We start from the raw sequence: 81,112 nt of genomic DNA, 5'->3' as shown, positions 1-81,112 counted from the left end.
TCCTTTTTTATTTTTCTTAATCGACAAAAGTTCTTAGCATCTGAGTGTTCTCTACAAAACTCAAGGCGACAACTTTTTTGCAAGAGTCAAGTAAAAAACAAAATAAATCCCATCCTGATTCCAAAACGACAGAACCAGGATGGGATTCAAGGCCACATTAGGCGTTTAAATCATAATTTTTGCCAGTAACAAGATAAATAACGTTTTCTGCAATATTGGTCGTATGGTCTCCTATTCGCTCAATATATCGGCATACAAATGCCAACTGGGTTATCTGATTTGTTGCTGTAGGCTTTTGAGGGATGTAGCCCATCAATTCTTTGATCAGACGTCCATACATTTCATCGACTTCATCATCCCTTTGTGCACACTTTTTAGCCAAGTGTGCATCTTCCGCATAAAAGGAGGTAAGGGAATCCGATAGCATTTCAAGGCTGATTTCCAGCATTTTCGGGATTTCAATAATCTCTTTAATATACTTTTCCCCTCCGATGTGGAGAGTTGACTTAGCAATATTTACTGCCATATCGGCAATTCGTTCAATTTCAGATGAGACTCGCAGGGCAGCAATGATTTTTCGCAAATCCGTTGCTACTGGCGATTCTTTTGCGATTAGCAAAATTGCCTGTTCATTAATTTCTTCATCCATATGATCGATTTTATTATCTCCGGCAATGACAGCTTGTGCCTTGTCACTATCCTGCTCTACAAGCGATTCCATCGAGAGGATCACAGCCTTCTTTGCCTCATCCCCCATGTGAAGGACTTTTTCTTTCAATTCTTTCAAATTATTATCAAAAAATGTTCTTGTTACCATCTTTCCACCCCTTCTTATTATCCGAATCGACCCGAAATATAGTCTTCTGTTCTTTGATCATACGGTTGAGAAAATACTTTTGTCGTGTCATCAAGTTCTATTAGTTCTCCCATTAAAAAGAATGCTGTCTTGTCAGATACTCTTGAAGCCTGTTGCATATTATGAGTGACGATAACTATAGTATATTTTTCTTTCAGCTCAAATATGAGTTCTTCGATTTTAGATGTAGAAATAGGATCAAGCGCAGAAGTTGGTTCATCCATAAGAAGAACTTCAGGCTTAGTTGTCAGGGCTCTTGCAATGCACAAGCGCTGTTGCTGGCCTCCTGATAATCCCATTGCAGGAGCATTTAGCCTGTCCTTGACCTCATCCCAAAGAGCAACGTCTATTAATGATTTCTCGATTATTTCATCAAGTTCCTGCTTTTTTTTCAAGCCATGTATCCTTGGTCCATACGCAATATTATCATATATCGACTGTGGAAAAGGGTTTCCTTTCTGAAACACCATCCCTACATTCTTTCTTAGTTCAACTAGGTCCACCTTATCGCTTAAAATATTTTTTCCTCGGTAATTGATTTCACCTGACATTTTCACACCCGGTATCATATTTATCATCAGGTTGAGCGTTTTAATAAATGTTGATTTTCCACAGCCCGATGGTCCGATAATTGCGGTTACTTCGTTATAATGAATCGGAAAATTGATACTTTTTAATGCTAAATTATCACCATACCAAAGGTTTAAATCCTTCACATCAAAAACTCGTTCTGTTGTTGTTAAAGTAGACACATTGCTCCCCCTTATCCAAACCGTCCGGAAATATACTCTTCTGTTTTCTTAACACTAGGATTCGTGAAGATTTTTTCTGTCCTGTCAAACTCAATTAGATCTCCATTTAGGAAAAATGCTGTTTTATCTGAAATTCGCGAAGCCTGCTGCATATTATGTGTGACAATAATAATAGAATAATCGTTTTTCAGCTCTACAACAAGCTCTTCCACTTTCGCGTTTGAAATTGGGTCCAATGCTGAGGAAGGTTCATCCAATAGTAGGACTGTCGGTTCCATCGCAACCGTACGCGCTATACACAAGCGCTGCTGCTGACCTCCCGATAGAGACAGAGCTGAGGTATGAAGACGATCTTTCACTTCCTCCCAAAGAGCTGCCTTTGTAAGACTTTCCTCTACTTTTTCATTTAGCACGCTCTTTTTGTGAATGCCCGCAAATTTTAGAGCGTAGCTTATATTTTCATAAATGGATTTAGGAAAGGGATTTGGTTTTTGGAAAACCATCCCTATTTCCTTTCTCAATGCAACTACATCAATATTATCTCCAAGAAGATTGATTCCCTCATAATTAATTTCTCCCTCTGCCCTTGCACTAGGAATCAAATCGTTCATTCTGTTTATCGACCGCAGAAACGTCGACTTACCGCAACCTGACGGGCCAATTAAAGCCGTCACCGCATTTTTTTCAATATCCAGAGAAATTCCATTTACTGCGCGATTGTCCCCATAATAAATACTTAGGTCCTTTACTTCCAAAACAATATCGTTTCGCCTATTTTCATCCATTATTTGCGAGTTGCTTTTTTCTTTCAGAGTTGTAGCCATAACAACTTCACCCCTTTATTTAGTTGCCGTAATTTTTTTGTGGATTTTGCTGCCGATCCATCTTGCGGATAAGTTGAATATAAGGACTGCTATGATAAGGACAGCAGACGCACCAGCAGATTTTTCAACAACATCGGGAATAATTCCCTGTGTGTTAACAGACCAAATATGGACAGCTAACGTTTCTGCCGGACGAAAAATATTTAATGGCGACCTATCATAAAATGGATTCCAGTTTCCATAGTCAAGCCTCGGGGTAGATAAGCCTGCAGTGAATAATAGGGCAGCTGCCTCTCCAAACACCCGGCCAGATGCAAGAATTACACCTGTCAGAATAGAAGGGAATGCACTAGGAAGAAGGACATGTTTAATCGTATGCCAATGGGTGACACCGAGAGAAAGGCTCGCTTCTTTTTGATCACCTTGAATAGAATTGAACGCATCCTCCGTTACTCTTACAATCACAGGCAGGTTAAAGATCGTAAGGGCCAGTGCCCCTCCTATGATGGTATATCCCCAACCAGTGAGATTGACAAACATCAACAAACCGAACATACCTATTACAATGGATGGTAAAGATGCAAGAACTTCAATAAAAGAACGAATTAAATTAGTTATTTTCCCGGGCCGCGCATATTCCGCCATATAGATACCGCCTCCCACACCAAGAGGTACAGCGATCACCATAGTAAGGAATAGAATATAAAATGAATTAAATAACTGGTCCCTGATTCCGCTGCCGCCAAGGACATTACTTGAAGGAGTTGTTAAAAACTCAATACTAATATGTTTAAGGCCATTGCCAAGAATATAGGCAAACAACCCAATTAAAATCGCGACAATGATAAAAGCAATTAAACCAAAGATTGCTGTTGCAATTCTGTCCGCTGTCTTGCTGTTCATTTATATTTTCCTCCTTGCAGACAAATACCGAATAACGAGAATAAAAGCAAATGACATAATCAACAGGAGGAGCCCCATTGACCATAGAGTATTATTTTCTATACTCCCATAAGTTGTGTGGCCCATGTTCAAAGTTATAATCGTTGTCAAAGTTGCAGAGGCATCGATGATACTGGACGGCAGGGTACGAACATTCCCAATAACCATCTGCACCGCGAGAGCCTCCCCAAATGCACGAGCCATTCCGAGCACAACCGCCGTAAGAAGGGTGGGAGATGCTGCGGGAATAAGCACTTTGCGGATTGTCTGCCACCGTGTTGCTCCGAGTGCAAGCGAACCTTCTCTTAATGCTGTTGGCAAGGAAGCCATCGCGTCCGTTGCAATCGAAGTCACAGTAGGTAGGATCATGATTGATAAAACAATGGTTCCTGTCAAAAGGCTGAATCCTAGCCCTCCGACATTTTCCCTAATAAAAGGCACAAGCACACTAAGCCCTATGAATCCATAAACAACGGAAGGAATTCCGACAAGTAGTTCTATGACCGGCTGAAGCACTTTCCGACCCCAGGAAGGTGCTATTTCGGTCATGAATATCGCCCCGCCAATGCCGAGCGGTGCAGCTACCAATGCAGAAAGGAAGGTGACAGCAAACGAGCCAAAAATAAAAGGAAACGCACCATATAGCGGACTCTCAGCATTTGTCGGATCCCATTTTGTACTGGTTATAAACTCAATTGGACTAATGCCGTTTTTTGTAAATGTCTGTAAGCCTTTTGACCCCAGAAAAATAGTAATCGCAACGGTGGCGAAAATCATAATGAGCGCACTGGCCGTTACGAGCATTCTTCCTCTTGCTTCCCCATTCATCCTGCTGTTTTTGGACTTTATCAGTCTTTCTTTAGCTGGAACCGATTTTTCCATAAATTTTGACACTCCCGTATACGTTATAAGAGGGTAAGTGCCGACAGGCACTTACCCTAAAGAATATAGTTTGTTAGGTGATTACTTCATATTTCCTTATGCATCACGTTCAACTTCCATTTTTGAACCTGGGATATACCCTTGATCTTTCACTAAAGTTGTTTGGATTTCATCGCTCATCATATAGTCAATGAAAGCTTTAGCAAGAGCATTAGGCTCTCCTTTTGTGTAAGAGTGTTGATATGCCCAAATTGGAAATTTACCTTTTTGGACGTTTTCGTCAGTAGGCTCAACGCCATCTACAGAGAGTGGTGTTACGGAATCATCAGTGAAGTAAGAGAAAGCAAGATAGCCAATTGCGCCTTCCGTTTCGCTAATGATTTTTTTCACTGTGTTTGAAGAATCTTCGGTGACTCCTTCAGCAGGTGTTTTATCATCAAGAGCATATTTCACGAAAGTAGCACGTGTACCAGAAGAGTCCGGGCGGTTTACAAGGACGATCTTTTGGTCTTTTCCGCCAAGATCTTTCCAGTTCGTGATTTCGCCAGTAAACACTTTGATTAGGTCTTCTTTTGAGATATCATTGATTCCAACATTTGGGTTTACAGCTGCAGCCATTCCAACAACAGCTACTTTGTGATCAACAAGCTCATCGGCTGGAATTCCTTCCTTTTCCTCTGCGAAAACATCGGAATTACCAATATCGACAGAGCCTTCAGCAACTTGGGAAAGACCAGTACCAGATCCGCCAGCATTTACCTGAACATCAACATCTGGATTTTTAGCCATGAATTCTTCAGCAGCAGCTGCAACTAGCGGCTGCATTGCAGATGAACCTGAAATTACCAACGAGCCTGAAAGTTTTTCTGTTGCAGTTCCATTGGTATCAGTGTTACTAGAACCATTCGTTCCTGGATCAGCAGTATTGCTCGTTCCGCCACATGCTGCAGAAAACACCATTAAAGCTGCTAAGATTAACAGCAGGCTGATTTTTTTCGCATTCTTCATTTCTAATTCCCCCTACAGTTATGGTTGGTACGTCCTACAAGAGTAACAATACAGCTTTACTTTTAACATTGTTTTAACCTAATGTAAAGGTTTTGTAAATTTAGTTGAATTATGTGTAAATCTGTCGAAACAAGGAATAGATAGAAACTGTTTGTTTCTCGAAGATATTTTATCCTTATTTATTTTAAAAGTATACCCATAGCCCAATAAAAAAAACTGCCTATTATAGACAGTTAAGAAGTTGATTGGTTTGTCTTCCTCTTTATCTCTTTATGGCTGCTCTGCACCCGTTCCGTTCTCGCCTTCCTGAGAGGACTGTGCCGGGTTTAAATTGCCTTCACTGCGTTTCTTTTTCAATTCAAAATACGTATCGAGGATTCTTCTGCCGATATCATTATTAGCGTGATGACCTGTATCCCCTTCATACGCCCACGGGACCACTACGGCTACGGCAATCTCTGGATTATCGTATGGTGCATAGGCAACAAGGCTTAAATTCATAACTTCTGGGGTTTTATCATAATTTTTCCTTTTTGGTCCGTCATAAAATGCCTGTGCTGTCCCGGTTTTTGCAGCTGGTCTATAATCGGCAGAAATAAATGTTCCATAAGCTGTCCCCCCCGGTTCCTGCGCAACTCTCCTGAAGCCTTCCTGAACTCTGTCGAACCATTCTGGCTTGGCATCAACCTTATTCAAGACGACAGGCTCAAATTCATTCACGACAGGACCAACTTCATCATTTTTCATGACTGGTTCTCTGATTTCCTTGACTATCCTCGGCTGAAGTCTGTTGCCGCCGTTTGCAATTGTGGACACATATTGTGCCAATTGAAGAGGAGTATACGTGTCATATTGTCCGATCGCAAAGTCGAGCAGGAGACCAGGCTGTTTCGCTGTTCCTTTAAAACCGACCATCTCATTCGGGAGGTCGATTCCCGTTCTGACCCCAAGCCCAAATTGGCTGAAGTGATTCCGCATTGTCTCAAAAGCCTGCGGATCAATATCCAACGGCTGATCATACTGATAATTTCCTTTGCCAATATTGATGGCAGTCCTGAACATATATACATTTGACGACACCTTTAATGCATCGCGATCATCCAGGTAACCTAATCCTGCTTTCCATGATTTCTTTGGATTGGTTCCTTTTATTTTTATCGGAGTGTCTAAAAACTCTGTTCCCGGGCTAATTGCTCCTGTGCTAAAACCCGTTAAAATCGTGGCACCTTTTACTGCAGACCCGACATTATAGGAAGTCGTGAAATTGCCACTCGCAAAATCCTGTAAAACGTTCTTGCCTGTAGCTTCATCCTTGACAAGTTGTTTTCCTGCCAGTGTCAAAACTTCTCCCGTACTTGGGTCCATCAACACGGCAAATGCCCTATCAAGGAGCCCAGTCCCAGATGTCTGTTTCGCCTTTAATAATTCCTCTTCGATAATTTTATCCACTGAAAGCTGAAGATCCATGTCAATTGTCAGCACGAGATCTTTCCCCCGTTGTCCTTCTGATATCACCTCAGTATCAAGGACATTGCCGCCTTTATCTGTTATGTTCTTTACCTTTGCTTTCTGTCCGTGAAGAATATCTTCATATTGCTGCTCGATATAACTCAACCCTACCCTATCATTTCTGCTGTATCCTCTAGCAAGATAATATTCCAGTTTTTCTTTTGGGAGACCTTTTTCCGAATCACTAACTTTCCCCAGAATGGTTCTTAATGTTTTATCGTAGCTATATTGACGTTCCCAGTCTGTAGTTGTATCCACCCCAGGGAGCATTTCGAGATTTTCACTTACAATCGCAAATTCTTCAATGGTTAAATCTTTTTTGATGATTTGAGGGGACAGAGCATATCCACTCATCATCTCTTTTAAAATAGCAAGAATCTCTAAATCCGCTTTTGTAAACTCATTCAACTCAGCTTCCGTGATCCGTTCAAGCTGCATATTATAAATCGCCTTATCATCAAGTTTTTTCTCATCATATTTCAGCCATTCTTCCTTGGTGATTTTGTCCCGGGCGCTTTCTTCATTTTTCATCATCCAGTAGTCTTTTTTGTCTCTTTCCCCAATCTTCTTTAAATCAGCTTCCGTATCCTTGACGATTAATTTTGCAAGCCGTTCAGCTACAGTAAGCATTTCTTTCGTTTTTGTACTCTGGCTCTTCGTATAGGTAATCGCCATACTAGGGGTATTATCCACGATTGCTTTCATATTTCGGTCATACATCTTCCCTCGTGGAACAGGGTTATTTACTGTCACATCTTCTGTCCGTTCGATTTCCCTTTTAAAATCCTCTCCGTACACAATTTGCACAATCCCCAGCCTTAAAATCAGCGTCGAAAATAATACAAATACTGCAAAAAACACCATATTCAGTCTGAACGGCACTTTCGTTTTCTTTTTTTTCTGTTTATTCAAACCTCTCCCACCTCTTCAGTCTGTAAGTCGGTAGCTTCCTGACCTTTCTCTATTTTAACGAAAATCAACTGCATTTACTATCTTTAAACAATCGCAGATTATTTTTCCAGCAGAGAAAAAAGCGCAAGCAGCTTGATCCGCATGCTATGCGCTAAAAAGACTTTCCAGTTATGCTGTTTTAAAGTGGATGTTCCTAATAAAGAGGTAAATCAAGGTATGCCCGCTTCCAAGCAGGACCAGAAGGAAAGGAATCGCTTGTTTTTCACTGAATAGATGGATTGCCAGCAGAAAAAGCAAAATCGAAGCAGCTCTGCCAAGATTTAAAAATAATTCGCGCACGACAATGTATTCCACCCTCATTTCAGCCGCTTTCCAGCCGCGGCCAATTACATCGTAGGTCATGGAAGAGTAAGGCACAAGCAGTAGAGGGTAAGCGATGGCAATCAATGCAGCATATAATAGAAGCCGGGAATAGCTGAGTTCAAATATAAGTAGGAAAATCGCAAAAAACAGTATCAATCCGCCGACGAGAATTGCTTGTTTCCGATATTCTTTTTTTAGGGTCCGGGATACAAAATAATAAGCGAGAAATGATATCCCAGAATTAACCAATCCGTAAGTACCCAAAGCCATTTCGCTATCTGTGGCGATGAATACGAAAACGGAAACGACAAATACAAAAACCCCTTCTCTCAGCCCCTGGAAGAAATGAGCATTTGTCACCATACGCCAATTTTTATCATGTTTCCTTTCGATAATAATCCGCCGGAACCAGTACTTGCCGTGGGCAGGGCGTCGCTTCAAAAAGAAACTCAATAAAACAGCGATGGAAAACAATCCTAAAGATAACCCGAAAACCACCGTATAACCAGTCAGCTTTTCTAGTCTTGAAATGATAAAGCCAGCGGCTACTGGTCCAATCATTCCTCCAATAGATCCGAGAATTCCGAGAAACCCATTAAAGAAATCACGAGTTTCTGGCTCGGTGATTTCAAAGGTGAGAACATTGTAGGCTAGCCAGTAGAAACCATAGCCGATTCCTAAAAGAACACCCAATAGCAATAAAAATTCGGATGCTTTTGTGCCTACAAACAACACCGTCACATAAAACAATGCTAAAAAGATGACGCCAATGCGGAGCACAATGACTCTGTCAACCTTCTTTGCCCATCTCCCAGCAAGGATAAAGGTGAGCGGCTGGGCAACGACAATCGAGAGATTATACAGTGCTAAATCGGCCAGTTCGCCGGATTGCTTCCATAAATAGATGTTAACGAACGTATTGGAAAGGGCAATGCTTAAAGAGTATAACCCCCCAATCATCAACAGGAGTGCCAAATCCTTAGTCAGTTCAATGTCTCCTAATAATTTGTTTGCTTTGCTCATGATCGACTCCCCTTTTCTCTTGGGTAGTTTCTAACAAAGCAATCAGAGCTATTCACTTTTTAACAAGAACGAAAAGCGCAAGCGCCACGAATAGCCCCGACAAGCGCTGTAGCTAGATTAAGAAAACCACAAAAAGTTATCCACAACTAAATAATTTTATAATTTCCTAAACAAAACAAAGAAAGAGGCCGCATTTATTGCAGCCCCTCGCGTATTTCCCTAATTATTTCGCAGATGCATAGCGCTTGCTGACTTCTTCCCAGTTCACAATGTTCCAGAATGCACTAATGTATTCTGGTCTTCTGTTTTGGTAGTTCAGGTAATACGCATGCTCCCAAACATCCAAGCCAAGAATCGGAGTTTTACCTTCCATCAATGGGTTGTCTTGGTTTGGCGTGCTAATTACTTCTAGCTCTCCATTTTGAATAACGAGCCAAGCCCAGCCAGAACCGAAGCGAGTAGTTGCAGCTTTAGAGAATTCTTCCTTGAAGCCTTCAAATCCGCCAAACTTTGCGTTAATTACTTCCGCTAATTCTCCAGTAGGCTCGCCGCCTCCATTTGGAGAGATAACTTGCCAGAAAAGAGAGTGATTCGCATGTCCGCCGCCATTGTTGCGAACTGCAGTGCGTGCTGCCTCTGGAACAGCATCCAGATTAGAAATAACTTCTTCGACAGATTTGGATAGAAGCTCTTCGTTTCCTTCTAATGCGTTGTTAAGATTTGTTACATACGTATTGTGGTGCTTTGTGTGGTGAATATTCATTGTTTCCTTGTCAATGTGTGGTTCCAGTGCATCGTATGCGTATGGTAATTGTGGTAATTCAAATGCCATTTTAACATCCTCCTATGTATCGTGTTTCACTTTTAGAACAATCTTTCATACAATTTAGGTAATTAGAATTGTTCTAATAGTGCTTGCTTTTAGCATACCAAAGAAAAAGATTTGTTTCAAATAAAAAGCCTTGTCTAAACAAGATTAACCTATCCACATCATCCTTCTTTTATACATGCATGTATTTGTGAAAAAAGTTTAGAAAATCGTCAATTTTCTCCGAACGCAGTCGTGTCAACGATATTTGTCGCACATAGCTGAAAATATTTCCAGTTATTTCTATAACCCAATTGACATAGCTGCCACAATTCCCTTAAATCAAAGTATAGAAAGGAATATAAGGAGACGATCCAGATGGACAGAAATATATCATTGTACAGTTTAATGATACAAAGCTTCATTGATAAAGAAACAATTCAAAAAATCAAAGCAGACACCATCCTTTTCCAGGAGGACGAAAATGTTCAAAATGTTTATATTATCTTAAGCGGAACTGTTTCAGTCGGCCGTGTTCACATGAAAGGCAAAGAATTCATCCTCAAAATCCTGAACGGCGAAGAAATGATCATAGAATATGAATTGTTCAAACATACTCCGCGATACCATTTTTCCGCAAAAACACTCACTGACTGTGAAGTGCTGATGATTAAAAGAGAACAGTTCGAAGAATTCGTCCTTGATGATAAAACAGCGATGAATGCACTAGTGAATTGGTTGAGTACAAGATACCTTAAGGCGCAAATGAAATGCCAGGACCTGATTATGAACGGAAAAAAGGGTGGATTGTACTCCATATTGATCAGGCTATGCAACAGCTACGGGGTAATGACAGATGAAGGAATCCTGATTGATTTACCGCTTACCCACCAGGAACTTGCCAATTTGACCTTCGGAACCCGTGAAGTGATCCAAAGAATGCTTAAGGACTTGCGCGAAAAGGACGTCATCGCCTATGACCAGCTAAAATTCACCGTAAAAAACCTTAGTTATTTAAAGAGAGAAGTCGATTGCCAGAATTGTTCCTTTGAAATCTGCGGATTAAATTGATTCCATAGGATAAATTAACAGGATTCTCATGAGAAAAACCGGACAAAAACCGCCCGGTCTTTTTTTGGGTTTGGCTGATAATCGATTTTCACTCCAGACACTCGCTTTCCTCGGGGCGACAGGTGAGCCTCCTCGTCGCTTTGCTCAAACCTATTCCGATAGCAACCGAGCCTATCACCATCCAAATAAATAATTTCACCCCAAACCCTCACAGGATTGTTTTTTTGGTAAGAACTTAGAACCTGTCAAAATAAAGGGGTTTTCTTGACAACTTTTCGCTCTATACCCACAAACCTGTCAAAATAAATTTGTCCAGCATTAGCACATAGCCCAACACTTAGGCAAGCCGTTTGCCGCTAACTCCTCCAGTCGTTTTTCGCCTTCGTATCTATCAACAAAAAAGATTCGTTTAAGAATATTTGGCTCCATTGCCCCTCGATTTTCCTGCAATTGCAAAAAAGGGTAAACATATAAATTCTGATATTATAAGAAAAGCGCAAGCGCCTTTATGATTGTGGCAACTTCCTAGTGGCAACCACCTTTCTACTCGCCGTTTCCTTCTCCTGCTTGAGACGGAACTTAATCAGAACGGAGATCGTATGCTAGGTGTATTTATGTGAAAAGGTATTTTTTATAGCGCTCATCGGTGTATGCCAGTTCAGAGGTATTTTTAGCACCAATACCGCTTATTGGTGACCTCTTTCTCCAGTTTCTGGTTTTTTAGGGCACCAATACTGCTTATTGGTGTCCTCTTTCTCCAGTTTCTGGTTTTTTAGGGCACCAATACTGCTTATTGGTGTCCTCTTTCTCCAGTTTCTGGTTTTTTATGGCACCAATACAGCTCATTGGTGTCCTCTTTCTCCAGTTTCACAATTTTTAGGGCACCAATACGCTCATTGGGTTCGAAAGAGATTTCACATGAAGAAAATGCTGTATCAGACTGCCAGCAAATTGGATTAGACTACTTTTACAGCCGTCAAAAGGCAGTGGAGGTAACCACTTTGTCCAAACTTGTATCCTTCTTGTTAACTATAAAACCAAATACGAGTTTAAAAATTGTTTAAAAATTATGGAAGGTGTCGATGTAGAACCTAAATGGATACAGCTGACAAAATTGGTATCAAATGAATCTTCTGTTTTACTAGTGAAGCGCAAGCATCTGATCGATACTACCGAATCTTTTCAAATATAGTCATAGTATTAAGCTTATTATAATAGAGGGGATGTTTTGTGGTAAGAACTATTCTAATGGATCATTGGGGCAATTGTCGTGATCGGTTTCTTGTTCAGTTTGTTATAAGGTAAGTTAAAAGAGCTGTCAAGGGAATAAATAGTACCTAGGCTAGCCTCTTTTTTCGTTTAGAATAATGGGTTAGCTTCTTCTAAAGCTAAGAATGGTTTGTGTTGCGGCTTCACAAAAATATAAATTCTGATACTATAAGAAAAACCGGACAAACTTCGCCCGGTCCTTTTTCGTTTGGTGGATAATCGGGGCTGTTGATTGGAACGTTTGACACTCTCGCTTTCCGCGGGGCGTCAGGTGAGGGGCTAGGCACTGGAACTAGCGCGATTTTTTTAAACCAATTCTAGCTAACTGAACAAATTACTAGTTATTTTTTCTACCATTTGGTTCTGAACTCTATTTTTTCTGCATAAATATTGGATATAAGCAGATAGAGGAGGAAGTTCCTATGAAAAAATTGGCAGGGTTACTGGCTTTCCTAGTTTTGACGTATGCTGTTTACAATGATTTAAGCATAGGAACACTTCCCGCTTTGAGAACGGCAGAATCAGTTTTAGCAGAAGCGGAAGAATCAGGGAACCCCACCGAAAAGAAAATTCCTTATTTCGAACATGAAGTCAAGCCTGGCGACACAGTCCTTTCTGTACTCGACAGCAATTCAAACAAACCTCTCTCCGTCCCGGTTTCACAGTTGGTAGAAGACTTTAAACAGCTTAATGAGGGGATGGATCCGAAAAAGATTCAATTTGGCAATACCTATAAATTCCCGGATTATAGCCATAAAAATTAACAAAGACTAACAAAAAAAGTCTTTCCTTGTCAATTTGATGAAAAGCTTGATAAAATGGGGTTGTGAACTGTAAGGATAAATTCCATTTTTTAAAGGAGCGAACCACTGTTGAGTGATATAATACATCGTACCAAAACCCGTCCAATCAAGGTTGGCAATCTAACTATTGGTGGAAATAATGAAGTAATCATTCAAAGTATGACAACCACAAAAACTCATGACGTCGAAGCGACGGTTGCTGAAATTAAACGTCTTGAAGAAGCAGGATGTCAAATCGTTCGTGTTGCATGTCCGGATGAAAGAGCGGCAGATGCCATTTCTGAAATAAAGAAACGTATTAATATCCCTCTGGTTGTTGATATCCACTTTGATTACCGCCTGGCGCTTAAAGCAATCGAAGGCGGAGCAGATAAAATTAGGATCAATCCTGGAAACATTGGCAAGCGCGAAAAGGTAGAGGCGGTTGTTAAAGCGGCAAAGGAAAAAGGAATACCAATTCGGATTGGTGTTAATGCCGGATCACTAGAGAGACGAATTCTCGACAAATACGGCTATCCTACTGCAGATGGTATGGTAGAGAGTGCTTTGCACCATATTAAGATCCTTGAAGATCTTGATTTCCATAACATTATCGTTTCTATGAAGGCATCTGACGTGAGCCTTGCAATGGAAGCATACGAGAAAGCAGCGAAGGCGTTCGATTATCCGCTGCATCTTGGAATCACTGAATCCGGAACTTTATTTGCTGGAACGGTAAAAAGCGCCGCTGGTCTAGGTGCCATTCTCAGCAAAGGAATCGGAAATACGGTAAGGGTGTCACTGAGTGCAGACCCAGTTGAGGAAGTGAAGGTTGCTAGGGAAGTGTTGAAGGCTTTCGGCCTGATTGCGAATGCTGCAACATTGATTTCTTGCCCTACCTGCGGCCGAATCGAAATCGATTTAATCAGCATCGCCAATGAAGTCGAAGAATATATCTCTAAGATCAAGGCACCGATCAAAGTGGCCGTGCTCGGCTGTGCTGTGAACGGTCCTGGCGAAGCGCGGGAAGCCGACATCGGCATTGCCGGCGCCAGAGGGGAAGGCCTGCTTTTCCGCAAAGGAGAAATAGTCCGTAAAGTACCTGAAGCAACAATGGTAGAGGAATTAAAGAAGGAAATCGATATACTTGCAGCTGAAAAGCTTAAAGAAGCTGCCCTCCTGAAATAAGCTAAAAAATGCCCGGAGAATTCCGGGCATTTTTTGTTTGGCATTTTCCGTCAAAAGAACGGCAGAATCAAAATGCCTACCAGAATGGCGATTGTCCCTATGCCAATCGCCCAATTGCCGATTGCGGAACCGCGGCGACGGGCAATGAATCCAAGGACAATTCCAGCTGCCCCAAAGAGAACAGGTAAAATAAACAGCGACAAGATCGATAGGGCAAGAGCCGAGTATGCAAGGCCCCGTCCTTCAGTTGTACTTTCTTTTGCTGACCTTCTTCTAAACGCAGGGGTTACAGGAGCAGCAATTTCTGCCGCTGCCTCCTCGTGATAACTTTCCTCACGATCCGCTATCATTTCCTGAGAATGCTCCGCTACCGCAGTAGCAGCTTCCTCTTGGTAATGGTTGTCACATTCCTCTGTTAACGGAATGACGTCCTGCTTAGATTCAGTGCTATATCCGGTATCAATCTGTTGTCGTTCTTGGTCTGCCACTTTAATCCCTCGCTTTCTTAAGTGGAGCATTTAGTATTGTTTACGGCGGAGCGGTTTTTCATCATGGCAATGTTTAACTAATATCTAAAAGTAAAGGTTTTCTGGACAATTTATTTTTGCTAAAATGAAAAGAGATTATGGTTTAAGGAGCAGACGATGAAAAGACGTTTTGGCATAGATATTGATGGAACAGTCACTTCTCCCGCTACATTTGTACCCTATTTAAACGAAGCATTCGATTTACAGCTTAACTTAGATGATATCAAGCAGTATGATTTTCTGCCGCTTGTTTCCGTCAGTGAACAAGCGTTTGCTGCCTGGTTTAAAAAAATGGAACCAGTGATCTATTCTAAGTCTCCTTTAGCCCCCGGTGCAAAGGAAATCCTGAAAAGCTGGGAAAAGGAGCATGAATTGTATTTTATCAGCGCCCGGAGCACACATTTACTGGGACTAACGCAAGATTGGTTTTCTGCCAATGATCTTAGCTATCATCATATCCATTTAATAGGTTCGCATGATAAAATCCAGGCAGCACGAGATTATCGTGTTGAAATCTTTTTCGAGGACAAGCATGATAATGCAGTCAATCTGCATGAAGAACTAAATATTCCTGTCATCCTCTTTGACACCCCGTATAACCAGGAGCCAATTCCCGATGGCGTCATTCGAGTAAACAATTGGCAGGAAGCAAATAATTGGGTACGAAATTGGCTAAAAAATAGCTAAACGGCCATCATTTATTGATGGCCGTTTTTTAAATTTTTTAAAAAAGGAAATGCCCTAGAGTTGACAATCTGGGCATCTTCCATATATTTCAAATTTATGGCCAGAAATATCATAACCTTTAAAATTTGATTCGATATTCCGCATTGGACAGGTGTCAATTTCCTTTGTTTTTCCGCAGTTCAGGCAAATAAAGTGGTGATGATGCTCCGTCTGGGAACAGGTAAACCGGAAATGTTTTTCTCCAGACAGTTCTGTCATCTCCAAAATTCCCAGCTCGACAAACACACTTAAATTACGATAGATCGTATCAAACGACAACCCAGGATGATTTTTTTTCATTTGTTCAAGTACATCACGTGCCGTCAAATATTTGTCATGGTCAGAAAACAGCTGGAGCATATCCTCACGTTTATCGGTATGTTTATACCCCTGTTCCTTCAGCAAGTTCATTGCCTCATTCACATTCATGATATCACCTCTTTAAAATAGCTCTTTTTGCACTGCGTTTTTTTAGCCAGATCACCAGCACAAGGATGAATATAGCAATCATGACAATCGTCCCGCCAGGAGCGAGGTTCAAGTAATAGGACAGGAATAGTCCCCCTAGCACGGAAATTTCACCGAACAGGATGGAAAAGAAGATTGTCTGCTTGAATCCATTAGCGAATCGGATGCTAGCTGCCACTGGCAAAGTCATCAGTGAGGAAACAAGCAGAATCCCAACGATTCTCATAGACGCCGCGATGACCAGTGCCACCATGACGATAAAAATAAAGTGCAAAGACTTGGCTGCAATTCCAGTTGCCTTTGCATATTCTTCATCAAACGATAATAGAAACAGTTCTTTGTATAGGAAAGATACGATTGTGATCACAAAGATACTGATAATCAGAATGGTCCATAAATCCGCCCTGCTTACTGCACTGACGCTCCCAAATAAATAACTGAATAAATCCGTATTGAAACCATCCGCAAGTGAAATGAAAATAACGCCAAGCCCAACTCCACCCGAAAGGATGATTGGAATAGCCAGTTCCTGATAATGCTTATAAACCGTGCGAAGCTTTTCAATGAATAACGATCCACCAACGGAAAAGACCATTCCCATATAAAGTGGGTTAAGGCCGCTTAACACCAGAAACTTTTTCTCAAGCAAAAGGCTTAATGCGATCCCAGCCAAGGTAATATGACTCAAGGCATCAGCTATAAGGGACAGCCTTCTGACTACAATGAAAACACCGAGAAGGGGAGCGATCACACCGATAATCATGCCGGTCAAAAAAGCATTTTGTAAAAACTCATATTGCATCAGGCCACTAATCATGATGATGACCTCCCTCGTGATGATCATGAGTTAAAACTTGCACATCATGCCCATAAATTTCTGACACATCATTCAGTTTCAGTTGTTCAAATTCGTCTGCACTTCCATGGAAATACATATTTTTATTCAAACAAGCAACATTCGTGACTTTTTCGGAGATCGTACCAATATCATGCGTCACCATAAGCAACGTAATCCCCTGCTTCTTATTAAGTGTTTCGAGCATTTCATAAAAGGAGTTTACATTCTGGACATCGACCCCGACTGTTGGCTCATCAAGGATCAGCAATTCAGGTTCGCTGACCAGGGCTCTCGCGATGAACACTCTTTGCTGTTGGCCTCCAGAAAGCTCCCCGATATTTCTGTCGAGAAAATTCCCCATTCCGACAGATTCAATTGCCTGTTTAATCTTTACATGGTCCGTTTTCTTTAAAATATGAAACAGCCCAAGTTTTTTTGTCAGCCCGCTGGCGACCACCTCAAAAACAGTTGCCGGGAAGCCTGTGTTAAAGGAATTTGCCTTTTGCGACACAAATCCGATTTTATGCTGCTCCCTAAACTTATTAATATCCTGTCCAAACAGACGGATCGTCCCTGTTTGTGGCTTGATGAGACCAAGTATTAACTTCAGCAGCGTTGATTTTCCAGATCCATTAGGACCAACGATGGCCAAGAAGCTCCCTCGGTGTATCGACAGATTTATATTTTCAAGTACATTCTCTTTATCGTATCGGTAATATACATCCTGTACCTGAACGATGTAATCATTTGTATTCACATTATCACCTACCAAAATAAGAATCATTCCGATTTACCTTATGAGTATAGCTCTTTTTTTCCGTAAAGTAAACAAAAGAACTTCCTTGCCAAGAAAATTGTCACAAAACGAGCACAAAGCACATACCTTACTATGAAGGAGTGATGATCTTTGGCTATCTTTGAAAATATTATTAACCATAAAATAGGCAGCATTACAACAGATGAGCTGCTTAAATACGCTTCTCAATTCCAAATATCAATAACAAAAGCGCAGGCAGAAAAAATCGCCGGTTACTTACGCGGAAAAAAAGTCAATATCTTTCATGATTCAGAAAGAACGGAACTCATCAAGCAAATCGCTAAAATCACCAATCCGGAAACAGCGAGGGAAGTTAATAAATTATTTGTGAACTTTATGAAATAGGATAGGCGTGTTGATCGTAATGACGGACACTTTTTTCTGAGAAAAAAGCTGCGGAACTGGTCCGCAGCTTTCGTTCAGGTTCAGCCGTTCATAATGGTGTCTAGCAAATTTTTTTCGAATTGTTTATTTTTTAGCATCGCGATTTCGTATTTATAAGGTGGTTTTTTCGTATTCTTGTCAGGTCCAACAAATGGCGTTTCTAAGATTTTTGGTATTTGCGTCAGTTGCGGGTGATGGACGATATAATTTATTGCCTCAAAACCGATATGCCCAAAGCCGATATTCTCATGGCGATCTTTCCTTGTCCCGAACTCATTTTTGCTGTCATTAATGTGCATCACTTTGAGTCTGTCCACGCCGATGATCTTATCAAATTCGTTCAATACGCCATCGAAATCCTCCACGATTGGATAACCGGCATCATGAGTATGGCAAGTATCAAAGCAAACCGAAAGCTTGTCATTGTATTTGACACCGTCGATGATCATCGCCAGCTCCTCAAAAGACTTGCCGCATTCCGATCCTTTTCCCGCCATGGTTTCCAGAGCAATTTGGACTTTGTCTTCTGGACGAAGCACCTCATTCAAGCCTTCAATGATCTTTTCAATTCCTTTATCTGGACCTGCACCGACGTGCGCACCCGGATGCAAAACGATTTGCTTGGCACCAAGGGCTTCGGTCCTGTCGATTTCACTCCGCAAAAACCGCACTCCCAAATCAAAGGTATCAGCATTCTGCGTATTCCCGATATTGATAATATAGGGAGCATGGACAACTATTTCATTGATACCATTCTGCTCCATATGCAGCCGCCCTGCTTCAATGTTCAGGTCCTCGATTTTCTTTCTTCTAGTATTCTGAGGTGCTCCCGTATAGATCATAAAAGTATTTGCACCATATGAGACAGCTTCTTCACTAGCTGCAAGCAGCATTTTCTTGCCGCTCATCGAAACATGCGAACCAAGTAACATCTAGATCTCTCCTAAATCCCTTTATTTATTTCTCTTCTGAATACGATTCTCCCGTTTTTTGATTTTGTCGACTTCGTATTTCATCTTCTTTTTATAGCCGGGTTTTACTTTTTTAGGCTTGGTTACAAGCGTCTTTGCCTTCGTCTCGCCTGCCGTTTCCTTCTTTTTTCGGTTCTGACGTCGGTTGCGCTCTTCTAACTCCGTTAATTCACCCTTTTTCAAATCAATGTTTTGAAAAGTGATTCCCATTTTTTCAATGCGTACTAACGCATCTTCATCGCTCTGCTCGTAGATGGTCAAAGCAACTCCAGATGAGCCAGCACGTGCCGTTCTTCCTACCCTGTGGATATAAAAATCAAGGTCTGTAGGCAGTTCATAGTTAATCACATGGCTAATTCCCTGGATGTCAATTCCTCTTGCTGCCAGGTCTGTCGCAACTAAATACTGGAATTCAAGGTCTTTGATTTGCTTCATGACCCGTTTGCGCTCACGCGGGCTTAAGTCACCATGGATACGGGCCACCTTCATGCCTTTTTGAATCAATCCATCCGCAATTTCATCCACTTTTTTCTTTGTATTCGCAAATATAATTCCTAAATATGGATTAAAGGCCAGCAGAGCCGAATGCACAAGGCCTATTTTATCCCGGTGCCTCGCAGGAAGGAGAATATGTTCAATATTCGCGGCTGTGGCTTGTTTCGGTTCAATTTGGATGTATTTAGGGTTTTCCATATATTTTTTCAAAAACGGTTTCAGCTTTTCGGGAATCGTCGCCGAAAATACTAACATTTGCAGTTTTTCGGGCATGCGCGACGCAAACTGGTCAATGTCCTCAATGAATCCCATGTCAAGCATCAAATCGGCCTCATCGATTACTAGTAACTTGGCGGTGTGCACAAATAATGCATTTTCCTGGACAAGAGCGTTAATTCTGCCTGGCGTTCCGATCACGATTTGCGGCTGTGTCTTCAGTTTCTCAATCGTTCTTTGCTTGTCTGTTCCGCCAATATAACAGCGGACAGTAATCTGCTCTCCATCTGTCGCATGTTCAGCAATTTTCCGTACTTCATGATAAATCTGGTTGGCAAGTTCCCGTGTCGGCGCCGTGATGACTGCCTGTACTTCATTGCGCGATGAATCCACCTTGTTCAAAATTGGCAGTACATAGGCATGCGTCTTTCCAGTGCCCGTCTGTGATTGCCCGATGGCGCTGTCCCCTTTTAGCACAGTCGGGATCAATCGTTCTTGAATCTCAGTCGGCTCAATAAAACCTAATTGATTAATTGCATTTATAATGAACGGCTTTAGTTCATAACGTGTAAATTTTGATTCACTCATTGGAAAACTCCTTCTTATCCTCTGTCCGGTTCGTGTATTACCGGAAAACAGCCTGTTCCGTAAGCTGCTCTTTTTCAGGTTCGTCCTGTAATTATATGAAAGATTGCAGAAAAACTCCAATCACTACTATCTTAACCTAACCTGCCGAAAAAACAAACATGTTCTCACGACTTACTTTTCTTAAACCATTCCGAACTTCCCGCATATTCTAATAGGAGATGAAATATTTGGAAAGGAGGGGTCTTCATGCTACCAGGACCCCATATGAATCCAGGAGGAATGCCAAATCGCTTCCACGCTCCACGCATGATGGGGGGCCCAGGGATAGGCCGGCGTACGATGCAGCAGCCTTTTGCCCAACGGCCAATGATGCCTCAAGGCCAGGTGCCGCGAATGGGCGCAGGGAATATGCGCTCAAAACCACCAGGCGGCGGACTGCTCTCCAAGATATTAGGAAAGGGTAGTGACGGCCAACGAAACGGTTCCCCAGCAGGTTTTTTTTCTGGAGCCAATCCCGCAACACGGGGAGGCGGCACAGGTGGCGGAATCCTGAAAACAATTGCAGATCCATCTGCATTGAACGGTTTTCTGTCAAACACACAAAAAGTTTTGAACACGGCGCAGCAGTTCGGTCCGATGGTTCAGCAGTATAGTCCACTTGTCCGTAATTTGCCATCAATGTGGAAGCTTTATCGAGGATTGAAGGATCTTCCAGATGCAGATGAACAAACGGCAGAGCCAGAAAAAGAAAAGCACGATACCAAGAACAAGAACAAGGAAAAAAACGAACTCAAAAATGAGAAAAAAAATGAGAACAAGAATAAGAACAAAAATAGAATAAAGTCAGAAAAGACCGAAAAGCCGACTGCTTCAGGCAAACAAACCGAAAAGAAGAAGCGGACGAACGGAACATCAACACCAAAACTTTTCATTTAGTCTCCAACCATTCATTCTTCGTTTCGAAATCCTCTTTTGTAATCTTTCTATAAGTTTTATATAATAAAAGAAAGAGATGAAAGGCATTCTTAGGAGGATAATTGAATGAATGTAATAAAAATATCACCTCGCGGCTATTGCTACGGCGTTGTTGACGCAATGGTCATTGCCCGCAATGCAGCATTGGACAAAAGCTTGCCGCGACCTATCTATATACTTGGAATGATTGTTCATAACAAGCATGTTACCGATGCTTTTGAAGAAGAAGGCATCATCACTTTGGACGGAAACAATCGCAAGGAAATCCTCGAAAAAGTTGAGGGAGGGACAGTTATTTTCACTGCGCATGGAATCTCTCCTGAGGTCAGGAAGCTTGCCGAAAAAAAAGGCCTGGTATCGATCGATGCTACATGCCCGGATGTTACGATTACCCATAACCTGATACACGAAAAGGAAAAGGATGGCTATGAAGTCATTTACATTGGCAAAAAAGGCCATCCGGAACCAGAAGGAGCGGTTGGAGTGGCTCCTGGGATCGTCCATCTAGTCGAAACAGCAGCCGATGTGGAAGCATTAAACCTGCAGGCTGAAAAATTAATTGTCACCAATCAGACAACGATGAGTCAATGGGATGTAGCTGAAATTATGGAGAAGGTAAAAGAAAAATATCCTCACGCAGAGGTGCACAGGGAAATCTGCATGGCGACACAAGTACGCCAGGAAGCAGTGGCCGAGCAGGCGAAAGCAGCGGATATCCTGATTGTTGTTGGCGATCCAAAGAGCAACAACTCCAACCGCCTTGCCCAAGTGTCACAAGAGGTAGCCGGCACCAAAGCTTATCGAATTGCAGATATCAGCGAGCTTGAAATCGATTGGATCAAGGATGCGAAAACAGTAGCCGTCACTTCCGGCGCATCGACCCCTACACCAATCACAAAAGAAGTGATCACTTTCCTTGAACAGTTTGATCCACACAACGAAGCAACCTGGGCAAAGGAGAAAAAAGTACCGCTCTCGAAAATTCTGCCAAAGGTTAAGAAAACAGAAGCAAGTGTGTAAGATCAAAGCAGTCCAATTGAATTGGGCTGCTTTTCGTATTAGCTGATTCTGCTTTGCATCCAATCCATCTTTTAGATAAAAGTAAACGGATCTGTGTCGACTTCTGAAGCCAGGAATTGGACATCATATCCCTTTTCCTTACATCGCTTCTCCATTACGTGGACGATTCCTTTTTTCATGATTTTTTCTACATTATGGCCCGGATCGATCATATTCAAGCCTTCCATCAGTGCGTCATGTGCCGTGTGATAATAGATATCCCCTGTTATGTACACATCTGCTCCGCGAAACTTTGCCTGAGAGAAGTACTTATTCCCATCTCCTCCAAGAACAGCTACCTTTTTCACTTTTGCATTTAAGTCTCCAACTACTCGCACATTCCCAACGCCAAGCGCTTGCTTAACAAAATGCGCATATTCTGCCAGCGTCGTCTCTTCAATGCTTCCAATTCTGCCAAGTCCAAGGTTTTCGCCGCTATTTTCAAGCGGATATAGATCATAAGCTACCTCTTCATAAGGATGGGCTTTGATCATCGCCTGGATTACCTTTTTTTCGATACTCTGTGGAAAAACCGTTTCAATCCTTACTTCATTGACTGCTTCGAGCTTTCCTCGTTCGCCAATATGCGGATTCGTGTTTTCTCCTGGCAGGAATCTCCCTTTGCCCGAGGCTGAGAAGGTACAATGGCTATAGTTGCCGATCGCCCCGGCCCCAACATTTCCTAATGCTTCTCGGATTTGCTCGGCATTTTCCTCTGGAACAAACACAACCAATTTTTTCAGGTGGTCTTCAAAGGTTGGAACTAGAACCTGGGGATTCTTAAGCCCAAGTGCTTCAGCAAGGAGATCATTTACTCCTCCTTTTGCCACATCAAGATTCGTATGTGCAGCATAAACGGCAATGTCGTGCTTGATCAGCTTAGCAATCATTCTGCCTGCTGGTGTGTCGGTCATGATTTTTTTCAATGGCCGGAAAATTGGCGGGTGATGAGCAATGATTAAGTGAACATTGTTAGCAATTGCCTCTTCCACCACCTCCTCTGTCACATCGAGAGCGACGAGGACGGTTTCAACCGTCCCATTCAACGCTCCAATCTGCAAGCCAACCTTGTCGCCTTCGAGCGCGTATGCTTTTGGTGAGAATTGCTCAAAAAGCTGAATCAGTTGATGTCCATTTACTTTCTTCACTGGAACGCCTCCTCTGCCATTTTCAGTTTCTTTTTTAATTCCTTCTTCTTAATCTCCGTTTCTTCATTTTGGGTAGCTCCATCCAATTGGATAAGGATTCGCTGCCAATTTCTCCTCTCTGCCTTCCATTTTTCCATGAATACGTCCGATTTTTCTCGCAATAAAATCGGACCAAATTGCATGCCACTTTCAAGATCGATGCCTTTATATGGTTTTAAAGGTTCGCCTTTTTCCGCAACAAGAATTTCATAGATCTTTCTGTCTTCCTTCAAAATTTCTTCATTCAAGAGCTCCCACCCATTGTCAATCAGCCACCGGCGCACTGCAAAGCTTGCAACATTCGGCTGTAATACTAGCCTGCGAACACCTACAAGCTTTGATTTCCCTTTTTCCAAAATGGAGGAAATCAATGATCCGCCCATGCCGGCAATCGTAATGCAATCCACTTCGCCGGGAGCAATCACTTCGAGTCCGTCTCCCTTCCGAACGGTGATTAAATTTGTTAGGCTTTCCTCCTGAACCTGCTCAAGGGCAGATTGGAACGGTCCCTCGGCGATCTCTCCGGCAATCGCCATCGGAATCATCCCCTTGTTTACCATGTAACAAGGAAGATAAGCATGATCGGATCCGATATCGGCAAGCCTCGCTCCATTGGGAATATTATTTGCAACGGCATTGAGCCGATCAGAGAGCTTGTCAGCATTCATTAAAGCCACCTACTTCTTGAAAGTTTGCTTTCATAAGTATATGAAAATCTAACGCCCCTTGTCCAATCATCGGGGATTTTTTGTTTTCTGTTAAAAATAGGAAAAGGCCCCTGCAGTAAACAAGGGCCTTTCCACATTACTTCAATTCAGTTACGATCCAGTCGGCCATTTGTTCTTCCTTGCCTGCAGCCATTCCTGCGGGCATATTCCCTTTACCATTCGTCAGAATACCTTTGATTTCATCTTTGGAATACTTGCTGCCTACACCTTTTAATGAGGGACCAGACACTCCTTCATATTGGTTGCCGTGGCACCCGGCACAAGTCTGCTGGTAAAACTCCTCTGGGTTTACTTGAGTAGTTTCTTCTGTCTTTCCACCGCCTGCTTGTTCCTTTGCAACATTCTTAGCGTCCCCAAGCCCCTTAAAAGAAAGCAGGAACATCAAGCCGATCCCCATTACCATAATCAATACAAACGGGATAATTGGATTACGATTCATCATATACCCTCCTTTATGTACAACACCAACTAAATAATGATTTCACACAAATATTATTTTACTTGAAAAACGTTTACAGGGAAAGCAAAAAAAGCAAACTTTGTCACAGATGTTCAAAGTTACGACAAAAATTGATGAGGTTTTCTCTTTTTATTCTTTGGGCTTCAAACGATTTTTCATCGATTCAATGGATTTGAATGCGTATACAATTATTATATAGCCGAATAGACAATTTTCTCAACATTTAAAAAATTTTTGTGATATTTTAATAATCCGATTTGCAAAAACAGGAATCATTCAGTAAAATAAAATAAAATACCAAGTGGAAAGCCTTAGCATCCAGGACAATTTTAAAGGGAATAATGTACTTTTTAAAAAGTACATTATTCCCTAGTAATCCTACTCTAAAAAGTCTTTCAATCGCTTGCTTCGGCTTGGATGACGAAGCTTGCGCAGAGCCTTGGCTTCAATCTGACGGATTCGTTCGCGTGTAACCCCGAATACTTTGCCCACTTCTTCAAGCGTGCGTGTGCGACCGTCATCTAGACCAAAGCGCAGTCTCAGAACATTCTCTTCACGGTCTGTAAGTGTGTCCAGCACATCCTCCAGCTGTTCCTTCAAAAGCTCATATGCTGCGTGTTCGGAAGGAGAGGTAGCATCCTGGTCTTCGATGAAATCACCAAGGTGGGAATCATCTTCTTCCCCAATTGGTGTTTCTAAGGATACCGGCTCTTGGGCAATTTTTAGGATTTCACGAACTTTTTCTGGTGTAAGATCCATGTCTTCCCCAATTTCCTCAGGTGTTGGTTCACGCCCTAGGTCTTGCAAAAGCTGTCTTTGGACGCGGATCAATTTGTTAATTGTTTCAACCATGTGGACCGGAATCCTGATTGTCCTCGCCTGATCAGCGATCGCACGAGTGATCGCCTGGCGGATCCACCAAGTAGCATAGGTGCTGAACTTGAAGCCTTTGCGGTAGTCGAATTTCTCCACTGCCTTGATCAAGCCCATATTTCCTTCCTGAATTAGGTCAAGGAAGAGCATGCCTCTGCCCACGTATCGTTTCGCAATACTAACGACAAGTCGAAGGTTTGCTTCGGCAAGCCGTCTTTTGGCTTCTTCATCGCCCTGCTCGATCCTTTCTGCAAGGCTGATTTCTTCCTCTGCAGAAAGAAGATCTACTCGGCCAATTTCCTTCAGATACATTCTTACCGGATCATTGATTTTGATCCCCGGAGGAACACTTAAATCATTCAGATCGAATTCTTCATCGTCCTTAGCGAGCTGTTTGATATCTGGATCTTCCACTTCATCACTTTCGCCGACAAGTTCAATTCCTTGTTCACCGAGGAACTCATAATACTCATCCATTTGTTCGGAGTCTAGTTCGAAGCTTGACAGCCTCTCTGCAATATCATCATAAGCAAGGATACCTGTTTTCTTGCCCAGTGCCGTTAACTGGTCTTTTACTTGTTCAACTGTCACTTCATTTTCAGTGACTTCTTTAGAACGGGCTGACTTTTCAGCCATATGTCCCCCTCCTTCCAAAAATCAAAAACAATTAGCATAAGCTTTAAAAAGTCTTGCGCAATTGGATAATCTCGGTTGCGATTGTCGCAGCGCGCAAAAAGTCGTTTTGACGTTCTGCCTGTTTTTGTTCTGCCGTTTTTTCCTTTATTTTTAACATTTTTTGATAATTCAAGACCTGCTTGATATAATCAGCTAATTCCTGATCGCTGATTTCCTCGTTCAGAGCCATCATTTCGATATCTGCAACGACCCTTTTTAGCTTATTATCTTGAAGATAATTTAAGAACGCACTTGGATCGGGGTCATGTTCTTTTTCATAGTATGCAAATAAATAAGTAATAATAGCCTGGTGTTCATCAATATTCATCATGCTCCCTGCCAGCAATTCCTGGACCTTATAGGCAACGTCTGCATTTCGCATCATATGATAGATGAGGCGCCTCTCAGCTGTATGGTAGGCGGGCCTTAGCTCTGTTTTCCTGGTGTAAGCCGCTGGTTTAGGCTGATTTTGTTTTCTAGGAGCTGAAGTCTGTTTCCGCTCGTTTAGCTGTTGCATTAGAGCATCCAGCGACAGCGAGAATTCATTTGCTAGCTGTCGCAAATACAAATCCTTTTCGACTGCCTTATCAAGCCTGCTGATTTCTTTCAGTACTTCTTCGATATATTGAAGGCGATCTCCTTCATTTTGAAGGTTTTTTCCCCGACGATAATAGAGTAATTTAAAAGCCATCAAGGTGGAGCTCGATCCAATGATATCGTTTCTGAATTTTTCCTCCCCATGCACCTTTATGAAATCATCCGGGTCCATCCCATCCGGCATGATGGCGACCCTGACAGCCAATCCTGCCTTCGACAACATATTCGAGGCCCTGAAAGCCGCTTCAATGCCGGCTTTATCGGAATCATAACAAATCGTTACCGCTTGGACATTTCTTTTAAGCAAAGAAATATGGTCATCTGTCAACGAAGTCCCCATCGAGGCAACTCCGTTTTCTACGCCTGCACGGTTAGCGGAGATGACATCCGCAAACCCCTCAAACAGAACAGCTTGCTGCTGTTTTCGAATCGAGCCGCGTGCAAGATGAAAATTATATAAAATTTTGCTTTTATGAAAGATTTGCGTCTCAGGGCTATTTAAATATTTGGGCTCATCCGTCCCCATTGCTCTCCCTGAAAACGCAATCGTATTCCCCTGGTGATCCAGGATCGGAAACATTATTCTGTTCCGGAATCTGTCAAAGTAGGTCTCATCGTTTTCCTTTTGAATGACAAGTCCTGCCTTTGCCATCACTTCAGGCAAGAATCCTCTTTTTTCCAGCAGTGTTACTGCAAAATCCCAAGATGGCAAGGCAAAGCCGATTTGGAACCTGTCGATCGATTCCCTTGTGAATCCTCGATTCAAAAGATATTCCAGCGCATCCTGACCCTCTTTTGTATTTACCAGCAAATGATGATAAAATTTACGCAAGAGTTCATGTGCGTCGACCATTTGCTTCGAACCTTCAGGCAATTGTAGATTTTTGCTGGCTGCTGGGCCTTCTAGATTCAATTCGATATTTGCCATTTCGGCAAGTTTTCCTGCTGCTTCCTGAAAAGACAGTCCATCGATCTCCATCAGGAAGGAAAACACATTCCCTCCAGCTCCACAGCCGAAACAGTGGTAAATCTGCTTATCAGGCGAAACCGAAAAAGAGGGGGAATTTTCTCCGTGAAACGGACAAAGCCCAAAATAATTCCTGCCTTGCTTTTTCAATTGGACATACTCACCAATGACATCGACTATTTCAACCGCCTGCCGAATTTCATTTAATTTCTCCTCGGCAATCCTCTCTGCCATATGCATGACCTCTAATTAGTTGTGATTCCTTGAACATATCTTAAAATTCGACAAAAGTATGTTCAATTCCTCTATAAATTTTTCTCTGTCTTTTTTTGTGAAAGGTTTTGGGCCTTTCCCATAGAAACCCTGCCGTCTCGCCTTGGCAGAAAGATATCTTAGCTCAAGCGCGGTCTGGATTCCGTTTTCTTCGTATAAACTTCCCCTCGGGGAGATGGTGTAAACTTCTTTCGCAATGAGGGTAGATGCAAGGCCAATGTCCTGCGTCACTGCAAAATCACCTTTCTTAACGTGATTCATTAAATAAAGGTCTACAGCCTCCTTATAGGAATCGACAAAAACCCAGTTTTGCCCCTGAAGATCATTCTTCATATGTGCGTATGAAGCCACAAAAACAGCTTCGATGGAAAACTTCGAAGCAATTTCGACAATTTCCTTTATGACCGGGCAGGAGTCCGCATCCACAAAAAGGGTCTGACTGTTGATTTTACTAGTATTAATTCTACATCACTCCGCATATTCCTTCTTGAGGAATGTTTTTTTTGCAGGGAATTTTGTCGAATTTTTTTGTGACCCACATCTTGACAACTGATAGTAAATAGTTTATTCGTAATCAGTCTAGTCTAAACCTAATCTGATACTTTTTTATCACAATTTTTTATTATAGTATAAGAAAGCCTATTTTTCCATTATTTTTACTCGAAAACAAAGCATTTTTTACAGCGAAAGATTTGGAAAACATCATTTATTGAAAAAAAAGAAAGAAAGCACATACGAAAGATGTGCTAACGGTTCATCTGCCTACTGCGGATCGTATGAAGGATGACATTGGCCGTTTCTTCTACGGCTTTATTTGTCACATCGATTACTGGACATCCGATTTTTTCAACAACCTCATCAAAATACTGGATTTCTTCTTTAATCCTTTCGATATTAGCGTAAATTGCCTGGTCATTCAATCCGAGGGAAATCAATCTTTCACGCCGGATCTGATTCAGCTTATCAGGAGTAATTCTAAGGCCAAAGCATTTTTCCTTTGGAACAAGAAATAATTCTTCCGGTGGGTCCACTTCAGGTACAATCGGCACATTTGCCACTTTAAATCGCTTGTGGGCCAAATACTGGGATAAAGGAGTTTTAGAGGTTCTGGAAACTCCCACTAGAACGATATCCGCTTTGAGAATGCCTCTTGGATCCCGTCCGTCATCATATTTTACCGCAAACTCGATTGCTTCCACTTTCTTGAAATAATCTTCGTCCAGTTTACGGACAAGCCCCGGTTCGTATAACGGTGCCTCCCCGCTAACTTCCTGGATCTGCTGCATAAGCGGACCTATGATGTCACATGCATAGATTCCCTCTTTCTTGGCTGAATCCAGCAAATAATTGCTTATATCTGGCTTAACCAAAGTGTAAGCAATCATTCCGCCATCATGCTTAGCCATGGAGATGACTTCATCAATATGTATTTTATCCTCCACATAAGGAAATCTTTTTAGAGATACAGCTAAATGTTCGAATTGACTGATGGCAGCCTTAGTAACGAGCTCCGCTGTCTCGCCGACAGAGTCAGATACTACATAAATAATTGGTGTTTTCCCCATTTTTTAAAATCATCCCCTTTTCTGCCTTCATTCTTATTCTTCACCCAAGGCAACAAAAGCCTTTGTAATGTTCGTCTTGGTTAATCTTCCAACAATTTCATATCCTCCATCGGCATCTTTGATGATTGGCAGCGCATCGATTTGTTTTTCAATCAATTCTTTCGCAGCATCTATAAGCAAATCATCTCGCCGACAAACTGTTATATTTGGCATTCTAGTCATAATAATATTGACTGGCAACGTGGACAGCTCCTGCTTCCCAATGCTTGCTCGCAGTAAATCTTTCCTGGATAGAACACCTACAAGTTTCGATGCCTTATCTACCACGAATAACGTCCCTACGTCCTCAAGGAACATCGTAACAATCGCATCATAGACCGATACATTTTCAGGGACGACGACCGGTATCGATTGATAGTCACTGACAAGGATTTTTTTCAGATTTTCAGACATTAGCTGGTTACCTGATTTCCCTGTATAAAAATACCCGACTCGGGGTCTGGCATCTAAAAATCCCGACATTGTCAGGATTGCAAGATCGGGCCTGAGGGTAGCTCTTGCCAAATGGAGTTTCTCTGCTATCTGTTCTCCGGTAATCGGTCCGTTTTCCTTCACGATTTGCAGGATCTGCTCCTGCCGTTTATTCAGTTCGATTGTCCTCACCACCTATCGGGATATGAGATCCCGTGTTATTGGTTTTCTACTTTTTTTAAGATGGCCTCATTTGCGGACTATTTTACAACGATCTCATTCAGTTTGCCAAGTTTCATGATTAGTACTGCTAAAGCGGCCATTTGATTCAAACGGTTTTCGCGGACATCAGGGTTTTCTGCCATGACCATGGTATGCTCAAAATAGGCATTGATTTCCGGCTTTATGTCAGCCAGCATCTGATAGTAGGCAGCTGTGTCCATGCCCTCTTCAGCCTTCTTGCCAAGTTCTAGGTATTTTTTATATAGCATCTGCTCATACGTATTTTCGAAGCGGTCCGGCTCGATTTCGCCATGCACTTCTTTTTTACTGGCAATATTCAGGACACGGCTAAACGCTTCGATATTTTCCTTAAAGTCTTCCCTGCCGCTGGCATCCTGAAGTGCCGCTGCTTTATCGACTACGCTTAATACGGTTCCGATCTCCCCTCCAAGTACAGCGTCAATAAGATCGTATCGAATGCTCCGCTCCTGCAGCATGTGTTTTAGTCTCAGCTTAAAGAACTGGATCAGATCATAGTATATCTCTTCTTCAGAGCGCTTGCTGATTCCTGCTTGAGAAACTAAGGAAAGCGCCAAGCCGACAAGGCTTTCTACGGGGATTCCCCACTGCTTTTCACTAAGCGTCTGGACAATACCTGCAGCCTGTCTCCGCAACGCATAAGGATCCTGTGAGCCGCTTGGTATAATTCCCAGTGAGAAAAACGCAACAATGGTATCCAGTTTATCGGCAATTGCAACCAGTGCACCAGCAGGTGATCCGGGAATAGAATCATCGGCATTGCGAGGCATATAATGCTCGTTGATTGCAATGGCAACATCTCGGCTTTCGCCTTTTTGCAAAGCGTATTTTTCTCCCATTATTCCCTGGAGTTCCGGAAATTCATAGACCATTTGGGAGACCAGATCGAATTTGCTGATTTCTGCTGCTCTGTCTGCTGTGCTTACGATTTCCGGTGCGAAATTCAGTCTTTCGGCAATCAAAGCGACAAGTTTACGAACACGATCCGATTTTTCGGCGATTGTTCCAATTTCTTCGTGATAGACAATATTCTTTAATTTTTCTAATGCCGCTTTTATTTCCATCTTTTGGTCTTCTTTATAAAAAAATGCAGCATCAGCCAATCTTGCTCGTAAAACTTTTTCATTTCCACGTGCTACTTTTTCAATATGATGGTCGTCACCGTTCCTTACGGTGATGAATCGCGGAAGCAGTTCCCCTTGTTGCGACTTAACAGGAAAGTATCTTTGGTGCTCCTTCATCGAGGTGATCAGGACTTCACTCGGAATTTCCAGAAACTCTTCTTCAAAACGGCCGGACAAGGCTGTCGGATATTCAACCAGATTATTAACCTCTTCCAACAGGACTTGATCCATCGGAATTACCCAATCATTTTCGTCTCCGATTTTTTTAAGCTGGGCTAAAATCGTTTCTTTCCGTTTTTGTGCATCTGCAACCACATACTGACGTAATAAAGCTTCTTCATATTCTTCGGGAGCTGATAACTCAATTTCTTCTTTTCCAAGAAAGCGATGGCCTCTTGTCGTATTGCCTGTTCGGACACCTGCTATTTCAAAAGGAATGATCTCATGGCCGAACATCGCCACAAGCCATTTGATCGGACGTATATAACGAAGGTCAAGATTCGCCCAACGCATGTTTTTTGGGAAGGATAAGCCTGTGATAATTGCTTTTAGCTCTGCGAGCAGGTGAGAGGTGTCCTGCCCTTTAATGAATTTCTTTACATGGACATATTCGATCCCGTTGATTTCCTTGAAATAGATATCGTCGACCGACATTCCATGGCCGCGGGTAAAGCCTATCGATGCTTTGGTCCAGTTCCCGTTCTCATCTAGGGCTATCTTTTTAGCCGGTCCCTTTGCCTCCTCCTCCCTGTCCTCCTGTCGCTCCTCTACATTCCTAACAAGCAAGGCCAGCCGGCGAGGTGTAGAAAAAACGCTGATGCCTTGAAATCCAATACTATTCGTATGAAACCAGTTCTCTACTTTGGACGCCAGCTGGTTAATCGAGTCGGGAATGAATCTTGCAGGCATTTCTTCTAGGCCAATTTCAAGCAATAAATTCCGTTTAGTCATTTTCAACCTGCTCCTTCCTTTTCAAAATTGGGAAACCTAGTTTTTCTCGTTCTTCATAAAACGTCTTCGCTACTTTCTTGGCAAGATTCCGAATACGAGCAATGTATCCCGTTCTTTCCGTAACGGAAATGGCACCCCGGGCATCAAGAACATTGAATGTATGCGAACATTTTAACACGTAATCATAAGCTGGATGGACAAGCCCTTCATCCATTTGGCGATTCGCTTCCTTTTCATAAATAGTGAAAAGATGGAAAAGCATATCCTTATCAGATGTTTCAAATGTATACTTGGAATGCTCGTACTCCGGCTGGCCAAAGATATCTCTTACCGTAAAACCGTTTGTCCACTCCAGGTCAAAAACGTTTTCTTTATCCTGAATATAAGATGCAAGGCGTTCGATTCCATAGGTGATTTCAACAGAAACTGGTTTGCAATCTAGCCCGCCCACCTGCTGGAAATAGGTGAACTGGGTGATTTCCATTCCATCTAGCCACACCTCCCATCCAAGCCCAGCGCAACCTAATGACGGGTTTTCCCAGTTGTCCTCGACAAAACGAATATCATGTTCCAGCGGATCGATTCCGAGCGTTTTTAACGAAGCCAGGTAAAGCTCCTGAATATTGTCTGGAGACGGCTTCATGATCACTTGGAATTGATGATGCTGATACAGTCGATTCGGATTCTCGCCATATCGGCCATCTGCAGGGCGGCGCGACGGCTCTACATAAGCAACATTCCAAGGTTCAGGACCAATCGCTCGTAAAAAGGTATATGGGCTCATCGTGCCTGCCCCTTTTTCGGTGTCATAAGCCTGCATCAGGATACATCCCTGTTCAGACCAGTGTTTTTGCAAAGTTAAAATCATATTTTGAATATTCATGTTTCCACCTCCGAAATTTTAAAATCAAAAAACTCCCGCCACCTATGCATCGTCATGCATAGGGACGAGAGTTTACCCGCGGTTCCACCCTATTTGCTGCCAGAAAGCAGCCACTTTAAAAATAATGTCGCTCCAGAACGCCTTCCTTGCTTTCTGCCATCCGGCTTACACCATCCCCGGACTCGCTAATGCAGAGGGAGTCAAGTACCCTTTCCTTCACCGCAACCTATTTAATGGTCACTTCCGCAACCACAAATGCTTTTGATTTGAGAATAGCGAAAAGCAACGGCATTGTCAATAGCTAGAGCATATCCCTAAATGAATCCATTTGATCCAAGAACTTTCTTGTTTTTAAATATAGTCCTGAATATTCATCATAGTAAGCGGAAATTACCTTCTTCAATTCCGCCTTTGTTTCCGGTTTAACCGAAATATTGCCAAGCCTGCTTACATCCAGCAAGTAAAAAAGTCGCAGCAATCTGACTGTTCCCGGGGATACCTTGAATCTGTATGGATCCTTTTCAAAGCATCGATGGCAAAGGAGCCCTCCTTCTCGAATGGAAAAGTGGAACTCTCCCTCGGTGCTGCCGCAATTGGTGCATCTGTCCAGAACAGGATACAATCCTTGGATATTGAGCATTTTCATTTCATAAATGAATGTAAGAACTTCCATATCATAGCCCTCATTCAAATAATTGAGGGTCTGAAGAAGCAATTCGAACAGAAAAGGATTCGTCTTTTTATCCTCAGTCACTTTATCCGTAAGATCAACCATAAAACTGGCATGGGCTGTCAAAAAAAGATCCTCACGAATCGACCGCATAGAGGAAATCATCTCTCCTTGCTGCAATCCTCCCAAGCCAGAGCTTGCCTGGAAAAGAAAGTGGCCATATGTAAAAAGCTGGGTGACGGCAGCGAGCCTGCTGCTGGGCTTTTTTGCACCTCTTGCCATCACACCAACTTTTCCGAATTCCCTTGTATATAAAGTGACAATTTTGTTATTTTCGCCATAATCCGTTGTCCTAATGACAATGCCTTCGCATTTCTGCAGCATCCTCGGTCACCATCCATTACTACAGACAAACCTATGAGATTGGAAAATCAATTTCTGCTAGCTCATCCTCCTGATAACCGGGTATTTCTTGATTGTCTTTCTCTAATTCCTTAAAGAGAAGATACGTGTCAATATTACCTGTCTGTGAAAACACCTTCCAGGTAAAATCCAACATCGAAAACCCCACCTTTCATTTTTTCACTAGCAACGCATGTATCCCAAATCCTTATAATTATCATAGCCTGTCAATCAGATTTTCATGTTACGCAAAAATTGTTAATCGTGTTTAGGAATAATATTTGCAGGTACGTTAATAGATTATAGATGGGCATTTGCCAAAGGCTTAATATTCGTCATCCCTGAACCCGAAATCCCGAAGATGTGTGGCTTTGTTTCTCCAATCCTTCTGAACCTTGACCCATAATTCCAAAAACACCTTTGAACCAAGGAGACTTTCAATATCATGACGTGCTCGTTTGCCAATCTCCTTCAGCATGCCTCCCTGTTTGCCAATGATAATGCCTTTCTGAGAATCCCTCTCCACAATGATCGTCGCCATTACATGCACCATTTGCTTTTCAGGCTGACGTTCCATTTTCTCAATCACGACTGCAAGGGAATGGGGAATTTCTTCCCTAGTCAGATGCAATGCCTTTTCCCTGATCAGTTCAGACACGATGAAGCGTTCCGGATGATCAGTTACTTGATCGGCTGGATAAAACTGGGGCCCTTGCGGCATCCTTTCCTTAATTTGCTGAAGCAGCCGATCAATATTGTTTCCTTCCAGCGCGGAAATCGGTACGACTTCAGCAAAATCGAATTTATCCTGGTAAGACCCGATCACTTTCATCAGTTGATCTGGATGAATAAGATCAATTTTATTGATGACAAGGAAAACAGGTGTTTTTACATTAAGGAGTTTTTCGATAATATATTCCTCGCCGCGTCCAAATCCTTCCTGGGCATTGACCATAAACAACACCAAATCGACTTCTTTTAACGTATTTTGAGCAACCTTCATCATAAAGTCGCCAAGGCGGTGTTTTGGTTTATGAATTCCTGGAGTATCGATGAAAATCAACTGAGCGTCATCGAGTGTTAAAACTCCCTGTACCTTATTCCGGGTCGTTTGCGGCTTATCACTCATAATCGCAATTTTTTGCCCGATCACTTTGTTAAGAAAGGTTGACTTCCCAACATTTGGTCTCCCAATAATGGAAATGAATCCTGATTTGTACGATTTATTATTTAGGTCTTGATTATGAAAGTTCATCCTTTCATTCCCTTCTTCACATTATTTTACCTTATTTTCAGTGTAATTTCATCGTTTGTCGCAAAAATGAAATATAAATTTTAAATTTTCTAAAAACATCCAAGGAATAGTTATACACTGTAATGATAGTTTACTTAAGTTTTTCCCCGTTTTCAAATCGGCCCACTAGATACCGTGTCAGGAATCAGTAAAAAGAAAAGTTGCCCATGCGGACAACTATCTAAACCATGCTGAAATTTTCGGCAAAAAGATGATTAGACCGGTAATAACGCTGGCAATCGCAAAAATAAGCACAGCACCTGCAGCAATATCTTTCGCCTGTTTCGCAAGTGGATGGAACTCTTCTGTATACATGTCCACCGTTCTTTCGATTGCCGTATTCATCATTTCCAACGAAACCATCCCAGCAATACAAAGGATCACGGCAATCCATTCGTATTTGTTGATTTCAAAAAGGAAGCCAGACAGGATAACAAATACGGAAATGCCGAAATGGATTTGGACATTTCGCTCCCTCGCTGCTGCTGCAATTCCTTCAAACCCGAATTGAAAGGAGGAAATTAACGGATGCTTCCTCCGTTTTTCAGCGTCCAAGGCCGTATCCTTCCAGCAGGTCTCTTTGCTTGTCAAACATCAGTTTTTCATCCTTTTCATTCATATGATCATAGCCCAATAAATGCAGGAAACCGTGGACCGCAAGAAAGCCGAGTTCTCTTAGGAAAGAATGGTTGTATTCCTCTGCCTGTTCCCTTGCCTTTGGAATGGAGATAATAATATCACCAAGGATTCTGGGGATGTCCTCCCCGACAATCGCTATTTCCCCTTCGCCCATTTCTTCCAATGCAAACGAGATGACGTCTGTCGGCCGGTCTTTATCCCGATAGTTTCTGTTGATCTCCTGAATGCGTTCATTTGACACGAAAGTGACAGAAAGCTCGCTTCCGTCCTGCACATTCTCCTTTCCCGCAGCATAATTCAACAGCTTTTCAATCGTAACTAGCTGATCTTCTGCCAACTCATTTGTCTCATCCAAAAAGTCGATTTCTAAACTCATCCCTGCTTCACCTTCTGTTTATTCATTTCTGGATACTCAATTCTGGAATGGAAAATTCCCTTTAATGTTTCACATAAAGTATCCGCAACCGTGTCCAGCTCTTTTAAGGTAATATCACATTCACTTAGCTGGTTATCCTGAAGCCGATCTCTAATAATTTTAGCAACCAATGTTTCGATTTGCTCATGGGTCGGGTGATTCATCGACCGAACTGCCGCCTCCACGCTGTCAGCAATCCCAATAACGGCAGCCTCTTTTGTTTGCGGTTTTGGCCCTGGGTAGCGAAAATCTTCTTCCTTGCCTTCGTGGCCACTTTTTGTTGCTTTATGATAAAAGAATTTTAGCAACGTAGTTCCATGATGCTGTTCAGCAATGTCAATTATTTCTTTAGGCATCCGATGTTTTCGGAGCATTTCCGCTCCATCAGTTGCATGGGCGATGATGATATTCTTGCTTGTCAATGCCGGCAATTTATCATGAGGATTATCCATATTGATCTGGTTTTCGATAAAAAACTGTGGCCGTTTCGTTTTGCCGATATCATGATAATAGCATCCAACCCTTGCAAGAAGGCCGTTTGCGCCAATTGCCTCACAAGCAGCTTCCGATAAATTAGCGACCATCACACTGTGATGATATGTTCCCGGTGCTTCCGTAAGAATCTTTCGCAAGAGTGGGTGATTAGGATTGGACAGTTCGATCAGCCGCATGGTGGAAAGAATCCCAAATCCCGCTTCAAAAAATGGCTGAAGACCAATCGTCAGCACTGCGGAGACTATTCCGGAAATGAATGCGGCAGTGAGATAAAACCCATATTCCAATCCAGAATACTGACTATTTCTCAGGAATAAAATGGAGAAAATAACAATAAGATTGATCACTGACACAAATAATCCTGCCTGGAGGATTTTCGTTCTTCGATTTTGCTTTTGTAAAAATAGGATTGCCGCCAAACCGCTCAATAAAATGTAAATGCCAAGAGAAACATTCAATGTCCCAGTAATACCTTCGTTGAATATGATCGTGCCGATTATGGAAAGAATCACCACCTGCAATAACGCTAGCCTTTCATTGATTAGGATCTTAATCAGCATCGCACCCATCGCAGCAGGAAAAAGATACCCTATTTCAGAATATTCAAAATTATCGAACAAGCTAACCAATTTCATTAATAAAATGGAAGTTATAAAAATAATACTGAAAAGCAATAGGTTCTTTTGTTTTTTTTCAGCATTGTCCATTTCTTTAAAAAAGACATAAAGTCCAAACAAAATCAGTGCTGTGAGCATGCCAAGCCCGATGAATGGCTTGGATGAATTTCCACTTTTCAACAGGCCAACTAGCTGGAGTTTCTTATAAATATCCCTGCTGATTAGCTGTCCCTCACTCACAAGAATTTGCCCTTCCAGGATCCTCACTGGTTCTACGCTGTCCATTGACTGCTGGCGCAGTTCATCAGTGGCATCCGGGTCATAAAATTCATTCTGGACGACTGCATAACGTCCAATTTCAATGACAGCCCTTTTCAGGCTTCCGTTTAGACTGGTATACTTCAATTCTTCCTCTACATTCAATTTTGCATTCTCCACTTCATCAGCGGGAACACTGCGTTTCATAGTATTATTAACCGCTGTAACAGTGAGATCCTTTGCGATCTGCCATTCTTCTTTTGGAGCTTCCAGCAAAGCGATGAATACGTCGTCTGACAAACTTTTCGTTTCATTATCGGTCAATTTTGTTTTCAGTATTTGAATTTTTTCCTCGATCGTCGGGACTTGAGGTGCAGCCGTATCTTCTGCCGCCGACTTTTTCAATTGATCCATTTTTTCCTGTGCTTCTGTATTCACTTCAGATACAGAATCAAATATGGAGGTAACAAGATCCACCCTGTTTTGAGCATATTCCTTCTTGACCCGATACACATCATTGACTTGTTCGACCGCTTCTCTGCGGTTTGCTTCTGTACTTTCTTTATCTTCAATGGTAACAGGCGACCGGATCGTTTTCTCCGATACAGAGAATAATTCGAGATTAAGCTTCTCAGGTTTAACATTGCTGTACATAGCAGAGTACATGATAATTCCAATCAGCAAGAATAACAAAATACGAAATATCTTTATATTTAATAAATTCAATATCGCAGTTAATTGGACCTGCAGCTTTTCCATATTCATACAGCCCTCCCACAAAGAAATCAAGCCAGTTTGAGAATAATTGGGAAATCAACTGACTTTCTGTATCATCATATCAGTTTTTTACGAAAGTTTCATCCTTATTTGATACTAACGCGAAAACCGGACCATTTTGTGTTGCAAATAAAAGTCCGCTCTCTATTTTTTTAGGAGCGGACTGAGGTTGCTTTTATTCGTTCTTTCCATATGCTTCAATAATCCGTCCGACAAGCGGATGGCGAACTACATCTGCTTGTTCAAGGTGGACAAATGAGATTCCGGAAACATCCTTCAAAACATTTTCTGCCTCAACCAGGCCGGATTTTGCGCCTTTTGGCAAATCAATCTGCGAGGTGTCACCTGTTATGATCATTTTCGATCCAAATCCCATACGCGTCAGAAACATTTTCATCTGCGCCTGTGTTGTGTTCTGAGCTTCATCGAGAATGACAAACGCATCATCGAGAGTCCTTCCCCTCATATAAGCCAAAGGAGCAATCTCGATCGTGCCTCTTTCCATCAGACGCAACGTATGTTCAGAACCGAGAATATCATGCAAAGCATCATACAGCGGCCGGAGATAAGGGTCGACCTTTTCTTTCAAATCGCCGGGGAGAAAACCGAGATTTTCTCCCGCTTCAACAGCAGGCCTTGTTAAAATTATTTTCGACACAGTTCCATTTTTCAATGCCGTGACAGCCATGACGACTGCTAAATACGTTTTTCCCGTACCCGCCGGCCCGATACTAAATACTAGATCGCGACTTTTCATCGCATTCACATAATGTCTTTGACCAAGCGTCTTAACCCTAATCGATTTCCCTTTTACATTTTTACTGATTTCTTCATCATATAGATCCCTGAAATATTCCAAAGTTCCTTTCACAGCCATTTGAATAGCATAAACAGCTTCTCTTTGGCTGACGCTGATGCCTTTACGGATCACAGCTAGCAGGTTTTCCAAAACAGCCTGGGCCAGCGCAACCTGCTCCAGAGGACCAGAGATCGCTATCTTCTCGCCACGCGTCACAATTGAGACTCCAAGTTCCCGCTCAATTAATTTTAGGTTGGTATCTGCATTTCCAAATAAGGAAATGGCTTCAGTTGGATTCGCTAGATGAATTTCAGTCGTTTTTAAGTCTTCTGTCATTCTCAGTCTCCTTGGATAATTGGTTGTCCTTCCGCAATATCTTCAATGATTGTAAAATGTATGATTAGTCTTACTTTACCATTCTCGATTGACTGATGTAAAATTTTTTCCCCTTTAATAATAGCATTTTCAGGAAGATTATTTTTTATATCACTCCTGGCAAGTTCTTTTGCACTATTAATCGCTTCTTCTCGCGTGTAGATTCGAGTCGCCTGTTCCCGTTCCCTAATTGTCGTCTTTTCTATTTTTACCGGAAGCTCCCACTTAAAAAATTTCACTGGCTGTTCAAATACTTCTGTTTCATACTCTTTAAATTCAGTCTTGCCGAAACCCCATAGAACTATCGATTTTCCAGCGATTTTCAGCGAATACGTTCTTTTTTCATTGCCGTTAAAAACTTGAAAGGTACTTTTCAAAGGCAGTTCTACCTCGGTTGAATACCATGTTTCCCCAAGGATTTCTCCAGTTGCCGCTACCAATTTTTGCTTTTTTTCACTCCCGTATACTCCTGATACAAGAAGCTGACCCGGCTTCACCAGTTCATTCACTTCCACAACTGGATCCCCTTTTTCCACAAAAATCTTGACTATGGCCGCTTTCTTTTTCGCTACAAGATGTCTCGGACTGTTTGCTTCGACTTTTTCCGGTTCACTTTTCTCGACAGCCTGAAAATGATAGGTTGTCCCCTTCAGCTCCACGCCGATCCAAGTCAAAGCACCTACCTGATCGGTCAATTCCTTCTGGATGCTTTCGACACTGTCTATTGAAAACTGCATTTTACCGACACCAATTCCCATCTTGTCCAATTGCTTGCGGATTTGATGTTCAGTTGCTGGACTAGCCCCATTTATTTCAATTCCCCATACCATGTTGGACAGGAGGAGAATCAAAGCAAAAAAAAGAACTGCCCCCGCCAAAAACCCACTGTTTGTCCATAACTTTTTTAAAAAGAAAGGACCTCCTGCCCTTTCCAAAAATCTAATTTTACAATGATTCTCCCTCGCCGGGATCCTTAGTTTGTTTACATCCTGCAGATCGACGTAAAAAGTAACCGCCTCTGAACCATGCTTTTTCACATTCCAAATTGACACTCCATTACGTGTCAGCTGGTTCAGGAATCTTTCGATGCCCTTGCCTGTCAATTTGACTTTCACAGTACCAGAAAAGATGTGAATCCATTGGTTTTTCATGTAACTCCCCCTCCCTTTCCATCATTTATATATAGGACCTGCTCGATTTTCCCTTCGAGCACTATCTCTTCAGGCAATATTGTCTTAATCACAAACGCTTGGCCCTTGATCGAAAGCTGACCGCCTCTGATCATCAGCCTCACTTCCCCATCTGAAAAAGCAAGCAGGCCCCGATGGTTTTCAATATAAATATGGACTTGCCCGATCATCGTGATTCTAGGGAGATCCATCATGACATCCTGTGGAAGATCCATTTTTTGTGTCAACCATTTGCGTACATACAGACCCCATTTTTTTGCCATAAAAAAAAGAACCCCCTTTCATCTCATATGTATGAGAAAAAAAGGGGTTCTAGCACCATTTTCCACTTTATCATAAGCATTCTTTCCAACCCACAAATTCCTTTGCCTTTTCCTATTTCCTCGACGAGTTGTAAGGGTTTTTGGCACGTGGCTTACCAATGACTTCTGCCCAGATTAATCCCTCCACGAGAGTGTCTTTTTTCGGCTGGAAAACGACATCGGATTGTATCTGCTCTCTCTTTTGATTCAACCGCCCAGAAGATTGACTAGGTGACATTCTGCCAGTTTGCTGTTTTTTCGCTGACGTTTGATGCTTTTGTTCTGAATATTTCTTTTGAATATCCGTCAGGACTTCTGCCGCTTCGACAGGGCTGTTCCTTCTTCTATCTCCGTTTCGATCTTGCGCTCTTTGGTTCTCCTCATCTGTTTTCATCCGGGGTCGAGACGGCGCTGTTTTCGCTTCTGCCGGCTGCCTTCTCGCTGGCACAGGTTGTGGCTGCTGGACAGGTCCGGGCAGGACAGGACGGCGCTGTTGTTGCTGACTGCCATCCGTCTTCCTTTTAGTGAACAGACTTATGATTACCCCGATTAGAATAAACAAAGCGATTGGATTACTGAATAATTCTCCTAAAATTTGCATGTGGAGCCCGCCTTTCTGTTATCGGGTTCTCTCATCACTGATTATTCTTATCTTCTTTATTCCCATTGGACAGATTACCGATGGAGCCTCTCATTTCTGTGTCCGCTCCGATGTTCTGGAAATTCATATAATCCATCACGCCAATATTGCCTTTACGAAGCGCTTCTGCCATTGCGAGTGGTACAGTAGCTTCTGCTTCGACGACTTTCGCTCTCATTTCTTCTACACGCGCCTTCATTTCTTGCTCTTGTGCAACTGCCATCGCGCGGCGTTCTTCCGCTTTCGCTTGGGCAATCTTCTTATCCGCTTCCGCCTGCTCCGTTTGCAGCTCAGCACCGATGTTTTTGCCGATATCCACGTCGGCAATGTCAATCGATAGAATTTCGAAAGCTGTTCCTGCGTCCAGACCTTTTGAAAGAACAGTTTGTGAAATCCGATCCGGATTTTCCAACACTTTTTTATGATCTTCAGAAGATCCGATTGTCGATACGATCCCTTCTCCAACACGGGCAACAATCGTTTCTTCTCCGGCACCCCCGACAAGTCGATCGATGTTCGCTCTCACTGTGATTCTCGCCTTCGCTTTTACTTCAATTCCATTCATGGCGACACCAGCAATAAAGGGAGTTTCAATTACCTTAGGGTTTACACTCATTTGTACAGCTTCCAATACGTCACGGCCTGCCAGGTCAATCGCAGCCGCTCTTTCGAATGTTAGTTCAATATTGGCACGATGGGCAGCAATCAGGGCATTAACGACCCGATCCACATTCCCGCCTGCCAGGTAATGACTTTCGAGCTGGTTTGTCGTAACATTCAAACCGGCTTTATGTGCCTTGATCATCGGATTAATCACTCTGCTTGGAATAACCCTTCTTAATCTCATTCCAATCAACGTGAAAATACTGACCTTTACACCTGCTGCCAATGCTGCAATCCAAAGCATCACTGGCACGAATGTCAGCACTACACCAAGGAGAATGACCCCAAGTGCGATCGCTATAAGGAGAAACGCTGTACCTGCATCCATTTAAACTGCCTCCTAAAAATATATTTCCCAGACTTTTGATCTTGATCAACTTTTTTATGATGATTATTCAGTGCAGTAGAAAAAACATCATTCCAACTCTCGTACGACAATTTTTGCACCTTCTGTTTTGATAATCCTTACTTTTCTTCCTTTTGGTACGAATCCACCCTCGCTCACCACATCAATGCGTTCATCCTCGACAACGATGGTTCCTGAAGGCCTAAGAGGTGTTAGCGTCACCCCTTCGCCCCCAATCAGTTCGAGCCGGTTCTTGTTCGACACATAGCCTTTTTCGGTACTTGTTGAATCGGTTAGGATGATTCTCTTAAAAAAATTCATCTTTTTTTCATACACCCTTATCATCAAAATAGATAACACAATGGACGCTGTTAAGGCAATTAATAAAGAAATTGCCATATAGACGACATTATTCGATGCCATGAAAAAGCTCGAGATAACCGCCAGTAAACCGATGACGCCAATAATTCCACCTGGAAGAAACAATTCGAGCACAATCAACCCTACGCCTAGCGCAAACAGAATCAAGGTTTCAAACCCTGCCAGTCCGGCGACCAGATGTCCATAAAAGAACAATAGCAACGCGGATAGCCCAGCAATTCCTGGCAGACCAAAGCCGGGAGAAAAAAGTTCAAGCACCAGCCCCACACTGCCGACTGTCATGAGGATCGGGGTCATAACAGGATGAGTAAGGAACCTTGCCAGCTTTTCAGCAAAAGTTTCGTTCACATTCCTGATTTCAGCGTCTTTATATCCCAGTTGATTTATAAGTTCATCGAGGTTTTTGACGGTTCCTTCTGAATAACCTACTTCAAGTGCCTGTTCCGCCGTAAGCGTTAGCAATTTTCCCTTAGGTGCTCCTAGTTCAGGAAGATCGATGCTCTCATCCGCCATCGCCTGAGCGTATGTCGGATCTCTTCCACTTTCAACTGCCGCAGCTCTCATGGCTGCAAACCAATAAGACTCCGCCTTCTTTCCAGCAGTATTGCCCTGTTGGTCAATAATGGCTGCTGATCCCATCGTTGCTCCGGGAACCATGTAAATCTCATCCGTATTCAAGGATATATAGGCCCCTGCAGACAATGCCTTTTTATTGACGAAAGCAACTGTTTTCAAGTCAGTCCCCGTCAATAATTTTCCGATCTCGTCAGCGGCATCAACCGCTCCTCCAGGTGTATTCACATCAAAGATGATCGCTTCAGCACCAGCCTCTTCCGCCTCTCCCACCGCTCTTTTCAGGAAGGCGAGCAGGCCTTTTTCCACCGTTTCTTCAATCGGCACTACATAGACGACATTTTGAACAGCAGCTGCAGGGAAAGGGGTTCCCACAGTGGCCAGTGATAGGAGAATGACGAGAATCACAATCACTGATTTGATTTTCAATAAGGCACCTCCAATCATAAAAATAAGGCCATAGTGGTACTACGCATGAGTACACCAAAAGGTTTCAATCTTTTTTGCGGAGTTAGATATCAGCTAAAAAGGCCGCAAGAGCATCCTGCGGCCTTCGAGCTTTTTATGAAAGGTGTTGTTGTACAAGTTTATTAACGAGAGATCCGTCTGCTTTGCCTTTTACTTTAGGCATAAGGACAGCCATTACTCTACCCATATCGGCTTTCGATGCCGCACCGGTCTCCGCGATCGCTTCTTTGACGATTGCCGTCACTTCTTCTTCGCTAAGCTGCTGTGGCATGTACACTTCGACATGCTTTAGTTCTGTTTGTGTCTTTTCAACGAGGTCTTCGCGACCTGCTTTTTCAAATTCCTGGAGGGAATCTTTGCGTTGTTTCACTTCTCGAGAAAGTACAGTTAACTCTTCATCTTCAGATAATTCCTGCTTGCCAAACTTAATCGCTTCGTTTTGCAGGGATGCTTTGATCATCCGAATCGTCGTGAGTCTGTCCTTTTCTTTGTTCTTCATCGCTTGTTTCATATCATTATTTAAACGCTCGAGCAGGCTCAATTTAATTCCACCCTCTCTTAGAACTTGCGTTTTCTAGCAGCTTCAGACTTTTTCTTACGCTTTACACTAGGCTTTTCGTAGAATTCGCGCTTTCTAGCTTCTTGGATCGTACCTGATTTAGATACAGTACGTTTAAAGCGTCGAAGAGCATCTTCAAGCGATTCGTTTTTACGAACGACAGTTTTAGACATTCTCTTTCCCTCCCTCCGAGCACAACACACTAACACCAAAACACATGGGAAACCATGTACCTTGCAATTATAATATATCACCGGCAGGAGGTCAACTGTATTTGGTTCTTGTTTTAAAAACAAAATACATGCATGTCCGTACTGTCTTTTCATACATTTAAAATGAAGGGATGATGTCCATGGTTTATTTGCTTTTATTTATTCTTTTCCTAGCTGTATTTATCGGAGGGATGAACCTGCTCCGGAGAGGGTTATTCGAGCTTTCCGCAGACAGGATGAAAAACTGGCTGGCTTTGATGACAGATACCCCAATAAAGGGCATGATCGCCGGAATGATCGTGACCGCTTTTTTACACAGCAGTTCTGCTGTCATGGTTATTACAATTGGTTTCATTTCAGCTGGGCTGCTAAAATTTTCGCAATCCATCGGCATCATTCTTGGTTCCAATATCGGGACAACCTTCACTCTCGAAATCATCACCTTCAACATCGATGCATTCATCGTGCCCTTCGCCGTCATTGGGGCGATTTTATTGGTTTTTCGCAACAAGACATGGCACAATATTGGCGCAATTTCTTTCGGTATCTCAGCTATTTTTGCCGCCATGCGCGGTTTTACCTTTCTCGCAACCCCTGTTATAAGTCTGCCTTTAGTGGAAAATGCACTAACCCATTTAAACACCAGTCATTGGATCAGCCTATTTACTGGTACCGTTTTGACAGCAATAATCCAATCCAGTACGGCGATGACGGGAATTGTGATGGGTTTTCTGTCAGAAGGAACGTTATCGATGGACGCAGCCATTGCCGCTATGCTTGGAGCCAATATTGGAACCTGCATTACTGCCTTGCTTGCCTCGATTGGGGCCGGCAAAGAGGCAAGATTGACGGCATTTGCACATATATGGCTTAACATCGCAGGAGCAGCAGTGTTTTTCCCTTTCATTAACGAAATAGCCGCGCTTGCCCCGATAACTGCAGCCAAGCCGGACGTACAGCTGGCCCATGTCAGTGTCATCTATAACCTATTCGCATCATTGCTGGTTCTTCCTGTTGCCGAGAAATTTGGAAGCATGATTGAAATGATACATGGGAAGGATTAGAAATAAAAAGCGTAAGCGCCTCGAACAGCCCCGACAAGCGCTGCCCGCCTAAAACGCCACGTCCTGTGGCTGGCGGGTCTAGCACATCCTGTGCCTCGGAGGGCCGACCGGTGAAGTCGTTCTTTGACTTCATTGGCAGGACCGAAACCGAAAAGTATAGCCGACTGCCCAGAAACGCTGAAACTGGAGACTTCACCAGAAGAAGCGCTTTTTGCTTCTGCTGGTGAAGTTGAAGTTTCGGAGTTTCTAGGAGGCGACACTAGACACACGACTCGAGGGGCTAGGCGCTGGAGCTGGATTAAGAAAACCACAAGTAGTTATCCACAACTATATAATTTTATAATTTCCTGGTAACCAAGAAAAAAGAGCTGGCATTTGGCCAGCTCTTTTTGTTGATTTTATTATATAACTGCTTGTTCTGTTTGATTTTCATCTTCGAGCACTCTTACAAATTGGCCTTCGTTGTATGGATATCCTGCTTTAGCAAGTTTCACCTTGACGATTTTTCCGACCATATCTTCAGTAGCAGGGAAGACAACCTTTAAGTAGTTGTCAGTGTACCCTACGTATAGTCCGCTTTCTAATGCTTCTTTGTAAGGTTCCTCAGGAATTACTTCCAGTACATCGTCCTCAAACTGGGAAGCATAATCCTTTGCAAGCTGGTCAGATAGTTCTATCAAGCGGTGAACACGTTTGTTCTTTACCTCTTCATCGACCTGGTCTTCCATCCTTGCAGCAGGTGTGCCTGTCCGTTTTGAGTATGGGAAGACATGAAGCTCTGAGAACTTGTGCTCTTTTACAAAGTTGTAGGTCTCCATGAATTCTTCTTCTGTTTCTCCAGGGAACCCCACAATGACATCAGAAGTGACTGCCAGACCCGGCAATACTTCCTTCAGGCGATCAAGACGCTCCCCGAAAAACTCCATTGTGTACTTCCGGCGCATTCTCTTCAAAACGGTATCCGAACCGGATTGAAGCGGGATATGCAGATGGCGGACAATGATGTTTGACTTGTCTATTACCTTGATCACTTCATCTGTGATCTGACTTGCTTCGATAGAGGAAATACGAAGGCGCTTGATGCCTTTCACTTGCGCCTCTAGATCTCTAAGCAATGCAGCGAGATTGTAATCCTTCATGTCTTCGCCGTAACCGCCGGTATGAATTCCAGTAAGGACAATCTCCTTATAGCCAGCGTCAACAAGCTGCTGAGCCTGGCGAATAACTTCCTGCGGATCGCGGGATCTCATTAATCCGCGTGCCCATGGAATGATACAGAAAGTACAGAAGTTATTGCAACCTTCCTGAATTTTCAGCGATGCTCTTGTACGATCCGTGAAGGCCGGTACATCAAGCTCTTCATATACACGGTTCTTCATGATGTTGCCAACAGCATTGATTGGCTGTCGCTCTTGCTTATATTGCTCAATATAATCCAACATTTTCACACGATCCTGAGTTCCGACTACAATATCAACTCCAGGAATCGCCATGATCTCTGCAGGCGATGTCTGAGCATAACAGCCGGTTACACAAATAACAGCGTCCGGATTTTTGCGGACAGCGCGGCGAATGACCTGGCGGCTTTTTTTATCCCCAGTATTGGTAACCGTACATGTGTTAATAACGTAAACGTCAGAGATAGATTCAAAATCCACTCTTTCATAACCCTTTTCTTTGAATAATTGCCAGATGGCTTCTGTTTCGTAATGGTTAACCTTGCAACCTAATGTATGAAAAGCAACTGCAGGCATGATCTTCACCTCAATAGTTCAAAATGATAGGAAACCGCAGACAATACATAGAGCGGCGCGGTTTCCGTACGTAAAATTCGCGGTCCAAGACCACAGGCCAAAAATCCATTTTCCGTTAAAAGGCTGACTTCCCCAGGAGTCAATCCCCCCTCCGGTCCAAAAACAATCAACAGACTTTCACCCGCACTCATTTTTGAAAGAGTCTCAGACAGAACGGATGCCTCTCCTGTCCTCGCCTCTTCCTCATAGGCAATAAGCTTAAAAGAATAGTCTTTTGCAAGAGTGGTCAATTGTTTTAAGCTGACTGGTTCTCTAACGGACGGAATAATATTCCGATGAGATTGTTCAGCAGCTTCCTTGGAAATTTTCTGCCATCGTTCTATCTTTTTTCCAGCTTTCTTGCTGTCCCATTTCACAATCGAGCGGGATGCGGTGAAGGGGACAAATTCATGGGCACCTAGTTCCGTACCTTTCTGGATGATCCATTCAAGCTTATCCCCTTTGGGCAGACCGCTCGCAATGACAATAAAGACTGGCAACTCCTTGTTTCCTTCTTCCCATTTTACAACGTTTGCCACAACCATTTCAGCGGTAATTTCTGCAATCTGGCAAATTGCACTATTTCCCGTGGAAGTGACACAAATGATTTCATCCCCAGCCTTCATCCTCATGACACGAACGATGTGATGATAATCCTCGCCAGTAAGATGAAAATGATCCGGATTAACGAGTTCCTCCGTAAAGTAACGCTGCATCCGAGCACCTGCTTCCCAATAGAGCTATAAATAGACAGAAAAAAGGGGCTTTTGCGGTTCCCCTTTTTTCTCCATTATTTCTTTTTCCCGATGATTGCAACCCAATCTTCCATCGTAATAATTTCTTCTATCTCGAAGCCGGCGTCCATTATTGCTTCCTTGACGACTTCTTTCTTCTGCTGGATGATTCCGGATGCAATGAAGGAACCGCCATTTTTCACAATTCGGCCTGCGTCGTCCGCAAAACGCAGGATGACCTCGGCAAGGATATTTGCGACTACGATGTCCGCTCCTTCAGCTATTCCATCAAGCAGATTGTTTTGTGAAACAGATGCAATACCGTGCACTTTATTCAGCTTGAGGTTGAGTTTGGCCACTTGGACCGCTACATCATCAAGGTCGAGCGCCTCTACTTTGCCTGCACCAAGTTTAGCCGCAGCAATACTAAGCACGCCAGAACCTGTTCCAACATCGATGACCCGGTCGCCAGGGCGAACTGTTCTCTCCAGCGCCTGGATACACATCACGGTTGTCGGATGGGTTCCAGTTCCAAAGGCCATGCCAGGGTCCAGTTCGATGATCAACTCATCGGTATTGACAGGAGTGTACTCCTCCCAGGTTGGAACAATCGTAAACTTTTCGGAGATCTTCACAGGATTATAATACTTTTTCCAGGCTGTTGCCCATTCTTCTTCATTCACTTCACTGATTGATACTTTGTTCAATCCAATATCAATATTGTAGATAATTAGATTATTGATTGCTTCTTTGATTTCATCGACTGTTTCCCCTAGAAAGCTGTTTACAGGGAGATATGCCTTTACGATGACGCCTTCTTCCGGATAATCGTCAGGATTTAGCTGGTATATTTCGCCGAACTGGTCCTCTCTTTCCTTCTCAAGCTCCAGTCGATCTTCAATCACGACACCGCTCGCCCCTGCCTCGTGCAGGATATTTGAAATCGGCTCAACCGCTTCATTTGTTGTTAAAATGCTGAGTTCGGACCATTTCATTTATACCAACTCCATTCGATTAATCACCTTTAAAGGCTCGTTTTACTTTCGAAAAAAAGCTTTCTTCATGCTCGCCTAGCGGTGTTTGTCCGCTGATTTCCGCATATTCGCGAAGGAGCTGCTTTTGTTTTTCTGACAGTTTTGTCGGAGTGATGATTTTCACGATAACATGCTGATCTCCTGTTCCATATCCCCGGACATTCGGAACACCTTTGCCTTTCAAACGGAACTTAGTACCAGTCTGCGTTCCAGAAGGGACTTTAAGTTTGACCTTGCCATGGAGGGTAGGGACTTCCACTTCATCCCCAAGGCTCGCCTGGACAAATGTAATTGGCATTTCACAATATATGTCATCCCCGTCACGCTCGAAAAATTCATGCGGCCTAATGTGGAACACAATATAGAGATCACCTGAAGGTCCGCCATTGATTCCTGCTTCCCCTTTTCCAGCCACTCTTAACTGTTGGCCATCATCGACTCCAGCTGGAATCTTCACATGAATCTTATTCCTTCTCGTAACCTTCCCGGTACCGGAGCAGGTCGTGCATTTTTCTTTGATTTCCTTGCCCGTTCCATTACAGTAATGGCATACCCGGCGGTTAACAATGCGTCCAAAAGGAGTATTTTGCTCGACACTGATCTGACCGCTTCCATGACAATGGGTACAGGTTTCCACTTTCGTACCAGGCTTCGCCCCTGTTCCATCACAAGTATCACATGTTTCTTCTCGAGGAATCTCAATATCTGCATCCTTGCCGAAAACAGCTTCCTCGAACTTCAGAGTCATAGTGTACTGGAGATCAGCACCTTGTCTAGGTGCGTTTGGATCACGGCGTCTGCCTCCGCCGCCGCCGCCGAAGAACGAATTAAAAATATCTTCAAAACCGCCAAACCCTCCGCCAAAATCAGCTCCGCCGCCAAAGCCCTGATTGGGATCCACATGGCCAAACTGGTCATATTGAGCGCGCTTCTGGTCGTCACTAAGGACCTCGTATGCTTCTTTTGCTTCTTTAAACTTTTCATCTGCTCCCGGCTCTTTGTTAATGTCCGGATGGAATTTTTTAGAAAGTCTGCGATAAGCTTTCTTTATTTCATCCTTCGTGGCCGAATTGCTGACCCCGAGGACTTCATAGTAATCCCGTTTGCTCATGATTACCACTCCCGATTCTTTTCACATAAAGGTAATTGTACCATTCCCGCATATCCGTCGCAATAGATAAACGATCTGTTATGTGCTAAGTTAATTGTCTTTTTTTAGTTAAATTTTGTAGAATGAAAAAAGCCAAAGCCAAGTAATACCTGACTTTGACTTTTTGCTTGCTTATAAATGTTTTACTTGTCGTCCTTAACTTCTTCGAATTCTGCATCGACAACATCGTCGTCTTTCTTTGTTCCTTCTTGCCCTTCTGCCCCTTGCTGTGCCTGCTGTTGCTTGGCCGCTTCCTCGTAAAGCTTAACGCTCAGGTTTGTAACGATTTCTTGAAGCGCATCCTTCTTAGTGCGAATTTCTTCGATTTCACCTTTTTCAATTGCAGCCTTCAGTTCATCTTTCGCTTCGTTAGCTTTCTTGATTTCTTCTTCATCCACTTTCCCTTCCAGATCCTTTAAAGTCTTTTCGGCAGTGAATACTAATTGATCAGCTTCGTTGCGAAGTTCTACTTCTTCTTTTAGCTTCTTGTCCGCTTCAGCGTTTTCTTCCGCTTCTCTTACCATGCGTTCGATTTCTTCATCAGATAAGCCTGTTGAAGACTTGATGGTGATTTGTTGTTCCTTGTTAGTACCAAGATCTTTTGCACGAACGTTCACTATCCCGTTTTTATCAATATCGAAAGTAACTTCGATTTGAGGTATTCCACGCGGTGCCGGCGGGATGTCCGTTAGCTGGAAACGCCCAAGCGTCTTGTTGGCAGAAGCCATTGAACGCTCCCCTTGGAGCACGTGGATATCGACTGCCGTCTGGTTGTCAGCAGCGGTTGAGAATACCTGTGATTTAGATGTAGGAATGGTTGTATTACGGTCGATCAGCTTTGTAAATACGCCACCCATTGTTTCGATACCAAGGGAAAGCGGAGTAACGTCAAGAAGAACAACGTCTGTAACGTCACCTGAGATAACGCCGCCCTGGATGGCAGCACCCATTGCGACAACCTCATCAGGGTTCACGCCTTTATGTGGTTCTTTACCGGTTTCTTTTTTGATTGCTTCTTGTACCGCCGGGATACGTGTAGAACCACCGACAAGGATGACTTTATCCAAATCAGATGGGGTTATGCCAGCATCTTTCAATGCTTGGCGGGTAGGTCCCATCGTGCGTTCCACCAATCCAGCAGAAAGCTCTTCGAATTTAGCGCGAGTCAGATTCAATTCAAGGTGAAGCGGTCCAGCTTCCCCTGCAGTAATGAATGGAAGCGAAATCTGGGTGGAAGTTACACCAGACAGATCCTTCTTCGCTTTCTCCGCTGCATCCTTAAGACGCTGAAGAGCCATTTTGTCTTTAGAAAGGTCGATCCCGTTTTCTTTCTTGAACTGTTCTACTAAATAGTCAATGATCACTTGGTCAAAATCGTCACCGCCAAGACGGTTGTCCCCTGCAGTGGATTTAACTTCGAATACGCCATCACCTAGTTCAAGGATGGAAACGTCGAAAGTACCGCCGCCAAGGTCATAAACTAGGATGGTCTGGTCTTCATCCATTTTATCTAAGCCGTATGCAAGTGCTGCTGCTGTCGGCTCATTGATGATCCGTTCCACTTCAAGTCCAGCAATTTTGCCTGCATCCTTTGTAGCCTGACGCTCAGCATCATTAAAGTAAGCAGGAACAGTGATGACTGCCTTTGTTACCGGTTCACCAAGATAGTCTTCAGCATATGCCTTTAAATATTGAAGAATTACAGCTGATAACTCTTGCGGCGAATATTCTTTGCCTTCCACTTCCGCTTTATAATCTGTTCCCATATGGCGTTTGATGGAGATGATCGTATTTGGGTTAGTAATTGCCTGGCGTTTCGCCACTTCCCCTACCTGGCGTTCGCCATTTTTGAACGCAATGACGGAAGGAGTCGTTCTGTTGCCCTCTGGATTCGGGATTACTTTTGGTTCGCCGCCTTCTAATACAGCTACACAAGAGTTTGTGGTTCCTAAGTCAATACCGATTATTTTACTCATTTTCCTTCTACCTCCTAGTTCTTTTATGTAGGCTCTTTTCGCAAACTTTGTGCTTGCATTAAGCATAAATTGTCAGAAATCATCCCGAAAAGAGCCCTGTAAACACTGTTATTGGTTGACTTTTACCATTGCTGGACGAATGATTCGATCCTTTAGCATGTAGCCTTTCTGGAGCTCTTCAACAACAATATTAGGGCCGTAAGTTTCATCTTCTGTCTGCATCACTGCTTGATGTAGATGTGGATCAAATTCTTTGCCTACTGCGTCAATTGCTTCGACACCTTCATTCTTAAGAGCATCAAGCAGGCTTCGGTACACCATTTCTACTCCCTGTTTCAGAGATTTGGCTTGTTCATTATCCACATCCATCTTCAATGCCCGTTCAAAATTATCAATTGCCGGAAGCAGTTCTGTAATAATGTTTTGGGCTCTATATTTAGCGCTCGCTTCAAGTTCAATCCTTGAACGGCGGCGGAAGTTGTCAAAATCTGCCTGAAGGCGCAAGTAACGGTTGTCCGCTTCCTCCAGCTTGCTTTCCAATTCGGCGATTTTCTGCTCCGTTGAATCCTCTTGTTCTTCCTCTTGCGCCGGAATATTTCCACTTTGTTCAGAAGCGTCCTTTTCGGCAAAAATTTCTTCTACCGTTTCTGCTTCTCTCTGGCTGTCCAATTCTTGCTGAGCGTTGTTTCTCTCTTCTGTCACGTTAAACTCACCTCCTCTAAGGATCGCGGCAAGGAACAAAAGCCGCTTTGTCCAGGTTGATCTGGATATATTTCACTGCAGCGTATTCGCTTCAGGTGAAAACACACAATGATTTAGGATGGAGCAGGCGGCTCCACCCTTACTCACTATTTCCAAGCTTATTTATTTTGATACAGCAGGGTGAGCACCTTGGACAAATCTGTACTAATCAGTTGAAGCAAACCGATCACCCGAGAGTATTCCATCCTTGTCGGTCCTAAAACTGCAATGGATCCAAGCTTTTCTTCCCCTATGGAATAAGTGGCAGTAATCAGACTGCAATTTTCCATTGCTGAATTATCGTTCTCGGTACCGATCCTGACATTAATTCCCGCTGGATTTTTCCTAATTAAGTTGTATAATCCATCCTCTTGCTCAATCATATTCATCAAGTTACGAATTTTCTCGACATCGTTGAATTCCGGTTGGCTAAGGATATTTGTCTTGCCGCCAAAAAATACCTTTTCATGGGCTGGCATATTCAAAGTCTCCATGATTGTATTCAGGAGCGTGTCATAACTGCTGATATGCTGACGCAGCAGCATAGCAATTTCCTTGTAAATCTTGGAATTCAAGTTCGTGAGCGGAACACCGGCCAATCGTTCATTTAGGATATTGACCATCTTCTCTACATCAGAAGGGTCAATGCTCGTAGGGAAATGAAACATTCTGTTCTCCACATAGCCTGTATCCGTCACGATAATGGCGATTGCCGTATCCTTATTCAACGGAACAATCTGCAGCTTTTTCAGCCGATTATCTTTTACTGCTGGCCCTAAAACGATGGATGTATAATTGGTCATTTCCGATAAAATCTTTGCCGATTTCTGAACGATTTTCTCCAGCTCATAAATTCTTTCCGCAAAAATCGATTTAATTGTCACCAAATCAGCACGGTTCACTTTTTGGGGCAATAGAAGGTTATCCACATAAAATCGATAACCCTTTTCGGAAGGAATTCTTCCTGAGGATGAATGAGTCTTCTCAATAAAGCCCATATCCTCCAAATCAGCCATTTCGTTCCGGATTGTCGCCGAACTAAACTTAATTTCTTCCTTTTTCGACAAGCTCCTCGAACCGATCGGCTGAGCTGAACGAATAAAGTCATCAACAATCACCTGCAAAATAAGCTCCTGACGATCTGTTAACAACATCCTCACCTCTGTTAGCACTCTATAATAACGAGTGCTAATTCTAAAAATAATTTATCAGTAATCGATAAAGATGTCAATGATTTGATACCCCAATGAACGATTGAAAAACTTCATTGCCAAGCATCCGCCCCTGTCTCGTCAGGAAGATCTGGTCTGAATTGGTTTCTAATAGGCCTTTTCTTATTCCATCCTTTATTTGTTCCGCGAAAAATTCCGTTGGATTGATGCCAAATTTTTTTGCGAAATGTCGAATGGACACGCCTTTTGTTTTCCTTAATCCGAGAAACATTTCTTCTTCCATTTGTTCTTCACGGGTAACTTTATGTTCACTCATGATAGGCAAATCTCCATTGTTGACAGGTTCCATATACTTTTTCAAAGGCCCATAATTCGCTCGTCTCAACCCTTGCACATAACCATGCGCTCCTGCACCAAAACCATAGTACTCTTCGTTGTTCCAGTAGGTTAGATTATGCCTGCTTTCGTATCCTGGAATAGCAAAATTGCTGATTTCATATTGATGCAGTCCGTGTTTTTCCATTTGGTCGATGAGCGTATCATACATTTGCGCTTCTGTATCTTCGCTAGTAATTGGCAGTTTTCCTTTTTGCATTAAATTATAAAACACCGTCTTTGGTTCAATGATCAAAGAATAACCAGAGTAATGAACTAGGCCTAAGGACAGGGCTGTTTTGATTGAATCGATGAAATCCTCTTTTGTCTGGCTTGGAAGGCTGTAAATCAAATCAATGCTGATATTATCGAAGCCTGCTGCTTTCGCATTTTCAATCGATTCAAATACATCCTTTGCCCGGTGACTGCGACCGATTTTTTTTAAAAGTTCATCATGAAAAGTCTGTACTCCAAAACTTAGCCGGTTCACCCCGGCATCTCTCAGGATGACAAGTTTTTCTTTTGACAGATCCCCTGGATTTGCTTCGAATGTATACTCTATTTCTTGATGGAAGTTTAACAGTTCCTGGATCGACTCAACTAATTTGCTTAACTGCCTTTCATCCAATGCAGTCGGGGTGCCGCCGCCCACAAAAATCGTCTTAAAAACATCTTGCTCCGGTTTTACCGTTAACTTCATTTCGTTTGCAAGCGCATCAAGATAGTCATCGACAGGCTGCCCTTTCATAAAAACTTTATTGAAATCACAATAATGACAAATATGATGACAGAACGGAATATGAATATAAGCTGATTTCATTAATTTCACTTCCTTGATTTATTGAAAAAAGAGGCCAGAATCGCTTGGTCTAACAAGCATCCAGCCTCCCCGATAGGTTTATTTCTTTGTATGGTTGTCGTCCATCTTCAACACTGCCATGAAGGCTTCCTGTGGCACTTCGACTGAACCTACCTGTTTCATGCGCTTTTTACCTTCTTTTTGTTTCTCGAGAAGTTTCCGTTTACGCGAGATATCCCCGCCATAACATTTTGCCAGAACGTTTTTGCGCATCGCCTTAATGGTGGAACGCGCCACAATTTTTTGCCCAATTGCCGCCTGAATTGGTACTTCAAACTGCTGACGAGGGATTAATTCTTTTAGTTTTTCCACAATAATCTTGCCGCGTTCATAGGCAAAATCATTATGAACGATAAAACTTAGCGCATCGACCTTTTCCGCATTCAGCAAGATATCCATCTTCACGAGCTTGGAGGGTTTGTAGCCAATCAACTCGTAATCGAAGGAAGCATAGCCTTTCGTGTTTGATTTCAGCTGGTCAAAGAAATCATAGACGATTTCAGACAAGGGAATTTCATACACAATGTTGACGCGCGATTCATCCATATACTGCATATCGATGAAGATACCGCGTTTTTCCTGGCAAAGCTCCATGATTGCTCCGACATAATCATTCGGCGCCATCATCGTTGCTTTTACATACGGCTCTTCTACACGGTTGATCTTTTGCGGATCAGGCAAATTGGATGGGTTGTCTACCTTGATTTCCGTGCCATCAGTCATGATGACATCATAGATTACGCTCGGCGCCGTCGTAATCAGGTCGATCTTGAATTCACGCTCGATTCGTTCTTGAATAATTTCCATATGAAGCAGTCCAAGAAATCCGCAGCGGAATCCAAAGCCTAGTGCTTGGGATGTTTCCGGCTCAAATTGAAGCGCGGAATCATTAAGTTCGAGTTTTTCAAGCGCATCTCTTAGATCATTGAATTTCGCTGTGTCAATCGGATAAAGACCGCAATACACCATAGGATTTAAGCGACGGTATCCAGGAAGTGCCTCGACAGCTCCATTTTTTGCATTTGTAATCGTGTCACCGACCGTCGTGTCGCCGACATTCTTAATTGCCGCTGTCAGGAAACCTACATCACCGGCATTCAGCTCAACAACAGGAGTTGCCTTTGGAGTGAATACTCCGACTTCTGTTACCTCAAACTCTTTTCCTGTCGCCATCATTTTGATTTTGTCGCCGACTTTGACCGTTCCATCGACAACCCGAATATACGTAACCACTCCGCGATATGCGTCATACAAGGAGTCAAAAATCAATGCTTTTAATGGTGCATCAGGATCTCCTTGAGGAGCCGGAATCTTCTCGACGATTTGCTCAAGGATTTCTTCAATCCCGATTCCTGCTTTTGCCGATGCCAAGACAGCTTCAGAAGCATCCAGACCGATCACTTCTTCAATTTCATTTCTAACACGTTCTGGATCCGCATTGGGAAGATCGATTTTATTAATAACCGGCACGATTTCCAAATTATTATCGATTGCAAGGTAGACATTAGCTAGCGTCTGTGCCTCGATTCCTTGGGCTGCATCTACGACAAGCACGGCACCTTCACATGCTGCTAGACTTCGCGAAACTTCATAGGTGAAGTCTACGTGTCCCGGTGTATCGATAAGGTGGAAAGTATAGATCTCTCCATTTCTCGCCTTGTACTTTAATTGTACTGAGTTAAGCTTTATCGTGATCCCACGCTCACGTTCAAGATCCATCGAATCCAATAGCTGGTCCTTCATTTCACGAGCAGTTAAAGCATTCGTTTTTTCAAGAATCCGATCAGCCAACGTGGACTTTCCATGGTCAATATGAGCGATAATGGAAAAATTCCGTATTTTGCTTTGTCTATTAAGTCTATCTTCTCTGCTCATTGCGTTCACTCCTACTATACTCGCACATGTACACTATTGTTGATTATATCAGCAGGAATATCAAGATTCAATAAATAATGGTGGAAGAGTAGTTGGGGGGCGTCCACAAAACGTTCACAGAATATTGGAAATCTATTAGGTAAAATGAGTGTAAGAAGGGAGATGAATTATGTTTTTAAAAGAGCGCTATGAGTCGGATGAGTTAAAAGTTCTGAAAGTATTGAAAACACGATTGGATTTACCAGAAAAAGAAAATCAATATTATTTAAATCTCCAAAAAGGGTTTGAAGGGGAGGTGATGTTTGATGGGTATTTGCACCAAGTGGGAATACAAACTATTGTACTCAATGATTTGCTGCTTGAATGGAGCCATTCCCATTTCCAAATCGATTCAATCATGATCTTGCAGCAGCTAATTAAACTATTCGAGGTGAAAAACTTTGAAGGAGAGTACTATTTTGATGGTGACAAATTGAAGAAGCTTAACGGGACAGAGATTAAAAATCCATTACTTCAATTAGAAAGGAATGTTTCACTCCTAAGGCAACTTTTAAATAGTATCGGAATTAAAATCCCCATTGAGCCCTATCTCATTTTTGTCAATCCCGATTTCACTTTGTACCAGGCCCCTCTGGACAGCCGTATCATCCTCCCAACAAATCTTAACCGTTTCATCGAAAAAATAAATAAGCGGATTTCTGCATTGAACCAATATCATGTTAGATTGTCCGAGAAATTATTAGCATCCCATATTACGAAATCCCCTTACAGCAAGGTACCCCATTATGATTATTCACAGCTTCGAAAAGGTGTATTTTGTCAGACATGCGGAACGGGTATAGCAGAATATCATTCACTGATCCTAACATGCCCAAAATGCGGAAAACCTGTAAATACTAAAAGCGCGCTATTGCGAAGTATTGAGGAGTACCAAACTTTATTTCCATCTGAAAAGTTATCAACCAACACAATCTATGAATGGAGTGGCGAGTTAATTTCCAAGAGAACCATCGGACAGACATTGAAGGAGAATTTAATCGTTTCAGGATATGGCCAATGGTCATATTATGAATGAATTTTTGGTCACCAATGAGTTTCATTGGTGACCAATTTTTTTGTATTGGTAATCAGCTTGATTAGTGACCTCTTTCCCAAGTATCTGGAGTTTCAGGGCTCCAATCTGATCTATTGGTGACTTATTTTCCCAGTTTCTGGTGTTTCAGTGTTCCAATACGATCTATTGGTTACATCATTTCCTAGTTTCTGGTGTTTCGGTGTTCCAATACGCTCTATTGGTTACATCATTTCCCAGTATCTGGTGTTTCGGTGTTCCAATACGCTCTATTGGTGACTCATTTTCCCAGTTTCTGGTGTTTCAGTGTTCCAATACGCTCTATTGGTTACATCATTTCCCAGTTTCTGGTGTTTCAGTGTTCCAATACGATCTATTGGTTACATCATTTCCCTGTTTATGGTGTTTCGGTGGTCCAATACGCTCTATTGGTTACATCATTTCCCAGTATCTGGTGTTTGGGTGTTCCAATACGCTCTATTGGTGACACCATTTCCCAGTTTCTGGTGTTTCGGTGGTCCAATACGATCTATTGGTTACATCATTTCCCTGTTTCTGGTGTTTCGGTGTTCCAATACGCTCTATCGGTTACATCATTTCCCAGTATCTGGTGTTTCAGTATTCCAATACGATCTATCGGTTACATCATTTCCCTGTTTCTGGTGTTTCGGTGTTCCAATACGCTCTATTGGTGACTCATTTTCCCAGTTTCTGGTGTTTCAGTGTTCCAAAACGATCTATTGGTTACATCATTTCCCTGTTTCTGGTGTTTCGGTGTTCCAATACGCTCTATTGGCGACTCCTTTTCCCAGTATCTGGTGTTTCGGTGTTCCAATACGCTCTATTGGTTACATCATTTCCCAGTATCTGGTGTTTCGGTGTTCCAATACGATCCATTGGCGACTCCTTTTCCCAGTTTCTGGTGTTTCAGTGTTCCAAAACGATCTATTGGTTACATCATTTCCCAGTTTCTGGTGTTTCGGTGTTCCAATACGCTCTATTGGTTACATCATTTCCCAATTTCTGGTGTTTCGGTGTTCCAATACAACCTATTGGCGACGGCATACACCATTAACTGGTATTTCATCGTTCAAAAACGCCACACAAATGAAAAACAGAAGGCCACAAGCCCGCTGTTCTCGCTACTTCCCGGTAATCAATTCTACTGCTTTCTCCATTACAGAGGAGATTCCGTTTGCCAGCTTTTTGCCCATCGATGAAAAGAGGTTGAATGCCTTCATTTTTTCTAGCTGTTTCTGTTTTTGTTCAAGGTCATGGCTAGAGATGTCTCTGCCGAGGATAGCGGTTTCTAAGGTGCCGCTTTCCGTTTCTTTTATACTGAAGGCACTTTTGAATTTCGGATCTTCATAGCCTTTCATTTTTTGGATTCCTTCGTTCGCCTGTTGCATGCCGAACAATACGGATATAAACAATAGAGAAGCTAGCATCAAGCTTTTTAGCATGAACATCTTCAACTCGATCACCTGATTTATTTTATTTCTTGTCGGGAGGCAGAATTGCTGGAGCTTCTACCTTTTCTGCCTGCCAGTAGAATTCACTAAATACATCTGCAAGTGCATCCGCGGACCTGTTCAATTCCTCAAATGTATTGTCGACGCCGCCAAATTCGATCAACAATGCATTACCTGACAGATCTTGGTTGAATTTTCCATTTGTTGAGGCACCCTTTTTCTCGATGACACCCCTGCTTAAACCCTTTCCATATTTTTCATTAAGGAGATTATGCAATTCTCGAGCAAGTTGGAGGTTTTTCTCGTAATTCGCATTTTCCCCGCCAATGATAAAGGCGAGTTTGGCATAGGATTTTCCGTTGATCTGAATAGTTGTTTTATCTTTGCGATACCCATCTCGATGGATATCAATAAAGTATTGCAAATTCCGGTCTCCTGTCATGGCTGCTTCCACCACTGGGCGTGCTTCCTGATAGGCTTTTCCAAATCCGAGTCCTTTTTTGGACAGATTTTCCATGACATCGGTTTTGTCCACCGTCGTTCCGATTCCACGCTGTTCAAGATCTGCTTTTAGCTGATCACCAATCCTGGTGACGTTCACCTTCGAATGATACGCCTGGTTAGGGTCGGTTATACCCTTAAGGTAGGGAAGATACGATTCTCTTGTATGGGTAAAATAAATATACACCGCTTTTCGATCGCCAGTTGATATTGGCGGATCTCCCGCCTCACCTTGTGAAGCATCTTGAAAATCTTCAGTGTTTTGCAAAGCTGCTTCCTGTTCTGCCTTTAACACTTCAAACGGAGGAGCAGATTCCATTGGCATGTTCGTATAATTTGTCCCTTCTCCCGCAACTAAAATTTTTCCATCAAAAAGTGGGAAGCCAGGCAACTCTCTTCCTAATAGGCTTCTTGGATCGTCTAAATTGATATTCGTAGTTAGCGTAAACAGTACATTTGTCAGCCTGGGTGCTTCATATTCCTCTGGGAGGGACTGCAGAAATTGATGATTCTCCGAGCCCATTAAACTAAATAGCAGTTCGCCACTTAAATTGGTAGCAGCCTGATGAACGGAATCGGACGATATCCGCAGTTCTGGCCTTAGTGTCGTCATAGCTCCACTTATCGAAAAAATCCCAATGAGAAAAAAAACAAACGCTAGCGCGGCTTTTACAACTTGAGTCCCATGGACAGCTACAATAATTCCTGATCGATTCGTAATTCTCATTGTTCCACCTCTTCATGCAAGTCTAGTAAATGTTATGACTTTGCTAGAGAAGATAGAACCATAATTTCGTTTAATTCCTTGAAAAATACTTAGTGCGTGTACATTCCTGTGTTATCCTTGTCGATATTCGAATGCAGCGCAGAATTAAGACCGCTGGCGATTAAATTCGCCATATCTTCGATGAAAACATCGACTTCTTTTGGGGTTACCATCAGGTTGTGACCCAATGGTGACAAAACCTCGTAAATGAGCTTTCTTTTCTCTTCATCCTCGAGCGTGCCAATGATCCCCATAAAGGTTTGGCGTTTTTCTGCTTCTGGCATGTCTTCGTCCGTTAGCTTCCTTCGCTTGCCAAAACTCATCCCTGCCGGCACAAGTGACCTCGAAGGCTTGTTACCCTCGCTCATTTCCTTTCCAAAATGCTTTAATATAAAATCAATCGTGTCACTAGTAATAGAAACAGCATCAACAACTGTTGGTACGCCGATGGCAATGACTGGTATTCCTAGGGTTTCTTTACTTAGTTCCTTCCTTTTATTTCCTACCCCAGAGCCTGGATGGATCCCTGTATCGGAAATTTGGATGGTTGAATTTACTCTCTCAATCGAGCGTGATGCCAGCGCATCGATCGCAATCACAAAGTCCGGTTTCGTTTTTTCTACTACGCCAAAGATAATATCCGATGTCTCGATCCCCGTTAATCCCATCACACCAGGGGCAAGTGCACTGACTGAGCGGTACCCATCCTCGACAGACTCTGGCTGCAGATCGAATAAGTGCTTGGTCACGAGTAAATTTTCACAGACGAGCGGTCCGAGGGCGTCAGGCGTCACATTCCAGTTTCCAAGCCCGACTACAAGACAGGAATCATCCTTTTTGATGCCGGATTGTTTGATAAATTGCGCAAATTCATTAGCAAAAACATTCTCTACTTTTCCTTGAAGCTCGGTATCCTGCTGGCGAATTCCGACAACTTCAATGGTCAAATACTGTCCCTGTTTTTTCCCAAGGTTTTTCTCCCCCTCGGCGGTTACCTCGACGAGCGAAATTTTTATATCATTTTCCTCTTTTTCTTTTATCATGACGCCTTCTATTTGTGAGAGATTTTCCTTTGTACGGACGGTTTCTGCATGATCTGCTAGCACCATCTCCCTCGCTTCCACAGCCAGGTCCGTCCTGATTGAATACATGCTCAAGTCGATTTGTTCCTTCATTGTCGCATTCCTCCCAAACAGCATACTATTGCCTATCTTTTCCTTTTATCTAAAAAAACATTCAAGTACTCTGGACATAATTAAAGCAGAGTATTGCATTCTTGACCCCTGTTTGATAAAATATCATATGTTCTCAATAAAAAAAGAAATGTACTGGAAATGTCGAGTTCCATAAAATCTCGATGCTTTTTTAGGAGGTGAACGGAATGCCAAACATTAAGTCTGCAATTAAACGCGTTAAAACAAGTGAAAAGAGCAAAGCTCAAAACATTACTGTTAAATCAACTATGCGTACAGCAGTTAAAAAAGCTGAAGCAGCGATCGTGAACAATGACACAGAAGCAAAAACTTCTTTCGCTCTTGCAGCTAGCAAGCTTGATAAAGCAGCAGCTAAAGGTCTGATCCATAAAAATAAAGCTGCCCGCAAAAAAGCCCGTCTTATGAAAAAATTGAACGCTAACGGCTAATTTTTTTCATAATGCTAATAAAAAAACGACCTGTAATGGTCGTTTTTTTATTCCCAATTATGTAGTTACCTGCCTTTCATTTGAAACAAGATCATTTCAATCAGCATTTCTTTTTTCATGCCGCCAGTTTTCATTTGATAGTCAGCATCTGCGAGAAGCATGATGATCCTAGATAATTCTTCATCTGAAAATGCCCCTGCTTGTCCTGCAGCAAGCTTAACCCTGAATGGATGGATTTTTAACGTGCCAGCTATTTGCTGTTGACCATATCCCTTCCGTGCAAGCTCCTTTACCTGGTATATCAGCCTGAATTGTCCTGTAAGCACTGCAAGAATTTTAATTGGTTCCTCATTTTGCTTCAAGAGATCATAATAAATTCTCAAGGCAGCTTCCACATTCTTATGGACAACCTTATCAACAAGAGAAAAAATAGTTTGCTCCAAAGACCTTGCAGTCAGATGATCCACCATCTCTTTGCGAATCGGCTGATTTTCTCCAGCATAAAGCGCCAGCTTATCAATTTCAGATGTCAACATGAATAAATTTGTTCCTGCGAGTGCCAATAAAAGTTCGATTGCATCATTTTCAATCCCAGAACCGTGCGTGACAGCGCGCTCTCTTACCCACGCTTTTGTTTCCTGCTCGGTCAGTTTTTTGGCTTCTACAACGGTTGCATTCCGCTTTAGCTCTTTCGTTATTTTTTTGCGTTCATCCAATTTTTCATAAGGAGCCGAAAATACGAGGATGGAGTACGGAGCCGGTTGTTTTAAGTAAGACTCCAATTTGGCGAGCTGATGGTCTATCTTTCCTTTTGACTTTTCAGACGTTAAAAACAGAGGATTCTGCAAGATGACCAAACGTTTCTTCCCCATAAAGGGAAAAGTCTCTGCATCTTCCAATGCTTCCTCGATTGGCGTTTCTTCAAGATCGTATACCGAGAAATTGAAATCTTTTTCTTCCTCTTCCAAAACATTGTCCACTAGCAGCTGTTTCGTTTCATTTATTAGGAAAGCCTCTGTTCCATATAATAAATAGACAGGATCTACCTGCTTTTTGCTTATCTTTTTCCAAATGTCCAATACCACTTTTTTCCGCTCCGTTCATTCTAGTTTCCCCTTTGTCTATCGTAAACAAGCTTGGACATTTTGACAAGCATTGTAAGGGAATTGGCTTCGGTTATCCGGCCAATTCCCTTATCTATAATGAACGCTGCAATATAAGGCCTAGGATACTTATAAGGCAGCGGTGCATCAGAAGTTACACTTATTTTAGCCTTTAGCGGGAAAAGTATTTGTGTCAACTCTTGACATTTGCTCCACAACTGTTAAGAAATAGGTAAACAGAAAGAGAAGACTGGATTTTTTCAATCGAATCGCTTATACTATTAGAGAATTAATAGGGGGGATTGACTGTGAATCAATTCGAAAAGAATGTCCAAAGCAATCGCAATGACGCTGTTGACTCAGGTGTTGGATTCATCGTTTCTTTTGGATTTTTTGCAACAATGTTTGTTATTGCGACCGTTGTACAGTTGATTGGAAGTTAATCACGGCTACATAGAATAAAATTATCGAGACTGCATTTTTCGATGCAGTCTCTTTTCTTATCATCTGAATTGCTATTTGTTCTATATTATGGCACTTGTTGCGTAAAGGTTCCTGAATTACTTTTGAACTTGTAAATAATAGCTCCATCTTCATCTGTCCTGTAAATTGCTGCTCCCGCTTCCTCCAATCGCTCCAGTACCTCTTTGCCTGGATGGCCATACCTGTTCTTTTTCCCGACAGAAATAATCCCGAATTCCGGATTTGTCCATTCCAGAAAGCTTTCCGAACTGGAATATTTGCTGCCGTGATGTCCCACTTTCAATACATCGATGTCCAGCTTTTCGATGGTCAGCTCCAAGGAACGTTCGCCCTCTATTCCAAGATCTCCCGTGAAAAGCCACTTTTTTCCGCCAAAATTGGCAAGCAACACAATCGAACCGTCATTTCGTTCAACAGGAATCTGATTGGGGTTAAGAATGAGGAAATCTGCTTCACCCGCATTCCAACTCGTCCCTATTTTTGCCTCATGGATTTCTGTTCCCTCTTTGTTCGCAATTTCCATTATCCTGTTTTCCAATTCCGAGCGGTCAGGGACTCGCGGAATTAGCAGCTGTTTGACACCGATTTCGTTGAATACTGCTAAAGAGCCTCCAATATGATCTGCATCCCCATGCGTCAAAATCAGTTTATCCAGGCTCCTAATTCCTTCGCTTTTCAAAAATGGAACGACGATCTTTTCGCCTGGATCATACAAACTCCTTTTCAGCTGCCAATCTTCCTTTGCAAAAAGGAGCACACCACCGGTATCGATTAAATAATTTCCTTGGTTATAAGGTAACCTGATGAAAATGCTGTCGCCTTGGCCAACATCCAGAAACACGATTTTTCCATATGGGTTCATATAAGGCAAAACCATTTGCATAATAAGCGGCAGAAAAGGAAGCGTGAAGATCCACATTGGGGGCTTGGATCTCCTGCTTACAAATTCTTCCCACTTGAGAAAAAAAAGCGGAAGCAATAGAATATGCAAAATCACCAGGATTGGCTCCAGCTTGCCAACGACGAGTGTCGATAGCGGAAGACCGGAAAGCCAGGTAGCAAAAAGGTTGACATAGTGGATCAGTGTCTCCAAAAAAAGCAAATAAACCGGAGGAGGGGATCCAAACAAGAAAATGATATAGGAGAACAGCAAGAGTGGAAGCAATCCAAACGAGAAAAAAGGAACAAAAAAAAGATTAGCGAGAATGGATAGGATTGAGACTTCATGGAAGGACCAAATAATAATTGGGAGACTGGAGATTTGAGCGATCAACGAAGCCGCAGCAGTTTGCCCTGCAAACGATTTGAAGGTTTTCAGAATGACTGGCGCCGAAAAAATTAAAGAAAAACTGACACTGTATGACAGCTGGAAGCCTACGTCATAAATGATTGCTGGCTGCCATAATGCCATCATCATGAATGCGGCTGAGATGGCATCTAAAGGATTCAACTGGACCGAAAAGCGTTTTGAACCAATCAATAGAAGCAGCATAGCAACTGATCGAACGACAGGTGGTGCGAGTCCTGTCAAAATTGCGTACACCGGTAGGAAAATAAGCATCATCATCTCCGTTTTTTCCTTCGTCACCCCAAGCCAAATACTAATGAAGTAGAACATTCCCGCTAGCAGTGCTACATGCAATCCTGAAATCGCCAATAAATGAACGATTCCGATTTTTTGGTAGGATCGTTCGGTTTCAGGGTTAAATAAATCTCTTTCGCCATAAAGCAATGCTGCCATAAGCGCCGAAGTCTCATCAAAGAATATCCGATCGATTTTCAGCACTTCTTGTTGTCGGAAGCCTTTAAGCATAGTTACCATACTTTGTGGCTTATGTTGACATGTCTCCAAAGATAGCTGATCGGCTTCAAGAATCCAGGATATTTTCTTTCGTTCAAGGAATCTTTTGTAGTCAAAGGCATTTGGATTGGTGGCAGGCGACGGACTTGAGAGGGTTCCGGAGACAGAACAGGCTGTTCCGGGGGTGAGATGATTTTGAATGAGTTCTTTTTCAGCAATTGTTTTGATTCTGTATTTGATGAGGATTTTTTCATTGGCAGGCTTGGATGTGCTATAAGCAGAAAGCGTATCACCGTCTATGTTCATTTCATCATCAAATAAAATAAGAAAGTGTTTTTCGCTACCATTATAGACTGTGTCAACCTCATCAAAGTACCCGGCTGCCATAAACAAAGCAAAACAACCTGTCAAAAGGACGAGGAGCGATTCCGGAAATTTCTTTCTTTTATGCAACCAGAAGATGGCGAGCAAAAACACCGTTCCATAGATTAGGGCATTTTCTTTCATAGTCAGCAAGCCCATCAGCGAGACAGCGGCAAAGTAAACCAGCCGCCCTCTGATGGATGCAATCTGTATAAATTTCATTTTTTTGGTCCTTTTGATTTATTAAGGCAAATGGACAACCTCTACATCCCTTAGGAAAAGATCATTGTATTTATTAGGATAGGCAAATTTATAAACAATCCTCGAAATCCCAGATTGTGCTAGCGTCTTGGAGCATTTTTCGCAAGGTTCATGCGTAACGAACGCCGTTGCTCCTTTTAGCATTCCTCTTTCCGCATGGAGAACCGCATTTTCCTCTGCGTGCAGCGTCCTAATGCACCGCCCCTGTTCGTTAATTAGGCAGCCGACATCCTCGCAGTGGTCATGACCATGTATCGATCCATTGTAACCGGTGGAAACGATATGCTTGTCCTTGACAATGACGCAGCCGACATGCAACCTTGGGCAGGTAGACCGTGTGCCAACTTCTTCGGCAATATCCAAAAAATATTCATCCCAACTCTTTCGCTCCATTCCGTATTCCCCCTTTCGTTTACTCCGTATATTGTTTATGCCAACCTATATATCCCTCATTTTACGTCTTTGGTCACAAGAGTTCAATTTCCACTCTGCTATTTTACCAAAATCAGGTCTTTTAGTTTTTCAAAAGTTTTTTCACCAATTCCGCTGATCTCCTTTAAATCTTCAATCGTTTTAAACGGTCCGTTTGTTTTACGGTACTCGATGATCGCTTCCGCCTTTGCCGGACCAATCCCCGGCAGTGTTTCTAGTTCTGCTGATTCTGCAGAATTCAGATCCACGCTTCCCTTAGACGCCTCCCCGGCTTCCTGTACAGGTAAAGATGCAGGAGCTTCTTCTCCGATGCGCGGCACATAAATGGACATTTCATCCTGCACATACATCGCAAAATTAATTGCAGCTGCGTCTGCCTCTTTTTTAAGCCCACCGGCCAATTCAATCAAATCAATTACCCTTCCGCCCTCTTTTATCTCATACACGCCAGGCTGAGTAACTGCCCCCTTTATTTCTGCCATCATGATGATTGGTTTCTCCTCAACAACTTCGTCTTTCTTAGCGTTCCAATCTTCCACCATTCCGAGGGATTCAGGATTTTTTTCCGTCAGCACCACATCTCCTTTATTTAGGGAGGAATAAAGAAAAAATACCAAAACAGCAATCCCTGCAAATACGATGATTTTGTTTTCCTTGATCCATTCCAAGTAGCATCAACACCTTTCTTTCATGACATAAAATAGAAATGAAAATCATATGAATATAGGAGAATAAACTGTACGAAGGAGGGAAGGGTTATGAAAATAGGGATAATAGGCACAGGGAATATGGGGAGAATACTCGCTGAAGCTCTCATTGACGGGAACGCCGTTTCTCCTTCTTCCATGATGATTACAAATAGGACATTGTCAAAAGCTTTAGAGATTCAAAACAGATATCCAGACTTAACACTTGGAAGGAATGCGACAGAAGTTGCCGAAAACGCGGATGCGATTTTCCTATGTGTGAAGCCCCATGATGTTTTAGGCGTCCTCGAAACCATCAATCCTGTACTTAGCAGAAATAAATGCGTAATCTCCATAACCAGCCCAATCAGTGTCAACCAAATTGAAAGCAAAGTGGATTGTTCTGTGATGAGAATCATTCCAAGCATTACAAACAGGGCACTTGCAGGAGTTTCCCTTTTCTCGTTTGGAGCTCGATGTACGATGGAATGGAGGGAAACCCTATTTACTCTTTTCAAAAAAATATCTGTCCCGCTGGAAATAGAAGAGGAGATCACAAGAGTAGCATCCGATATTGTCAGCTGTGGCCCAGCTTTCTTTAGTCACCTTGTCCAGAGCTTTATCAATGGAGCTGTCAAAGAAACGGAAATTGATCAAAATACTGCCACCAAACTAACAAGCGAGATGTTAATTGGTTTAGGTGAACTTTTGAGTCAAAATCATTATACATTACAATCTTTGCAGGAAAAGGTTTGCGTACTAGGCGGCATAACAGGAGAAGGGATCAAAGTGCTGGATCGTGAAACGGGAGATATGTTTCAACAGGTCTTCCGGGCGACACAGAAAAAATATGAAACAGAATTGGAAAGAATAAAGGAGCAATTCGGTCTCTAAAAATTTTCGCCATTTAACATGAAAATCCTCTCTAAAAATTGTGACAAAAAAAGTACAAAAAAGTCTCCCGTCAAACGGGAGACTTTTTCTGCATGGGGGATAAACCCTATTTAGATTTGATCATCGCAAAAAATAATCGTTCAGCTGTGGACTCAGGAGCCTGGAGGGAATAATCTCCGGAAATTTCCATATTATCAAAGCCTGTCTGCTTCAGCAACTCTACGTATTTTGTTTCTGGATAGGTACGCTGGCGATGTACTTCATCGACACGATCATATTTTCCGCTTTTTTCGTCGAGCACAAAAAACGTCAGTTCATGTTCCACACTATGCGGTTCGTCGCCCTTAAAGGCGTTCCATATATAGGTGATTTCTTCCTCATCCCAAGTAAATGTTGCATCCGCAAAAACATCGTCCATTTTATAAAGGGAATGGACATCAAAAATAAACAAGCCTCCCTGTTTCAATAGACGGTATACCCCTTCAAATGTCTGCTTGACTGCCAGTTCATTCTCTAAATAATTTAGAGAATCGCAATAGATGCCGATGATATCAAACTCACCTAAATCATCTAGTTCTGTCATATCCTGCTGGAAGAATTGGATAGGCAAAGATCGTGTCTGTGCCTTCCTTTGGGCAACGGAAAGCATATCGTCAGACAAGTCTGCTCCGGTCACTTCGTATCCTTTTTGTGCAAATCTAACGGATAGTTCGCCGGTTCCACATGCAAGATCAAGCAGCCTCGTTCCCTCTACTTGAAATTTCTGCTTATAGGCTTCGGTAAGGTTCACCCAGTTGTCATAGGGAACGTCCTTCATAAGCTCATCATACAAATAAGCAAATCGTTCGTATGACATTAATACAGCTCACTTTGTACGTTTTCGATTGGCGCATCTCCCCAAAGTCGTTCTAAATTATAATAGCTTCTTTCTTCCTTATGGAAGACATGAACAACCACATCGCCAATATCAATTAGAACCCATCTTGCTTCATCGAACCCTTCCATTCTCTTTACCGTATTCCCTTGTTCTTCTGCCTTTTCCCTGACTTCACGGGCTATTGCCTGCACTTGCTTATCTGAATTTCCGTGGCAGATTATGAAGTAATCGGCAATCAGTGAGATCCCTCTCATATTCAATACCATGATATCTTCTGCTCTTTTATCATCAGCCGCTTTGACAGCTGTCATTAATAATTGTCGATCGTTCATTCAATCACCCTCCTTATTTTTTACCAAGCTGTTGTATGCGTGAAACGTATCTGGAAAGACTGGCTGATTTTTTTTCATAAGAAACTGGATCGTATTTTTCATGGACTGGATCAGCGCCGCATCCAAATCATTTCCTGCCATCTCCCTTATCTCCTCTACACCTGGAAAATGACGACCTGGCTCAATATAATCAGCCAGATAAATGATTTTATCAAGGAGGGTCATGCCCACCCTGCCAGAAGTGTGGAAACGGATGGCATCAAGGATTTCTCCATCTTGAATGCCTGCTTCCTTTTCAGCTAGAAAGGCTCCTACCGGTGCATGCCAAAGCTCGCTGTTGAACTCCAGCAGGATTGCTGGCATCTTTTGTTCCTTAATGATCTGCCTCATTTCATCCTTTGGCCTGAATTTGGCATAATCATGGAAAATGGCTGCCAATTCCGCTTTCTTGCCATCTGCACCGTACTTCTCAGCCAGTCTGATGGCAGTCTCCATCACTCCAAGTGTATGCAGATAGCGATGCTCAGTCAGTTGCGGCCTCACCATCTGAAGTGCTTGTTCACGCTCCATATAAACCATGCTCCTCTATATAAATCCTTACAGATTCCGGCAGCAAATAGCGAGTGCTTCTGCCTGCCTTCACTCTTTCTCTAATCATTCTTGAAGAGATATCCATTTGCGGTGTTTCAGCAAAAAGAATATCATAATTTGTTTCCATCGAGTAAGAGGGCCTGCTTACCCCGACAAACTTGACCATCTTTAGCAACTCATCAATCTTACGCCATTTAGGCAAATACTCCACCATGTCGCCGCCAATAATAAAATAGAAATCAATGTCTTTATTGTTATCTTTCAGTATTTTCATCGTTTCATACGTATAGGAAGGGCCACTTCTGTCAAGTTCCTTTGTTTCCAGCCTGAATTTGTGGTTATCAGCAATCGCAAGCTCAATCATCCTTAATCTGTCAGAATTGCTGATCGGCAAGTCGACTATTTTATGCGGCGGAACCTGATTGGGCATGAACCATATCTCATCGAGCCCATACGTTTGAAGCACCTCATTCGCGATAACCAAATGTCCAGTGTGCGGCGGATTAAAGGTACCGCCGAGAATGCCAACCTTCTTCAATCCGGCACCTCCCTGTTTTTTATCTTGGAAGAACGATTTGCTTATTTTCGCGTGACTCTTTATATAAAACGATGGTATTGCCAATTACCTGCACAAGTTCAGCTTTTGCTCCGCGGGAAAGCTGCTCTGCTACGGTATCTCTATCCTGATCACAATTCTTTAGGATGCTCACCTTGATCAACTCTCTCGCTTCCAGAACTTCTGCGATTTGCTTGACCATGTTTTCATTTACCCCTCCTTTGCCAACTTGAAAAATGGGAGTAAGATGATGGGCATTTGATCTTAAAAAACTTTTTTGCTTACCTGTTAACATATGTTAACCTCCTAAATTTCTTAAAACATTCCTTCTCATTGTCTCGGTGTCTGGAAAAATCCCGGTCCATTTCTCGAAAGCAAGTGCTCCCTGAAAAACAAACATTCCGACGCCATTTTGAATTTTTGCTCCTTTTTTTGAAGCTTCTTCTAAAAACTTTGTTTTCAGAGGGTTATAAATGATATCACTGACAATTGTGCCCTGAGAAAGCTGGTCAAGCGAAAGCGGCAAACCCTCTAGATTAGGGAACATTCCAATCGAAGTGGTCTGGACGATCAATTGATATTCATGCAGTGACTTTTCAGCTGTTTCTCTGTCAAGCACCTTTGAGCGAACCTTGAATGGGCAGGTACGAACCAATTCCTCGGCCCTATCAGCTGTCCGGTTGTATAGGTCGATTTGCTTGATTCCTGCCTGGGCCATGGAGAAATAGATCGCTCTCGAAGCCCCACCAGCACCAATTATCAAAGCTGACCTTGAACCAAGATCAGCACCCATGGATTCAAGCCCTTTGACAAAGCCAGGGCCGTCCGTATTGTAACCTGTCAAACAGCCGTTCTCATTTTGGACTGTATTGACAGCTCCGATTGCTTTTGCCAAAGGATCAATTTGATCGAGAAAGTCCATGATAGTTGTTTTATGAGGAATTGTCACATTGAAGCCACTAACACCCAATGCTTTCAACCCTTTTACTGCCGCCTCAAGATTTTGTTTGCTGACATGAAATGGCAGGTAGACTGCATCGATTCCATAAAAGTCAAATAGATTATTATGCATCTCAGGAGACATTGAATGCCCAATTGGATCCCCGATGACGCCGAACAATTTTTTCATTTTTCTTCCGCTCTTTCCTTCCAAGTTTAGATTGCCAGCTAGTTTAAATCAGCGACCTTCTGAGCATCACATGAACCCCTTTAGGAACAAATGCGGCAATTATCGCACCTACATCATTCACTGTTACCCAGCCAAGCCCGGAAAAAACAACATCCGTTTTGGCTTCCTTAATCGTGAATTCATGGCGGACAAGCTCTGGAAATGTATCCATCTGCTCCCGCCGTGGCGGAGTCAACATTTCACCTGCATGGTTCTTATACAGCTCGTCTGCATTCTCAAGCTTAGTTCGATGGATATTGATTTCATTCGGAATATAACAAGGAAACGATCTTCTGCCGCCTGATAGATAGTCAAAACGGGCAAGGCCACCGAAAAATAAGGTCTGCTGTTCGTTCAGCTGATACACCTTGGGCTTGATTTCCTTTTTAGGTGTAATATATTTCAAATCGCGCTTATCTACATAATGGGCCATCTGGTGATGATTGATGATTCCAGGAGTATCGACAATTGCTTTTCCATCTTCAAGCGGAATTTCAATCATGTCAAGAGTTGTTCCTGGAAAATGGGAAGTTGTAATGATATCCCCTTCACCAGTCACTTCCTTGATGATTCTATTGATGAAAGTGGACTTCCCGACATTTGTGCAACCAACAATATAGACATCCTTGCCATTGCGATATTCATCGATTGCCGCTGAAGCTTCTTTGATATGATGCCCTTTTGCGGCACTCACAAGGAAGACGTCAATTGGATTTAGTCCCAGTTCCCTTGATTCCTTTTTCATCCAGTCGATCAGTTTTCGCTGCTTGACCGATTTCGGCACAAGGTCAGCCTTGTTCCCAATCAATAATACCGGATTTTTTCCGGCAAACCGTTGAATACCAGGCAGCCAGCTGCCATTGAAATCAAAAATATCGACAATCTTGACAATCAGTGCATCCTTGTTTCCAAGTTCATTCAAGATTTTTAAAAAATCATCGTCCGTTAGACTGACATCCTGAATTTCGTTATAGTTTTTTAAACGAAAACATCTCTGGCAGACAGCAACTTCCTTCTCCAGTGAGGAAGCAGGGGCAAAACCCAGTTCTTCGGGATTTTCAGTTTGGATTTTCACACCACAGCCGGTACAGATCAATTGCTCATTCAAATTTAGTCCTCCCAATTCAGCTTTCCTTGTTTCCTAAACCAATTTAAAATCCTTCTTTCCACTTTCCGGTTGAATCGGGTCACAAATCCATCTGTCTGGGCAACCGGAATGACGAGAATGGTGTGGAATCCGCTCCTATTCCCGCCAAGGACATCCGTTAGCAGCTGATCGCCAATCACAACCGTTTCTTCTTTTCGCAAGCCCATTTGCTTGAGCGCCCTATTGAATGCCCTGGTCATTGGCTTTCTCGCTTGAAAAATAAATGGGATTTGAAGCGGGTCAGAGAAAGCTTTGACTCTTTGCTCATTATTATTTGAAACAATCGTTATGAGTATTTCATTTCTTCTCATATTATCAAACCACTCGATTAGCTTAGGGCTCGCAGTGGGCTGATCCCATTCTACGAGGGTATTGTCCAAATCTGTTATGATTCCTTTGACACCTTTCTCCCTTAGCCCATCAGGATCAATTTCAAATATATTTTTCACATGCTGGTCAGGTAAAAAATGCTTTAGCAATTTTAACACCTCATTAAGTAAATTCCGATCACATCGTTAACATCATACCTAATTTTAGCAACGTATTCAAAACAAACATACAAACCTCAAAGCCAATTGATGATAAAAAATGACAACAACCGGCATTTTTTGGTTTTTTTCATAGAATTCCAAAAAACTTTTCGACAAAATTCAGCGATTTTCAATCCTGTGGATAACCTTATGCACAATATACACATTGATTTTATTACGAATATCGAGTTTATAAACAAGTTAATCACAGGTTACCCACCGATGATTGTGGATAACCAGAACGGTTGTTCTGCAAGTTTCTATCTGCTAGAGTAAGGGTAGAAACGAACAACCTACAATTATATGCAGTCAAAATCTGATTTAGAAGCTTTTGGGGGTGAATGACTGAATGCGCAAGCTATCGGACGACCTATTGATTGAATCCTATTTCAAAGCAAGAGAATTGAACCTTAGCAATGAGTTTATCCATTTAATAGAAACGGAAATCCACCGACGGTCTTTGTCCAACCGAATCAAAGTTTCTTCTTAACAGCCCAAAAAGGGCTTTTCTTTTTGGAATTACATTCATATGCAAAGTCAAAGACACAGATTCATCCTGTGCCTGTCAGGTCACTCTTGTCCAACGAGGGTACCGATTTTTTCGCCATATTTAATCGGATATGGCAGAGTAATGTTTGGCAGCAAGTTCACAGTTCCTTTTTCAAACAGGAGTACCACAGTCGAGCCGAAGGTAAAATACGCCATACGCTCGCCTTTCTTAAGACTTGTTCCAGTATATGTGGTTTCAATCGAGTTGACGAACATTGCGCCCACCTTTATAACGGCCATCGTGCCAGAATGATGCTTGATTTCCGTTATTTTACGGAAATTCTTGGACAATGGGTTATTTCCATATGTTAGCCCTAGCTTGTTTACTGGGTAGGACTTCCTTCCTAGCGTCCACTGATTAATGACATCGCCTGCAACTGGGCTGTGAATTTGGTGGTAATGACTTGGACTAAGGTAAAAAATCATATATTTGCCTTGTTCATAGCGGGCCATTGCTTCCTCATTCCCGAGCATCTCAGAGATCGAATACACCTTCCCTTTTACGGTAATCGTTTTAGCCGCGGAAATTTCCCCAATATCTTCAATGATTGAATCTACAGGACTGACAATTGACAAAGGCTCTTCTTCGATCGTTCTTGATCCTGGTTTCAGATTCCTAATAAAAAAGTGATGCAGACTCTCATACTCTTCAAGCGGTTTTTCCATTTCGTCTTGACTAATCCCGTAAATTTTTGCAAACGAAGGGATGATTATTTTGCTGCTCTTTGAATTTGCGAATTTATGCAGCATGGCCGACGTCCATTTTCCATTCGTCAATTCAATAAGCAGGCGATAGATAGACTGAAGCAAGGAACATACCTCCGATTATGTGATTGGGTTAAAGCGCCAAAAAAGAAATTTTTAAGAAAATGCATATTTTGCTTAGAACTATATAGTATTATATAATGTCCTATTGTGCTAGTTCTTTTCGGTAAAGATCTTTTTATAAATCTGTTTTAAGAAAAGGGAAACCCCATCCTAAAAAAGGCTGGGGTTTCGTTTGTTTGCAACTAATGCAAAAATCTATTCTGTCAAAGCCAAGAATTCCTCTACATCCTCGACGCACATGCGAACCGCTTTTTCCCAGAAATCCTTTTCCGTGAGGTCGACATTCAGGTGTTTCTGGGCGAGTTCCTCAACGGTCATTGATGCCGAATCCTTCAAAATGGCAATATACTTTTTTTCGTATCCTTTACCTGACTCCAGGGCCATCGCATAAATGCCAACAGAGAATAAATAGCCGAATGTATATGGAAAGTTATAGAACGGCACTCCCGTTATAAAGAAATGCAGCTTGGACGCCCAAAACAGCGGGTGATACTCTTCGAGTGCACCAGCATATGCTTCTTCTTGTGCGTGTTTCATCAATTCTGCTAATCTTTCCGGACTGACTACTCCCTGTTTTCGCTCTTCGTAGAACTGGGTTTCAAACAGAAATCTGGCATGAATATTCATCAAGAGTGCAATGGAACGCTGAATCTTATCCTCCAATAAACCAAGCTTTTCTTCCTTGGTTTGCGCATTTTTCACAGCCGCGTCCGAAACAATCATTTCAGCAAAGGTAGACGCAGTTTCTGCAACATTCATCGCATAATTTCGGTTCAGCAGATGCAGATCCCTCATTGCGTATGTGTGGAAACCATGTCCAAGTTCATGTGCCAATGTAGAGACATTGGCTGGCGAACCGGAGTAGGTCATGAAGATCCTTGATTGACTGGATTCAGGAAAGAACGTATGAAAGCCGCCAGGTGCTTTGCCTGGCCGATCCTCCGCTTCAATCCAATGATCCTCAAATGCTTTTTTTGCAAAGCGAGCCATTTCTGTGCCAAATTGCGCAAAGTTCTCAACAATAAAATCAGCTCCTTGCTGATAGGACATTTTTGATTCAGCACTGCCAATTGGCGCATCTAAATCATACCAGCTCAGTTTTTCAAGTCCAAGAAGATGAGCTTTTCGATTCAGAAACCGGACAAACGGCTCTTTGTTTTCGGAAATAACCTCCCACATCGCATCGAGTGTTTCACGTTTCATTCGGTTGATATCAAGCGGCTCCTTCAACACATCCTCCCAGCTTCTCAGTTTGTAGACATTCAGGCGGAAGCCAGCGAGATGATTGAGTGTCTTAGCGTAAAAATCCTCTTTTTCTTCCCAGGCTTTTTCCCATGCCTTGAAAATCCCCTTTCGGACTGAACGGTCAGTATCTGACATTTTATTGGCAGCCTGGCCGACGGAAAGGCTTTCCTCTTTATATTGGATTTTTGTAGTTCCGACAAGAAGGTCATACATCTGTCCCCACCCATGGTACCCGTCCACGCTTAAGGCATTTATCACAGATTCCTCTTTTTCCGAAAGCCTTTCCGCCGCCCGTTTTCGTCGCTCAGTAAGCACAAAACGGAGCTCTTTCAACAGTCCATCCTGCAAAAGCCCGTTCCAAACATCAGGAGAAAAACTGGATAGCTTCTGATCGAAAATGGTCAGTGCAGTTTGCAAGGAAGCACTAAGTTCAGTGACCGTCGCTTTCAATTGGCCAGCCTTCTTATCATCTGTGTTCTGTGCGTGCAAACAACTCACAAATGCACCCGCCTGCCTTACTTTTTTCGCCGCTCCTTCAAACCGCTCCACTAGATATTCCAGCTTTGAACTCTGGTTCGGCTGAGCATTTGGTTTCCAATCCGCTACCTCTTGTTTAAATATTGCAATTTCCTCGCTTGCTGCCTTTAGATGATCTGCAAATTCCGGAGAACTGCTTCCCCCTTTAAAAAACACCTCAAGATCCCAAACATCAGAATATGTATTTGTCATTTTTATTCCCCCTCGTATATCTATCCCTTTCATTATAATGCTACTTTTCCAAAATTTCTAATATTTGCATTGTTTTATAAATAGAAAAAGAGAAGGGAATTCCCTTCTCTTTTTCTATTTATTCAATTGCTTTGGCAGGTTCTGCAGGAAGGAAATCATCAAGGTCATTCCTTCTCTTGTTTCTTTTTGTGTAACAGCCTTCATTAGCTGAATGGAGGTCAGAGGCTCTTTGTCTTTTGTTTCCTCCTGAGCATGATGGAACGCTGTTAGCATACCGTCCACCAGGTCGATGGCACCAAGCTGGACGAAGGAATCTGCAAGTTCTACACCTTTGATTGCCTTTTCCACCATATCGGTTACCATTGGTCCTGTCATCGCTCCCTTCATAGCAGCAGCCATATCCGCAAGCTGCATCAGCGATTTCAGCACACCGGTTTCTTCCATGCGTTTTACTTCCATTAAAGTCCGCTCGAGGTTCTCGGCTACTTCAGGCAGGGCCTTTAATAGAGAGAGTGTTTCCGGCTGAAGCAAATCATCGGCCATCTCAATCATCTTGACACCCGTTTCGGCAATTGTCGAGACCATTTCCCCGGTTACTGCCCCCATGGCTGCATCCGTGAAGCCAACAAGCTTATGTTGTTCCGTTTTTTGCAATTGAGGTGTTTCTGTAGCCATCTCAACCACCCCTTCTATAAAATCCCTTTGGCATTTAACCAGTAAAGCTCATTGTATACCGCTTTGAACCAGTGCAGAAGGTCAGAAGTCTCTGCTGGCTGCGGTGGGTTATTGTAGTCGAATGTAATCATGCTGGCATCATCTAGGCTGTTTTCAAGGAAACAAGCCACCTTGCCGTTATATACAGCCGTTTCCGGGCGGCCGGATATTCTGCTGATGATATTGGCAACCAGGGATTCTGATTGATAGTGTGCTGTTGACCCAGCTTTGCTGATTGGCAAGTCGGTTGCATCACCAATTACATAGACATCGTTCTGGCCAGCCATTTTCAATGATGTACGATTTGTTGGAATGAAGCCGGACTCATCGCCAATACCTGAATCAATCACTACTTTCGCGCCAGTATGTGCCGGAATTGTAATCAGCATGTCATATTCGTGTTCCGATCCGTCCATCGTGATCGCAACCTTGCGTTTAGGATCCACTTCTTCGAGATTGAAGAATGTTTCAAATTTGATATCGCGCTTCTCAAACTGTGGCAGTGCCCATTCGGCAACCGGAACCAATGAATGAACACGGCCGATCGGATAGCCGTATTTGATTTCAATTTCCTTGCGTCTGCCATTTTTGCGATAATAGTCATCCAGCATCAATGCCAGTTCAAGTGGAGCAGCTGGGCATTTGTGCGGTACATCGATGGTGATCAGGATTCTGCCCTTTTCCATCACTGCAAGGTCATCACGAAGGCGTTCTGCTCCATCGAGAGTATAGAAGTTATGCGCACCTTCACGCAAACCTGGAACACTGTCAAAGTCAGGATGGGAACCAGTTGCGATGACTAGATAGTCATACTGGTATTGCTTTTTGCCTTTCACCGTTTTCTTCTCTACATCGATTTTCTCGACATCATCATATACAAGATTCACATGTCTGTGGACAAGCGAATCCTGCTTTCTGATAAAATGCTCGGACGGTTTTTCATTAAACGCGATAAAAAGGTATCCTGGCTGATAAGTATGCTTTTCTGTATTGGAAATCAACGTTACTTCGACTTCTTGTTTTTTAATTTCTTCGCCAAGCTGGCGGGCTAACCTGTTTGCAACCATTGTACCCGCGCTTCCTGCTCCAAGAATCACGATTTTTTTTGTCATATTGTCCACCTCTTTACTGGATTCTTTGATCAAGGCTGTTGTTCCTTCTGGACTTTTTTACGGCTTGAACGCTGAAATCACCGTAAAGAGCCTGTGTCTAACAGCGATCAATTATTTTACCTTTTTAACTGCGATCTTGAATTCATCGCCTTCACTTTCGATGTAGGCAATCTCGTGACCCATTTTATTAACCCATTCTGGGATATCCACTGCTGATCCTTTATCAGTGGAAAGGACTTCCACTACATCTCCGACTTTTGCTGTTTTAATTCCTTTTACCAATTCCATTAATGGTCCTGGGCAATATGCTCCTCTTGCATCGATTGATTTAGTTACTAGTACTTCACTCATGATTTTTTCCTCCTGTAAGTTACTGGTTTGTGTTAAAATAAGAAAAGATTTTTTTATATTTGCATAAAGGGGAAAGTGGGAAAGGCCTGCACGCCAAATTCACTTTCCTGGTTTTTACATGGAAATGACTGTTGCTCCCTGAGTCATTCCAAGGAATTTCGTTACCCCGATGATGCCGTCGAATACATCCAGCATATCTTCTTCTTTCCAATCCATGATGTCCATAGCTAAGGCGCATCCGTAAATATTCAATACGCCCATTTCTTTTCCTTCCTGCAGAAGCGAATCAAATAGTGGGATTTTCTTTGCAAGCAGTTCTTTGCCGATTGTGCCGGTCAAAAAGTCTTCGTTTTCGAAGCTGTCCTTGCGGAATGATTTAAGAGCGTTCATTGTCACAAATACATTAACCGTCATTCCTGACATGGATGCTACCGATCCAACAAGAGCCCCAGCATGCAATTTCTCAAGATCTTCTGATACTAAAATAACCGCTAAAGATGGTGTTTGCTGTTCCATAATTTATTTCCTCCTAGTATCTTTTTAAATGAAATTACCTTACAAATGAATTATACCCATACCCCCATATCTATGTCTGTTTCTTTTGTGTGAACATTGTTCGTCTAAAAAGTGACAAAACAACTTGTTCACAGGAATATCTATTGAAAATTAAAAATAAATGGAAAGTAAATATTCCTATTGAACTACCCCCACTTACTGACCTTACGGTCTAGTTGAAGTGGGAGATTCTTGGGAACAGAGCGTACTTGTTGACATATTTCTTTGCCAACAGA

At 42.6% G+C, this 81,112-nt stretch carries 81 protein-coding genes and 1 pseudogene; 13 read left to right on the top strand and 69 right to left on the bottom strand.

Going from position 1 to position 81,112, the window contains the following annotated elements:
- Positions 1–157: 157 nt before the first annotated feature.
- The 9 genes from phoU to J2S25_RS13155 form a co-directional block, all read right to left on the bottom strand.
- Entirely contained in the window at positions 158–817 is a 660-nt protein-coding gene (gene phoU, locus J2S25_RS13195; RefSeq protein WP_307192115.1) for a phosphate signaling complex protein PhoU, read from the bottom strand.
- A gap of 17 nt (positions 818–834) precedes the next feature.
- Positions 835–1,608, bottom strand: coding sequence for a phosphate ABC transporter ATP-binding protein PstB (gene pstB / locus J2S25_RS13190; RefSeq protein ID WP_307192114.1), 774 nt, complete (start codon positions 1,606–1,608; stop codon positions 835–837).
- Between the two features lie 11 nt (positions 1,609–1,619).
- The gene (gene pstB, locus J2S25_RS13185) at positions 1,620–2,393 is read right to left on the bottom strand and encodes a phosphate ABC transporter ATP-binding protein PstB (protein ID WP_241768462.1); all 774 of its coding nucleotides are present in this window, start codon (positions 2,391–2,393) and stop codon (positions 1,620–1,622) included.
- 54 nt (positions 2,394–2,447) lie between these two features.
- Positions 2,448–3,335, bottom strand: coding sequence for a phosphate ABC transporter permease PstA (gene pstA / locus J2S25_RS13180; protein WP_307192113.1), 888 nt, complete (start codon positions 3,333–3,335; stop codon positions 2,448–2,450).
- Positions 3,336–4,256, bottom strand: coding sequence for a phosphate ABC transporter permease subunit PstC (gene pstC, locus J2S25_RS13175; protein WP_044393132.1), 921 nt, complete (start codon positions 4,254–4,256; stop codon positions 3,336–3,338).
- 96 nt (positions 4,257–4,352) lie between these two features.
- Positions 4,353–5,264, bottom strand: a complete 912-nt coding sequence (locus J2S25_RS13170; RefSeq protein WP_307192112.1) for a phosphate ABC transporter substrate-binding protein — start codon at positions 5,262–5,264, stop codon at positions 4,353–4,355.
- 270 nt (positions 5,265–5,534) lie between these two features.
- Positions 5,535–7,685, bottom strand: a complete 2,151-nt coding sequence (locus J2S25_RS13165) for a peptidoglycan D,D-transpeptidase FtsI family protein (protein WP_307192111.1) — start codon at positions 7,683–7,685, stop codon at positions 5,535–5,537.
- A gap of 168 nt (positions 7,686–7,853) precedes the next feature.
- Entirely contained in the window at positions 7,854–9,071 is a 1,218-nt protein-coding gene (locus J2S25_RS13160) for an MFS transporter (protein ID WP_307192110.1), read from the bottom strand.
- 223 nt (positions 9,072–9,294) lie between these two features.
- A complete protein-coding gene (locus J2S25_RS13155) occupies positions 9,295–9,903 on the bottom strand; it encodes a superoxide dismutase (RefSeq protein WP_044393138.1) in 609 nt (202 codons plus the stop codon).
- Between the two features lie 354 nt (positions 9,904–10,257).
- Between J2S25_RS13155 and J2S25_RS13150 the strand changes: the two genes are divergently transcribed.
- The 3 genes from J2S25_RS13150 to ispG all read left to right on the top strand — a co-directional run bounded on the left by J2S25_RS13150 (position 10,258) and on the right by ispG (position 14,189).
- Positions 10,258–10,950 carry a Crp/Fnr family transcriptional regulator gene (locus tag J2S25_RS13150; RefSeq protein ID WP_052806999.1) on the top strand — a complete coding sequence of 231 codons (693 nt, stop codon included), beginning with the start codon at positions 10,258–10,260 and terminating at the stop codon, positions 10,948–10,950.
- Between the two features lie 1,691 nt (positions 10,951–12,641).
- The gene (gene yqfZ / locus J2S25_RS13145) at positions 12,642–12,983 is read left to right on the top strand and encodes a protein YqfZ (protein ID WP_044392414.1); all 342 of its coding nucleotides are present in this window, start codon (positions 12,642–12,644) and stop codon (positions 12,981–12,983) included.
- A 117-nt stretch (positions 12,984–13,100) separates the two neighbouring features.
- On the top strand, positions 13,101–14,189 hold the full coding sequence (gene ispG, locus J2S25_RS13140) for a flavodoxin-dependent (E)-4-hydroxy-3-methylbut-2-enyl-diphosphate synthase (protein WP_198528171.1): 1,089 nt from the start codon (positions 13,101–13,103) through the stop codon (positions 14,187–14,189).
- 50 nt (positions 14,190–14,239) lie between these two features.
- Here ispG and J2S25_RS13135 read toward each other — a convergent pair whose 3' ends face one another.
- The gene (locus tag J2S25_RS13135; RefSeq protein ID WP_084221754.1) at positions 14,240–14,677 is read right to left on the bottom strand and encodes a DUF4190 domain-containing protein; all 438 of its coding nucleotides are present in this window, start codon (positions 14,675–14,677) and stop codon (positions 14,240–14,242) included.
- Positions 14,678–14,833: 156 nt separating this feature from the next.
- On the opposite strand from J2S25_RS13135, the gene J2S25_RS13130 reads away from it, so the two are divergent.
- Positions 14,834–15,403 carry a 5' nucleotidase, NT5C type gene (locus J2S25_RS13130; protein WP_044392411.1) on the top strand — a complete coding sequence of 190 codons (570 nt, stop codon included), beginning with the start codon at positions 14,834–14,836 and terminating at the stop codon, positions 15,401–15,403.
- A gap of 54 nt (positions 15,404–15,457) precedes the next feature.
- On the opposite strand, the gene zur is transcribed toward J2S25_RS13130, so the two are convergent.
- Genes zur through J2S25_RS13115 form a run of 3 tightly spaced genes read right to left on the bottom strand, consistent with a single transcriptional unit; the run spans position 15,458 to position 17,505 of the window.
- Complete coding sequence (zur, locus tag J2S25_RS13125) at positions 15,458–15,871, bottom strand: zinc uptake transcriptional repressor Zur (protein WP_044392410.1); 414 nt, start codon at positions 15,869–15,871, stop codon at positions 15,458–15,460.
- 4 nt (positions 15,872–15,875) lie between these two features.
- Positions 15,876–16,727: a metal ABC transporter permease gene (locus J2S25_RS13120; protein ID WP_044392409.1), complete on the bottom strand. Its 852-nt coding sequence runs from the start codon at positions 16,725–16,727 to the stop codon at positions 15,876–15,878.
- Positions 16,720–17,505, bottom strand: a complete 786-nt coding sequence (locus tag J2S25_RS13115) for a metal ABC transporter ATP-binding protein (RefSeq protein ID WP_439117500.1) — start codon at positions 17,503–17,505, stop codon at positions 16,720–16,722. The genes J2S25_RS13120 and J2S25_RS13115 overlap by 8 nt, the downstream gene beginning before the upstream one ends.
- 150 nt (positions 17,506–17,655) lie before the next feature.
- On the opposite strand from J2S25_RS13115, the gene J2S25_RS13110 reads away from it, so the two are divergent.
- Positions 17,656–17,910 carry a DUF2624 domain-containing protein gene (locus J2S25_RS13110; RefSeq protein ID WP_044392408.1) on the top strand — a complete coding sequence of 85 codons (255 nt, stop codon included), beginning with the start codon at positions 17,656–17,658 and terminating at the stop codon, positions 17,908–17,910.
- Between the two features lie 80 nt (positions 17,911–17,990).
- Here the strand turns inward: J2S25_RS13110 and J2S25_RS13105 are convergent, their stop codons facing one another.
- Positions 17,991–18,881, bottom strand: a complete 891-nt coding sequence (locus J2S25_RS13105) for a deoxyribonuclease IV (protein ID WP_044392407.1) — start codon at positions 18,879–18,881, stop codon at positions 17,991–17,993.
- Positions 18,882–18,902: 21 nt separating this feature from the next.
- A complete protein-coding gene (locus tag J2S25_RS13100) occupies positions 18,903–20,219 on the bottom strand; it encodes a DEAD/DEAH box helicase (RefSeq protein WP_044392406.1) in 1,317 nt (438 codons plus the stop codon).
- Between the two features lie 246 nt (positions 20,220–20,465).
- On the opposite strand from J2S25_RS13100, the gene vrrA reads away from it, so the two are divergent.
- Together vrrA and J2S25_RS13090 are read left to right on the top strand one after the other, a co-directional pair.
- On the top strand, positions 20,466–21,155 hold the full coding sequence (vrrA, locus tag J2S25_RS13095; protein ID WP_052806982.1) for a VrrA/YqfQ family protein: 690 nt from the start codon (positions 20,466–20,468) through the stop codon (positions 21,153–21,155).
- Between the two features lie 105 nt (positions 21,156–21,260).
- A complete protein-coding gene (locus tag J2S25_RS13090) occupies positions 21,261–22,214 on the top strand; it encodes a 4-hydroxy-3-methylbut-2-enyl diphosphate reductase (protein ID WP_044392405.1) in 954 nt (317 codons plus the stop codon).
- Positions 22,215–22,285: 71 nt separating this feature from the next.
- On the opposite strand, the gene J2S25_RS13085 is transcribed toward J2S25_RS13090, so the two are convergent.
- From J2S25_RS13085 to rpsU, 24 genes are all read right to left on the bottom strand, one after another.
- On the bottom strand, positions 22,286–23,401 hold the full coding sequence (locus tag J2S25_RS13085) for a Nif3-like dinuclear metal center hexameric protein (RefSeq protein ID WP_044392404.1): 1,116 nt from the start codon (positions 23,399–23,401) through the stop codon (positions 22,286–22,288).
- Entirely contained in the window at positions 23,398–24,108 is a 711-nt protein-coding gene (locus J2S25_RS13080) for a tRNA (adenine(22)-N(1))-methyltransferase (protein ID WP_044392403.1), read from the bottom strand. Before J2S25_RS13080 ends, J2S25_RS13085 begins: the two co-directional genes overlap by 4 nt.
- Positions 24,109–24,244: 136 nt before the next feature.
- Positions 24,245–24,607 (bottom strand): cytochrome c550, encoded by a 363-nt coding sequence (gene cccA, locus J2S25_RS13075; RefSeq protein WP_044392401.1) that lies wholly within the window; start codon positions 24,605–24,607, stop codon positions 24,245–24,247.
- Positions 24,608–25,006: 399 nt separating this feature from the next.
- Positions 25,007–26,137: an RNA polymerase sigma factor RpoD gene (gene rpoD / locus J2S25_RS13070; RefSeq protein WP_044392399.1), complete on the bottom strand. Its 1,131-nt coding sequence runs from the start codon at positions 26,135–26,137 to the stop codon at positions 25,007–25,009.
- 43 nt (positions 26,138–26,180) lie between these two features.
- The gene (gene dnaG / locus J2S25_RS13065; RefSeq protein WP_307192108.1) at positions 26,181–27,974 is read right to left on the bottom strand and encodes a DNA primase; all 1,794 of its coding nucleotides are present in this window, start codon (positions 27,972–27,974) and stop codon (positions 26,181–26,183) included.
- Positions 27,975–27,989: 15 nt separating this feature from the next.
- Positions 27,990–28,439, bottom strand: a complete 450-nt coding sequence (locus J2S25_RS13060) for a YaiI/YqxD family protein (RefSeq protein WP_084221753.1) — start codon at positions 28,437–28,439, stop codon at positions 27,990–27,992.
- Positions 28,440–28,759: 320 nt separating this feature from the next.
- Positions 28,760–29,578, bottom strand: coding sequence for a pyruvate, water dikinase regulatory protein (locus J2S25_RS13055; RefSeq protein ID WP_044392397.1), 819 nt, complete (start codon positions 29,576–29,578; stop codon positions 28,760–28,762).
- 33 nt (positions 29,579–29,611) lie between these two features.
- The gene (gene ccpN / locus J2S25_RS13050) at positions 29,612–30,244 is read right to left on the bottom strand and encodes a transcriptional regulator CcpN (protein ID WP_044392393.1); all 633 of its coding nucleotides are present in this window, start codon (positions 30,242–30,244) and stop codon (positions 29,612–29,614) included.
- 65 nt (positions 30,245–30,309) lie between these two features.
- Positions 30,310–32,385 carry a glycine--tRNA ligase subunit beta gene (glyS, locus tag J2S25_RS13045; RefSeq protein WP_307192107.1) on the bottom strand — a complete coding sequence of 692 codons (2,076 nt, stop codon included), beginning with the start codon at positions 32,383–32,385 and terminating at the stop codon, positions 30,310–30,312.
- Complete coding sequence (glyQ, locus tag J2S25_RS13040) at positions 32,378–33,268, bottom strand: glycine--tRNA ligase subunit alpha (protein ID WP_044392389.1); 891 nt, start codon at positions 33,266–33,268, stop codon at positions 32,378–32,380. Before glyQ ends, glyS begins: the two co-directional genes overlap by 8 nt.
- Before the next feature lie 301 nt (positions 33,269–33,569).
- Complete coding sequence (gene recO, locus J2S25_RS13035; RefSeq protein ID WP_044392388.1) at positions 33,570–34,322, bottom strand: DNA repair protein RecO; 753 nt, start codon at positions 34,320–34,322, stop codon at positions 33,570–33,572.
- Between the two features lie 31 nt (positions 34,323–34,353).
- Entirely contained in the window at positions 34,354–34,497 is a 144-nt protein-coding gene (locus tag J2S25_RS13030; protein WP_084221752.1) for a YqzL family protein, read from the bottom strand.
- 168 nt (positions 34,498–34,665) lie between these two features.
- Positions 34,666–35,595 carry a GTPase Era gene (gene era, locus J2S25_RS13025; protein ID WP_044392385.1) on the bottom strand — a complete coding sequence of 310 codons (930 nt, stop codon included), beginning with the start codon at positions 35,593–35,595 and terminating at the stop codon, positions 34,666–34,668.
- A 216-nt stretch (positions 35,596–35,811) separates the two neighbouring features.
- Positions 35,812–36,189 carry a diacylglycerol kinase family protein gene (locus tag J2S25_RS13020; protein ID WP_044392383.1) on the bottom strand — a complete coding sequence of 126 codons (378 nt, stop codon included), beginning with the start codon at positions 36,187–36,189 and terminating at the stop codon, positions 35,812–35,814.
- On the bottom strand, positions 36,179–36,649 hold the full coding sequence (gene ybeY / locus J2S25_RS13015; RefSeq protein ID WP_044392381.1) for an rRNA maturation RNase YbeY: 471 nt from the start codon (positions 36,647–36,649) through the stop codon (positions 36,179–36,181). The genes J2S25_RS13020 and ybeY overlap by 11 nt, the downstream gene beginning before the upstream one ends.
- On the bottom strand, positions 36,646–38,817 hold the full coding sequence (locus J2S25_RS13010; RefSeq protein ID WP_044392417.1) for an HD family phosphohydrolase: 2,172 nt from the start codon (positions 38,815–38,817) through the stop codon (positions 36,646–36,648). The genes ybeY and J2S25_RS13010 overlap by 4 nt, the downstream gene beginning before the upstream one ends.
- 193 nt (positions 38,818–39,010) lie before the next feature.
- A complete protein-coding gene (locus J2S25_RS13005; RefSeq protein ID WP_044392380.1) occupies positions 39,011–39,970 on the bottom strand; it encodes a PhoH family protein in 960 nt (319 codons plus the stop codon).
- 2 nt (positions 39,971–39,972) lie between these two features.
- Entirely contained in the window at positions 39,973–41,160 is a 1,188-nt protein-coding gene (gene yqfD / locus J2S25_RS13000; RefSeq protein ID WP_044392378.1) for a sporulation protein YqfD, read from the bottom strand.
- Positions 41,157–41,462 carry a sporulation protein YqfC gene (yqfC, locus tag J2S25_RS12995; RefSeq protein ID WP_044392375.1) on the bottom strand — a complete coding sequence of 102 codons (306 nt, stop codon included), beginning with the start codon at positions 41,460–41,462 and terminating at the stop codon, positions 41,157–41,159. The genes yqfD and yqfC overlap by 4 nt, the downstream gene beginning before the upstream one ends.
- Before the next feature lie 112 nt (positions 41,463–41,574).
- Positions 41,575–42,102, bottom strand: a complete 528-nt coding sequence (locus tag J2S25_RS12990; protein WP_044392373.1) for a YqfB family membrane protein — start codon at positions 42,100–42,102, stop codon at positions 41,575–41,577.
- A gap of 34 nt (positions 42,103–42,136) precedes the next feature.
- On the bottom strand, positions 42,137–43,132 hold the full coding sequence (gene floA / locus J2S25_RS12985) for a flotillin-like protein FloA (RefSeq protein WP_044392371.1): 996 nt from the start codon (positions 43,130–43,132) through the stop codon (positions 42,137–42,139).
- Positions 43,133–43,219: 87 nt separating this feature from the next.
- Complete coding sequence (locus J2S25_RS12980; RefSeq protein WP_052806981.1) at positions 43,220–44,551, bottom strand: NfeD family protein; 1,332 nt, start codon at positions 44,549–44,551, stop codon at positions 43,220–43,222.
- 115 nt (positions 44,552–44,666) lie between these two features.
- Entirely contained in the window at positions 44,667–45,113 is a 447-nt protein-coding gene (locus tag J2S25_RS12975; RefSeq protein WP_044392369.1) for a GatB/YqeY domain-containing protein, read from the bottom strand.
- A 17-nt stretch (positions 45,114–45,130) separates the two neighbouring features.
- The gene (gene rpsU, locus J2S25_RS12970; RefSeq protein WP_015595024.1) at positions 45,131–45,304 is read right to left on the bottom strand and encodes a 30S ribosomal protein S21; all 174 of its coding nucleotides are present in this window, start codon (positions 45,302–45,304) and stop codon (positions 45,131–45,133) included.
- 179 nt (positions 45,305–45,483) lie between these two features.
- Between rpsU and J2S25_RS12965 the strand changes: the two genes are divergently transcribed.
- On the top strand, positions 45,484–46,407 hold the full coding sequence (locus J2S25_RS12965; RefSeq protein ID WP_044392365.1) for a Na/Pi symporter: 924 nt from the start codon (positions 45,484–45,486) through the stop codon (positions 46,405–46,407).
- Positions 46,408–46,808: 401 nt separating this feature from the next.
- On the opposite strand, the gene mtaB is transcribed toward J2S25_RS12965, so the two are convergent.
- The 9 genes from mtaB to lepA form a co-directional block, all read right to left on the bottom strand.
- Positions 46,809–48,161, bottom strand: coding sequence for a tRNA (N(6)-L-threonylcarbamoyladenosine(37)-C(2))-methylthiotransferase MtaB (gene mtaB / locus J2S25_RS12960; protein ID WP_307192106.1), 1,353 nt, complete (start codon positions 48,159–48,161; stop codon positions 46,809–46,811).
- Between the two features lie 5 nt (positions 48,162–48,166).
- Positions 48,167–48,916 carry a 16S rRNA (uracil(1498)-N(3))-methyltransferase gene (locus tag J2S25_RS12955; protein ID WP_044395381.1) on the bottom strand — a complete coding sequence of 250 codons (750 nt, stop codon included), beginning with the start codon at positions 48,914–48,916 and terminating at the stop codon, positions 48,167–48,169.
- Positions 48,917–48,990: 74 nt separating this feature from the next.
- Entirely contained in the window at positions 48,991–49,929 is a 939-nt protein-coding gene (prmA, locus tag J2S25_RS12950) for a 50S ribosomal protein L11 methyltransferase (RefSeq protein WP_044395383.1), read from the bottom strand.
- 19 nt (positions 49,930–49,948) lie between these two features.
- On the bottom strand, positions 49,949–51,079 hold the full coding sequence (gene dnaJ / locus J2S25_RS12945) for a molecular chaperone DnaJ (RefSeq protein WP_307192105.1): 1,131 nt from the start codon (positions 51,077–51,079) through the stop codon (positions 49,949–49,951).
- A 182-nt stretch (positions 51,080–51,261) separates the two neighbouring features.
- Positions 51,262–53,094, bottom strand: a complete 1,833-nt coding sequence (gene dnaK / locus J2S25_RS12940; protein ID WP_044395387.1) for a molecular chaperone DnaK — start codon at positions 53,092–53,094, stop codon at positions 51,262–51,264.
- A 108-nt stretch (positions 53,095–53,202) separates the two neighbouring features.
- Complete coding sequence (grpE, locus tag J2S25_RS12935; protein ID WP_044395388.1) at positions 53,203–53,796, bottom strand: nucleotide exchange factor GrpE; 594 nt, start codon at positions 53,794–53,796, stop codon at positions 53,203–53,205.
- A gap of 158 nt (positions 53,797–53,954) precedes the next feature.
- Entirely contained in the window at positions 53,955–54,986 is a 1,032-nt protein-coding gene (hrcA, locus tag J2S25_RS12930) for a heat-inducible transcriptional repressor HrcA (RefSeq protein ID WP_044395396.1), read from the bottom strand.
- Between the two features lie 76 nt (positions 54,987–55,062).
- A complete protein-coding gene (hemW, locus tag J2S25_RS12925) occupies positions 55,063–56,202 on the bottom strand; it encodes a radical SAM family heme chaperone HemW (protein WP_044395389.1) in 1,140 nt (379 codons plus the stop codon).
- Positions 56,203–56,280: 78 nt separating this feature from the next.
- Positions 56,281–58,116: a translation elongation factor 4 gene (lepA, locus tag J2S25_RS12920; protein ID WP_044395390.1), complete on the bottom strand. Its 1,836-nt coding sequence runs from the start codon at positions 58,114–58,116 to the stop codon at positions 56,281–56,283.
- A 169-nt stretch (positions 58,117–58,285) separates the two neighbouring features.
- On the opposite strand from lepA, the gene J2S25_RS12915 reads away from it, so the two are divergent.
- Positions 58,286–59,191 carry an NERD domain-containing protein gene (locus J2S25_RS12915; protein WP_044395394.1) on the top strand — a complete coding sequence of 302 codons (906 nt, stop codon included), beginning with the start codon at positions 58,286–58,288 and terminating at the stop codon, positions 59,189–59,191.
- Between the two features lie 1,139 nt (positions 59,192–60,330).
- Here J2S25_RS12915 and J2S25_RS12910 read toward each other — a convergent pair.
- From J2S25_RS12910 to gpr, 3 genes are all read right to left on the bottom strand, one after another.
- Positions 60,331–60,657: a YqxA family protein gene (locus tag J2S25_RS12910; RefSeq protein ID WP_307192116.1), complete on the bottom strand. Its 327-nt coding sequence runs from the start codon at positions 60,655–60,657 to the stop codon at positions 60,331–60,333.
- A gap of 25 nt (positions 60,658–60,682) precedes the next feature.
- Positions 60,683–61,888, bottom strand: a complete 1,206-nt coding sequence (gene spoIIP / locus J2S25_RS12905; RefSeq protein ID WP_044393584.1) for a stage II sporulation protein P — start codon at positions 61,886–61,888, stop codon at positions 60,683–60,685.
- A gap of 89 nt (positions 61,889–61,977) precedes the next feature.
- Positions 61,978–63,102 carry a GPR endopeptidase gene (gpr, locus tag J2S25_RS12900; protein ID WP_307192104.1) on the bottom strand — a complete coding sequence of 375 codons (1,125 nt, stop codon included), beginning with the start codon at positions 63,100–63,102 and terminating at the stop codon, positions 61,978–61,980.
- 206 nt (positions 63,103–63,308) lie between these two features.
- Between gpr and rpsT the strand changes: the two genes are divergently transcribed.
- Positions 63,309–63,569 carry a 30S ribosomal protein S20 gene (gene rpsT, locus J2S25_RS12895; RefSeq protein WP_044393582.1) on the top strand — a complete coding sequence of 87 codons (261 nt, stop codon included), beginning with the start codon at positions 63,309–63,311 and terminating at the stop codon, positions 63,567–63,569.
- Between the two features lie 65 nt (positions 63,570–63,634).
- Here the strand turns inward: rpsT and holA are convergent, their stop codons facing one another.
- Complete coding sequence (gene holA / locus J2S25_RS12890; RefSeq protein ID WP_307192103.1) at positions 63,635–64,654, bottom strand: DNA polymerase III subunit delta; 1,020 nt, start codon at positions 64,652–64,654, stop codon at positions 63,635–63,637.
- A gap of 326 nt (positions 64,655–64,980) precedes the next feature.
- Here holA and J2S25_RS12885 point away from each other — a divergent pair, with 326 nt between their 5' ends.
- Positions 64,981–65,115 (top strand): YqzM family protein, encoded by a 135-nt coding sequence (locus J2S25_RS12885; RefSeq protein ID WP_044393579.1) that lies wholly within the window; start codon positions 64,981–64,983, stop codon positions 65,113–65,115.
- A gap of 86 nt (positions 65,116–65,201) precedes the next feature.
- On the opposite strand, the gene J2S25_RS12880 is transcribed toward J2S25_RS12885, so the two are convergent.
- The 3 genes from J2S25_RS12880 to J2S25_RS12870 form a co-directional block, all read right to left on the bottom strand.
- Positions 65,202–67,541, bottom strand: a complete 2,340-nt coding sequence (locus J2S25_RS12880; protein ID WP_307192102.1) for a DNA internalization-related competence protein ComEC/Rec2 — start codon at positions 67,539–67,541, stop codon at positions 65,202–65,204.
- 21 nt (positions 67,542–67,562) lie between these two features.
- Positions 67,563–67,973 (bottom strand): deoxycytidylate deaminase, encoded by a 411-nt coding sequence (locus J2S25_RS12875; protein WP_044393578.1) that lies wholly within the window; start codon positions 67,971–67,973, stop codon positions 67,563–67,565.
- 98 nt (positions 67,974–68,071) lie between these two features.
- A complete protein-coding gene (locus tag J2S25_RS12870; RefSeq protein WP_044393577.1) occupies positions 68,072–68,680 on the bottom strand; it encodes a helix-hairpin-helix domain-containing protein in 609 nt (202 codons plus the stop codon).
- 90 nt (positions 68,681–68,770) lie between these two features.
- Here J2S25_RS12870 and comER point away from each other — a divergent pair, with 90 nt between their 5' ends.
- Positions 68,771–69,592: a late competence protein ComER gene (gene comER / locus J2S25_RS12865; RefSeq protein ID WP_044393576.1), complete on the top strand. Its 822-nt coding sequence runs from the start codon at positions 68,771–68,773 to the stop codon at positions 69,590–69,592.
- A gap of 106 nt (positions 69,593–69,698) precedes the next feature.
- Here comER and J2S25_RS12860 read toward each other — a convergent pair whose 3' ends face one another.
- From J2S25_RS12860 to J2S25_RS12825, 8 genes and pseudogenes are all read right to left on the bottom strand, one after another.
- The gene (locus J2S25_RS12860) at positions 69,699–70,448 is read right to left on the bottom strand and encodes a class I SAM-dependent DNA methyltransferase (RefSeq protein WP_044393575.1); all 750 of its coding nucleotides are present in this window, start codon (positions 70,446–70,448) and stop codon (positions 69,699–69,701) included.
- Complete coding sequence (rsfS, locus tag J2S25_RS12855) at positions 70,448–70,801, bottom strand: ribosome silencing factor (RefSeq protein ID WP_044393573.1); 354 nt, start codon at positions 70,799–70,801, stop codon at positions 70,448–70,450. Before rsfS ends, J2S25_RS12860 begins: the two co-directional genes overlap by 1 nt.
- The gene (gene yqeK / locus J2S25_RS12850; protein WP_431305968.1) at positions 70,802–71,347 is read right to left on the bottom strand and encodes a bis(5'-nucleosyl)-tetraphosphatase (symmetrical) YqeK; all 546 of its coding nucleotides are present in this window, start codon (positions 71,345–71,347) and stop codon (positions 70,802–70,804) included. It abuts the gene before it with no gap.
- A pseudogene (locus J2S25_RS12845) lies at positions 71,325–71,930 on the bottom strand (nicotinate-nucleotide adenylyltransferase). Before J2S25_RS12845 ends, yqeK begins: the two are co-directional and overlap by 23 nt.
- 19 nt (positions 71,931–71,949) lie before the next feature.
- Positions 71,950–72,243 (bottom strand): ribosome assembly RNA-binding protein YhbY, encoded by a 294-nt coding sequence (yhbY, locus tag J2S25_RS12840; protein WP_044393567.1) that lies wholly within the window; start codon positions 72,241–72,243, stop codon positions 71,950–71,952.
- Between the two features lie 3 nt (positions 72,244–72,246).
- Positions 72,247–73,077 carry a shikimate dehydrogenase gene (gene aroE, locus J2S25_RS12835; protein ID WP_044393587.1) on the bottom strand — a complete coding sequence of 277 codons (831 nt, stop codon included), beginning with the start codon at positions 73,075–73,077 and terminating at the stop codon, positions 72,247–72,249.
- A 43-nt stretch (positions 73,078–73,120) separates the two neighbouring features.
- Entirely contained in the window at positions 73,121–74,224 is a 1,104-nt protein-coding gene (gene yqeH / locus J2S25_RS12830) for a ribosome biogenesis GTPase YqeH (protein ID WP_307192101.1), read from the bottom strand.
- A gap of 2 nt (positions 74,225–74,226) precedes the next feature.
- The gene (locus J2S25_RS12825) at positions 74,227–74,742 is read right to left on the bottom strand and encodes a YqeG family HAD IIIA-type phosphatase (RefSeq protein WP_044393563.1); all 516 of its coding nucleotides are present in this window, start codon (positions 74,740–74,742) and stop codon (positions 74,227–74,229) included.
- 400 nt (positions 74,743–75,142) lie between these two features.
- On the opposite strand from J2S25_RS12825, the gene J2S25_RS12820 reads away from it, so the two are divergent.
- Positions 75,143–75,283 (top strand): sporulation histidine kinase inhibitor Sda, encoded by a 141-nt coding sequence (locus J2S25_RS12820; protein ID WP_044393561.1) that lies wholly within the window; start codon positions 75,143–75,145, stop codon positions 75,281–75,283.
- Positions 75,284–75,363: 80 nt separating this feature from the next.
- Here the strand turns inward: J2S25_RS12820 and J2S25_RS12815 are convergent, their stop codons facing one another.
- The 6 genes from J2S25_RS12815 to J2S25_RS12790 all read right to left on the bottom strand — a co-directional run bounded on the left by J2S25_RS12815 (position 75,364) and on the right by J2S25_RS12790 (position 80,837).
- Positions 75,364–76,152, bottom strand: coding sequence for a phosphatidylserine decarboxylase (locus J2S25_RS12815; RefSeq protein ID WP_044393559.1), 789 nt, complete (start codon positions 76,150–76,152; stop codon positions 75,364–75,366).
- A gap of 213 nt (positions 76,153–76,365) precedes the next feature.
- Entirely contained in the window at positions 76,366–78,144 is a 1,779-nt protein-coding gene (locus J2S25_RS12810; RefSeq protein WP_307192100.1) for a M3 family oligoendopeptidase, read from the bottom strand.
- 114 nt (positions 78,145–78,258) lie between these two features.
- Positions 78,259–78,819 (bottom strand): helical membrane plugin domain-containing protein, encoded by a 561-nt coding sequence (locus J2S25_RS12805; RefSeq protein ID WP_052807007.1) that lies wholly within the window; start codon positions 78,817–78,819, stop codon positions 78,259–78,261.
- Between the two features lie 14 nt (positions 78,820–78,833).
- The gene (locus J2S25_RS12800; RefSeq protein WP_044393554.1) at positions 78,834–79,970 is read right to left on the bottom strand and encodes an NAD(P)/FAD-dependent oxidoreductase; all 1,137 of its coding nucleotides are present in this window, start codon (positions 79,968–79,970) and stop codon (positions 78,834–78,836) included.
- A 111-nt stretch (positions 79,971–80,081) separates the two neighbouring features.
- Positions 80,082–80,321 carry a sulfurtransferase TusA family protein gene (locus J2S25_RS12795; protein WP_044393552.1) on the bottom strand — a complete coding sequence of 80 codons (240 nt, stop codon included), beginning with the start codon at positions 80,319–80,321 and terminating at the stop codon, positions 80,082–80,084.
- 114 nt (positions 80,322–80,435) lie between these two features.
- Positions 80,436–80,837, bottom strand: coding sequence for a DsrE/DsrF/DrsH-like family protein (locus J2S25_RS12790; protein WP_044393550.1), 402 nt, complete (start codon positions 80,835–80,837; stop codon positions 80,436–80,438).
- Positions 80,838–81,112 lie beyond the last annotated feature (275 nt).

Source organism: Mesobacillus stamsii (assembly GCF_030814065.1).
In the GTDB taxonomy this organism is placed as follows: domain Bacteria; phylum Bacillota; class Bacilli; order Bacillales; family Cytobacillaceae; genus Mesobacillus; species Mesobacillus stamsii.
Note: the sequence above shows the minus strand (reverse complement) of the source record. Positions and strands in the feature narration are given on the sequence as shown.

Bases quoted from the DNA above. Each gene is read 5' to 3' on its own strand.
- J2S25_RS12805 (WP_052807007.1), bottom strand. From the start codon at position 78,819: ATGGCTACAGAAACACCTCAATTGCAAAAAACGGAACAACATAAGCTT.
- spoIIP (WP_044393584.1), bottom strand. From the start codon at position 61,888: ATGAGAATTACGAATCGATCAGGAATTATTGTAGCTGTCCATGGGACT.
- comER (WP_044393576.1), top strand. From the start codon at position 68,771: ATGAAAATAGGGATAATAGGCACAGGGAATATGGGGAGAATACTCGCT.
- J2S25_RS13055 (WP_044392397.1), bottom strand. From the start codon at position 29,578: ATGGGGAAAACACCAATTATTTATGTAGTATCTGACTCTGTCGGCGAG.
- J2S25_RS12980 (WP_052806981.1), bottom strand. From the start codon at position 44,551: ATGATTGGAGGTGCCTTATTGAAAATCAAATCAGTGATTGTGATTCTC.
- J2S25_RS12795 (WP_044393552.1), bottom strand. From the start codon at position 80,321: ATGAGTGAAGTACTAGTAACTAAATCAATCGATGCAAGAGGAGCATAT.
- dnaJ (WP_307192105.1), bottom strand. From the start codon at position 51,079: ATGAGCAAACGGGATTACTATGAAGTCCTCGGGGTCAGCAATTCGGCC.
- J2S25_RS12820 (WP_044393561.1), top strand. From the start codon at position 75,143: ATGCGCAAGCTATCGGACGACCTATTGATTGAATCCTATTTCAAAGCA.
- yhbY (WP_044393567.1), bottom strand. From the start codon at position 72,243: ATGTTAACAGGTAAGCAAAAAAGTTTTTTAAGATCAAATGCCCATCAT.
- J2S25_RS13005 (WP_044392380.1), bottom strand. From the start codon at position 39,970: ATGACAGAAGACTTAAAAACGACTGAAATTCATCTAGCGAATCCAACT.
- J2S25_RS13130 (WP_044392411.1), top strand. From the start codon at position 14,834: ATGAAAAGACGTTTTGGCATAGATATTGATGGAACAGTCACTTCTCCC.
- J2S25_RS13105 (WP_044392407.1), bottom strand. From the start codon at position 18,881: ATGTTACTTGGTTCGCATGTTTCGATGAGCGGCAAGAAAATGCTGCTT.
- rpsU (WP_015595024.1), bottom strand. From the start codon at position 45,304: ATGTCTAAAACTGTCGTTCGTAAAAACGAATCGCTTGAAGATGCTCTT.
- zur (WP_044392410.1), bottom strand. From the start codon at position 15,871: ATGAATGTGAATGAGGCAATGAACTTGCTGAAGGAACAGGGGTATAAA.
- J2S25_RS12875 (WP_044393578.1), bottom strand. From the start codon at position 67,973: ATGGAGCGAAAGAGTTGGGATGAATATTTTTTGGATATTGCCGAAGAA.
- cccA (WP_044392401.1), bottom strand. From the start codon at position 24,607: ATGAATCGTAATCCAATTATCCCGTTTGTATTGATTATGGTAATGGGG.
- phoU (WP_307192115.1), bottom strand. From the start codon at position 817: ATGGTAACAAGAACATTTTTTGATAATAATTTGAAAGAATTGAAAGAA.
- J2S25_RS13150 (WP_052806999.1), top strand. From the start codon at position 10,258: ATGGACAGAAATATATCATTGTACAGTTTAATGATACAAAGCTTCATT.
- J2S25_RS12915 (WP_044395394.1), top strand. From the start codon at position 58,286: ATGTTTTTAAAAGAGCGCTATGAGTCGGATGAGTTAAAAGTTCTGAAA.
- aroE (WP_044393587.1), bottom strand. From the start codon at position 73,077: ATGAAAAAATTGTTCGGCGTCATCGGGGATCCAATTGGGCATTCAATG.
- glyQ (WP_044392389.1), bottom strand. From the start codon at position 33,268: ATGAATATTCAAAATATGATTTTAACTTTGCAAAAACACTGGTCTGAA.
- recO (WP_044392388.1), bottom strand. From the start codon at position 34,322: ATGCTGCAGAAATGCGAAGGCATTGTCATTAGGACAACGGATTATGGC.
- hemW (WP_044395389.1), bottom strand. From the start codon at position 56,202: ATGAAATCAGCTTATATTCATATTCCGTTCTGTCATCATATTTGTCAT.
- mtaB (WP_307192106.1), bottom strand. From the start codon at position 48,161: ATGCCTGCAGTTGCTTTTCATACATTAGGTTGCAAGGTTAACCATTAC.
- J2S25_RS13120 (WP_044392409.1), bottom strand. From the start codon at position 16,727: ATGATTAGTGGCCTGATGCAATATGAGTTTTTACAAAATGCTTTTTTG.
- vrrA (WP_052806982.1), top strand. From the start codon at position 20,466: ATGCTACCAGGACCCCATATGAATCCAGGAGGAATGCCAAATCGCTTC.
- J2S25_RS13090 (WP_044392405.1), top strand. From the start codon at position 21,261: ATGAATGTAATAAAAATATCACCTCGCGGCTATTGCTACGGCGTTGTT.
- J2S25_RS13080 (WP_044392403.1), bottom strand. From the start codon at position 24,108: ATGAATGCTGACAAGCTCTCTGATCGGCTCAATGCCGTTGCAAATAAT.
- pstB (WP_241768462.1), bottom strand. From the start codon at position 2,393: ATGGATGAAAATAGGCGAAACGATATTGTTTTGGAAGTAAAGGACCTA.
- gpr (WP_307192104.1), bottom strand. From the start codon at position 63,102: ATGAAGGAACAAATCGACTTGAGCATGTATTCAATCAGGACGGACCTG.
- J2S25_RS12810 (WP_307192100.1), bottom strand. From the start codon at position 78,144: ATGACAAATACATATTCTGATGTTTGGGATCTTGAGGTGTTTTTTAAA.
- J2S25_RS12790 (WP_044393550.1), bottom strand. From the start codon at position 80,837: ATGGAACAGCAAACACCATCTTTAGCGGTTATTTTAGTATCAGAAGAT.
- pstC (WP_044393132.1), bottom strand. From the start codon at position 4,256: ATGGAAAAATCGGTTCCAGCTAAAGAAAGACTGATAAAGTCCAAAAAC.
- J2S25_RS13155 (WP_044393138.1), bottom strand. From the start codon at position 9,903: ATGGCATTTGAATTACCACAATTACCATACGCATACGATGCACTGGAA.
- J2S25_RS12990 (WP_044392373.1), bottom strand. From the start codon at position 42,102: ATGCAAATTTTAGGAGAATTATTCAGTAATCCAATCGCTTTGTTTATT.
- yqfZ (WP_044392414.1), top strand. From the start codon at position 12,642: ATGAAAAAATTGGCAGGGTTACTGGCTTTCCTAGTTTTGACGTATGCT.
- J2S25_RS12955 (WP_044395381.1), bottom strand. From the start codon at position 48,916: ATGCAGCGTTACTTTACGGAGGAACTCGTTAATCCGGATCATTTTCAT.
- J2S25_RS13010 (WP_044392417.1), bottom strand. From the start codon at position 38,817: ATGGAAAAGCTGCAGGTCCAATTAACTGCGATATTGAATTTATTAAAT.
- rpoD (WP_044392399.1), bottom strand. From the start codon at position 26,137: ATGGCTGAAAAGTCAGCCCGTTCTAAAGAAGTCACTGAAAATGAAGTG.
- pstA (WP_307192113.1), bottom strand. From the start codon at position 3,335: ATGAACAGCAAGACAGCGGACAGAATTGCAACAGCAATCTTTGGTTTA.
- J2S25_RS13100 (WP_044392406.1), bottom strand. From the start codon at position 20,219: ATGAGTGAATCAAAATTTACACGTTATGAACTAAAGCCGTTCATTATA.
- prmA (WP_044395383.1), bottom strand. From the start codon at position 49,929: ATGAAATGGTCCGAACTCAGCATTTTAACAACAAATGAAGCGGTTGAG.
- era (WP_044392385.1), bottom strand. From the start codon at position 35,595: ATGAACTTTCATAATCAAGACCTAAATAATAAATCGTACAAATCAGGA.
- J2S25_RS12800 (WP_044393554.1), bottom strand. From the start codon at position 79,970: ATGACAAAAAAAATCGTGATTCTTGGAGCAGGAAGCGCGGGTACAATG.
- yqfD (WP_044392378.1), bottom strand. From the start codon at position 41,160: ATGAAAAACCAATGGATTCACATCTTTTCTGGTACTGTGAAAGTCAAA.
- ybeY (WP_044392381.1), bottom strand. From the start codon at position 36,649: ATGAGTTTAGAAATCGACTTTTTGGATGAGACAAATGAGTTGGCAGAA.
- J2S25_RS13170 (WP_307192112.1), bottom strand. From the start codon at position 5,264: ATGAAGAATGCGAAAAAAATCAGCCTGCTGTTAATCTTAGCAGCTTTA.
- dnaG (WP_307192108.1), bottom strand. From the start codon at position 27,974: ATGGCAGAGAGGATTGCCGAGGAGAAATTAAATGAAATTCGGCAGGCG.
- glyS (WP_307192107.1), bottom strand. From the start codon at position 32,385: ATGACTAAACGGAATTTATTGCTTGAAATTGGCCTAGAAGAAATGCCT.
- rpsT (WP_044393582.1), top strand. From the start codon at position 63,309: ATGCCAAACATTAAGTCTGCAATTAAACGCGTTAAAACAAGTGAAAAG.
- J2S25_RS12880 (WP_307192102.1), bottom strand. From the start codon at position 67,541: ATGAAATTTATACAGATTGCATCCATCAGAGGGCGGCTGGTTTACTTT.
- J2S25_RS12910 (WP_307192116.1), bottom strand. From the start codon at position 60,657: ATGTTCATGCTAAAAAGCTTGATGCTAGCTTCTCTATTGTTTATATCC.
- floA (WP_044392371.1), bottom strand. From the start codon at position 43,132: ATGGATGCAGGTACAGCGTTTCTCCTTATAGCGATCGCACTTGGGGTC.
- rsfS (WP_044393573.1), bottom strand. From the start codon at position 70,801: ATGAACGATCGACAATTATTAATGACAGCTGTCAAAGCGGCTGATGAT.
- J2S25_RS13030 (WP_084221752.1), bottom strand. From the start codon at position 34,497: ATGTTGGATTTTACCTGGAAGGTGTTTTCACAGACAGGTAATATTGAC.
- J2S25_RS12965 (WP_044392365.1), top strand. From the start codon at position 45,484: ATGGTTTATTTGCTTTTATTTATTCTTTTCCTAGCTGTATTTATCGGA.
- J2S25_RS13160 (WP_307192110.1), bottom strand. From the start codon at position 9,071: ATGAGCAAAGCAAACAAATTATTAGGAGACATTGAACTGACTAAGGAT.
- yqfC (WP_044392375.1), bottom strand. From the start codon at position 41,462: ATGGCAAAAAAATGGGGTCTGTATGTACGCAAATGGTTGACACAAAAA.
- lepA (WP_044395390.1), bottom strand. From the start codon at position 58,116: ATGAGCAGAGAAGATAGACTTAATAGACAAAGCAAAATACGGAATTTT.
- dnaK (WP_044395387.1), bottom strand. From the start codon at position 53,094: ATGAGTAAAATAATCGGTATTGACTTAGGAACCACAAACTCTTGTGTA.
- J2S25_RS12860 (WP_044393575.1), bottom strand. From the start codon at position 70,448: ATGTCATACGAACGATTTGCTTATTTGTATGATGAGCTTATGAAGGAC.
- yqeK (WP_431305968.1), bottom strand. From the start codon at position 71,347: ATGGTGAGGCCGCAACTGACTGAGCATCGCTATCTGCATACACTTGGA.